Source organism: Chryseobacterium endophyticum (genome assembly GCF_056333165.1).
Genome location: NZ_JBWGXE010000004.1, coordinates 288,357 through 403,699, shown reverse-complemented (window position 1 = coordinate 403,699; position 115,343 = coordinate 288,357). Strand labels below are relative to the sequence as shown.

Genomic DNA, 115,343 nt, shown 5'->3' with positions numbered 1-115,343 from the left:
CGGGATTTCTTTCTTCAACTGGAAGACGATGTCTTTTACCGAACCGGCATCCAAAGAAGTTCTTTTTACCAGAAGTAATTTATCGCCTTTTTGCTCGTAAGCTCCTTTCCAGTTGCCGATCTCTCCTTTGGCTTTTTCTTTTTTCAAAGCATCGACCTCAGATTTTAAGGCAGCATTTTCTTCGATTAATTTCTCAGCAGATCGAACGACATCTTTAGATTTCAGCAATTGGGAAAGCTCGGCGAACTGCTTTTCAAGGTTTTTGAAATATTCTTCGGCTTTATCTCCCGAAATGGCTTCGATCCTCCTGATTCCGGCTGCGGCAGAGCTTTCGGAAACAATCTTGAAATGACCGATTTCGCTGGTGTTTTTTACGTGGGTTCCTCCGCAAAGTTCCATGGAGGTTCCAAACTGGATCATTCTTACGCTGTCACCATATTTCTCACCGAATAAAGCCATCGCTCCTCTATCCATCGCTTCTTTAATCGGGATGTTCCTGAATTCCTGTAAGGCAATGCTCTCCTTGATTTTGGCATTCACTTTATCTTCTACCAAAGTCAATTCTTCCTCGGTCATTTTATTAAAATGGGAGAAGTCAAAACGAAGGTAATCCGGACCTACAAATGATCCTTTCTGTTCCACATGGGTTCCCAGAACTTCTCTGAGTGCTTCGTGCAACAAGTGCGTTACGGAATGATTGGCCTGTGAATTTCTTCTTTCGGAAATATTCACTTTAGCATAGAAAACAGCACCTGCATCTTTAGGAAGACCTTTGATTAATGAAATAACCAATCCGTTTTCCTTTTTTGTTTCTAAAACTTCAAAACTTTCCACCGCGTTTTCAAGGATTCCTTTGTCGCCTACCTGGCCACCGCCTTCAGGGTAGAAAGGAGATTCGCTGAGAACCACCTGGTAAAATTCTCCGTCTTTGTTTTCTACTTTTCGGTATCTTGTAATGTAAGTTTCAGATTCAAATTTATCGTACCCTACAAAGTTTTCAGGCTTCTCCTCTAAAGTCACCCAATCATATACTTTTTGTGCAGAGTCGGCTTTTGAACGTTGTTTCTGTTCATTTAACGCCTGCTCAAATCCTTTTTCGTCGATGGTTAATCCTTTTTCTTCAGCAATAATTCTCGTTAAATCATCCGGAAAACCATAAGTGTCGTATAATTCAAAAACTTCTTCAGTCGGTAAAACCTTCGCGTTATTCGCAATCGTCTGCTGAATCAGTTTTTCAACTCTGATGAGACCGTTCTCAATGGTTCTGAGGAACGATTCTTCTTCACTTTTGATCACTTCTGAAACCAATTTTCCCTGTTTTTCAAGCTCAGGGAAGAATGTTCCCATCTGCTCTTGTAAAACAGTAACTAATTTATAAAGGAATGGTTCTTTCATCCCTAAGAATCGGTAAGAATAGGAAATTCCTCTTCTTAAAATTCTTCTGATTACATATCCGGCACCTCCGTTGGAAGGCAGCTGTCCGTCAGCGATAGCGAAAGAAACCGCTCTGATATGGTCTACCACCACACGTATGGCAATATCTTTTTCGTCTTCTAAAATTCCGGTGTATTTTTTCCCTGAAAGTTCTTCCACTTTAGCAATAAGCGGTGTAAAAACGTCGGTGTCGTAGTTTGATGATTTTCCCTGAAGGGCCATGCACAGACGTTCGAAGCCCATTCCGGTATCAACGTGTTGGGCAGGAAGTTTTTCAAGGGTTCTGTCGGCTTTTCTGTTGAATTCCATGAAAACGAGGTTCCAGACTTCCACTACCTGGGGATGATCGTTGTTCACCAGCTCCAGTCCTGAAACTTTAGCTTTTTCTTCAGGCGTTCTCAGGTCCACGTGGATCTCCGAGCACGGTCCACACGGTCCGCTTTCGCCCATTTCCCAGAAATTGTCTTTTTTGTTTCCGTTAATGATTCTGTCTTCGGAAATATGGGATTTCCAGAAATCATAAGCATCCTGGTCTCTTTCAAGGTTTTCTGAAGCGTCTCCTTCAAAAATGGTTACATATAAATTTTCTTTAGGAATTCCGTAGACTTCGGTAAGCAATTCCCAGGCAAAAGCAATAGCCTCTTTTTTAAAATAATCTCCAAAAGACCAGTTTCCCAACATCTCGAACATGGTGTGGTGATAGGTATCGCGGCCGACATCATCAAGATCATTGTGTTTTCCGGATACTCTCAGACACTTTTGCGTATCTGCAATTCTTGGAGCGGTAGGGGTTTTATATCCTAAGAAAAAGTCCTTGAACTGTGTCATTCCCGAGTTGGAAAACATGAGGGTAGGGTCGTCTTTCAGCACAATAGGAGCTGAAGGAACGATCAGGTGTCCTTTGCTTTTAAAATAATCTAAAAATTTTTGACGGATCTCTTGTGATGTCATCATATCTATGGCTTTGCTTTTTACAATTTTGATAAGTTGCAAATTTAATCTTTTTGATCCAATAGGAAAATATACTTTTTGTGTTTTAATTAAGTCTGAAAATCAGAGTTTCTGGATGGCTGATTACGATAGAAAGAAATTTAAGTTTTAAAGCTAAAATTTAAAAAAATTAAAACCATTTGTCTTCTATTTTCGTATATCATTATGTAGAAAATCAGATTCCGTATCCAATGATTGTTATAGACATTATCACTGATATATTATAATAAATTAGTCCGAAATTTGTAATGAGAAAGATGCGGATTTTGAAAAGGCAAAATATTTGAAATGAATAAAAAGATAAAAATGAAAAACATATTAATATTTCTCGGAATGATTCTGGGAATAGCAGTATTTGCAACGAGCTGCGGAGATTCAAAAAAAATGAAATCTACCGAAACAAAAAAAGAAAATGAGACCATTATGGACAACAAAAATGTAAAAGAAGTGTATTTTGCCGGAGGATGTTTCTGGGGGACCGAACATTTTTTCCAACAGATACGCGGTGTCGTAGGAACGGAAGTAGGATATGCCAACGGGAATAAGGAAAATCCAACGTATGAAGAGGTTGTGAGCCACACCACAGGCTTTGCGGAAACGGTAAAAGTAAAGTACGATCCGGAAGAAGTTGACCTTAAACTTTTAATTGATCTTTACTTTAAAACCATAGATCCTACCAGCCTTAATCAACAGGGCAATGACCGAGGAGACCAATACAGAACCGGAATTTACTCTACCGATAAGGAAACCGAAGCCATCGTAAAAGGTGAAGTGGCTAGGCTGGCAAAAAACTACAGCAAACCTGTACTTGTGGAAACGATTCCTTTGAAAAATTTCTATAAAGCAGAAGATTATCACCAGGATTACCTGGATAAAAATCCGGGAGGCTACTGCCACATCGAACCGGGATTATTTGAAATGGCAAGAAATGCCAACCCACCAAAGAAAAAAGAAGTGAAATATCAGAAACAGGATAAAAAAGTTTTAAAGGAAAAGCTGACTGCCGAACAATATAACGTAACTCAGGAAAACGGTACTGAAAGAGCCTTCCAAAACGAATATTGGGATGAAACCCGTGAAGGGATTTATGTAGACATTACAACCGGAGAGCCATTATTTATCTCTACCGATAAGTTTGAATCCGGCTGCGGATGGCCAAGCTTCTCAAAACCGATCACAAAACAACTGGTTGATGAAAAACTGGACCGTTCCCACGGAATGACGAGGGTAGAGGTGAGAAGTAAAACCGGAGATGCGCATTTGGGACACGTTTTCAATGATGGTCCTGCGGATAAAGGTGGACTTCGTTACTGTATCAACAGTGCTTCCCTGAAATTTATCCCGAAAGCGGAAATGAAAGAGAAAGGCTACGGAGAATATATTGCTCTGCTGGAGAAAGATAAAAAGTAATATTTTAAGTGAAGTGATTGAGGAGGCTGCCGAAAGGCAGTCTTTTCTTTTTATATCCGCGAGCTTGTGATGAAGAATATATAAAATAAAAAAGTGACCCGAAAAACGAATCACTTTATTATGTAAAGAATTAAATCTTAAATTTTGAATCTTGAATCTTGAATCAGACTTACCAGTCTCTTTTTCTTAAAATCCAGTATGAACCCACAATGAAGATCGCGCACCAAACCAGACAGGCAATCATGCTTTCCGTAGGGTAGTGGAATTCGTATTTCAGGCCCATCATCTTGGCCATGTTTAGCCTTAATATCGGATTTGGAATCAGGTTAGACATACTTGTTAAAGGAAAGAGATTCGAAATAAAAAAGTCATTCTGTAATACTTCATTTCTTTGAGCTTCCTGCATTCCCTGTACTTTAATGAATGTTTCTACTGTTGCTAGAATTCTCTCAGTTAACCAAATAGCAAAAAAAGTAAGAAAAACAAAAACAGATTTCCTTAGTAAAATAGAAAGAAACATCAGGAAACAGAAGAATGTAAAGAGTTTTACAAAATAGTTTCCGATAAAGAAAATTTCCTCAAAAACCTTCGCCGATTCAGTCGTATTTGAATATTGATAACCCAGAAACATTGTAATGGCAAAAACAATGATCGTAGAAATAATGGTGAAAATACTGATCGTAAGCAATTTAGAAGAGATAAACTCCTTTCTGCTCAGTCCGTCGATGGTATTCTGTTTAAACATCCTGTTGCTGAATTCCTGTGAAATGGAAAAAACAATGATCAGTCCCAGGAAAATCTTAAGCAAAGCCACAATATAAGTCGTAAAATTCCAGATTCCGGGGAAATTATAAATGCCCTGTTCTTTCAGGTTGATGGTTCCTCCGAAGAGATCAAAGTCGATCAGCCCGATGAAAAGCAATGCAATAAGAATAGCAAAATAAAGGATCGTAAAAATCTTGAATGGCTTATAATTCAGATTTTTGTAATATTCTAGTTTAAATAATTTTATCATGATTACTTCGTGTTTTTTACAAGTTCAAGGAATTGAGATTCTAGAGAAAGCTTTTTCTTCGATAAATGTGACAGGTAAATCCCCTGCTCAGCAAGCTTCCGGTTCAATGCCGAAGCCGAGATTGAAGCGTCGTCACGGATCTGCGCTTTCAGGATTTCACCGTCCTGATTGACCGCTGTAAACCATTGAAGTTCATTCAGCGCATTTAAAAGCAATGTATTGTTGTCTGCCTTCAATTCAAAATAGCCGTTGTTGGAAGTCATTTCATCCACCCTTCCGCAGTAAATTGAATTTCCTTCTTTAAGGACGATCACATGGCTGCAGATCTTCTCGATCTCATCCAGAAGGTGACTGGCAATAATAATAGTGATTCCCTTCTTGGCAATATTGCTGATGATCTCGCGGATCTGGATAATCCCTTCCGGATCCAGGCCGTTTGTCGGTTCATCCAGAATCATGACTTCCGGATTATTGAGCATGGCGGAAGCGATCGCCAGACGTTGTTTCATCCCCAGGGAGAATGTTTTAAAAGTGTCCTTTTTTCTTTCGAGAAGGCCGACCGTCTGAAGAACCTCATCAATTCTGTGGTAAGGAGTTCCTTTGATCTCGGCAACAATCTTCAGATTGGTTTCAGCGCTCAGATAAGGATAAAAGTTGGGTTGCTCAATAATAGCCCCGATTTTCTTCAGCGTATCCGGATCAGTTCCTTTCTTTCCAAACCAGTACCAGTCTCCGCTGGTAGGATTGATGGTGGAAAGCAGCATCCCGAAAGTCGTCGACTTTCCGCTCCCGTTGGGGCCCAGCAAACCGTAAACATTTCCTTTTTCGACATCAAAAGAAATATTGTTCACCACAACTCTCTTGAATTTTTTAGTAAGATTCTTTACTGATAAAATTTTTTCCATGTAATTTGTTTTACATCTTAATAGTATGTGGTAAGAACAATTTGTTACAGTTTTTGTGTTAAATCAATTCATATTTAATTTCAAATACGCTATTTTTGATTGTATTAATGGACAGTTATGAAATTAGTTGATTTAGCAAAAGAACTGAATGTTTCCGCGGAAGCCATCAAACAGTTCATCCAGGATTTTGATCTTGATCTCGTCGATTGTATCAGTACCAATTTTGAAATAAAAAAAGACTTTGAGAAATTTGCCCGTGAAAACATCGAGTTTTTAAGGCTTTATGAGAAAGATCTCGACAAAACCAAAACGCTCGAGCAGATCGCTGAAAAGATCAATCAGCCCAAAGAAAAGGTTGAAAAGGCAATTAAAGAATCAGATCCCAATATTTTTGATAACGGACTCTTTAAATCATCCATTTCCAGCTACGGAATCGACAACAGGCTGGGAGGGAATTATCAATTCGTGTACGATTATTTCGGGCATAAAACAAGCCTTCAGAAAAGAGATTTTATCGGATACCGCGATCTTTTTTTCTACATTTCCGGGATTCTGGAGCCGTTCCTGAATCCACAGCAGATCAAAGACTGGGGCATTAACAAACCGGCAGGAATCATCTTATATGGCCCGCCGGGAAGCGGAAAGATTTTCTGGGCTAATAAAATCGCCGAGATTATCGGCTATCAGTTTAAGGAAGTTAAAAAACATTACCTCGGAACTTCATTCGTAGACGGAACCCAGACCAACTTCAATGACTTCCTCGTCGCCATGATGAAAGAAGATAAAGTATTGCTTTTTATTGAGGATTTCGACAATATCATGATGGCCCGGAAAGCAGATAACAATGTCGCGTCGTGCAATCTTGAAACCCAGGAAATCATTCTCCACCACATTTCAAAATTTGAGCAGGAAGAGCTGCTGATGGTAGGCTCTGCCAATTCTGTGGCAGAAATCGATGAGGAAATTCTGGCTCCCGGAAGATTTGATGTAATGATTCCTGTTTTTCCTCCGAATCTTGCCGAAAGATCAGAGATTATTTTGTACGCCATGACCAAAAATCTGGAGAAAGACTCGCTTTTATTTAAAATTTTAAAAAACAACAAAGCCGATAAAATCCCTTTCTGGCACAGCATTTCTGCTCAGATGAAAGTGTTCAGCAATACCATGCTGATCGATTTTACGCAAAGCCTAAAGAAAAGAATCAAAAATCTTTACCAGAAAACAAGAAACGAAAACCTGAAGATCGACCAGAATCTTTTAAAGGGCGCTCTAAGAGATGCCGCAGGAAAGCTGACGGAAGAATACCTCGATCAGATCGCCAGATTTTTGAGCGATGTCATCATCAATAATTTCGACCAGTTTCAGAACAGGGTAAAAGATCTTAAGACCGAGCTGGATGCCTATCGCGTAGTTGAAGAGCCGCGAAGAGTGATCGGTTTTTCCCATAATGAGGAGGAAGGCAAAACTGATGGCCTCCACAAAGGATAAACGGAATAAAATTTCTTATTTTTGCAAAAATAAAAAATCGTGATAAACAGCGACCATATAAAAGAAATTCAGTCAAGAATTGATGACCTCCACAAATATCTTCAGATCGATAAAAAGAAGATTGAAATAGCCAATGATGATGAAAAAACGGCAGCTCCTGAATTCTGGGACAATCCGAAAGAGGCAGAAGCATTCCTGAAGCAGCTCCGTTCCAAAAAGAAATGGGTGGAAGCTTACGAGGAAATTCATACACAGTTTGAAGATATACAGGTTCTCGTAGATTTTGCCAAAGAAGATCCCGATTCCGAAAAAGAACTCGACGAAACTTTCCCCCAGCTGGTAGAGAAAATAGAAGACCTTGAGTTCAAGAATATGCTTTCCAATGAAGGTGACGAACTTTCTGCTGTCTTACAGATCACGGCCGGAGCCGGAGGTACCGAAAGCTGCGACTGGGCTTCGATGCTCATGAGAATGTACACCATGTGGGCAGAAAAACAAGGCTACAAAATCCGCGAGCTGAACTTTCAGGAAGGGGATGTTGCCGGCGTAAAAACCGTAACACTCGAGATTGAAGGAGAATTTGCCTTCGGATATCTTCGCGGAGAAAACGGGGTGCACAGGCTCGTAAGGATTTCCCCTTTCGATTCCAACGCGAAACGCCATACCAGTTTTGTTTCGGTATACGTTTATCCTTTGGTAGATGATACCATTGAAATCAACATCAATCCGGCCGATATTTCCTTTGAAACGATGAGGTCTTCCGGAGCCGGTGGACAGAACGTAAACAAGGTGGAGACCGCCGTTCGTCTCCGTCACGCTCCGACCGGGATCATCATTGAAAATTCAGAATCCCGTTCCCAGCTTCAGAATAAAGAAAAAGCCATGCAGTTGCTCCGTTCCAGATTATACGAAATGGAACTGGAAGAAAGAATGAAAGCCCGGAATGAGATTGAAGCCAACAAAATGAAAATCGAGTGGGGAAGCCAGATCCGTAATTACGTGATGCATCCTTATAAACTCGTTAAAGATGTACGTTCAGGATACGAAACCTCCGATGTCGATTCTGTGATGAACGGAAATCTTACCCCGTTCCTGAAAGCATTCCTCATGGCCGACGGAACCGCCGTTTCAGAGGACGATATGGACTTGTAATTCCCATGTTTAAATTTCGTTAAAATCTGAGAATAAATTTCGGAATGACGTTTATTAATCCTATTTTTGTTACTTATCAAAACGTATGGAAGATTTCAATAATTGGAAAGATTTATTAAACCCTGAGTTTTATATAAAGCTTGGTGGATTTTGGCTTATTCTGTTTATTATTTTTGCTGAAACAGGTCTTTTTGTAGGATTTTTTTTACCGGGAGACTCACTGCTTTTTGTTTCGGGGATCTATTCCATCGACATCATGAGAGAAACTTTCGGATCTACAGGAAGTGATTTCTTCGACACGTTTATTCTGGCCTCGGCTGTTGCCATAGCGGCGATCATCGGAAATGAAGTGGGCTATTATTTCGGAAGAAGAGCAGGTTCTGCTTTATATAAAAGACCGGATACCTGGTTATTTAAGAAAAAATATCTGTATCAGGCTCACGATTTCTTCGAAAAGAACGGAGCACTGGCCATCATTATGGCAAGATTCCTGCCGGTAGTGAGAACTTTCGCGCCGATCGTTGCCGGGATCGTGAAAATGGATAAAAAAGATTTCCTGAGAGATAACGTCATCGGTGCTGTACTTTGGTCTTTCTTACTGATTTTCGCCGGTCACTACCTTGATAAATTGTTCATCGACCAATTCGGAATCGACCTTAAGAAAAAGCTTGAGCTTATCATCATCGTTATCGTACTGATCACAACAGTTCCGGTAATCCTTAAGTTTTTGTTTGGAAAAAAACAGGATTTCTCAAAATATGAAAACCATAAATTCGACGACGAAGAATAAGAATGTAATGTAAATAATACCAGCCTGCTCAACGAGCAGGCTTTTTTTATGAATTAATTGAAAACCATCAACCATCAGCGATCACCCATCATCAATCAATCATCACCCATCACCCATCACTCATCTTTAATCCATTCCAGAATATTGGGATAAATAATGCGGTCTCTCTTTTTCTTGTTGAAAAACCTTGCGGCATGTCCCGTGTTTTTCATGAATACCAGTTTATGAGGGACCTTATTCGCCGTGAGCGCAGAGTCTAAGGCCAGGCCCTGTTTCTGATTGACCAGAAAATCCTGGTTTCCCTGGAATATCAGGGTAGGAACATGGGAAATATTCGCGATAGGGCTTGCCTTTCTGAATTCCTCGGAAATATTTTTCCTTTTAAATGGGCTTCCGACAACAGATTGTACGGTTGGAGAAGAATATTTGGAATAAAATGAATTTAAATATTCCGGGGAATAAAAATCGGTAGGAGCGCTCAAAGCAATGATCTTAAGGATTTGCTCCGGATTCCGGTAACCGTACAGTAAAGCGAGATGGCCGCCGGCACTTTCGCCAAGAAGAATGTAATGGTCGGGCAGAAGTTCTGCTTTTCCGGCCAGTTCATTGAACTTTTTTATGACGGAAGCGATGTCCTCAAGCTGCTCACGGTAGGTGATCTTTTTCGATTTTGAAACCAGCCGGTAGTTCATGTTAATGCTTGGGATATTATTTTCGAACAGCATTTTCTGGAGCTGAATCATGTGCTCTTTACGCCCGTACTTCCAGGCACCGCCATGAACCATCAGGACAACGGGCGAATCTGCCGGATAATCCGACGGAAGGAAAACATCCATCTTCTGTCTTTTATCTTCGCCGTACTTCAGGTTGTAAATTTTCTGCTCGTTATTCGTTCCTACCCAGACCCTGAATTTTGTATTGCAGGAATTTAATACAAAGCTGATCAGTCCCAGAACGAAAAAATGATACTTAAGAATCAGCTTTTTCATGAAATAAATTTACGGATAATTGATTCAAATAGAAAATCGTTCAAAAACTTTAACAGAATCTTTACCATTGCATCAATAAGAATTGTTGTTCAGCCTTTCGGGTTCGCCGACGGACCCTTTAGCCTGAAAATTGAGTCTTTAAGATTCATCGTCGAGTCTAAAAGACTGGTTTTTGATGCTTTTAGGCTGGTTAACGAGTCTTTAGCCTGGAATTTGAGCCTTTCAGGCTCGTCGTCGAGTGTAAAAGACTGGTTTTTGACTCTTTTTTACTCAACATCGAGTCTTTTAGTCTCAAATTTGAACCTTTTAGATTCGTCATTGAAGGTAAAAGCGTGGTTTTTGAACCTTTCAGGCTGGTTTATGAGCCTTTTAGCCTGAAATTTAAATCTTTTAATGTTTGCAACTCAAGATAAAAGGTGGTGTTTAATGATTTTAAACTGATGGATAAGTGTTTTTGTATGAAATTTGAGTTCCTGTCATTGAATGAGCAGCACTTTACTATTCTAAATAGTAGAACGAAGAACAATAGTTTTTAAAATCTTTGATTTTTAATCTGATGTGCTTTAAAATACACGCCATTTTTTAACTAAAAAATCTAATGTGCCTGATGTGTTAGAGATTTTACTTCTTTTGTGGTTAAAAATCAACATCAATATAAGCGGTTAATGAGTTTTAACCGGTAGCAATTCACTGATATATTTTGAGCCGGATCAAATTAATGAGAATTCAACCGGGGGTTCATATTAATTCTTCCAAAACCTCGATGAAATCATCGAATGAATCAAATTAAATAATTATTTTTGTTTAACAATTATTAAAAAAATATTAAAATCTATGGCATCTGGTTTTTTTGCTATTTTGGATGACATCGCAGCTTTGATGGACGATGTGGCAGTAACGAGTAAAATTGCGACTCAAAAAACAGCAGGAATTCTGGGCGATGATCTGGCGGTAAATGCCGAAAAGGCAACCGGATTTCTTTCGTCGCGCGAGCTTCCGGTGTTGTGGGCCATCACCAAAGGTTCTTTCATCAATAAACTGATTATCCTGCCTATTGTGTTTTTACTCAATTGGGCGTATGCTCCGGCGATCAATTACGTCCTGATCCTGGGTGGTTTGTATCTGGCATTTGAAGGGATGGAAAAAATCATCGAATATCTGTTCCACCGCAACAAAAAAGGCCATGAAGTGGAGGAGGAAATCGAAGATACTAAAGGGCAGAGTCCTGAAGAAATAGAAAAGGCTAAAGTGAAATCAGCCATTACCACAGATTTTATTTTATCAATCGAGATTGTCATCATCGCTTTGGGGACGGTTCTTGAAGAAAGTCATCCCTTTATCACACAGATTCTCGTAACGAGTTTAGTGGCTTTTATCGCTACCGTAGGCGTTTATGGGATTGTGGCATTGATCGTAAGAATGGATGATGCCGGGTTCAAATTAATCAAAAAGAGTAATGACAAAGGGTTTTTCGGAAAGTTGGGCCATTTGCTGGTAAAAGCTTTGCCGATTGTCATTAAAGCATTAGGTGTTATCGGAACGATTGCACTGATCCTGGTTGCCGGAGGAATTTTTGCCCACAGAATCGATTATTTTCATCATCTTTTTCCTGAGTGGCCGGCTGTACTGAAAGAACTGGTTTTCGGACTGGCAGGCGGGCTTCTCGCCGTAGCGTTATTTACCGCAGGAAAAAGAATCTATTCATTAGCGGTAAAAAAATAAATTGGAGAAATAGTATTTAATGAGGCTGCCTATGTTGGGTGGCCTCCTTTTTTTTAGTCAAAAATAAACATGAAATTTTTATGCTCCGGAGGAGCAATATCTGTGTAGCAAAAATACGATTAAATCAGTAAGCACGCCGGAGGTGTGCTATAAATGAGATAGAACTCCTACGGAGTTCTGATATGAGAAATAGATTGATGTAGTTCTACACAGATATTGCTCCTATGGAGCAAATCAAAATGCTGGATTTTGGCACTATGTCGTAAAGTTATTAAAACTATTTCTTTAAAAGCTCTTCCATCTTTGCCATCATCTCATCTTTTTCCTTCAGCATTCTTTCGTATAATGCAATTTTTTCATCATAAAGCTCGACGACTTTGTCAATGGGATTGAATGTTGGATGAAAGTTATATGCAATTCCAGTTGAACCTTCATGATTGGTAATTGTATTGGATATAATATTAATCGCCTGTTCTTCATCAAAATTCTGAAACGCCTCCACCGGGATTTTCAGCACGTCGGAAATTTTCTTCAACAGGGTTTCTTCTACCACGTCTTTCTGTTCAAGCAAAGATATTTTCTTCTGGTTCCAGTCTTCGCCAAGATCAAAGGCGAGGGCCTCCTGTTTGATGCCGAGCATTTCCCTGAAGCGTTTGATATTTCTGCCCTGATGTATTTTCTGTTCCATTTGTCTTTTTTTAATGTTGATTTTGAAATTGAAAGTAAATATAAAGAAATATGCTAAAACCTAAAAGTTTACTTCAGGAATAAAATACACAGCATGATCGGGCGCAGACGGTAAATTATCCGGACTGCCGACATATTATCAGCAATAAAAAAAGGATTCCCGAGAGAATCCTTGATGTATTTTAGTTAAATAAGTCTTTTACTTTATCGAAAAAAGTTTTTTCCTTTCCGGATGGTTCGGCAACCATTTCGCCGCTGCTCATTTGCTTTTCAAAGAAATCTTTCTGTTCTTTTGTGAGCTTCTGAGGGGTCCATACATTAATGTGAATAAACATATCTCCCGTTCCATAGCTGTCGATACTTGGAAGTCCTTTGCCTGCAAGTCTGAGGATTTTCCCCGACTGTGTTCCGGCGTCTACGGTGATCTTCACTTTTCCGCCAACGGTTGGTACTTCTCTTTTCGTTCCCAATGCCGCTTCGGCGAATGATATGTAGAGTTCCTGGTGAAGATTGTCTCCCTCTCTTTTGATGGTTTTATCGACTTCCTCCTCGATGATCACCAAAAGGTCTCCCGGAATTCCTCCGAAAGGCGCGTCATTCCCTTTTCCTCTTACATTAAGCTGGATGCCGTCTCTTGCTCCCGCCGGAATATTGATGGTTACTTCCTCTTCCTCTTTAATAAGGCCCTGTGCATTGGCTCCTGCAGGAATTTTATCGGCCACTTTACCGATTCCCTGACAGGTTCCACAGGTAGTCTGTGTCTGCATCTGCCCGAACATGGTATTCATCACTTTAAGCTGAACTCCCGAACCGCCGCAGGTAGGGCAGACTTTTGAAGTCGCGCCGGCTGCCGTTTTCATCTTTTTGACTTTGATGGTCTTCTGCGTTCCGTTGACCATTTCGTCGAGGTTCAGCTTAATTCTGATTCTTAAATTGGAACCTTTTACCTGCTGACGACCACCGCCGCCACCGCCAAATCCTCCGAAGCCACCGCCGAAAATATCACCAAACTGGCTGAAGATATCTTCCATATTCATTCCGCCGCCGAAACCGCCGCCGCCGAAACCACCGTTTCCTCCGACTCCTGCATGGCCGAACTGGTCGTATCTCGCCCGCTTCTGTTCGTCACTCAGCACTTCATAGGCTTCTGCCGCTTCCTTAAATTTTTCCTCTGCTTCCTTATCGCCCGGATTTTTATCAGGGTGATATTTGATAGCCATTTTCCGGTATGCTTTTTTTATCTCGTCGGCCGATGCAGATTTGCTGATCTCAAGAACCTCGTAATAATCTCTTTTTGACATGTCTCTTCTATAATTGATTATTGATAAATGATAATAGATATTTAAAATGGGTAAATAAATGAATGTACATCAATTATCACTCATCATTTATCATTCATGAATTTAATTTCCTGTTACTACTTTTGCAAAACGAATCACTTTATCTCCCAAAGTGTATCCTGTTTCAATGACGTCCACTATTTTACCTTTAAGGTCTTCCGATGGCGCAGGAATCTGAGTGATTGCTTCATGGAAATCTACGTTGAAACTGTCGCCGGCGTTCACTTCCATGGCTTTCAGTCCTTTTTCCGTCAGCTTGCTCTTGAATTTGTTGTAGATCAGTTCAACCCCCTGTAGATCCGAAGGGTTTCCGTTTTTGGCGATTTCCTTCAACGCTCTTTCAAAGTCATCCAGAACACCCAGCATAGAGACCATCATATCCTGATTGGCATATTGGAAAAACTCCATTTTTTCTTTGGATGTTCTTTTTTTATAGTTTTCAAATTCGGCGTACAGTCTGATGTAACGGTCTTTTTCTTCTGCCAAAAGTTCCTCTGCAGTAGGTTTTGCTGTCACATTGTCTTCCGATGCCGCTTCATTCTGAATAGTCGTTTCTTCCTGATTATTGATGCTTTCTTCGTTGATATCCTGATTTTCCATAATTCAATATTTATTTGGGTTAGTATTGACAAACAGTCTGCCAAAAGACGAAGGGTGACAATAAGGCAGATAAAGGATGGAAGTTGGAAGTGAGAAGTTAGAGGTTAGAGGTTTGCGCTAGAAAATCAATTATAAATGATCAATTATCAAGTATCAATTATCAATCATCAATCATCATTCATCATTTATTTTTTATTAGAAATCTTCATCATCAGATTCTAAATTCCATGGCTGAAAAACGTCTGATACAGAAGATACAAATTTAAAACAATGATGATAAAAGAAATAATCCAGACACAGATTTTGAGAAAAGGTTTATTGACGAATTCTCCCATTTTGGCTTTGTCATTCGTGAACATTACCAAAGGAACAACCGCAAAACTCAGTTGCATTGATAATATTACCTGGCTTAAGACCAAAAGCTCCGTAGTTCCTTCTTCACCATACAAAATGGCTACGATCAATGCAGGAATTACAGCGATTAATCTGGTAATCAGGCGTCGCAACCAGGGTTTTAATTTAATATTTAAAAAGCCTTCCATGACGATCTGGCCCGCAAGAGTTCCTGTTAAGGTAGAATTCTGTCCTGAAGCCAGTAAAGCGATGGCAAAAACAATACTGGCCATTGATGCTCCTAAAATAGGAGTCAGCATTTTATAGGCATCATGGATGTCTGCCACATCGTGATTCCCGGAGACATGAAAAGTAGCGGCTGCCATGATAAGGATGGCTCCATTAATGAAAAAAGCAAGCATCAGGGAAACGGTACTGTCTAAGGTAGCAAACTTGATCGCTTCTTTTTTGCCTTCGGCATTACGGGGATAATCTCTTGTCTGCACGATGCTGCTGTGTAAATAAAGGTTGTGAGGCATTACGGTAGCACCTAATATTCCTATTGCAATATAGAGCATGGCAGGATTCTGAATAATCTCTGCTTTAGGTACTAATCCTCCCAGAAGCTCATTGACCGCCGGTTTTGAAATAACCAGTTCATAGATAAAGCAGGCAAGAATAATAAAGATGAGTCCGCCGACAATACTTTCGATCCACCGGAAGCCTTTGGCCTGTAGCAGTAAAATAAAGAGCACATCGATGGTGGTAATCACAATTCCCCATGTCAAAGGAATTTGAAAAAGAAGGTTTAAGGCAATGGCAGAGCCGATTACCTCCGCAAGGTCACAGGCTGCAATCGCAATTTCACAGAATATCCATAACATAAAATTGGTGGTTGGACTAAAGTGGTCTCTGCAGGCCTGTGCAAGGTCTCTTTCTGCGACAACGCCGAGTTTTACGGAGAGATGCTGCAGGACCATTGCGAAGATGTTTGAAATCAATATTACCGAGAGCAGGGTATAACCAAATTGTGCGCCTCCGGCAATATCGGTTGCCCAGTTTCCGGGATCCATATATCCTACGGCAACCATAAGCCCCGGACCTGCAAAAGCAAGATATTTCCTCCAGAAACTGCCGTTTTGGGGAACTTTTACAGACGAGTAAACTTCGGATAGTGAGTGTGATGTTTTATCTTTACGCCAGGCGTTTTTTAAATTCAGATTCATAAATGTTAGGAATGACTAACAAATGTAATTAAATAAATGAATACTACAAAATCATAAACAAAGATCCCGAAAATATTCCGGGATCTCAGGTGATATTTTTTTAAGATCTATTTTGCAAATCTTACGGCCATTTTACGGTCAACAGCTCTTTCTGTATCGGAAGCTGAAGCATCTACCGTCGCAAATTGACTACCGTATCCGTCTGCTCCGGTAATTTGGGAACCGACGCCTTGTTTTTCAAGCCATGATCTGATGAAGTTTGCGCGGTCAGCAGATAATTTTTGATTTTTAGTCTCGTCTCCGGTTTTGTCGGTGTATCCTCCGATTTTTATCTTTGCATCAGGATAAGCTTTTAAAATGGCTACCAGGTTTTGAAGCTGACCTTCAGATCCGGCTTCAAGTTCGTTGGCGCTTCCCATTTTAAAGTTTACATGGTCGAAATTATACCAAGTATCTTTCAGGGCGTTGTCATCCTTAGCGTTTTTATAACCGTCAGATTTTAAAAAGGCGATCATTCGGTCTTCCATTCCTCCTTTGTAGCCTTTTAATGGAGTTCCGTTCAGGTCAATATTTTCATCGACTTTAGTCATGGCCATGCCAGAAGCGGTATCGGAAGCAGATCGTGTCGTTACCGTATCCGTAACTACATTTCCGGAGTCCGTAACGGTAGTTGTTGTGGTTGTTTCTTTTTTATCGCACTGTTTCCAGATGAAATAGGCTGCGGCAATCAGTAGCAACAAGGGCAAAAGCCATTTCCATATAGATCCGCTATCAGAGGTAGTCGGTCTGTTCGGGAACGTTCCATCCATGGCAGTACTTCTGGTGACTTTAACTTTTGGTTCTTCCTCAGTCGGCATTTTAATGGCATCTTTATCATTATCAAACTTATATCTTGCATCCCAGTCACCCATACTCAGAGAGGCAAATGACAGGCCTGCAGGAAGTAGTGTTGAAACAATTCCTTTCTGATCGCTGAGAAGTTTGGAAATTCCCGATTTATCGAGATTGTTGTCGGCAGCATACTTACCAATTGTACCTACAGCTGCTCCGGTTACCAGGTTCAGAAGACTGCTTGAAGAATTGCTGCCGATTCCTGCATACGTGGCAATGGAATCCACAAGCCCGGTGATTTTATCGCCAAATATTTGGGTTAAAATACCTGCAACAGAAGAATTATCAGTAGTATTTCCTGCAAGATTTTCTAAAATCCCGCTTGATGATGGGTTCATGATGGCATCCAGAACAAGTGGATTATCTGAATTATTAGCCAGACCTCCCACAACAGCAGGCAGTAATCCGCCGATGGCTTTGGAGATTCCGGCTTCACTTTCTCCGTACTGTGAGGAAACCTGTGAAACCATAGCCGGTCCAAGCTGTCCTTTAATGAGATCAATAATGTTTAGAGACATAATAAAATATTTTGAGATTAATGTGCTGTAATGCAATCAAAAATTTGTCCAAAACCTTATATTTAAAAAAAATCTGCAAAAACCGACCGGTTTTTGCAGATTTAATATTGTTTTTACGGATGTTATTAGTATGCTTTTGCAAACAAAACTCTTCTTGCCGAAGGTTTTCCGGAAATCAAAGAAATTCCCTCTTCAATATCATCATCTAAAGGAATACATCTGATCGTCGCTTTGGTTTCTTCCTTGATCTGCTCCTCTTCTTCTGCCGTCCCGTCCCAATGGGCGTAGATAAATCCTCCTTTTTCTTCCAGAACTTTTTTAAATTCATCATAGGAATCAACTTTGGTGATGTTGTCTTTTCGGAAGCTGGCAGCTTTAGTGTAAAGATCTTTTTGAATCGTTTTCAATAACTCTTCAATATAAGAATCGAGTCCTTCGATAGAACGAACTTCTTTGGTAAGGTTGTCTCTTCTTGCAATTTCTACCGATTTGTTTTCCAGGTCTCTTGGCCCCATTGCTATTCTTACAGGAACGCCTTTCAGTTCATATTCGGCAAATTTCCAGCCCGGTTTATTTTGCGTGTCATTATCAAATTTTACGGAAATTCCTTTTGCTCTTAGTTTAGCCTGGATGTCCAATGCAACCTCACTGATCTGTTCCAATTGTTCTTCTCCTTTAAAAATAGGAACAATAACCACCTGAATAGGAGCCAATGTAGGAGGCAGCACCAATCCGAAATCATCGGAGTGGGTCATAATTAAAGCGCCCATCAAACGGGTCGATGTTCCCCAAGAGGTTGCCCATGCATATTCGATTTTTCCTTCTTTATTGGTGAATTTTACATCAAAAGCTTTGGCGAAATTCTGTCCCAGGAAGTGGGAAGTTCCGGCCTGAAGTGCTTTTCCGTCCTGCATTAAGGCTTCGATACAATACGTCTCGTCAGCCCCAGCAAATCTTTCTGATGGTGTCTTTAATCCCTGAATAACCGGCATGGCCATAAAATTTTCTGCAAAATCGGCATATACTTTATTCATTTTTTCAGCTTCTTCTACGGCTTCATCCTTGGTAGCGTGAGCGGTATGCCCTTCCTGCCAAAGAAACTCAGCCGTTCTCAGGAAAAGACGTGTTCTCATTTCCCAACGGACCACATTGGCCCACTGGTTGATTAATATCGGTAAATCTCTGTAGGATTGGATCCAGTTTTTATAAGTGTTCCAGATAATGGCTTCCGAAGTAGGACGAACGATCAGTTCTTCCTCAAGCTTGGCATCAGGATCTACAATAAGCTTTGACGGATTGTCCGGGTCTGTTTTTAAACGGTAATGGGTAACAACAGCACATTCTTTGGCAAAACCTTCTGCGTTTTTTTCTTCAGCCTCAAACAGGCTCTTGGGCACAAATAGGGGGAAATATGCATTTACGTGACCTGTCTCCTTGAATTTTTTATCCATTTCATCACGCATTTTCTCCCAGATCGCATAGCCGTATGGTTTGATGACCATGCATCCTCGTACTCCAGAGTTTTCAGCTAAGTCGGCTTTTACCACCAACTCGTTATACCATTTGCTGTAATCTTCGCTTCTTGAGGTTAATTTTGCCATTAATTTTTTTTTAATTTTTTTAACTTTTCGCTATTATTGTTATCTAAAAATAAAAATCTATTTTTGATAGATTTTTGTACCACGGGTGATGGTACATTTTTGGTACATTTTGCAAATATAATTTAAATAAAAAATTTTTACGTTATCATGAAAAGAAATATACATAAAAATTTGCTTGGCATGCTAAAATCCAGGGGGATTCTGGCGGTGGCAGGCGGATTGTTACTTGTGTCCTGCGGCGCCCAGATGGGTGGATACAGCGAGACGGATGGCGTTTACTACGACCCGAATAAAGACACTCTTCCTGAAGGAGTTATTATTAACGACAGGGGCAACAGAGTAGGAGAAGATTACGACTACTATCAGGAAGATTCTAACCTTATTCAAAATGCAGAGGCAAATTCAAGAGAAGGACGGTACAACGACTGGAACAACTACAACTGGAACACAACGGCTACGGATTCCGACTGGGGAATGTATGCGGGCAGCCAGACCAACTACTACGATAATTCGTGGGGCTGGGGTTCTCCCTGGGGCTGGGGTGGCGGCTGGTATGGAGGATATAATCCTTACTGGGGCTACGGCGGCGGCTGGGGCATCGGTCTTTCATGGGGAGGCTCATGGGGCTGGGGCGGCGGCTGGAATATGGGCTGGGGATACTCACCTTACTGGGGCTATAACCCTTATTGGGGCTGGGGAGGATATAATCCTTACTGGGGCTACGGCGGCTACTGGGGAGGAGGCTACTACGCTCCTTACCGAAGAAGCGGGATGAACGGAAGAGGTTTCAATTCTTATAACGGCAGCTTTGCCAATAAATATGGCGTAACTTCAAATTCCGGTGGTTTCAGAAGAAATACGGATAATACAGGCGGTTTTAGGAACAGTGGTAATTCTGGCGGTTTCAGAAATTCCGGTAACAACGGAGGATTCAGACAGGGAAATACCAATGGTGGTTTCAGAAATCAAACAGGGATAAGACCTCAGGGAGGCTTCCGTAATCAGGGACAGCCAAGACCAAACTACAATTATCAGCAGCAATCTCAACCTCAGCCAAGAAATGAAGGGGGATTCAGGAATAATAACGGTGGCTTTAACAATTCCAACAGCGGAGGCGGCTTCAGATCAGGAGGCGGAGGCTTCGGTGGCGGAGGCGGCGGCGGATTCAGATCCGGTGGCGGTGGAGGCGGAGGCTTCCGAGGTGGCAGATAATTTAAATTAATAACTATTCAAAAAAATAATGTTAAAAAAATCTTTAGCAATAATGAGTATTTCTGCAGCATTTTTTGCGCAGGCTCAAGATGTTTCTGTGATTAGAAATACGGTGGATGTATATTCAAATGCTCCTAATGTAGGTTCAGCTAAATTTAATGCAATGGGCGGATCAAACGGTGCTCTGGGTGGTGATGCAAGTTCTTTGCTTACCAACCCTGCAGGTTTGGGAGTTGCTATCTCAGGGGAGGTTTCAGGAACGCTTTCTATCACAAGCAATAAAAATACGTCTTCATTCGCAGGATCGTCTTACAGTTATAATAATAATCAAGGGGATCTTGGAAATATCGGTGCTGTCATGACATTTCAGCTCATGACTGAAAGTGCGTGGAAATTCGTAAATATCGGGGTTAATTATTCGAACCAATCGATTGATAACTATATCGACACTCCAGGAAATAATAATTTAATCTATGATTTCCCGGATAACACAAGCTCTTCTTTTGCAGCACATTCTTACGAACGTAGCGGATACGTTTCAAAGACAAGCGTTGGGGTAGGAGCCAACTATAACAATAATTTCTACCTCGGAGCAGGTCTTAATTTTTTTAATTCATCCGTGGAGCAGTGGGATACTGCTACCTTAAGATCATTATCAAATGGAGGTTTGGAAAACTTCAACAAACAGAATACGCCTTTTTCTGAAAGAGGGAACGGTTTTTCGGCATCACTGGGGGTAATTGGAAAGTTAAGTCCAAACTTCAGATTGGGAGCCGCATTAGAAACGCCTACTTTCTGGAATATTACCAGAGGTTATAATTTCTACAATGATCCTATCTATGGCGATGATTATGCTTCTGAAGACAGAAAATTAACCTCTCCATTAAAAGCTACAGTGAGTGCCGCATTCATTGCTAATAAAAGTTTTGCATTAAACGTTGATTACACATTAGGTTTGACAAGACCAAAATATAAAGTGTACGGTGGTGCGGAAACAGAACTAAATGATTTCTTTAAAGACAACTATAAAAATCTTTCAGAATTAAAAATTGGAGCTGAATACAGATTAAAACAGTTCAGATTAAGAGGAGGATATGCGTATGCTTCAAGTCCGTTTGATGCCCTTACAGTTGACCGGTATACGGATAACGGAGGCGTTGCGCAAGGACAATCTTACAGTAATCTGATTCTGAATGACAGAAATGCTTTGTCACTTGGTTTAGGATATGATTTCAGATCGTTCTATATCGATGCTTCTTATCAGAATGTAACTTCAAAATACAGCAATCCGTTTTTATATGGTGTAATTGATAATAATTACGAAGCAGGCTATTATTCCCCAACCCGTTTGATTTCCAGTGATGCTTACGCTGTATCAGATGTAAAAAATGTAAGAAACAATTTCTTTATTACATTTGGATGGAAATTTTAATTTAAATAAGAATATTATCTATAAGAAAAGCTCCGGATTTTTTTCGGAGCTTTTTGTATTTAAATATAAAAATTAATTAATGATTTAATGATGATGACCTACGTGAGAGTGGTCGTGGAAAAGATGCATCGTCAGCGCCAGTGAAACCCCGAGGATGACCAAGCCGATTTTTACCCAGTCGATGTTATGGCTTTTATTGCTTTCAAAGATAATAACGGAAGAAATGTGAAGGAAAATTCCGCCTACAACAGCCAGAAAGTAGGGCTGCAAATCGGGATTGAAGTAATTCCCAAGAAGCATTCCCATCGGTGAAGCCAGCGCAAATAGGGCAACAATCAGCAATGAAGGATAAGAAGGTGTCGTCCTGGCTTCATGTCTTCTGTTGAATAAAAATGCACCCAATATAAATGAAATCGGTAGGTTGTGAAAAACAATTCCCCACAGATAAGGTGAAAGCTGGTGTTCATCGTTTGCCAAAGGAATCCCTTCAATAAAGGCGTGGATGAAAAGTCCTACCATTAATGCTAAGGGAAGGATATTGTGGTCGCTGTGGTGGTGGAAATGTCCGTGCTCAAAGCCTTTGGTCAGGGCTTCCAGAACCATTTGCAGAAGCACTCCGATAATGACGAAGATCCCTAAACTGCTTCCGGTTTCCGCGGTGTATACTTGTGGAAAAACCTCATTAAGGCAAATGGTAATAAGAAATCCGGCACTTAGAATCAATAAATTCTTCGCCAGTTTTTCTTTTTTACCGAAATGCTTTCCAAGAACGGCGCCTGAAATGACACTTAAGATCAGTAAAACAACTGTTATCATTTTTTCTTAAATAAATTTATGCAACGGGGCGAGTTTTCTTTGTTAAATTCACCCAACTGATAATCTCCCCAGATTTTAATCCTTTCAAATCCGCATTCTTCAGCATACGAATTGATGGCTTCCCGTGTGTGAAGTTTTACCTTTTCAAAAAAATGGTAAGCCTTTCCCTGGTCTTCAAACCGAATGTCTTTAATAATATGTCTGCCTTCTATTTTTTTAGTAATATGGAATTCCAGATCTCCGCGTAAGATTTTAGACTCAGGAACCATATTTTTCCGTACAAATTCTTCATTCAGGTAATCAAGAACAAAAAAACCTTCCGGTTTCAAAACATTATAAACAGACTGAAAAACCTTTCTGTCATCACTTTCGTGATCAAAATACCCGAAACTTGTAAAGAGGTTGAAAACCGCATCCACAGGGTCCGCATATACCTGGTTTCTCATATCGTGAACTGCAAAAGAAAGCGTTTCATTTTCAAACTGCTTGTCATAGGTGATGCTTTGCCCGGAAAGATCCAGTCCCAAAACATCATATCCCAATTTATTAAGAAAAACAGAGTGTCTTCCTTTTCCGCAGGCGAGGTCGATAATCTTAGAATTTGGTGGCAGTTGAAGGTCTGCCGTAAGTTTTGTAATAAAATTTTCTGCTTCCGTATAATCTCTGTTACTATAGAGCAAATGATAATAAGGGGTATCAAACCAAGATTCAAACCATTCCATAATGCAAAAATAACTAAATTTGTGCGGTAAAATGAAAAAGTATTTAACATTGAAAGATCGAAATATTCAATGAGACAATAATTGTAATACCTAATCTTTTAGTTTTTAAATATTTAAACTTTTAATAATTAATTATGGATACAGAAAATATAAAAATTCAGATAAAAACATTCTTCGGACTCGAGCAGATTCTTGAGGAAGAAATCAAAAAACTGGGCGGAAGAAAAGTTGAAGTTAAAAACAGAGCGGTGAATTGTGAAGGCGACCTAGGTTTTTTATACAAAATAAACTATTCTGCAAGAACGGCCTTGAAAATTTTAGTTCCGATACATGAGTTTAAAGCCTTTAATCAGCATCAGTTTTATGACAGGCTTTTTAATTTTAATTGGGAAGAATTCATGGATGTTGACCAGTCGTTTGCGATTGATGCCACGGTGAATTCGGAGACTTTCAAACATTCACAGTTTGTCACTCTGAAAATGAAAGATGCTATTGTTGATTATTTTCAGGAGAAATTCAAGAGACGTCCAAATGTAGAGACAAGGAGTCCGGATATTAAATTTCATCTTCATATTGACCGTGAGCTGATCACCATATCTTTGGATTCGTCCGGTGATGCGTTGTTTAAAAGAGGATACAGGAGAGAGCAGGGAGAGGCGCCGATCAATGAAGTGCTGGCAAGCGGTATGCTTCAGCTGGCCGGCTGGGACGGAAAAGGCAATTTCCTGGATCCCATGTGCGGTTCCGGAACCTTGCTGATCGAAGCCGCGATGATCGCTATGGATCTTCCGGCACAGATCTTCCGCAAAAGATTTGCTTTCCAGAACTGGAAGAACTATGATGCCGATCTTTTCTCCAAAATCAAAGAATTCAGAATCAACAGAGTCAGGGAATTTACCGGGAAAATCGTTGGCTATGATATTGATGCCAGAATGCTGAATGCTGCCAGAATGAATATTGAAGCTGCAGAAATGGAAGATGTGATCGAAGTGAAAAAACAGAATTTCTTTGATTCCAAAAAAGAACTTTTCCCTTTATTGATGGTTTTCAACCCACCTTATGATGAGAGAATTTCTATTAATGATGATGATTTTTACAAAAAAATAGGAGATACATTTAAGACCAATTATCCTAATACGTTAGCGTGGCTTATTTCGTCTGACCTTGAAGCGGTAAAGAAAATCGGGCTCCGTCCTTCGAGAAAAATCAAACTTTTCAACGGAAAACTGGAAACCAGATTCCTGCAATATGAAATGTACGAAGGAACCAAAAAAGTCCATAAACTTGAAAATTAATTAATTCAATTTTAAAAAAAATAAAAGCGTCCCGGAAATCGATTTTCCGGGACGCTTTTATTTTTTAATCTCAACGTCTTACGAATTGTTTTTCCAAAGTTGGGTGAAGGAAATAAAATCTGCGACACTCAGTTCTTCAGCTCTTTTATCCATAAATTCATGGGTTTTTAAAGCCTCGGGAATATTGAGAACTTTCAGGGCGTTGGAAAGTTTTTTTCTTCTCTGGTTAAATCCGGCCTTCACGATCTGTTTGAATAAAACTTCATTTCCTGCCAGGCCTTCTTTCGGATTCCGGTTTATTCTGATGACGCCTGATTTTACTTTTGGCGGAGGATTGAATACGTTTTCATGAACGGTAAACAGATAAGCGGTGTCGTAATATGCCTGGATCAGCACCGACAGTATCCCGTAATCTTTTGTTCTTGGAACGGCAGCCGTTCTCTCTGCGACTTCTTTCTGGAACATGCCGACCATCTCCGGGATGAGCTCATAATGGTCAATGATCTGGAATAAAATCTGCGAAGAAATATTGTAAGGGAAATTGCCGATGATGGCGATTTGCTCCCCGTTCGTAAACTTAAAATCCTGTTTCAGAAAATCACCCGAAAAAGTCTCTTCAGTGATTTTAGAATAATTGTTTTTTAAATATTCGATTGATTCTTGATCAATTTCCGCAAGATAAATCTTCTGGTCTTTTTCCAGAAGGTATTTGGTAAGAACACCCATTCCCGGGCCCACTTCCATGATGTTTCGGTAGCCTTCAAAACTCAGGCCTTCCACTATTTTTCTTGCGATGTTTTCATCTGTCAGGAAGTGCTGACCAAGATGCTTTTTTGCTTTTACACTCAATGTTTTTTATGATTTTATTAACAGTGATTTTCTCTTTTTCGTTCCCAAATTTCGGAAGTTTTTTTCTATTTTAGCCAAAAATTTTAATATTAATGGCTAAATCTGTAGATGAATTTAATAAGAAAAGGCTTAGGTCTAGCAATATTACCGTTGTAATAAGTATTGCCTTAGTGCTGTTTTTATTGGGATTAATGGGACTTATTCTGATCAACGCCCAGAAATATTCCGATTATATTAAAGAACAGCTTGTGGTAAATGCTTATTTTGCTGAAAACTATAACGCCAAAGATTCTGCGAAGATCGCGAAGATGGAAGCCGAGGTTTTTAAAGAAATCCAGACTCTTGCTCCCGTAAAAAAAGCCACTTATATCACCAGGGAAATGGCCTCCCGGGAAGCTAAAAAAAGCATGGGCATTGATACGGACGCCCTCTTCGAAGAAAACATCTTTCCATCATCTATAGAAATTGCCCTCAAACCGGAATACGTAGATCCCGCTAAAATCGATCAGGCCCTTAAGGCGATCAAAGCCGTTCCCGGAATTGCCGAAGTGAAAAACGACAGTACCTTAATGGTGGATGTATACAACAACCTTAGCAGAATCCTTAAATGGATCTTAGGATTTTCCATCCTGTTCCTGATATTGGCGGTCGTGCTGATCAACAACTCGATCCGTCTGAAAATATTCTCTAAAAGATTTATCATTAAAACCATGCAGCTGGTAGGGGCCAAAAGAAGATTTATTCTGAAGCCGTTTATCATTGAAGCTGTCATTTTGGGTGCCATCGGTTCCGTTATTGGGCTTTTGGTATTGTTCGGACTCTGGTATTACTTTACAAGCCAGATCGGTTCTGCTTTTGTACAGGACAATAATCAATATTTCTGGCTGGTACTTTTGGTGTTCGGCGTAGGGATTTTTATTACGGTACTGAGTACGGTGGTGGCCACCTGGAGATTCTTAAGATCAAACGTAGACGATTTATATTATTCTTAAAATGAGCAAAAAAACAAATAAATTTTCCGCAGACAGCTTTGGAAAAGAAACTGCTGAAACCCCTCAGGAAAATACATTTTATTTTGGAAAGGAAAACTTTAAATGGATGCTGATCGGGCTTGCCTTCATTGTGGTAGGTTTTCTCCTGATGATGGGGCATGACGCCAATACCGTAGACGGAAAATTTAATCCGGATTCCTGGAACGAGGATATCTTCTCCATCCGCAGAATCAGAATTGCACCATTATTCGTGGTTATTGGTTTTGCGATTGAAGTTTACGCGATTTTAAAAAGAAAATAATTAGACATTACACCATACCGCTTTGTCAAGGTTCTGAACTTTGACAAAGTTTTTTTTGATAAAAACAAAAGTTTTATGGATTTAATCAAAGCAATCATCATTGCTATCATTGAGGGATTAACAGAATACCTCCCGATTTCTTCAACCGCACACATGGGTTTTACGGCTAATTTAATGGGGCTTGAAGAAACAGAATTTTTAAAAATGTTTCAGGTTTCCATTCAGTTTGGAGCGATTCTGTCTGTGGTGGTGGCTTACTGGAAAAAATTCTTTGACCTGAAAAATTTACAGTTTTATTTTAAATTAGCTTTTGCCGTAATTCCCGCTTTGGTGTTGGGATATCTTTTTGATGACAGAATTGAAGCTGTTCTCGGAAATCAGATCGCTATATCTTCTGTTCTGGTATTGGGCGGTGTTATTTTGTTATTTGCAGATCAATGGTTTAAAAACCCTAAAATTGACGATGAAAAAGGAATTACCATCAAAAAAGCGATCACCATTGGCTTTTGGCAATGTCTGGCCATGATGCCGGGAACCAGCCGCAGTGCAGCTTCCATCATAGGCGGAATGACACAGGGACTGACAAGGAAAGCAGCGGCGGAATTTTCATTCTTCCTGGCAGTACCGACGATGTTAGCCGTTACCGTTTATTCTGTTTTTGTAAAAACCTGGGGTAAAGAAACGGCAAATCCACAGAAAGGTTACGAAATGATCATGGCATCACAGGATCATATGACCATTTTTATTGTAGGGAATGTTGTGGCTTTTGTTGTGGCGTTGATCGCCATTAAAGCATTCATCGGCGTTTTAAATAAGTATGGCTTCAAACCATGGGGCTGGTACCGTATTTTCGTTGGTATCGCTTTACTGATCTATTTTTACTGGTTCAGTTAAATGCGGTTTTTTTATAATTTTTTATTATGGGGCAGCTGGATCCGCCTTCCGCTCCCGCTTTTTTACCGCCGCTTTGCGCCGGTAAAAAGAGCTCCGCTCAAGTCGGGCTGCGGACAGCACATATAATCATACTAAAGAGACAGAAACAATGAAACTGCATATTTTCGGAGCTTCGGGAAGCGGGGTTACTACGCTGGGCCGTTCATTGGAACAGAAACTGGGCATTACTTATTTTGACAGTGATGACTACTTCTGGATAAAGTCAGAGCCGCCTTTCACCGTAAAACGGGAACCGGAGGAAAGAAACCGGATGCTCATCACGGATCTGGAAACAACTGAACATTGGATCCTCGGAGGTTCTGTATTCCGATGGGGAGAAGAGTTGTTGCCCGGCTTTGATCTTGTTGTTTTTCTTTATGTGCCGCCTGAAATCAGGATGAAACGGCTGAAAGAACGGGAATATGAAAGGTATGGAGATCTTATTTTTACTGATGATCAGAGAGCGGAGCAACATCAGGCATTTATCGATTGGGCGGCCGGCTATGATCATGTAACCGGTCTTGCTGGCCGGAATCTCCGTGCACATAACGACTGGCTGGAGCATTTGCAGAGCCCAGTACTTAGAATAGAAGGTACACAGACTGTTCAGGAAAGAGAGCGGCTGGTTGTGCGTAAGCTCAGTAATTTAGAAATTAAAATTCCGTAAAAAGCGCCAGTGAAAAAAGATAAAGGCATTGTAGTGGCCAGGCCGGCTTATCCGGCTTACGCTGAATATGCTGTCTCATACTATATAAATCAAACTGAAATCATTACCGATTCAATTACTTAAAAATGACTGCAGAAGACTTACAATCAGGACATATATTTTTATTGGACAAACCTTTGGATTGGACATCATTTCAGGCCGTCAATAAAATGAAATACAAGCTCAGGAGAGAGTTTAATCTTCCTAAAAAATTCAAAATCGGGCATGCCGGCACGCTGGATCCGAGAGCAACCGGTCTTCTGATCGTCTGCTGTGGAAAATTCACAAAAAAAATTCCTGAAATTCAGGATGCGCCGAAAGAATACTGGACAGAAATCAAAATTGGCGTTCAGACCGAATCTTACGACACCGAAAAACCTGAAATTCTTCATCAGGATATTTCACATATTACGGAAGATCAAATCAGGGAAGCCTTGCTGAAATTTATTGGCGAAATAGATCAGACACCGCCGGTATTCTCTGCCATAAAAATCGAAGGGAAAAGAGCTTACGATCTTGCGAGAGCAGGCCATGAAGTGGAAATGAAATCCCGCAAAACAACGATTTTCTATATTGATGATGTTACAATCAATTTACCGTTGGTAAGTTTTACCGTTGGCTGTTCAAAAGGAACTTATATCCGAAGCCTGGCTCATGATATCGGGCAGGAACTCGGAGTAGGAGCGTATCTTACTCAGTTAAGGCGAACAAAAATCGGTGAATACAGCGTTGAAAATGCAACGACTGATTTCCTTGAAAATGATTTTCAATTTAATATACCATGAAAAAAAAATTACTTTTACTATCACTTTTAGTTTCTTTCTCGATTGCCTTTTCTCAGGAAGCTAAAACGTCAAAAACAATGGGATTTTATTTTAATCCGTCCTTAAATATCGGTTTTAAACTTAATAAAGAAAAAGATATCCCGAATAACACGCAATATATCAAAACTGAACCTCCCAGGAAGATCAATTACGGAATCACGGCCATTGGCGGTTATAATTTTCTTCCTAACTTTGCCCTCGGAACCGGATTCAGATACAGTTTTATTCAGGACAACTATCATCTGATTTATCTGGTAGTCCAGCCTAAGTTCATCTTTGATCCGGGCGACAGGCCTTTTTATATCGAATTGAATTATGGCAAGCAGCTTAACAATGCGGTCGTTTCCGACGCTGAATTTTATGGCGTAAGACTGGGAATGCAGGTCTCTTATTCCAAACGGCTTAGCCAGGAAGGAGGTATTGTTCTGGAAACGCAGAGACTGGGAAATTCAAATCCTTTTTTCCTGGGACTGAGTTATGGAGTGACGATATTCAGCAATAAAAATTATACAGGTTACGGAGAAGATTAATGGAAAAAACACGCATCAATAAATATCTTTCAGAAGTGGGTTACTGCTCAAGAAGAGCGGCAGATAAGCTTTTGGAGGAAGGAAGAATTACAATCAACGGGAAAATTCCCGAAATGGGAACCAAAGTTTCTGATGAAGACGTGATCGAAGTCGATGGCAAACCGATCCGAGAACCTGAAGAAGACCATGTTTATATAGCTTTCAATAAACCTATCGGTATTGTGTGTACCACCGATACCAAAAGGGAACAAAATAATATCATCGACTACATCAACCATCCGAAAAGAATTTTTCCTATCGGACGTCTGGATAAACCAAGCGAAGGCCTGATACTGCTGACAAGCGATGGCGATATTGTCAATAAAATCTTGAGGTCACGGAATAATCACGGGAAAGAATATATCGTAAGGGTAGACAAGCCGATTACCCCAAAATTTCTCGATAAAATGAGAAACGGCGTTCCGATTTTAGATACGGTCACCAAAAAGTGCGAGGTTGAAAAAATTGACGAAATGAATTTCCGGATCGTTTTAACACAGGGATTAAACCGACAGATCAGAAGGATGTGCGAATACCTGGGCTATGAAGTTAAAAAGCTGAAACGGATCCGGGTTTTAAACATAAAATTAGATCTACCCATCGGAAAATGGAGAGATCTTACCGAATACGAGCTCTCAACGCTCCAGAAGCTTGTTGAAGATTCAAGTAAGACCTATGATTAAAAAAAATTGAGATGCTTGGGCTTTACACTTGGCATCTCAATAAATAAACATCATAAATTATTTTAGGTATAGTTTCATTCTTGCTTCATATTCAGGCTTGGTTTTCAGTAGTTTCCAGATTTTCTTTTCGTCTTTTTCAGTGAGCCTGTAGAAAATGATTTTATCTGCGGAATATTTGAAATAGGGATGGTTTTTCAGCCACTCTTCCGGAGCGTAGGTTAAGGTGTATTTCAGAACATTTGAGGTGTTTAGCTGAGCCATGGCAAGCAGTTTTTGCGTCAGTTCGGGATCGATATTGTAAGTCGTCAGAATTTGCTCTTTACTTACAAAACCACCTAATTTTTTCCGGAAGCCAATCATCGAACCGGCCGCTTTTTCATCGAAACCGAATTCTAAAAGCTGTTTAAAGGTAATTGAATTTAAATCAATTTTAGAAAAATCAGTTTTTTCCTGCTGCCTGATTTCAGCGCTTTGATTTTGATGAATGTTGGCAGTTGTTGCCGGATTTAATCTGATAAAAGGTTTCATTTCATCGAACTTTTCAGCAGAAATAACAAAACATCTTTGGATATCTTCTGTACTTTTAAAACTTCCTTTCAAATTCCGATCACGATAATTAACAATGGTTTGAGCCTGTTTGTCGGAAAAGCCGAGAGCTTTCCAGTCTTCGAAATTCAGGGTGTTGGGATCGAAAGGATGGTATTGAATTTTGTTTTTCGCCAAATTTCCAGGGTATTTTTTGTAGTTGGCAGGTGTTTTTTCAGGTAAAATCAGATACGGATTCATTTTCTTAAAGTTTTCTTCACTGATGATAAAACATTCCCCGAATTTCTCTTTGCTCACAAAGCTGCCTCCCAGATAATCTTTGTATTTGATAATCGCCTGGGCCTGGCGGTCCGAAAATCCCATTTTCATCCAGTCATTTACTGAATAAAGATCCGGATTGAATTTTTTGGAAACCGTAACGGACTTCTTTTCAAAACTTTTGAAGCTAACGGATTTGGCTTCACGGTTATTCTCCGGCAAAAGAATATAGGGTTCAAGCTCCGTGAACTTTTCACCGGACACAGCAAAGCATTTCCTGAACTGTTCTTTGGATAAAAACTGCCCTCCGACAACTTTTTTGTAATTGAGAATAGTAGCCGTCTGCTTTTCAGTAAAGCCCAGATTCTGCCATTGTTTTTCATCCAGATCATTGGGATTGAATTCCGCAAGTTCTAAAACCGGAGAATTGGCAGTGATGAAATGTACATCGGAAAAGTCCTCCTTTTCACGGCTTCTGTAAGTTTGAAAAGCAAAGAAAACGATTAACAGCAGTCCCAGGAATGCCAGCTTTTGGTAATAACTTTTTTTCATTGCGGTAAACTTAATCATTCTGTTAATGATTAGCAATGAGTCCGTTACAATTGGATGATTTTAGAATATAAATGTAGGAATTTGTTTCAGAAAATTAACCGATATAAAGATTTTGTATAAAAATTTTACCTATTCGCTGTCTTTTTCCACCAGAGAATCCTTAAGTTTCAACAGTTCCGCTTTTACAAACTCGAGCCTGTCGATCAGGGTGATGGTTTCTGAAATTTTACTGTTGGTGGTTAATGCTATTTTGGCTCCGTCGAGCGTATATCCTTTTTCCTTGACCAGGTGATAAATGATCTGAAGGTTTTTGATATCTTCCGGAGTGAAATAACGGTTGCCTTTTTTGTTTTTTTTAGGCTTAATGATGGGGAATTCCTGTTCCCAATAGCGTATCAATGAAGTGTTTACATCAAATGCTTTCGCAACTTCTCCTATGGAATAATACAGCTTATCTGGTAAATTTATCTTCATTTTCGGAATCGTAATGTTCAAAGATAAAAATTTTTTAAATCTCATCAGCCATACAGCCTTTGAAAATTGATGATAGACGATAAAAGTCATTGATTTTTGTCCCTGTTTTTTTATTATTTTTGAATTTAAATAAAATCATAATGAATTCTATTTCGGTACTGAATATTGATTTGTTTCAGGGGGGCAGGAATACTTCTGATTTTTATTTCAGTACGCTGAAAAACCATTTGGTTGTCGGCCACCGTCATCTCGAAAAACCTCACCGTCACGACTTTTATGCCACGATTCTTTTTACACACGGAGATGGGATTCATGAAATAGATTTCCAGAAATATGAGGTCGCTCCGGGAAGTCTCTTTTTCATGTCTCCCGGCCAGATCCACAGCTGGGAACTCTCCGCGGATATCGATGGCTACATTTTCTTTTGCTCGCAGAATTTTTATGAAATGCATTATGTAAACCAGAAACTACGGAGCTTTCCTTTCTTCGGATCGGTTCATTTTCCCAGGAAACTTCAGCTTGATGGTCATTTACAGGACTTTATCGGTATGATTCAGGATCTTGAAAAGGAATACCATGCTCACAACCTGATGAAAAACGGGTTCATATTGTCTTTATTGTCGCAGGTATTTATTTCTTCCATGCGGCTTTTTTCCAGGGATTTTGATCATCTTTCCTCTTCGGCGGGACTTTCATATTTTAAGCATTACCAGGATTTTGAAGATTTGCTGGAAGAAAATTTCACCACGGAAAAATCGGTTTCGTTTTATGCCTCCGCAATGAATATTTCCCCGAAACACCTGAACAGGATTATTCAGACGGTGGTTCAGAAGAAGGCCACGGATCTGATTACGGAAATGGTAGTCCTTGAAGCCAAAAGAATGCTGATTCATCTGGATGAAAGCCTCGTGGATATCGCCTTCCGTCTCGGATATGAAGAATATTCCTATTTTGTACGGGTTTTCAGAAAATTTTCCGGAATGACACCGACGCAGTTTATCAAAATATATAAAGCATAATAAAAAATCATAACACCAGCTGGAAAGGTCCTTCAAATACGGTCTCGAAAGAATCTACGAGATTTCCTTTTTCATCAAAAACTCCGATCGTCATATTTTGTTTTGAAAATTTAATATCTTTTTCGGGGAACGAAATATTGATATTTCCTTTTAAGATCTGATCTCCCTTTAACATGATTTTTTCATTGCCGAAGAATTCTATTTCTGCATTTTCAGGGTTTAAAACTTTTATGGTTAAGGTTTTCTTTTCATTGGATTTATTTAAAAGGGTATAAATAAAAGTATTTGTTATTTTTCCGTTTTTAATGAAAAATGTTGAGCCTGCAGGTTTAATGAATTTCGCTTCCATTGAACCTCTGTCGTACATCAGAAATCCTAAAAATCCTATCAGTAAAGCTAAGAAAACGGCAGTGGCTTTCATTCTTGGCGTGAACCTGAATGTCTCCCGATTTTCGATTTCGGCCTCTGTAGCGTACCGGATGAGTCCTTTCGGAAGTCCGACTTTCTCCATGATTTCATCGCAGGCATCAATGCAGGCTGTGCAGTTTACACATTCCAGCTGTTGACCGTTTCTGATGTCAATTCCTGTAGGGCAAACGACCACACATTGGTTGCAGTCGATACAGTCACCCTTTCCTTCCGCTTTACGGTCTTCATTGTTTCTCCACTTTGAACGGTTTTCGCCTCTTTTGAAATCGTAATATACGTTGATGGTGTTTTTATCGATCAGTACACCCTGCAGCCTTCCGTAAGGGCAAACTAATGTGCAAACCTGCTCACGAAGCCAGGCAAATACAAAATAAAATGTAGCGGAAAAGGCGATCATGGCTGAAAATTTCAGCGGATTTTCCACTGGCCCCTGAGTGATGATCCGGAAAACTTCTTCATAGCCGACAATGTATATAAACATAAAGTTGGTGATCACGATTGAAATAACGGCAAATATGAACCATTTTAAAAGTCTCTTTCTGATTTTTTCAGCATTCCATTCCTGTCGGTCGAGCTTCATCTGCTTATTTCGGTCGCCCTCGATCCAGAAGTCTATTTTCCGGAATACACTTTCCATAAAGATGGTTTGCGGACAAAGCCAGCCGCAGAAGATCCTCCCGAAAACCACCGTGAAAAGCATCACAAAAATCACGGAAGTCACAGCTCCTAAAGCAAGAATAAAAAAATCCTGAAGGTAAAACGGCTGTCCGAAAATAAAAAATTTCCGGTCGATCACATTGAACAGCAAAAACGGATTGTGATTGATTTTTACAAAAGGTAATCCAGAGAAAAGCGTGAGAAGAAAAATGCTTGTATAGTTCCTGTAATTGGTAAATTTACCTTTCGGCTTTCTGGGATATACCCATTTTCTCTTCCCCGTTTCATCCATGGTGCCTACTGAATTCCTGAAACCCTGGTCGTCTTTTTCCAGTGCCTGAAAGCTGTCGGATTGTATATTCATCGTTTTATCATTAATATTAAACCGGAATGAACGACTCTTCCGGCTTCTGCAAAGCTCATGAATAAAGATTTTCGTTCCTAATATCATATTCTCTTTAAATAGGATTATTCGGACATATTAATTCCGTTTTTTATTGTATAGAAATGAGAAAATAATCTTTGAATGTGATGCAACAAATCGTAAATTGTGCGTTTAAAATTTAGCGTTGTATGAAAAATATCCTGCGGCTTGTCCCGGTTGGTTTGGTTTTAGTATTAACAAACTGCAAATCAGTAAATACTAATAATATGTTCTATGAAGATGTAAAGCCGGAAAGAATTTCGGATCAGTTCAAATTTACAGAAGGCCCTTCCTCGGATAAAGAAGGCAATGTTTATTTCACCGATCAGCCTAACGATAAAATTTATTACTGGGACTGGAAAACAAACAAGATTGTTGAATTTTTAAGTGAAGCCGGCAGAGCCAACGGAACGCATTTCGACAAAGATGACAACCTGATCACCTGCTCCGACAACCATGGTGAAATATGGAAAATCTCAAAAGATAAAAAAGTTCAGGTCTTACTGAAAGATTTTGAAGGTAAAAGATTGAACGGCCCGAATGACGTCTGGAACGATAAGTTCGGAGGGATGTATTTTACCGATCCGTTGTACGAAAGGGATTACTGGAAGGATTTTAAACAGGAAATCCCTCATAAAAGCCTTTATTACAGAAGCAAGGATGGAAGTGTTTCAAAGATTGAAACCTTCACACAGCCCAATGGGATTGTCGGAAGCGAAAAATTCAAAAAGCTGTATGTTTCTGATATAGATGCCGGGAAAACCTATGTGTATGACATTTTGGGAGAGGGAAAGCTTTCTGAAAAGAAATTGTTTTGTGAAATGGGTTCGGACGGGATGACCATGGACAAGCACGGAAACGTTTATCTGACAGGAAAAGGTGTGCATGTTTTCAATCACGAAGGGAAGAAAATCTATCATATTCCTATTGATGAAGACTGGACGGGCAATGTAACATTCGGTGGAAAAAACAATGATGTATTGTTTATAACAGCCTCAAAATCGGTTTATACTTTACCAACCAAAGTAAAGGGAGTGAAGTAATAAGGTTAAACCTAAGGCAGAGATGTGACTTAATGCAACCTTAATCTCTGCCTTCGCTTTAATTTTAATCTTAATAAGCCACTTCCATTTTCACTTTCTTACCTTTCAGCTTTTCGTTGGCAAGCTTTTCCAGAAGGGTACTGACTTTACTCCTGGAAACGGCAACATAGGAAGTTGTATCTTTCACTTCAATTAGTCCGACATCTTCTTTTTCCAATTCTCCTTTTTTCAGCAGGTAGCCTACGATATCCACTTTATTGACTTTATCTTTTTTTCCGGCACTGATGTAAACGGTCTGGAAATGCGGTTTTTCCGGCACTTTAGTAAATCCTGCAACACTTTCCTCCGGAGTATCATTTTTAATGAACGGGAAATTTTCTTCCGCCGTCATGATCAGATAGACGAAGCCTTTTGCATTCATCCTTGCCGTACGGCCATTCCGGTGGATAAAAGCGTCTTCCTGATAAGGTAATTGATAATGTACAATAGATTCAACCTCAGGAACATCCAGGCCTCTTGAGGCCAGATCGGTAGTAATCAAAATCCTCGCAGAATCGTTTTTGAATTTTAGCAAAGCACGTTCTCTTTCGTCTTGTTCCATTCCGCCATGGAAAGTTTCTCTGTCGATTCCTTTTTCACGCAAAAGTTCAGAAATACGGTCAACCGCTTCTCTGTGATTACAAAAAATCAATGTTCTTTTATTGCCGATCTTGCAGATCAGATTAAACAGCGTATCTAATTTTTCTTCGGAAATCGTCATTACCTTTTTTAACTGAATATCCGGCTTTCCTTCACCCAGTTTTAAAAAATCAACTACTTTTTCATTTTTCAATCCTGTAAACTCAGGAATTTCATCCATTGCGGTTGCAGAAGTCAGAATTCTTTGTGAAATATTTTTTAAAGAATGGGAAATGAATTCCATATCTTTATGAAAACCCAGTTCGAGCGCTTTGTCGAATTCATCCAATACCAACGTCTGAATCGTTTTAGGATCGAAATTGTTATTTCTTAAATGGTATACAATTCTTCCGGGCGTACCGATTAAAACTGCCGGAGCCTGAATTAAATTATTAACTTCAATCTTCTTGTCGTGACCACCGTAGCAAACCGAAACTTTAAAATCGGTTCCCATCGATTTGAAAACCTGCTCGATCTGTAGTCCCAATTCTCTTGAAGGAATTAAGATCAAAGTCTGAATTCCGGGCGCATTCTTTTTAAGATTTCTGAGAACAGGAAACAGAAATGCCAGCGTTTTCCCTGAGCCTGTTGGAGATAGCAGTACGACGTCCTGGTTATTTTCCGTCGTTTTATAAGTAGATTTCTGCATCTGATTCATTTCCTGAATCTGCAGTTTTTTGTAGATCGATTCTAATTCCATGGTGCAAAGGTAGTGAAGAAATTCGGGCTTCAACTTCAATAGTCTGAGTTTTATGGGAAACCGTAATGAAGTGTAAATTTTTGATGATAGTTTTGAATCAGGAAATTTAAAAAACTAATGACCATGAAACTCTATCAGACCCTCGAAAATCAGTTCAGAAAGGAACCGAACTACATTTCGGACAACGGAGACATTAAGAAATGGGTAGTGCTCAGCAAAGCACAGAATCTTGACGAAGAACTTATCGGATTGCTGCTGGAAGATCCCGACTTAAAGGAAAAGTTTTTCATGAAAGTGAAAGAGGCCTTCGTTTTCAAGCAAAGTCTTTTCATCCAGTTTCTCGAACAGAAAAATTACCTCAACGACAGCTATACCCAATTTAAAAACAAAGTGGGCTTAACGGTTGACGGGCAGTACCTGAAACAGCGCAATGAAGTGGCTTTGGTATGGCCTTTCAAAGACTGCGTTCTGGAAGGCGGCCAAAGCCGGGAAGAAGACAAACGCGAAGAAATTTTCTTCAACGAAACCCTGGCGCAGGATGAAATTACCGAACTGCTGGATTCCAAAGTGCTGACCAATGCCAAACGTTTTGATGCAGGTGGCGAACACAATTTTGATCGCTTTAACAGAAGTGAAAACGGCACCATTACCGATAACCTGATCATTAAAGGAAATAATTTACTGGCCCTGCATTCCCTAAAGAAAGAATTCGCCGGAAAAGTGAAGCTGATTTATATTGATCCGCCATTTAATACAGGAAATGATTCATTTAAATATAATGATAGATATAATCATTCTTCTTGGCTGACTTTTATGAGAAATAGATTAAATATTGCTAAAGAACTTTTAAGTAGTGATGGTAATATTTTTATCCACATTGATATTAATGAAATTCATTATTTGAAAATACTTTGCGACGAAATATTTGGAAGAGAAAATTTTGTTGAGGAATTAATATGGGCATACGGATCACCTTCTGGTGGTAGAGCATCTGGTTCTAAACCCGTTAATATACATGACACAATTCTACATTATGCTAAAAATTATCCGAGTAGAAAACAAAACAAAATACATATAGAATATTCGGAAAAATATATAAAAGACTGGTTTAAATACAAAGATGAAGATGGAAGAATTTATCGAAAAAGAATGCGTGGAAAGGATCATCATGGAAATAGTTTATGGGAAAAACAATATTTGGACGAAAGTAAAGGAATTCCATTATCAACAGTATGGACTGATATTAAGCAGGTTTATGCAGATCCTAGAGCATATAAATTAAATCAATCAAAACATACTGAACTATTAAGAGATTTTTCAGGAGGTCAAAAGCCTGAAGAATTATTAAAGAGAATAATTGAAATGACAACAGATAGGAATGATATTGTTTTAGATTTTCATTTAGGGACAGGAACGACAGTAGCAGCATCACATAAGCTAAATCGGCAATATATTGGGATCGAACAAATGGATTATATTGAAGAATTTACCTGTGAACGTTTATATAATGTAATAAAAGGTAGTTTGACAGGCATTTCTAAATCGGTCAACTGGCAGGGCGGCGGTTCCTTCGTTTATTTCGAGCTCAAAAAATACAACCAAAATTTTCTGGAAAAAATTGAAGCCGCTGAAGATGCGGAACAGCTTCTGGTTATCTGGGAAGAAATGAAAGAAAAATCTTTCCTTAATTATAATATCGATCTTAAAAAGCAGGAACAGCATCTGGAGGATTTTAAAAGATTATCATTAAAAGAACAAAAGCAGCATCTGTGCGAACTGCTTGATAAAAATCAGCTGTATGTAAACCTGTCCTCCCTTCATGATGCCGGTTTTGAATGTACTACGGAAGAGCAAAAAGTGACCAAAGAATTTTATCAGATCAAAAACTAATGCCATGGAACATTTACATGATTTATTTGATCATCCGTTTGCTCGGAAAGCCTTATCAGAAGTGCTGTTGCCCAATGGAATAACCGATAACCTCAAATTCGGGATCCGCCCGTATCAGGAAGAGGCGTTCAGGCGTTACTTATATACCGAACAGGAAAATTTTGACGGAAAACCGGGTAAGCCGCTGCATCTTCTGTATAATATGGCGACCGGAAGCGGAAAAACGATGGTGATGGCCGGTTTGATGCTTCACCTTTATGCAAAAGGCTACCGGAATTTTTTATTTTTCGTCAACAGCAATAACATCATTCAGAAAACCAAAGATAATTTCCTGAGTCCGCAGACTTCAAAATATCTATTTAAAGAAAAGATGGTGATTGACGGGAAAGAGGTTTTTATAAAGCCGATCGATAATTTCGACGAATCCGATCAGGAAAATATCAACATCAAGTTTACCACCATTCAGCAGTTGCACATCGATTTAAACAATACCAAAGAAAACAGCATCACCTACGAAGATTTTGCCAATAAAGAATTGGTGCTGATCGCCGACGAAGCCCATCATCTGAACAGCGGTACCAAAAGCGGAAATCTCTTCGGAAGTTGGGAAGAGACCGTCCTGCAGGTCCTTCATCAGAACTTCAATAATATTCTCCTTGAATTTACAGCTACTCTGGATTACGAAAGCCGGCAGATCGCAGATAAATATAAAAACAAGGTAATTTACAAATACGATCTGGTCCGGTTCAGGAAAGATAAATTCTCCAAGGAAATCAATCTGGTCCGTTCGATGTATGATGAAAAAGACAGGATTATCCAGGCGCTGATCCTTAATCTGTACCGGCAGGAGCTGGCTGCATTTCATCATATTAATCTGAAACCGGTAATTCTTTTTAAAGCAAAGAGAACCATTAAAGAATCCGAAGTCAACAAAGAAAATTTCCACAAGCTGGTTGAAAACCTCTCGGAAACAATGGTAGAACACATCAGGAAAACATCGACGGTTTCGGTGGTTCAGAAGGCTTTTCAGTTTTTTAGTAAGCATAATGTTTCTTTGACTGATATGGTCCGCCGGATACGGTCAAATTTCCGGGATGAGAATTGTCTCAGTGCCAATAATGACCTGGAGACGGAGAAAAATCAGATTTTACTGAATACGCTGGAAGATGAAAATAATCCGATCCGTGCCATATTTGCCGTTCAGAAGCTCAATGAAGGCTGGGATGTATTAAATCTGTTCGATATTGTTCGATTATATGAAGACCGTGACGGTAAGGACGGCAAACCCGGGAAAACCACTTTATCCGAAGCACAGCTGATAGGCCGCGGCGCAAGATATTTTCCCTTTGCAGTAAATGATGGAGATGAATTGTACGTCAGGAAATATGATGAAGACATTTCAAATGATCTGAAGGTTCTGGAGGAACTTTATTACCATACCAAAGAAGACAGTAGGTATATTTCGGAGCTTAAAAGAGCCTTGGTGGAATCCGGGATCTATGAAGATGAAGCGCAGCTTGTAACAAAGCAATTGACTTTAAAACCCGTTTTTAAAGCTTCCGAGCTGTATAAAAAAGGCGTTGTGTTTTCCAATAAGAAAATCCCTAAAACGTTTGGCCATGTAAAATCCATTGGAGATATGGGTGTTACCCAAACCAATTTCCGGTATCCGCTTTCGTCGGGCGGGGGAAGTGCTTCAAGCATATTTCTGGATGAAGAAAGCATCGTTTTGTCCGATCATCCGATAAAATCCGGAGCAGTAGGAATCAAAGATATTCCAAAGCACGTTGTCCGATATGCATTGAGCCGGAACCCTTTTTATTATTTTGGGAACCTGTGCCGTTATTTTCCGAATTTAGCTTCCATCACAGAATTTATTGTGAATGAACACTATCTTGGCGGTTTGGAAATAACATTTATAGGAACCGAAGGCCGGCTTCAGGAAATTTCGCATTCCGATTATCTGCAGGCCGTCAGCGGTTTGTTGCAGAATATAGAAACGGAAATAAAAAATAATGCTACGGAATACGAGGGTTCCGCATTTTATCCGCAGCCCATTCATCAGGTTTTCAGAGATAAAGAGATCAGGGTCGGGAAGGGAAGCCCCAGGGCAAACGGACAGGAGGAACTTATTTCGGTAGAACCCTGGTATGCTTACAATGCGAACTACGGAACTGAGGAAGAAAAAAAGTTTGTTGAACTTTTCTCAAGACGTTTTAAAAGCCTTAACCAGAAACTTCATAACATCCATCTGATCCGTAATGAAAGGGAAATTAAAATATTTGACAGATACGGCCGCGCTTTTGAACCGGATTTTATCCTGTTCTGCAGCAAAAGGGAAGATAAGCAGATTACTTACCAGGTTTTTATTGAGCCTAAAGGCTCACACCTGATCGGACATGATCAATGGAAAGAAGATTTTTTGAAGGAGATAGGGCAGGAAAAGAAGACAATAGAAATTCATACGGATCATTATCTGATCAGAGCCATTCCTTTTTACAATTACGGGAATGAAAATGAATTTAAAAGGATCCTGGATGAAACTCTGGCAGGCTGATTTTTTGTAATGAGCTGATGTTGAATAATTTTTAGGTATTGTCATTAAAATTCATTATCTTTGCACCCACTTTTGTGACGAAAAGGTTTGAAGAGTAAACAACTAAAAATTAATTACTTCCGTATTTTTCAATTCACATTTATTCAGACCGTTGGAAGAGAAGGAATACAAATTTTATTAGAAAATGTCAAAAGAGACAAATTCAGCAGAGGTTTTATTAAACCAAAACGTAGCACCGGAACAATTTGACTGGGATTCTTTCGAATCAGGTCTTGATGCAGATGCGAGAAAAGAAAAAAGCGATCTTGAAGAAATCTACAACGGATCTTTAAACAACCTTGACGATAATGACGTATTGGTTGGAAAAGTAGTAAGATTAACTGACAAAGAAGCGATCGTAGACATCAACTTCAAATCCGAAGGTGTTATTTCTCTTAACGAATTCCGTTACAACCAAGGTCTTAAAGTAGGAGACGAGGTAGAAGTAATGGTTGACCGAAGAGAAGACAAAACTGGTCAGTTACAGTTATCGCACAGAAAAGCAAGAACGCTTAAAGCTTGGGATAAAGTAAACGAGCTTCACGAAACAGGTGAAATCGTAAACGGTTTTGTAAAATCAAGAACTAAAGGAGGTATGATCGTTGACGTACACGGAATCGAAGCATTCTTACCAGGTTCTCAGATCGACGTTAAGCCAATTAAAGATTATGATCAGTTCGTAGGTAAGACTATGGAGTTCAAAGTTGTGAAAATCAACCCTGAGTTCAAAAACGTAGTAGTATCTCACAAAGCATTGATCGAAGCAGATATCGAAGGTCAGAAAAAAGAAATCATCGCTCAGCTTGAAAAAGGACAGGTTCTTGAAGGTACTGTTAAGAATATTACTTCTTACGGGGTATTCATCGACCTTGGAGGTGTTGATGGATTGATCCACATTACAGACCTTTCTTGGTCTAGAGTGAACCACCCATCTGAAATCCTTGAGGACGGACAGACTGTAAAAGTGGTTATCCTTGACTTTGATGATGAGAAAACAAGAATCCAATTGGGTATGAAGCAATTAGAAGCTCATCCTTGGGATGCTCTTTCTGCTGACTTAAAAGTTGGAGATAAAGTAAAAGGAAAAGTAGTGGTTCTTGCTGACTACGGTGCATTTGTAGAAATCGCTCCAGGTGTAGAAGGATTGATCCACGTTTCTGAAATGTCTTGGTCTACTCACTTAAGATCTGCTGGTGACTTCGTGAAAGTAGGTGACGAAGTTGAAGCTGAAGTATTAACTTTAGATAGAGAAGATAGAAAAATTTCTTTAGGTATCAAGCAATTAAGCAAAGATCCATGGGAAAATATCGAAGCTAAGTATCCGGTAGGATCTAAGCATGTAGGAACCGTAAGAAACTTCACTAACTTTGGTGTATTCGTAGAGTTAGAAGAAGGAATCGACGGTTTAATCTACATCTCTGATCTTTCTTGGACTAAGAAAATCAAGCACCCATCAGAATTCTGTGCAGTGGGTGATAAACTAGATGTTGTTGTTCTTGAACTTGACATCCAGGCTAGAAGATTATCTTTAGGTCACAAGCAATTGACTGACAACCCTTGGGATGCATTTGAAACTAAATATGCTGAAGGAACAATCCACGCCGGTAAAGCGGTAGAAGTACACGATAAAGGTGCTTCTGTACAGTTTGAGGATGCTGAGGTTGAAGCTTTCTGCCCATCAAGATTATTAGAGAAGGAAGACGGATCTAAAATCAAGAAAGGGGAAGAAGCTGATTTCAAAGTAATTGAATTCAACAAAGAATTCAAGAGAGTAGTAGTTTCTCATACAGGAATCTTCAGAGATGAAGAGAAGAAAAACATGAGAGAATCTTCTAACAACAGATCTAACAACAATAATATGTCGTCTTCAAACAATGAAGAAAGATCAACTCTTGGAGATATCGATGCATTAGCAGAATTAAAAAGAAAAATGGAAGAAGGTAAATAATCTTTAACTCCATTTTTGAAATATGAGCCACTCAATCGAGTGGCTTTTTTTATTAATTTAACAAAAAATAAATCACTTGCTTAAGAATAATTATTATCTTTAGCCTAACCTAAATACTAAAACCTTTTAACTATGAAAAAAATCTTTCTACTGATGGTTATGGCATTTTTAACGTCTGTGAATGTTCTCAATGCCCAAACCCCTACCGATTTTATCATTTGTATCGACAACAGTGGCTCTATCAGCGCCCAGCGGTATAATGAAATAAGTGTAAGTGCCAAGAAACTGATAGAAAGCATCCTGGCATGTAATCCTAAAAACAGAGTTGCAGTAACACATTATGGGACAGGGTTGTATGGACAGTCCAATGCAACTTATAATCCAAGGATTTACATAGAATCCGATTTCACGAATAATCTCGTGACAGCTCAGAATTTTACCAGAAGATTAGATGTGGGCGACCATTTTCACGAAGCTTTGGGACTTATCGGAATGGCTTTGGACAGCAACTTCAGTGCGGATATTGTAAGTCCACAAACGACATTGAACAAAAACCCTGATGCCAATTTGGCCGTTATTCTTTTTACGGATGGCCAAAGATCAGCTGGAGATTTGGTGAGCGGATCTTATCTGGTTAATTATTATGACCCTACTCTGGCAGATCCCGGAGCATTTAAAAATGTATCAGTCTTTAAAAAAGAAAGAAAAGCAAGATTTGCAGTTGTGCATATAAGCCCTGACAGCTACTCTACGGAAGCCGCAGCTTCTATTGCAAGTGCGGGAGGTTCTTACACAGGAGCTGTCGAAAGCAATACCGACGATATTGATTTTGGTATTTTGCCAAGGCTCTATTTCGGGAAATCAGATTTTTTACTGGATACCAATGAAATTCTTGAAATTACGAAGAATGTTTGTGATAACTCAGGTGGAGGTTCCCTGGAAATGTTCTACGAGCCTAATGGCTGTGGTGGACTGGACTCGGTGCAATCAGTCTTTGGAAGCTACAATCTTCCTCTGGGAGCAAATTTCATAAGCCTGAAACTTTTTATCGTAAGCCTTACTACCGGAGATATGTATCCTGTGTCATATAGCCCTACTTATCCATCGCCGACACAATTCTGGCAGTGGATGTATCCTGCTGATTTCAGCAGTGTTCCGGCAAGCGCTATGGTAGGAAAGTTTAAGTTCCTTCTGATGCTGACTTACGAGGTTGGTCCAACCACTTACCATACCTCAAGCTGGAATAACTATAATTTCATTGGTTACGATATTAATTTTGACAGTTGTAGTAAAGTTGCTCCTCAGCAAACACCTAAGTATAAAAAAGAGTATAGAGTTGACAAAAATGCAGATCCGAATAATTTCAAGAAAAACCTTATCGCTGAATCTGCTCCGCAATTCAAAATCACACCAAATCCCACAAACGGTATTTTTAAGGTGATCCTGAATAAAGATCTTGAAAACGGATCCATGCAAATTACCGATCTGCTTGGGAATGTAGTTTACAACAAAACGCATACGAATTCAAAAGAAATCAATGTGGATATCAGTGCTCAGAAAGAAGGGATTTATTTGATCAAGATCGTTTCTGACAAGAATAAAATCTTTACTGAAAAGATCATCAAAAGGTAATTAATAAAAGAAAATTTATATTTCACAGCCCCGGTAGCTTATGGTTTCCGGGGTTTTTCTTTTACTTCATGAAACAGTTTTTAAGCGGCTTTTCCAGGGCCGGAAAAATCTAAAAATGTGATTATGAATTTAAATTATGAGATCAAAATCTTCAGGATTTATGATGATATTTTTCAAGCCGAAAGTCTTTTAATAAATTTATAATTGTTATGCTTTTTTAATTAAATAGAAAAATGGAATTATTTTTAAATAATTTGATGTAAATTATTATATAGATGGGAATTATTTGTAGATTTGCGACTTTATTAATCAATATGAAAAAAGTAGCTCTACCCCTTCTGTTTGCGGTCTCTACTATCTTTCCTTCCATATTGTCTGCACAAGATAATGAAAGACTGATAAAAGACTATATTTCTCAAAATAAGCTCCGTGACTATAAAAAGTCTGATCTTAACAACTTCGTTATTGATAATGTTGATGCTTCAAAATCAATGAACGGAAATGTTGTCAAGTTTCAGCAGGTCTACCACGGACTTCCGGTGTATAACTCTGTTGGAACCGCTTTAATTAAAGACAATAAAATTGTGTATTACACAGATAATTTTATTAAAGATTACAACAGTTCCGCTTCTGTAACCGCTGCCATTACTAAAGGTGTAGCATTACAGAAAATTGCAGCTGATCTCGGGAAGCCTGAGATTTCAGATTTGCCTGTAATGGCTTTTTTTGAAAAAGGGCCTGAAAAAATGACCGCTGCAAAACAGCGCCTTGTATACACCCGAGAAAAAACAGGAGATTTGAAACTTGCTTATGAATATTTATTACATGAGCCTAAAACAAGCAATCACTGGAGCTATCTTATTGATGCGAATACCGGAAGTATTCTGAAAAAATCAAACATTACCTTGTCGTGTGATTTTTCAGAAGGAGCATTCTCGCACAGTGAGAACCACATCGCCGTGTTGCCTGAAAATATAAGCTCGTTCCAAACCAATCAAAATAATTTCGTCATGCTGGCTCCCGATAATGCCAGTTACAATGTTTTTGCACTTCCTATCGAAGCTCCGACATTCGGATCACGGTCTATCGTGAACAATCCATGGATACTGGCTTCTTCCCCTGAAGGATGGCATTCAAACGGAACGACCCATTACACCATTACCAGAGGGAACAATGTGTACGCTTATGATGATAAGGATGATAATGAATATACCTTTGGAACTTCACCCAATGGTGGAAGTACAAGAAACTTCGACTTTCCTTATAATCCGGCGGCTTTAACATATACCAATTTGTCGGCAGCTACCACCAACCTTTTTTATATCAGTAACATGGTTCATGATATATTTTATAAATTAGGATTTACCGAATCTGCAAAAAACTTTCAGAACAATAATTTCGGAAACGGAGGATTGGATGACGATGAAGTTTTTGCGCAGTCACAGGACGGAGGCGGCTTCAATAATGCCAATTTTGCACCGTATCCCGATAACTACAATCCGGTGATGCAGATGTACCTTTGGTTAGGTTCAAACCGCAAAGTATTCTATAAAGCGCCTTCTGATGCAATTGGAAGAATCGTCAATGCCGGCGTGGCAGAGTTTGGCCCGACACTTAACGATGTAGGAGTAACCGGGAATGTGAAACTTGCCAGTGTAATCAATGCCTGTTCATCTTTACCAGCCGGAGAACTGGCAGGGAAAATAGGTCTGGTTGAAAGAGGTGGCCCGTCAACATGTACCTTTGCAGTTAAAGTGAAAAATGCTCAGAATGCAGGAGCAGTGGGCGTGATCATTTATAACAATTCTACGAATGGTTCAACCCTAATTAATATGGGGGGTACCAACAATACGATTACTATTCCGTCTGTACTCATTACAAATGCTGAAGGGGAGTACATTAAAGGCAAGCTCGCTGCAAATACGGTAGTAGATTTAGATTTGAGAGCAGATACTAAATATGACGGAAGTTTTGATAACGGTATTGTAGCTCACGAGTATGGACATGGTATTTCGAACAGACTAACGGGCACCGGATCAGGCTGTCTTGATACCAGTATCACGAAGGAACAGATGGGTGAAGGATGGTCTGACTTTTTTGCTCTAATGCTCACCAATAAACCAGGGGATAATGCTTCTGTACCGAGAGGTATAGGAACGTATGCTGTAGGGCAAACCATTTCAGGGACAGGACTAAGACCGAAAAGATATTCTCCTGATTTATCAGTTAATGAATTCACATATAATGATACCAACGGATTGGAATATGATAATGGTTTTGAAATGGTTCCATACGTTCATGACATAGGTTTTATATGGGCAACCATGCTGTGGGATCTTCACTGGCAGTATGTCGCAAAATATGGTTACTCTTCAGATGTAACGGCAAACGCGACCAATGGCAGCACAAGAGTCTTACAGCTTATCACAAACGCTTTGAAACTCCAGCCTTGTTATCCTACATTCATTGATGGAAGGGATGCGATACTGGCAGCAGATCAGGCGGCTACACAAGGCGCAGACCGTTGTATGATATGGAGAACTTTTGCGAGAAGAGGTCTGGGAATCAATGCTTCTGCAGGAGCTTCTGATGATATCAATGATCAGCAAGCCAATTTTGATGTACCAGCCGATTGCGTATTGGCGACGGATGAAGTGCAAACCGTGAAAAATACATTCTCTATTTATCCTAACCCGGCCAAAAATGAATTCTTCATCAATTTCCCTGCTAAAATAATGGGGAAAGTAAGTGTTGAAGTTTATGATATGTCCGGCAAATTAATATTATCTGAAGATAAAATTTCTCCGGATGCAAAAAAATCAATTTCTACCGACAGATTGATCAATGGAACCTACCTCGTAAAAGTGCAGGGAATTGGAATCAATGCTTCATCAAAATTAATTGTTAAAAAATAAAATCAGCATATCTTAAAATAAGGTTCCGGCGCAAGCTTTGCTTGCGCCGGAATTTTTTTATCTATAATCGACATATCAATTTCTCTAACGAAATAACCGTAACTTTGCAGGCTTTTAAAAATGAATTATGCAGAAGAAAAATGTACTAAAGGGAGTATTGTTTGTAGGAATCGGAGCAAGCATTTACGGCATGCTGGCTACCTTTGTAAAACTCGCCTATGAAGAAGGTTATACTACCTCGGAAGTCACTACCTCGCAATTCGTATTAGGTTTAGTGGGCTTATTGATATTAAATTTTATCCAAACCATAACTTCCAAAAAACCACTTCCGTCACCAAGCTCTCGGGAAATACGAAATCTAATGCTGGCAGGAACATCTCTGGGATGTACAAGTTTATTTTACTATATAGCGGTTCAGTATATCAATGTTTCTATCGCCATTGTTTTGCTGATGCAGTCCGTTTGGTTCAGTGTGGTGGTTGAAAGCTTTATCACCAAAAAGCTTCCCAATGCAAGAAAAATCGTTTCAGTCGTAATTGTTTTATTGGGAACGGTCTTCGCCACCAACCTTATCAATGCGGAAATTAAGATTGATCTCAAAGGAATTTTCTGGGGGCTGATGGCTGGAGCCTCGTATACATTAACGATGTTTTCGTCAAATAAAATCGCTACGCATCTTCCGGTTTTCAGGAAAAGTATGATCATGCTTACCGGCGGTTCGGTGGTCATTTTTTTATTCCTGATCTTTGCCCAATTGGGGCCGCTTCATTCGGAAAATTTAAAAACTTTTTACCTCAATTTCACAGAGAATACGGATCATATACATACCTTCAGATATTCAATATTATGGAAGTATGGCTTTGTTCTGGCTTTATTTGGGACCATTATTCCGCCGATTTTATTTAATATAGGTTTTCCCAATGCCGGGCTTGGGCTTGGAAGTATTGTTTCATCCCTTGAGTTGCCGGTTTCCGTGACAATGGCTTTCGTATTGTTGGGCGAAAAAGTAGTATTCATTCAATGGGTAGGCATTGCTTTAATTCTTTTTGCAATTGTCTTAATGAACCTTCCCCCTAAAAAAGAACTTGCGGTGGTGTAATATTTGAAGAAACTTACCCTGAAATAACAATAAAACTGTTTCTTTAATTCAATTAAAATAAATCTTATGAAGTATTTTAAAAATATGATCTGCCTAATAGTATTGGCTCTATCGGGGATGCTTTCTGCACAGATAAAACCTCTTGACGCTGAGCTTACCAATTATGAATATCCTTTTGAAGTACAGTTTCTGGAATTCAGATCTCAAAATAACGACCTGAAAATGGCGTATATGGATGTACAGCCGAAACAGCCAAACGGAAAAACCATTACATTGCTCCATGGGAAGAATTTTAACGGAGCATATTGGGAAAAAACGGCAAAAGATCTTTCAGATAAAGGTTTCAGAGTCATAATTCCTGATCAGATCGGATTCGGAAAATCTTCAAAACCCCAAAATTACCAGTTTTCATTTTCACAGCTTGCGGAAAACACGAAGGCAATTCTTAACAAACTCAATATCGATAAAACGATAGTCCTGGGACATTCGATGGGAGGGATGGTAGCCACCAGATTTACCCTTTTATATCCGGAAAGAGTACAGAAATTAATCCTCGAAAACCCGATCGGGTTGGAAGATTATAAAACCTTTGCCGCCTATCAGAACATCGATCAGGCTTATCAGTCGGAATTAAAAAATACCGCAGAGTCTTATAAGAATTACCAGCTTAAATTCTACTACGACAACAAATGGAAACCGGAATATCAGCTGTGGCTTGATCTGATCGCAGGTTGGACGCTTCATGAAGATTATCCGAAAGTGGCCTGGGATGCTGCGCTTACTTCTGATATGATTTATAATCAGCCGGTATGCTATGAATTTAAAAATATTAAAGTTCCGACCCTTTTAATCATCGGAACAAGAGACAGAACGGCCATCGGAAAAGACAGGGCTCCCAAAGAACTCCAGCCGAAAATGGGACAATATCAGTTACTGGGCAAAAAGACACGACAGGAGATTAAAGGTTCTCAGCTTGTGGAGCTGGAAAATGTAGGACATATTCCGCACATAGAGGTCTACGATAAATTCTGGAGTGCTTTATATGGTTTTATTAAATAAATCATTAAAAAAACTACGGCTGCCAATTCTTGGCAGCCGTAGTTTTTTTAATTTTAACGAAGATCAGGAAATAAGTTCCATAATCTGTAAAGCAATCTTGAGCGCTTCTGTTCCATCGGCTATTGAAACTTCCACGTTTTTATTTTCGGTAATGGAATCCGCGAAAGAGTTCAGCTCGTCCAAGATCGCATTATTGGGTTGAATATCCGGATACTCGAATAGAATCTGGTTTTTCTCACCTTCAGCATTCTCGATGATCATATCGAATGGAGTCGGGTTTTCAGGAGCGTCTTTCATACGGATAACTTCCGCTTTTTTCTCCAGAAAATCAACGGAAATGTAAGCGTCTTTCTGGAAAAAACGGCTTTTTCTCATCGCTTTCATAGAGATCCTGGAAGTCGTAAGGTTGGCAACACAGCCATTTTCAAATTCAATTCTTGCATTGGCAATATCGGGGGTTTTACTTACCACGCAGACACCGCTCGCATGGATGTTTTTAACCTTTGATTTGGCGATACTTAGCAGAATATCAAGATCATGGATCATCAGATCCAGAACCACGGATACATCGGTGCCACGGGGATTAAACTCCGCCAGCCGGTGAATTTCGATGAACATCGGGTTTTTAATGTATTCCTTGGTCGCAATGAAAGCGGGATTGTATCTTTCAACATGACCTACCTGCGCTTTGATACCTTTTTCAAGACACCTTTTCAGAATGTCTTCAGCCTGTTCAAGAGTTTGGGTGACCGGTTTTTCAATGAAAAAATGAAGCCCTTTATCAATTGCTTTTAAGGCATAATCGTAGTGGTAAACCGTCGGCGTTACAATATCGAGCATATCGATCCGGTCAAGCAGCTCATCAAAGTTTTCAAAATATTTATATCCGAATTCCGCTTCCAGTTTTTTTCCGTTTTCAATGTCTTTATCATGAAATCCTACAAACTCATATTTCTCCGATTGGTTGAGAAGTCTTAAATGTATTTTTCCCAAATGTCCGGCACCTACCAAACCTGCTTTTAACATAGCTGTATTAAATTTTCGTAAAGATAAGAATTTTAAAGAATGATCGAGAGATGATAGGTTTTAGGTTGATAAATCGTGAATGTTTTTTTACTTTTGTAAAAAATTACTACCTGAAATTTAAACTGATTTTAAATGGCGCAAGACTCATTTGTACACAAAGGGAAAAGAAAGATTTTGGTGGAATATCTCAGGAACAGAATCGGAATATCGGACGAGCTTGTACTTTCGGCGATGAACGAAGTTCCGAGGCATCTTTTTATAGAAAGTATTTTTGAGGATTTTGCTTACGAAGACAGAGCTTTCCCTATTTTGGCCCATCAAACCATTTCCCATCCTTCCACGGTGGCCGAGCAGTCTGAGCTTCTTCAGGTGAAAGAAGGCGAAAAAGTACTGGAAATAGGTACCGGATGCGGCTATCAGACGGCTGTTCTTCTGGCCATGAAAACGTTGGTATATACGGTGGAAAGGCAGAAAGATCTTTTCGATTTTTCTAAGAAAAAATTCCGTGAAATGGGACTTTATCCTAAATTTCAAAGTTTTGGTGACGGTTTTGCGGGGCTTCCCACTTTTGCTCCTTTTGATAAAATTATCGTTACCTGTGGGGCTTCCGTTTTGCCTACAGAATTGCTTAAACAGCTTAAAGTCGGCGGGAAAATGGTAATTCCGCTGGGACCTTCCGACGAACAGGTCTTGTACAGGTTCACAAAAGTATCTCAGACCGAATTTGAAAAAGAAGAGTTCGGAGCCTACAAGTTCGTCCCGATGCTTGGAAATACAAATTTATGACTTAAAATTTACAGCGAATTATGGAACGCCTCATGGATTTATCCTGAGGCGTATCTTTTGGTGGTTTGCTTTTTGATGAATGATCAGCATCTTAAAATTTCAAATAATTAACAATGAAGGTATTTATCAATAAAAGAATTCCGGAAAACGGAATCAATATGCTGAAGGAAGCCGGTCTTGAAGTTTTTATCCCGGATCACGAAAATTTGTCCCGTGAAGAATGGATCGGATACTGCCAGAGCCACGACATGATATTGAGTGTGGGAGCAGAATTTAAATTTGACAAGGATTTCTTTAATGAATGTCCTGATATAAAAGCAATTGCCCTATATTCCGTAGGTTTTGATCATGTAGACATCCGTGAAGCCACCAACCGGAAAATACCGGTCGGAAATACGCCTGATGTTTTGAGCAAGGCTACTTCAGATGTCGCTTTTCTTCTCATGCAGTCAGTAGCGAGAAGAGCCAGCTATAATTTTGACAAAGTAAAATCAGGAAATTGGGGCGATTTTGATCCGCTTCATGCTTTGGGCCAGGAACTCTATGGGAAAACATTAGGAATTTTCGGACTGGGCAGAATAGGTTTTGAAATGGCAAAAAAATCCAAGGCCGCTTTTGATATGGAAATCATTTACCACAACCGCCACCGGAATGAAGAAGCAGAGAATGAGCTGGGAGCCAGATATGTATCTTTTGATGAATTGGTTTCCGGATCTGATGTGTTAAGCGTTCATGCCAATTTTAAGCCCGAACAGAAAGAGCTGTTTAATGCTTCTGTATTCGAAAAAATGAGAGAGAATGCCATATTTATAAATACCGCACGGGGAGGTTTTCATCATCAGAAAGACCTTTATGATGCGCTGGTTGAACATAAAATCTGGGGAGCCGGTCTGGATGTCACCAACCCTGAACCCATGTATAAAGATGATCCTATGTTAGAACTTTCAAATGTCTGTGTTCTTCCCCATATCGGTTCCGCAACGGTAGAATCCAGAAACGGAATGGCAAAAATGGCTGCCGGAAACCTGATCGCTGTATCGAAAGGAGAAAAGATGCCTGCCTGTGTTAATCCTGAAATATATTCTTCAAATCTTTAATATCTTGGAATTATTTTTGTTTAAAGTAAAATAACACTAAATAATATTAATATGATACCCGAAAACAGCGAACAGGAACAGGAAAGAAGACTGGAGCAAAGAGATTATAAGCCCAGTGAAGATATATTCAGCCAGGAAGAGCATGTCTCATTAGACGGAGACGGAAAGCCTGTCTTTAATGAGAATACGGATGATGATACTTTAGACAAAGGACTTGATATTCCCGGCGTTGATGAAGAAGCGGGAAGCGATGATATAGGCGAAGATGAAGAAAACAGCTACTGGGGACTGAGTGACAATGATGATGATCACGAAGAACAAAATGATGATTTAATACGATAACTTTCGGCCTTACCTTAGCGGTAAGGTTTTTTTCTTCATACTACCATAAGATGTTTCTACTACCTGACAAACTCTGCGGCAATTTTTACCGCAGAGTTTTTATCAAAAGAATATAGCAGAACTATCATATCCCGAAAGCCAATAATCGCTAAATTCAATTAATATCATTATTTTAGCGAAAACTAATTTAAACTTAATTATGACGAAAATTTATTCCCGGATATTTCTGTTTTTTATGTTCTTTTTATCTCTCAATCTTCTGTATGCACAGGATAAATATGTAATGGATCCTAATTTCAATGCTGCTTTTCAGAGTAATACGCATTTCATTGACGGAAAACAAATTACTGCTACTGTCGCACAGCCGGACGGCAAAGTAATTGTCGTTTATGATACTTATGAATACATTATTTCTGGTACTGCACAGGTTGTTTCAAAAGTTGTGAGAATCAATGCGGACTATACGCTTGATACTTCATATAATGCCGGAGAATTCGACGGAACGATCAGCAGCATTGCCTTGCAGAACGATGGGAAAATAATACTCGTTGGAACCTTTAAAAAATACAATACAGACAATTCTTACAACATCATAAGGCTGAATTCCGACGGTACCCGAGATACAGGTTTTGCAGTGGGATCAGGATTTAATTATTATCAGTATGCGGATCCTAAGACACCACGGAAAATAAGAATTCAGTCCGATAACAAGATCCTTATTGCCGGAAATTTCTGGTCCTACAACGGAATTACCAAAAAATATATAATCAGGCTAAATACGGATGGATCTATAGACAATACCTTTACCTTTGATAGTAATTATTATGACAGTGAAGTAAAAGACTTTGATCTGCAGCCGGATGGTAAAATTGTAGCGATGTATTCAGCCAAAGTAGCGAGATTCAATACGGATGGATCTGTAGATAGCAGTTTTTCTACAATTGGAGGAGGATCTTCGACAGAATTGAGTGGGCAACTCTATTGTATTGCGGTAAGAAACGATGGTAAAATATATCTGGGTGGAAGGTTCGTTATTTCACTAAACAGACAATATATTGCTAGGTTAAACGCTGACGGAACCCTCGACAGTACCTTTATTCCGAAGAAATTTTTCAACCAGTACTGGGAAAATGAAGACCGCTACGGAATTTTCTCATTTCTTATCCAGCCGGACGGAAAAGTGCTTGCCGGCGGAACTTTCAAAAAATATGGGGCTGATCAGGCGGCCGGAATTTTACGTCTGAACGAAGATGCCACACTTGATACCACTTTCCAAGGTGAAGTAACACCGATGATCAATGGATATTCTGATCAGGATGTCATCAGTAATCTGAGTTATTATACCGACGGAAGTATTTTGGCATCAGGAAATATCAGGATGTTTAATGAGATTGCCGTTAATAATATGGTAAGATTTTCTTCCAACGGAACTATTAATATGGCTTTCCGTAATGTCTGTAAAGGATTTGACAGAGCCGTTCATAAGATCTTTGTACAGCCTGACGGGAAGATCATTGCAACAGGATATTTCTTTTCTTATAATGGATTTACCGGTGACCGCATCATCCGTCTCAATGCCGACGGAAGTGTAGACGAAACCTTTAAGGTAGATACTCATCTCTATATGCAGACGAGTAGTTTTCCGGTAGATATCCATTTTCAGCCGGATGGAAAGATTTTAATGGGTACGAACGGGGTGATATATACTTCAGGACTCGGTGCATTCGGAGGTGCTGTCATAAGGCTTAATAACAATGGCTCTCTCGATACCTCGTTTTTCAGCCTTACGGGCACTGATATAGGTTTAGAAGGATATATGGGTAACTTTATTCTGAAGGGAGACGGCAAGGTAGTGGTTCCTAATATGTACAGGTACAATTCTACGGTAAATCTAAATTACGAAATAACAACACTTGATACGGATGGCAATCTTGATAATAGCATCACCTATCAGAAGCCGTATTCGGAAATCAGGTCTTTAAAATTACTGCCGGACAGCAAAATCCTTCTTACTGGGAAAAATGCCAACAGTTCAAAAAGAACATTGGGAAGGCTTCTACCGAATGGAACGATTGATCCCGGTTTCTTTCAGGATTCGTCCCAGCTGGATATTATCGCATTCTATCCTACACCGGACGGTAAAATACTGACACTCGGGAACACAGCTACAGCACACAGGATTTCAAGATTCAATAATGACGGAACACTTGATGCTTCATTCATTCAGCCAACATACCCTATTCCCGGGAGTCCTCTGGAGCAACAGCCGCTCGAATTTGAGAATAATGGGAAATTCTTCACAACAGTCCTCAAAGCTTTCGATTCCAGGAATTTGGTACGACATAATGCCAACGGATCTTATGATACATATTTTGATATTGGATCCGGATTTAGCATGAGCCATACCAATTATTACGGAGATATTGTAGGCTCCATTAAGAAACATAATGACGGATTTCTGGTAGGTGGTGAATTCAGTGCTTTCGACGGACAGTATGCTAAAGGAATTACAAGACTTATTCCTCAGAACTCTCTTAATGTCACAGAGCCAAAGATCAGCAAAAAAAATCTGATCTATCCTAATCCTACCACAGGTATCATTAACATGAAAGGTGAAGGATACAGTCAATACGAAGTGACAGACCATTCGGGAAGAACAATCATATCATTAACTAAGATACAATCAGTAATTGATGTCTCACATCTTTCGACAGGTATTTATTATCTTCTTTTGAAAAACGGAAAAGAAACTTCAGTACAGAAATTTATTAAAAAGTAGAATTAAAGAATATGACATTCCAGGAACAGATACAGCAGGGTATTCCGGGCACGCTGCCGCAGCCGAAACCTTATGAAACGCAGATCAACCATGCGCCGAAGCGGAAGGAGATTTTAGGAGAGGAAGAAAAAAAACTGGCATTGAAGAATGCACTGCGTTATTTCGAACCTCAGTTTCATGCAGAGCTTTTGCCTGAATTCAGGGAAGAGCTTGAAAAATACGGAAGAATTTATATGTACCGTTTCCGTCCCGATTATGAGATGAAGGCAAGAGCGATTTCAGAATATCCGGGAAGATCCGAGCAGGCAAAGGCGATCATGCTGATGATCCAGAACAACCTGGATTATGCGGTGGCACAACATCCGCACGAACTGATTACCTATGGTGGAAACGGGGCGGTGTTCTCCAACTGGGCGCAGTATCTTTTAACCATGAAATATCTGTCGGAAATGACGGACGAACAGACGCTCGTGATGTATTCGGGGCACCCGATGGGATTATTCCCTTCGCATAAAGATGCGCCGAGAGTCGTAGTCACCAACGGAATGATGATCCCGAATTACTCCAAACCGGACGACTGGGAAAAATTCAATGCCTTAGGCGTAACACAGTACGGGCAGATGACGGCGGGAAGCTATATGTACATCGGTCCGCAGGGAATCGTACATGGAACGACAATCACGGTGCTGAATGCTTTTAGAAAGATCAACAAAGAACCCAAAGGCAGATTATTCGTCACTTCAGGATTGGGTGGAATGTCCGGTGCCCAGCCGAAAGCAGGAAATATTGCAGGCTGTGTAACGGTTTGTGCAGAAGTAAACCCGAAGATTACCAAGATCCGTCACGACCAGAAATGGGTGAATGAAATCCACGAAAACCTCGATGAACTCGTAGCCAGAGTGAAGAAGGCGCAGGAAAATAAAGAAACGGTTTCCCTGGCCTATTTAGGAAATATCGTTGAGGTCTGGGAAAAGTTTGATGAGGAGAATTTAAGAATTGATATCGGTTCGGACCAGACTTCTCTGCATAACCCGTGGGCTGGCGGCTATTATCCTGCCGGGCAAAGTTTTGAAGAATCCAATAAAATGATGGCTGAAGATCCTGAAATGTTTAAAAATAAAGTACAGGAAAGCTTAAGAAGACACGCCGAAGCCATCAATAAACATACTGTCATAGGAACCTACTTCTTCGACTACGGAAACGCATTTTTATTGGAAGCTTCCAGAGCCGGGGCCGATGTAATGGCCGATCACCCGACATTGGGAAGAGAATTCAAATTCCCTTCTTATGTGCAGGATATTATGGGACCGATGTGCTTCGATTACGGTTTCGGGCCGTTCCGTTGGGTTTGTGCCAGTGGAAAACCGGAGGATCTGCAGAAGACTGATGAAATTGCCTGTACGATATTGGAGGAAATCCAGCAGAACTCCCCTGAAGAAATCCGGCAGCAGATGAAAGACAATATCCAGTGGATTAAGGGCGCGCAGGAAAATAAGCTGGTGGTTGGTTCGCAGGCCAGAATCCTGTATGCTGATGCCGAAGGAAGGATGAAAATCGCCGAAGCCTTCAACAAAGCCATCAAAAACGGAAAGATCGGACCGGTAGTGTTGGGGAGAGATCACCACGATGTTTCAGGAACCGATTCGCCGTACCGCGAGACTTCCAATATTTATGACGGTTCCAGATTTACCGCAGACATGGCCATCCACAATGTGATCGGCGACAGTTTCCGCGGGGCAACCTGGGTGTCTATCCACAACGGAGGCGGAGTAGGCTGGGGTGAAGTAATTAACGGCGGCTTCGGAATGCTGCTCGACGGTAGCGATGATGCCGACCGAAGATTAAAATCCATGCTCTTCTGGGATGTCAATAACGGAATTTCCCGCAGGAGCTGGGCCCGGAATGAAGGCGCGGTTTTCGCCATCAAAAGAGCCATGGAAGCCGAACCGAAACTGAAAGTAACGCTGCCGAATTTCGTGGATGAAAGCCTGTTTTAATAAAATTCCACTCCCTCGGAAGGGTGGCAAAATTTGAAAAATTTTGACAGGGTGGTTTGATCAGAGAGTAATAGAATTAAAGCATACCCGGAAGTTTAGACAGAATAGCAAAACCTGCCCAACGGCAGGTTTTGTCTTTGAAGATCTCATGAATCGGTAATCGATGGTTTTATTTTGGTCCTTTCAAAGTGATGCCCAGGGACACCACAGGCTTGGTAAGTTGAGCTCCGTCGATGTTGCGGCCGTTTCCAAACACAAATTGATAGCCGACCCGCGAAGTTAGGTAGATCCCTACATTTTCTTTGGTGATTGTCCCCAGCTTGTAGGAGGCGTCTAACCCCGGCTGTATATTGAAAAACAGATCACGGCTCAGTCTTCGCGGGGTTTCGTACTGATTCACGAACCATAGTCCATCGATTTCACTGTAAGTGCTTTTGGTGTAAGTCTCATCAGGATTTACCAGGCTGAAGAAGTACACCCCGGTAGAAATATAAGCGCTTAAAGAAAACTTTTCCTTTTGGATAAGATCATTTTGGGCCAGTGCGTTGAATGTCGTATGAAAAGACCTCGTCCGGTCAGCCAGATATCCGAAATTATCCGAGTGATTCTGCTGGGTATAAGTCAGTACGCCACCCAGTGAAATGCGGTCGTTGATGTAACCCCGGGCGTTCATGTGGAAGGCCGGTGCGTATCCCCTTAAGGCCGGCTGTAATTCTAACCCGCCATAAAATGCGATATGATCCTTTTGTGCAAAAAACAGATGGCAGCTTACAAATAAGCCTAAAATACAGAGTGTTTTTTTCATGCTAATTATTTACGGTTAAATAGGTAATGAATCTTTCTGTATTAAAGACGGCGAAAAGTTGGAATGGTTGCCTACACTCTGTCAAAGTTAAAATCTTTGACAAAGTTTTAAAAAGAAGAAAACCTGCCTTCAGGCAGGTTTCAGATTATTTATTCTGTGAAAGTTTCTCGAGTTTTTCAATCATTTCTTTCTGCTGTTGAAACATTCTCTCATAAAGCTCAACGATTTTTGTGGAATATTATTAATTAGAAGCTTTAAACTAGCATTAGAGAGGGAAATTTGGCACCTGATAAAAATAATTTTCAGAGAAAGTAAGACGGGGCGGTTTCGGTTAATAGGCTTCAAAAAGCCTTTGAACTACATCCAATCTGTGATTTCACTCAGCAAATAATAGAGGAATTGCAATCAAAATTTTTGAGTCTATTCGTTAAATATTGATGCCTTACATCCTTTTACGTTTTGCTTTTTTATTTTTCGTGGTGACCAGAATTACGCCGTATTGTGCCTGTGAACCATATAAAGCGGTTGCATCATTTCCTTTCAGGATATTTACGGTTTCGATGGATTGGGGATCTATTTCTTCAAGGACCTTTAAAGGAACAACCTTCTTATCGACGACCAAAAGCGGCTTCACGGAGCTATCGGAAACAAGGCTGCCACCGCCAATTCTGATCGTATTTGATGAATTCGATGAGGGTAGATTCACCGTGAGGCCTCTTACGGGTTCAGCCGGCTTAGTGATCTTATCTTCCTGCTTCCCGTTAACGACATCTTCCGAAACAACCGTTCCCATTCCGGTGACCATGGATTTTTTAACTGTTTTGTAACCGGTCATCATCACTTCCTGCAGGGCTTCTGCCTTCGTGGTATCCTGAGCGGTCGTTTGTTGTCCGTGTACTACGATCATCCCTCCGGCTGTCAGCATACATCCCGCTGCAAATTTTACAAAAACGGAATTGATATCGGAATACAGGAGATTCCGGTTGAGTTGCGTTTCGTTGAAACGACCGCAGATATCATCTTCCGGACGGGAAAAAGCTTTCAGAACTTCCTGATCAGAAGATCGCGTAAAATCTTTCACGGTTTTTGAACATACGGCACAGAACCTTCCCTTTTCCTGCGGAGTCATATTCTCCCAGTTTTCGTGGCATGGGTTGGATATTATAATTTTCATGGATTATTTTTTTATTACGTTATCGTTCTCGTCCTACTTTTTGCTTTCAATGATGATGACCCCGTGCTCGCCGGATTTGCCGTATTTCTTTCTGGCACCTTCTCCGGTAAGGATGATGACGCTTTTTACCTGTTCGGGTTTCAGCCGCTTCATTTTTGCTTCGGAAATTCTTTTATCGTTAAGCATAATCATGGGTTTTACAGACTCGTAATACTCTTCGCTCGGCATCCCCAGGACAAGCGTACGGCTCAAGAGAGTATCATTTACCATTTCAATACCGTTGATTCCTTTCTTAAAATCTATTTTCTTCACTTCTTCATCTTTCATCTGCTGGCCGTTCACCATGAAGACTACACCACTCAATGCAAATAATCCGAAAGTCAGGGTACTGATCACCGAAAAGCTGAGATCCCTTCCCAACTGTCCTGCCGTAAACCTCCCGCAGATTCCAGGCTCTGATTTTATCTGATCAATAATTTCCTCATCCGGGGAAGCCGTAAAATCCCTTACGGTTTTTGTACATACGGAACAGAATCTTCCTTTTTCGTCAAGAGCCATAGCATCCCAGTTTTCATGGCAAGGTCTGGATATTTTAATTTTCATAATAATCGCTTTTCTATTATAGATGCATGATCCGTGAAAAAGGTTGGAAAGAAATGAATATTTTTTAAATACTAAGCCGTTGAAATAATTTAACAATATGTTTTTGAATTTTAAAATTCTGATTTTAAATCCAATAGAAAAAAGCTCATTGCGATCAGCTACTTAATATTTTTTACCCTGAAAAAAATTCCGATATTTCGGCTTCAAAACTGTTTCCAACTTTTATTACTGCCATGAAAGAAGAAAGCATAAACCGTCTGAATCATGTATTTTACAACTTAAAAACGGAAGAGGAAAAACTCAGAGACAGCCTGGCTCGGAAAAAAAGCGAAGAAGACCTTTTTCTGGAGGGTTTCAGAACATTATGCAAAAACTTTATTGATCCGAAAATGCAGGAATTCCGGAGAATGCTGAAAGAGAACAAATTCGGAAGCAAAATATCTTTCGCAGAAGAAACTGCAAACGGATTGGGAATTCTTGCCCAGCCTCACATTAAATTTCAGATCTCAAGAAATGTTGATTCTAATTTCTATGCGAACGATAAATTTCCGCATATTATGTTTGTGGCCGACAAAAATTTAAAAAGGATCGGCATTCATCTCGACACTATTTTTCAGAACGGAAGCGGCACGGCCTTCCTCAAATCCGACTTCTATACCCTGGAAACCCTTGATGAAGACTCCATCGAAAAAGAAATTGTCGATGCCCTTGAAAAAATACTGGTTAACCGTTGAGATCTAACCATCGGATAAAGAAATATCAAGCCGGTAGCCCATAAAAATTTCCGATTTTTATTCTTACAAGTTCTCTTTTTGAAAAGCGTAAAAATCCCCTTTGTGACTTATGTGTTAAAATTTTTTAAACCACAAAATAGCGCAGCATATAAAAAACAATTGGCTCTCCTGAGGAAAGCCAATTGCTGTCATTCTATTGATTTACTTAATTTCAATAAGTCTCGGTGCCTGTTTCTTTGCTTTTTCCGTTTTCGGGATGATTAGTTTCAGAACACCGTTTTCATACTTCGCTTCAATGTGTTCTTCATCCACCACATCCTTGGCAAGCTCAAAGCTTCTTTGGAATGACTGGTAGCTGAACTCCCTTCGGGTGTAATGATCTTTGGATTCTTCCGTTTCATTCTTTTTAGAGGATGAAATCGTCAGAAGGTTGCCGTCCAGGGTAATCCGGAAATCGTCTTTCTGCATTCCAGGTGCGGCGACTTCTACCTCGAAATGATTGTCATTTTCCTTGATGTTCACCGATGGAACGGTAGTTAAGGTAGAAGAAAAATTGGTGTTGCCCCAGTTAAAAAGTTCGCGGCTGAAAAAGTCATCGAACAGGGTACGTGTTCCGGCAGGGAGCAAGCTGCCGTTGTTTCTTTTTACGATTGACATAACAAACGAATTTTTAAGGTTAAACAATAATTTTAATGATCGTACTCAAATGTTTTCAAAGGTTGTGCCAGAGCTATACAGCTGAAATCTTGTCACTTGAAATGAAAAATTGTCAGTTTTGAACGATAAAATTGTCAGATTATGGAAATCCGTAATTCCCTGATGATTTAACCCTTATTTTTGATTAATATTAAACTATTTCTTTGATAAATAAGTGGAACAAACAACTGCTTAAACTTTGTCAAAGACTTTCAGCTTTGACATAGTTCTACTGGTGAAAATACCGCGGATCGGGGTATTGAAATTCAAAATTCAGTTCCGAGATCAGCTTTTCCGGGGAAATGATCCTCCCTTTTTCAGCGCGTTTTCCGGAATATGGAAGACCTTTCTGTTCGTAGATGACTTCTTCTTTGCCGGGATGAACAGGTGCCACAATATTGTACACTTTTGCGGTTGAACGCTGTTCCAGCATTTTTTCGATCACGGAACAGATATCTGCATAATGAATATGGTTCACCAGCTGATCCAGCTTGGAGATGTTATAATTTTTCAGCAGCCTTTCACCGCCCATCAAACCACCCAATCTCAGAATATTGGCCTGTGGAAATTTTTCCAGGATAAAGCTTTCACTTTCCACTTCCGTTGCGGGCAGATCGTTTTCCGTAAATTCTTTCTCGGTATCCGCATAAACACCCGTGGAGCTTGTATAAAAAATCTGTCCCTTAAAATCGCCGATAAACCGAAGCAGGTTCTGCCGTTTTCCCGTCATCGGAATTTTAGAACCCCTCAGTCCCGAAAAAGGAACAGCAATGATGATCCCATCCAGTTCAGAAACTATTTCCCAAGTCTTTATTTCATCATCTGCTTCATCAGGAAATTTTACCAGAGTTACATGATAGCCTTTTGCTCTCAACCCATCCAGCTTCGATTCCGTGGTAGTTGTCGCAAAGATTTCATAATTTTTTGACAGATGTTCTGCCAGATGATTTCCCAACCAGCCATAGCCGATGATTCCCAGTTTTTTCATTTTTCATTTTTCATTTTTAGATTTGATTGTATTTTAAGGCTGTAAAGATTTGTAATTTTCTTCAGGATCCTGATAGTTTTGAAGAATTCTGTGAATGTACAAAACGTCTTCCCCATAACTATAAATAATAGAATTATGTTTGGTTAAAAGAAATCTGTAAAACACTGTATCTTCAAATCTCTTAAATATAACTTTCTTTTCTAATAGCATTTTTATCGCATTTTCGAACTTTTCTAAAAAGTTCTCCAGTACATTTAAATCCCATTTATCAACAAGAAAAGATTCTATATTCAGCAGGTCTTCCTTTGCTTTCTCAGAGATTTCGTAACGCATTTGCCTTGTAATTTTCCAACCGTTTTCTCATATCTTCCAGAACAATCTCTCCTGGAATTCCTTTTCCATTCTTAAAATCTTCTTCTGTTTTCTTTAAAGATTCCAGAATTTCCTCTTTCGTTTCATTGCGCCACTCCTTAACTTCTATCGTTTTTGAGATCACGAGCAGCTCTTCCGGGGTAAATCTTTTTTCTTTCAGCTTCTTGAAAAACGTCGGTTTTTTAATCCCGGATTTTTCGATAATATAAGACATTTTGAAAGGTGAATTTTTAATGATCTCATCGATGTTATTCTGGATCTCGATGAATTTTTCTATTTCTGCTATCATTTTTATTGTTTTTAAGTATCATTTTATGATACAAATATAATAAATTAACGTGAATCCGGAGAAAGATAATTAGAAGAATACCCATAAAAACCCAGCCTTACTGCTGGGTTTTTTATGGGTCAAATCATCTGAAGGATAAATACAGATGCCTGCTTTTGTTTGCATAAGGCTGATTTTTGTCGATGACCATTTGCTGTATTGTTAAAAACATCTGCCTTTCAAGCTTTTATTTTTTTAAATTTGAATTCATTCTTTATGATGACAGAATTAACACAGAATTTCAACGTACTTGCCCAGGAGTTTAAAAAATCCAATGCCTCGAAAGAAAGCATTAACAAGCTTTATGATCTGGTCTATGAATTAAATGGCAGAGACCGGAATATTGAGGAAAACTACATTCTTGCCAGCACCCACTGGCTATTAGGCAACCGCTATGAAGCAGAGAAGATCCTTGAAAAAGTATTGGAATCATGCGAAGGCAGACAAAAGGAAAGACCTCTGAAACTGCTTCAGGAGATCCTGAATGAAAACCCCAATCTTATCCGCAAAGACCGCATATATCGTGATCTGCGGGATGCCGAAAAAACAAAAAAAGCACACACTCTGTCCTTTGATGATTTTACCACCAGGCTTGACCGCGAAGAATTCATTACTTCCATATCCGGAATGTAAAAAATATCGTGATATTCAATAAATATGTAGAAACAAAATCCATCGATATATTCTCGAAAAAAAAACCTGATGAAGTCTCAATTTTAAAGCTTATTTATCATTTTGAATGGCTGGCAACCGTAAAAAAGGTCCTGATTGCGTTTTATGAAAAAACAGAAAGCGATTTTAAGATTGAACGTAATGGCATCAAATGGTTTGACGGGCTTGATGTCTGGGAGGTCAACATTGTGATCACCGAAGAGGGCATTATGGAAACCGATTTGTTTATACAGGATTATTACAATCACCATTCAGGATTTTGCCTGAGTCTTAAGGATGATATCATTACAGATCTTGAATATGATCCTATTTTATAAATCATTATAATCATTCACGATTTGGATACATCATTCGTAGATCAGGCTACTTTTAAAAACCTCTTTCTTTCCATCTTTGTACATCATTTAAAACAAAAAAATATTAAAAATGGAAACAAAAAAGGTATGGTTCGTGACAGGAGCTTCAAAAGGTCTTGGATTCGAACTGGTAAAAAAATTATTGTCTGAAGGATATAAGGTAGCCGCAACAAGCCGTACGGTGGGATCATTAACAGCAGCATTCGGAGATGTTTCAGAAAATTTTCTCCCGTTGAGCATGAATATTACGGACAATAATGATGTAAAATCTGTAATAACCAGAACGGTTGAACATTTTGGAAAAATAGATGTCATCGTCAACAACGCCGGATATGGACAATTGGGTACTCTGGAAGAGCTGAGTGATGAAGAAGCAAGAGCAAACTTTGATGTGAATGTTTTCGGAACTTTAAATGTGATCCGAAATGCAATGCCCTATCTGCGTGCGCAAAAATCGGGAAACATCTTTAACATTTCGTCTATTGGAGGCTATTACGGAGGTTTTCCGGGATGGGGCGTGTATTGTTCCACAAAATTTGCTGTAGCAGGATTTACTGAAGCTTTGGCAGAAGAAGCAAAAGACTTCGGCGTTCATGCTACGGTTGTTTATCCGGGCTACTTCCGTACGGATTTCCTTACGAAAGATTCTTTAAGAATTCCTGAAAATTCTATTGAAGCTTATGAGGCCGCCAGAAATTCTGAGAAAACCCATCTTGATGAGATCAACGGAAACCAGCCGAATGATCCCGTAAAGGCAGCTGATGTTTTGATACAAATCAGTAAAGAAGCGCATCCGCCGGTACACCTGTTATTGGGTGTAGGCACTCCGGAATTTTTGGATAATAAGATCACGGCTATTACCAAAGATGCGAAAGCCTGGGAAGAACTGACGTTATCAACAGGGATCTAATAATTAAGGATTTAAATAAAACTTATCCATTCACAGCTTTATACTTTTAGATCAATTTAAAAGTATAAAGCTTTTTTTATTGATCAGAATAAAGAAAGCTGGATCGGTTTTGGAGGCGAAGGTTTCTGTGCATCCCCAAACACTGTTTTACCGCCAAACCGCCACGAATTCTGCCTTTCTTCCTCAATCACTTCCTGAATATCGAAATCTGGAGTAAAATCTTTTTCGTTTTTTAAAACAATATCGTGAAGCTTATTGATGGTTTTCAATTTATCAGAATTTCCGAGTTTTGACTTCTCGATTCCCTTTCGGATAAGGCTAATGCTTTCATCATACACATTGACCGGAACGGGAAACGGATGTCCGTCTTTTCCGCCGTGGGCAAATGAAAACCGTGCAGGATCGGTAAATCTTGACGGTGCACCGTGGATCACTTCGCTGACCAAAGCCAGAGACTGCATGGTTCTTGGCCCTACGCCTTCAAGCATCAGAAGATCTTCGAAATTCTGCGGCTTCTGTTCGCGGGTCACATACAAAAGTGCTCCCAAACGCTTGAGATCGACATCGGAAGCCTGAACATCGTGATGTGCGGGAAGAATCAGCCTTGCAAAATCGCTCATGATTTCTGCAGAATCGGTGTGTGAGATTTCAAGAATCCCTTTTCTGTTGTCTGAAGCTTCAGAATCGGTAAGATTCATAATTTTCCCTCTGGAAACGCCGTTGATTCCCGTATGCGGTTCTTCCACGAAAGATTTTATATTTTCGGAATGCCAGTGGTAGCGCCTTGCGGTACTGTCGGATTCATGCATTCCCTGCTGAACTACACTCCAGTTTCCGTTATCGGCGAGAATGAAGTTGTGGAGATACAGCTGGTAACCATCCTGTACCGCAGTATTATCTACTTTTGCGGAAAGCTTGCTGGCTTTTACCAGTTCATTTCCGTTAAGTCCTGTTTTATCGGCGATCTTAATGAGTTCTGAAGGAGTTTCTCTTGAAAACTTTCCTTTTCCTCCGCAAATGTATAGTCCGAGGGATTTGGAATTCGGGTTTATCGAGCGTTTGAGGGCGCCCATCACAGAAGTTGTTATTCCCGAAGAGTGCCAGTCCATTCCCATCACGGCACCAAAACTCTGAAACCAGAACGGATCTGCCAGCCTTCTCAGTACCTCATCTTTTCCGTAGTCGGCAAGAATAACTTCAATGATCGAAAGACCAAGTAAAGACATCCGTTCATACAGCCAGGGCGGTACTTTGCCATAGTGAAGCGGTAAATCTGCGGTTCCTGAACGTTTCATTGTATAAAGGTACGGTTTATTGTGGAAGGAGCAAAGTCATGTGCGTGAGGTTGAGGTTAGATGAAAAAATGTAAAGCCCTGCGGATTTCCTGCAGGGCTTTAGTTTAGCTTGTTTGCTAACGTTATTATTTTAAAGCGGCTAATGCAGCTTCGTAATTCGGCTCATCAGCAATTTCGCCTACCTGTTCTGTGTAAACCACTTTATTGTTCTCATCGGTAACAATTACGGCACGGCTCAAAAGCCCTTTCATCGGAGAATCGGTAATGGTTACTTCGTAATCATCCCCAAAAGTACTTCTGAAATCGGAAAGTGTCTCTACATTATCAAGACCTTCGGCTGCACAGAATCTTCCCAAGGCAAACGGAAGATCTTTAGACACGTTGATGACAACGGTATTATCCAGTTCGGAAGCCTGCTCATTAAATTTCCTTGCTGAAGAGGCACAGGTCGGCGTATCAATGCTCGGGAAAATATTGAACACTTTTTTCTTTCCTTCGAAAGTTTCAAGGGTTTTTACATTCAGTCCCGAATCCACAAGGGCAAAGTCCCTGATCGTCGTTCCCACTTCCGGCAAATGTCCTATCGTGTGCACTTCATTTCCTTTTAAAGTAATTGTTGTTGACATAATTCTTTTTTTAATTTCTCAAATTTAAATAAAATACGAAATTATTTACTCAATTGAAGGTTAAATTAATCTTAAAGTGGGAAAATCTTGGCGCCTATTCATGCAGAAAGATTAATTTTTAACTAAATTTGTGAGTCTTAAAAAAATCAAATAATAAATAACAGTATAATGTCAGACAAATCAAAAATCTATTACACCCTTACGGATGAGGCTCCGATGCTGGCTACACATTCTTTTTTACCGATTGTGAAAGCTTTTACCAAATCAGCAGACATTGAGATCGCAGTTCCGGATATCTCTTTAGCCGGAAGAATTTTAGCCAACTTCCCGGAATTTTTGAAAGATGATCAGAAAATCGGTGATGCTTTGGCTGAATTAGGTCAGCTGGCTACCCAACCTGACGCCAATATTATCAAATTACCTAATATCTCAGCTTCCGCACCTCAGCTAGATGCTGCTATTGCAGAGCTTCAGGCTAAAGGTTTTGCCGTACCGAATTATCCTGCCGAGCCGAAAAATGATGAAGAAAAGGCGATTAAAGCCAAATATGCCAAAGTATTGGGAAGTGCGGTAAACCCGGTGTTAAGAGAAGGAAATTCTGACAGACGTGCTCCTAAAGCTGTTAAAAACTACGCAAAGGCAAACCCTCACAGAATGGGTGACTGGGCTTCTGACAGCAAAACAGATGTGGCCCACATGGAAGGCGGGGATTTCTACGGAACCGAAACTTCAACTACGTTAGAAAATGCTACGAAATATAAAATCGTTTTCAAAGGAAATGACGGTTCTGAAACTCAGTTAAAAGATTTTGCCAATCTTCAGGCCGGAGAAGTAATCGACTCTTCTGTAATGAATTTAAATGCTTTGAAAGCTTTTGTTCAGCAGGCGATTGATGAAGCCAAAAACAGAAATGTACTCCTTTCTGCTCACCTTAAAGCTACGATGATGAAGATCTCCGATCCTATTATCTTCGGGGCTATCGTAGAAACTTTCTTTAAAGATGTTTTCACTAAATATGCTGAAACGTTCAAGTCTTTAGATATTAATCCAAATAACGGTCTTGCCGATCTTTTCGATAAAATAAAAGGGAATGCCCAGGAAGCTGAAATTAAAGCGGATATCGAAGTTGCTTTGAACAACGGACCGAGAGTGGCAATGGTAAATTCTGACAAAGGAATTACCAATTTCCACGTTCCTTCTGATATTATCGTTGATGCCTCTATGGCTGCTTTGGTAAGAGGCGGCGGTAAAATGTGGAATAAGGAAGGAAAAGAGGAAGATACGGTTTGTATCATTCCTGACCGTTCTTACGCAGGATTCTATCAGTCGGTGATCGATGATATGAAAGCGCACGGAAAACTGGATCCTACAACGATGGGTTCTGTACCGAATGTTGGTTTAATGGCTCAGAAAGCTGAAGAATACGGGTCTCACGACAAAACTTTCCAGGCTGCGGCTGATGGAACGATTGAAGTGCAGGACGAAAATGGAAATGTTCTTCTTTCTCAGAAAGTAGAAAAAGGAGATATTTTCAGAATGTGCCAGACGAAAGACGCGCCGATCCAGGATTGGGTGAAACTGGCTGTAAACAGATCAAGATTATCTGATACCCCTGCGATCTTCTGGCTGGACAAAGGAAGAGCTCACGACAGAGAGATCATCAAAAAAGTTGAAAAATATCTTAAAGATTACGATACCAACGGTCTTGACATCAAAATTATGGATGTAAAAGATGCGATGACCGAAACTTTAAGAAGAGCAAGAGAAGGAAAAGATACGATCTCCGTTTCAGGAAACGTATTGAGAGATTATTTAACCGACCTTTTCCCGATCCTTGAGCTGGGAACTTCTGCTAAAATGCTTTCTATCGTTCCATTAATGAACGGTGGTGGTCTGTTTGAAACGGGCGCCGGAGGTTCTGCTCCGAAACACGTAGAGCAATTTGTGGAAGAAGGCTATCTGAGATGGGATTCTTTAGGTGAATTCCTTGCTTTACAGGCATCTTTGGAACACCTTGCCCAAACCCAGGGAAATACAAAATCACAGGTTCTGGCTGATGCTTTGGATGAGGCAAATGCTAAATTCCTGGCTACTGATAAATCACCAGCAAGAAAAGTAGGACAGATCGACAACAGAGGTTCTCACTTCTATTTAGCCATGTATTGGGCGGAAGCTTTGGCGAATCAGACTGCTGACGCAGAGCTGGCGGCTCAATTTGCTCCGGTTGCCAACGCAATGAAAGAGAATGAAGAAGTTATCAATGCTGAATTGATCGGTGCTCAGGGTAAACCTCAGGATATCGGCGGATATTACAAAACAGATAAGTATAAAACGTATGCTTCCATGAGACCAAGTACGGTTTTAAATGAAATCATTGACGGAATTTAATTTCAGATTGATATATAAATTGAAAGCTCCTTTTTTTAAGGGAGCTTTTTCATTTTCTTAAATATTAATATCAAAAATAGTTTTCACAAACAACAATAAAACGTTCGATATATACGTCTTTATGACAAAGGAAGAATCTAAATAGTACTAAACAGATATTTACTTTAACTTTTTTCGCTCTGAACATCACAAAGAAGAATAATTTAAATTTTATTCTCCACAATCACTTTCCGGTGCTCTCTACCCCAATTAATCATTGCACCGATAATATTTCCAAATGTTCTGCAATATTCGGTAGGCTCATATTCAATCAAAACCGGAGTTTCCGGATAAACTGTACGTTTTACCAGCTTGTTCATTTCCATTTCCTTCAACTCCTTTGAAAGCATTCTTGTTGTAATCCCGGGAATGCTCCTTTCAATCTCACGAAAACGTCTGTTGCCGTTGCATAGTGAATTAATGACAGGAATTCTCCACTTTCCTCCTATAAAATACAGCGTGTCCTGTAATGCTCGTAGCTCTTCGGTTTGATCTCTTTCCATACCTGCAAGTTAATTGATATAATTGATGATACTGATATACTCTGTTATACTGATTACAAAAGTATATCAATTTAAAATAACTTTGTTCAAAATTAAAAAAATGAATAAATTCAGTAACAAATTAGCCGTCATAACAGGCGGAAACAGTGGAATTGGGTATGCAACCGCAAAAGAATTAATAGAAGAAGGAGCAAAAGTAATCATCACCGGAAGAAGAAGAGAAGCTTTAGAAAAAGCGGCGGAAGAATTGGGTGCTGTTCCGTTTTTTGCAGATCAGGGAAAACTGGAGGATATCGAAAATTTAAAAACAGAAATAGAAAATCAATACGGAAAAGTTGATATTTTATTTATTAATGCCGGAATTACCGGAACTTTAGGATCAATTGAAAATATGAATTCAGAAAATTTTGACAATGTAATGGATATTAATTTCAGAGGAGCTTATTTCACTTTAAGCAAATTCATTCCTTTACTAAATGACACAGCATCAGTTGTATTCTTATCATCAAATGTTGCCACAACTTACAAACCCAACAGTTCGGTATATCAGGCGAGCAAAGCTGCCCTAAATTCCATTGCTAAAACAGCAGCTGCAGAATTGGCACCAAGAAAAATTCGTGTAAATGTGGTAAGTCCGGGACCTACAAAAACGGAAATTATGACGAAAGCCGGTCTTGATGAAAAAACCTTGGAAGGTCTTGATGAATGGCTGACAAATCTAATTCCATTGAAAAAAATGGGAACGGCAGAAGACGTTGCCAAAGCTGTAGTTTATTTATCAGATAATACGGTGGCAAGCTTCATGACAGGCACAGAGATTATTCTCGATGGCGGAATGATTTTATAAGTATATTTTATTATTTTCAACAATAAATCCTCCCGTAATGAGAGGATTTATTGTTGAAATAGGTAGTAGAAAAATTTAACTGAAATAAAAACCTAGTTAAGCATGGGCTTTTCTTAATTTAATCATGCTTAAAATAAAGAGTCCTAAAACCCCCAGCACGAAATATCCTTCTGCCACTTCAAGCTGAATCTGAGGTTTAATTACCGCTACAATTCCATAGCTGATAGCGGAAGTGATGATGAAGGCTACCCCACCGGTGAGACCGCCCGCAATTCCGGCCGAATTCGGAAATCTTCCGATACAGTAGGAGAAATAATTATTGAAGATAAATCCTGCCGTAACGTGAATTAAAAAAGCAAAAGCTACCAGGCTGTAGATGTTGTTGGAGAAATACGAAGCCACAAACATCAGAATAATTAAAAACAGCTGGATGAAATTGGCATACCGTATTTTAGGGAGAAATGCCTTATTGATCATTGCTTTTCCTAAAAATCCGCCACTCATCCAGGCAAATCCCAGAATCAGGGAGACGTAGCCCGCAATCACCTCGGAATACCCCATTTTATGTTCAATAATAAACGATCCGCAAAGATTGAAGAACATAATCATCGAATAGCTCAGCCCGCACATGATCATTCCGTAAAAGAAATCTTTAGCCTTAAACATCATATTATATTCTTTAATGAGAAACTCAATGTGAAAGGGATTTCTCTTTTTCAGGGTTTCCCCGGAAAAGATAAACTCTAAGCATAAAAGCAATAAACTATATCCTGCCAGCACATAAAAATTCGACTGCCATCCGAAATTTTTCTGTAGATATCCTCCGATAAATGGTGCGATGATAGGACCTACCGACCAGACGATCGTCATAATACTGAGATAATGTTTCCGTTCTTCCCCCTCATAGACATCGACGAAAAAAGCCCTTTTCGCCACCACGGCAAATCCGGAAAGTACGCCCTGTACAACGCGCATGGCGTAAATCACAAAGATATTATGCGTAGTCGCAGTAATTAAAAATGATACGACAAACAAAGCGAGGGAAAGCATCGTAATTTTATACCTTCCGAATGAATCTACAATACTTCCGGCAAAAAACTGCGTCAGGCCGTAACTGATCAGGAAGATGGATAGTGTAAGCTGAATATTGCTTTCCGGCTGATGAAGCTCCGTAGCCATACTTGGCATCGAAGGCAGGTAAATATCTGTAGCCAGCCCCGACATGGGAATGACCGCAAATGCCAGAATTGTCGCAATAAATTTATTTTTTTCTTTAAGTGTAACCATGCTTTTGTAAAAATGTTCCTTAAAATCAGATTCCCGACAAAACATCGGGAATCTGAATGGGTTTTATTCTAATTGTTTACTAATTTCATTCCTCCTTCACTGTATCTTTCTCCCACATTCGGATATTTTTTAAGAATGGAATCTATCATTTCAAGATCCTGCTGAGAAAGTTCAATATGTGTAGCGGCAATGTTTTCTTCCAGATACTGAATACGCTTGGTACCGGGAATCGGAATAATATCTTCTCCCTGGTTCAGCACCCAGGCCAGTGCCAGCTGAGTTCCTTTTACCCCTTTAGAATGAGCCAGTCCATTGATCTCTTCAGCCAGTTTTTTATTGTTCTCAAGAAATTCTTTCTGGTATCGCGGTAACGATTTTCTGAAATCATCATCACCGAAATTCTGCGCTTCGTTGATGTTTGAAAAAAGTCCTCTTGCAAGCGGAGAATAAGGTACCAAAGTAATCCCAAGCTCTCTTACTGTCGGAAGAATCTCTTTTTCAATATCTCTTGTAAGTAAAGAATATTCGGATTGCAATGCCGTAATCGGGTGAATTTTATTTGCTTTTCGAATAGATTCTGCGGAGGCTTCCGACAATCCAAGGTATTTTACTTTTCCTTCTTTTACCAGTTCGGCCATGGCTCCTACGGTTTCCTCAACCGGAATATTCGGATCTACTCTATGCGCATAATACAGATCGATCTCATCAATTTTTAGTCGTTGAAGGCTCAAGTCAACTGCCTTTCTGATCCATTCCGGGGAGCCATCGAAATAAGTTCCGGGAGATCCGCTGTGACCGGCCTGTCCGTCTTTAAAACGAAATCCGAATTTAGTGGCGATAAAAATCTTATCCCTGTTCGGAACCAATACTTTTGAAATCAGTTTTTCATTATCACCATTGGCATACATATCTGCAGTATCCCAAAAATTCACCCCCAGATCCAACGCTTTGTGAAGCGTACTGATACTTTGCTGCTCATCTGCCGGACCGTAGGCAAAGCTCATTCCCATACATCCGAGGCCTATGGCAGACAATTGTTTTCCTGTGTTTCCTAATGTTCTAAATTTCATGATCGCTTGTGATTTAAATTTACAGTACAAAATTAGGGTATGCTTTTACGGATTTTCATATAAAATCCAAACAAAGAATTATAAAATTCAAACAACTGCCGTTCTTACCGCATTGGGTGACGTTCCGGTCTGTTTTTTAAAGTAATTGGTAAAATAAGCGGGTTCTTCAAATCCCAGTCCGTAAGCAATTTCTGAAATATTCCAGTCGGTATGCTTTAATAAGGCATTGGCTTCCTGGATAATTCTTGAGGAGATTTGCTGGCTTGTGGTTTTCCCGGTAATTTCCTTTACGGAACGGTTCAGGGAATTCACATGTATGGAAAGGCTTTCGGCATAATCTACAGGACTCTTAAGACGCAATGCTCTTTCCGGACTGTCGATGGGGAACTGTCTTTCGAGCAATTCCATAAATAAGGAAGCCACTCTCTGTGAAGCATTCTGATAAGGTTCAAAACTTTCTGCAGGATGCATTTTCATGGTTTCATGGATCAGAAGATGAAGATAAGCCCTCAACATGTCATATTTGTGCAGGTAATCCGACTGAATCTCATTCATCATTTTAATGAAAATATCTGCAACGGTCTTTTGCTGATCCTCATCAATAAAAAACACCGGCGTACCTCCGATTTTGAACAATGGCGACTCCTGAAGGGTTCCGAGCCTGCTTCCGTCATGAAGGAACTGATCGGTAAAGAGACAGAAAAAACCTTTCTGGTCCTTATTTTCCGCCTCCCACGAATAGGGGACCAGCGGATTTGAAAACAACAGAGCCGGCCGATCGACGGCAATCCACTTATCAGCATAATGGAGTTTTCCTTTACCGATGATCAGACAGATTTTGTAATAGTCGCGCCTGCTGTAAGGCGTAATGAGAGAGCAATTTTCCCTTGAAAAAACATTAAAATGCCCTAAACCCGGTGTTTTTACACATTCCAGTCCGATCCGTCGGTAAAAACCATGTACTGTTTCGTTTGATTCCATGAATCAAAATTATAAAATTCAAACAAAATAATTTTAAATAAATAATTTTAATAGATAAAATGAAATGACTGATCTCCAGACCAGCCATTAATCATTAAAACGAAGTAAATTGTTGATATTTGCACCTGTTTCTCAGCCCACATGCTTTTTAGCTTTCGGCCAATGGACCTTAAAAGTTATCTGTATTTCTCCTGTAGCAGACCATCGGGTTTTCGCCTTTATAGTAAAGACTTTTAAAGACTTCATATTTTTCTTTTCCCAGAATAGTTTCCATTTCACCATATCTGTCGGAACTCCATTGATCAGGATTATTGGCATATACCGCATTCCAGGAATTATAATCCCGGTAGCGCTCATTAAGTTCGTAAAGCCTCATCGCCTGTGTTGCAGATAATAGGAGATCCTGCACGACAGAATCCCAGTTGATGTCGGTAATGCTTTTTCTGTATCCGTTATAAAAATGATCAGATTGTGTGTATGCCGATCCGTAAGCACCGGTAAGTATGGCTGTCAGTAAATCTGCCTTCATCCTGTTTGTTAGTGTAAATTATTTTGAGATTCTCAATTACAGTGCCAAAGTATCACCATATTTTTAAACATCTACTGTATAACGGCATTAAGTCACAATATGTTGTAAAAAATTATAAAAAAACATTAGTCTCAATTTAAATTTGTAATTTTAAAAGAGGAAAACTCTCAAAATCATTTTGTTAACCCCAAAAATCCAAGTACTATGGAAACTGTAAAATTTGAAATATCGCCTTACCAGGATGAATTACAGATATTAATAGACGGACAAAAGGCAGGCTATATGTCTATTGAGGTGGATGGTAGGCTGCTTATTGTTTATTATACCAAACTGGATGAGGAGCACGAAGGAAAGGGTTATGCCAAACTATTGCTGGATGAGCTTGTGCGGTATGCCGAAGAAAAAGACCTTCTGGTAGATCCGGAATGCGATTTTGTAAGGCAACAGTTTGAAAATCATCCTTCAAGATACAGGGATATCTGGCATGCCTGATTATTCGGTATCCCACCATTTTTCAAAATGATAATCCTGCCCATTGAGGTCAACAGGCTGTCCGATCATGGGAGTAAGCACCGATAAATTCCGGTTCTTGGCAAGGTTCGTGACTTTCTGTAAAGGTTCGTTCCAGGGATGTAGGGCGAGGGCAAATTTTGAGGAATGTACCGGAATAATATTTTTCGCCTTTACCTCAATACTGGCCTGAATAACGTCTTCCGGCAGTGCATGAATATATTTCCAGGCTTCGTTATACTGGCCGTTTTCCATAATGGCAAAATCAAACGGACCATATTTTTCACCAATCATTTTAAAATGAGTGTCGTAACCGCTGTCTCCACCCAGGAACAGCTTTTTGGTTGGTGTTATCAGAACGTATGATGTCCACAATGTGACATTTCTTTTCATTTTTCGTCCTGAAAAATGTCTGGCCGGCGTAAAGATGATTTGAATATTATTTTTCAGATTCACTTCCGTTTCCCATTCTTCTTCAATAAGCTGTTCGGTTGTATAGCCCCATCTTTCAAGGTGTGCCCCAACACCCAAGGGAAGAATAACTTTTCCGACCCTGTTTCTCATTGCCTTAACCGTTGGATAATCCAGGTGGTCGTAGTGGTCGTGGGTAATGACGAGGTAATCGATGAACGGAATATCTTCCGGCTTAAAAGTATCTGCTCCCGAAAAAGCTTTATTAAAAAACCTGAAAGGCGAACCGTAGGAACTCAGCACCGGATCTACAAGAAAAGAAACGCCATCGGTCTGTATAAAATAAGAAGAATGTCCAAGCCATATAAAAACATCCTGATGTTTAGGGATATTCTTAAGATCTGTATGGAAGGATGGGATTTTATAAGAGGGTTTGAGATGCGGGTCCTTTTTATCAAATAAAAAATTAAACATCACTTTCGGCATCGAATATCCTTCAGCAAGTGCCGGAGTATCATGCAGATTCTGGAACTGTTTGTTTTTATAGTATCTGGAATGCTGCATTCTCAGAAGCCTTTCTCCTTTTGCTTCGGAACCGAAAACCTCCTGTCCGGTAATCATAAAGTATAAGGCAATGATGAGTATAACTAAAATAATAAATCCGTAAATCATTTCTTTAAATGGATGTTAATTTGTAACATTATATCACAAGACGGTTGACCCGACTAAAAACCTTTATATTTATATGAAAATATTACGCCTTTTTTCAAAACTTATCCTCTAAAGCTTTATTTTTGAAATAAAAAACAAAAAGTGCAGAAAAATTATTTCTTCCTGCTTTTTCTTCTGCTGATAACCGCCTGCGGATCTGTACGTAAACATAACGAACGGCAGAATATCTGTATTCCGCCCGAAAAATTGAAAAAAGACGTAGATTTTGCTTATTCCAAGATTAAAGAAATGCATCCTTCACTTTTCCTTTATATCTCCAAAGAAGATCTGGATCGTAAATTCGACAGTGTAAAAAACACCATCAATACACCTCTTACCCCGCTTCAGTTTTATTTCAAGCTGCAGCCCGTGGTATCAGATACCCGGGAAGGCCATCTTTCGCTCAGAATCCCTTCCAAAATGATCACTAAAAAAGAAATCAAAGCCCTCGAAAATAAAAAAGGAATGTTCAGCCGCTTCGAATATTATGTAAAAGATGACCGGCTTTTTATCATCAGGAATAAAGATTCCATTGAAAATATAAAACCCGGAACGGAAATCATTTCCATTGACAGTACGTCTGTTTCCTATTATATTGAAAGGTACAGAAAACTGATCAGCACCGACGGATTCAATACGACCTTCAAGCCTTATTTCCTGAAAGATCTGTTCTTCAACTATTATGTTGCCGAAAAAGGATATCAAAATTATGCGACGATAGAAACCCTGTTCAACGGGGAGAAAAAAACCTATACGCTGACAAGAGAATCAAAATCTGAAGATGATCTTAAAAAAGAAAAAGAGAATAAAAAAAGAACCGAAGAAAAAAAAATCAATGATTATGTGGCTTTCAGCGATTCTTATAACAGAAATTTCAAATTTCTCGATGCAGACAGCTCCATTGCCTACATTAAAGTGAAAAGTTTTTCGGGAGATTATTCTGCTAAGTTTTACAGGAATGCCTTTGAAAAAATTAAAAATGCCCGTGCCTCGTATCTTATTCTCGATGTAAGGAATAACTACGGTGGCTCGCTGGAAGAAATCCATAAGCTGTATTCTTATCTTTCTCCCGAGCCGTATATCCTGATCAAACCGTCTGAGGTAAATTCTGCCACAACACCTTTAAAGACAAACTATTTCCGCAAATCCAATCCTTTGCAGTATACTTTTAAAACGCTTACCTATCCGGCTTTTTTCTTTGCACAGACATTCAGCACTTACAAGAAAGACGGAAAGTTTTATTACAAAATAAAAGCTGACAGGGTATCCAAACCTGACAAAAATGCCTTCAAAGGGAAAATTTTCGTCCTGATCAACGGCTCAAGTTTTTCGGCTTCATCCATTCTTACTTCCAAGCTTAAAAATGATAAAAGGGCAATCCTTGTCGGGGAAGAAACGGGTGGTGCCAATGACGGAACGGTAGCGGGATTTTATTCTTACCAGGTTCTGCCGAATTCGAAAATAGATCTTCCGATAGGGCTTGTTCTCGTACAGCCGGATATTACCCCTACCCATACTAAAAAAGGCGTGCTACCGGATATTCCCGTAAATGAAACCATGGTAGACATTATTCAAAAAAAAGATCCTCAGCTCGACCGCATCCTGACCGAAATTAAAAACGAAAAGGCAAGAAATGAAAAATACCGGATGAAATAATGCGGAAAAACATTTTGAAATATTTAAAAATCATTGCATTTACAGGTATTCTCTGGTTAGTAATCCATTCATTATATATCATTATTGATGGAATCTCGGACAATGGGAAAAGTGCCGACATTGCCGTGATCCTCGGAAGTAAAGTTAATGAAGACGGCACATTATCAAAACGACTGGAAGAGCGTCTGAAAACGGGAGAGGAATTAATAAAAAAGCACAGGGTAAGAAAAATTCTCGTAAGTGGAGGATTTGGAAAAGAAGGATTTTACGAAGGCGATAAAATGAAAGAATTTCTTGTTTCCCGAGGGATTAATGATTCTCTCATTATAGTTGACAATCTTGGAAATACCACAAGAGCAACCGTCAATAATACTTTAACCTTAAGAAAACATTTCGCTTTCAATAGTATTATTGTGGTTTCCCAATACTTTCATGTAACCAGAACAAAAAAGCTTTTCAGGGAGAAAGGTTTTGAAAATGTGAGCAGTGTAAGCCCTGATTATTTTGAATGGCGAGATCTGTATGCTATCATCAGGGAGTTTCCAGCTTATTATACCCAATAAAAACGGCGGGCTAAAAGCCCGCCGAGTCTATTTTCTCAATTCGCTGACAAGGTTTTCGATCTGAGCGATATACTTTCCATAAAATTTATGGAACCACCATTTCCCGATAAAAAACAGCATCGGCATAGCAGTAACGAGGCTTCCAATAAGAATGCCCGCAATTTTCAGATTTGAAAGAGGTACAGGCCTTGGAATAAACTCAAGGACAATAATAATTTCACACACTAAAAAAGGTACAAAACACAGGTAAAAAGAAAGATAATACTGCTTATTGAGCTGAAACTGGTGCAGCAGGTCTTTCAGGCTGTCATAGGTTCTCATCATCGGACTGCTCATATTTTTATACATGGTAAAAAACCTGCTGAAAAAAAAGAAAGTCACAAAAACCATTGATGCAATAAGAATGGTAATATAAAATTTAAATTTAAACGGTCCGGGAGAAACAGCGATCACAGCAAAGGCAAAAACAAAAATCCCTACCGTAGACCAGAATTCCATACGCATATTTTTACGGATTTTTTCCAGTGGAAGATTGATTTTATTTTTCTGCTCGGTACTTATTTCCGGGGTCTCTTCAAAGGAATCATCCTGATTCCAGGTATTTTTTAATTCGTCTATATTCATGACAATTGATTTTAAAATTATGATTTATTTGAGCTTAAGATATCTTTAAGTTTATTTTTCGCGCGGTTCATTTTCACCCTCACATTTCCTTCGGAGATTCCCATTTGTTCGGCAATCTGTTTTCCGGAAAAATCTTCAAGGTAGTAGAAAATAAAAGCCTTGTCAATCGGATTCAGCTGGTGAATGGCATTATACATGGCATTCAGTTTTTCTTCCTTTTCATCGTTAAATTCTTCATGGGCGATTTTATATTCGGCATACTCACCGCCGGAAATGAAGCTTCTCTTTTTCTCATTTTTAAGGAAGATGATGGCTGTATTCAGGGCAATGCGGTACAGCCAGGTCGAGAATTCGCTCTGACCTCTGAAGTTGGGATATGCTTTCCAGACCTGATACGTGATTTCCTGGAAAAGATCATCACGGTCGTCTTTATCGTCCATATACATTTTAGAAATCTTGAAAATGATTCCTTTGTGCTTTTCAATTTTCTCTAAAAATTCCTGTTCTGTTGAGGCCATAATTTCTTACTCTCTGTGAGGTTAGTATTCTTCTTACAAAAATGTTACAGTTTGCGGCGAAAAATATTTAATCGGATCAAACTCTCAGAATATATGTATCAAATTATTCAAATGCTAAGGTAGGCAAAGGGTTTTGACATGCAATATTCTTTTCATCAAAGATTTTCTGACTGATCTTATGTTATTTATGGCTTAATATTTGTGAGCCATAGTGTACACCAAATACATATCAATATGCCTTTTATTACCAAACAGGACAATGAAAATGTCCAGCTTTACTATGAAGATTTCGGGTCGGGTCAGCCGATTGTTTTAATCCACGGATGGCCGCTTAGCGGCAAATCATGGGAAATGCAGATTCCCGTCCTTCTCGATCTCGGATACCGTGTTATTACTTATGACCGCAAAGGTTTCGGGAAATCATCGCCTTCAGCAGACGGATATGATTATGACGGACTTGCAGAAGACCTTCACGAAATCATTACCCAGCTTAACCTTAAGAGCGTAATCCTTTTCGGATTTTCCATGGGTGGTGGTGAAGTCGTTCGATACCTTACCAATTACGGAACCCAGAATGTAGATAAAGTGGCTTTAATTTCATCCATCATTCCACTTGTTAAACAAAAAGATGATAATCCCGACGGGGTACCACAAGAAAAGCTTGACGAGATCATGCAGGCCCTGAAAACAGACAGAATTACCTTTCTGGAATCTTTCCATAAAGACTTCTACAATGTCGGACTGATTTCCAAAACAGTGAGCCAGAAACAGCTGGATTACGACTGGGCGATTGCTGCCTTTGCCAATCCGATTGCCACGATAAAATGTGCAGAAAGCTGGGCCAACACCGATTTCCGTCCGGAACTTAAGAACATAACGGTAAAAACACTCATTGTACACGGAGATTCCGATAATATCGTTCCGATTGATACGGCAGGAAAACAGGCTGCCCGGAGAATCATCAACAATGATTTCATGATTATCGATGGAGCGCCACACGGATTGAATGTAACCCACGCCGAAGAACTGAACGGCATCATCAGCAGATTTCTTACATCGCAATAAATCTTCAATATATAAGTTTTGATTTCAATGAAAATCCGCAGCACAATGGACTGCGGATTTGTTTTTATAAGCTTATTTTAAATTTAATCCTGAATCAGCATATTTTTTTTTCATTCTAAATCATCTGTGCAAATTTGTGTAAATATGCAACCGGCTCATCAGACTCTCAACATAACGTCTTTGAAGCCATAATTACACCTTAAGATCTGTAAAAATCAGTGTACATCTGTGGTTAAATTCCCAGTAAAAAATCTCTGATTTTTATCTAATATGCTCTTCTGTTTTCAATACGAATAACTTATCTCTGTGCCTTATGTGTTAATAAAGCACATTCATATAAATCAACGTACATCTGGAAATAAACATCCGATTCATATCAATCTAAAAAATATAATCCGTGCTCAGGAAATTAGAATCATGATCCCTTACGATCGTGTTCAGAAGATTCTTGTTGGAATCCGTAACCTTCGCAGCCACCAGCGAACGAATTGAGAACGAACGCAATGCATCAAAAACAGAAAGCGTCCCTTCCGCACTGTCTTTTCTTCCCGTGAAAGGAAACACATCCGGACCTCGCTGTGCCTGACAGTTAATATTCACACGGCTCACAAGGTTCACAAACGGATCAATCAGCTTAGAAACTTCCATCGGATCTTCGCTGAAAATACTTACCTGCATCCCGTGATCGGCATTCACCTGGTATTCGATCGGTTCCTCAATATTCTCAAACGGAACCACCGGAATCACCGGGCCGAACTGCTCCTCATGATACAGCTTCATCTCAGAATTCACAGGATATACGACAGCCGGAAAGAAGAAAGACTCTTCGATAAAACCTCCGTTGTCATTCAGCACTGTTGCGCCTTTTTCTTTGGCATCTTCCAGACATTCCTTTAAATAAGACGGTTTATTGACTTCCGGAAGTGGCGTGATCTTCACATCCTTTTCCCACGGAAGACCGGGCTTCATCGCAGCCACCGCAGCCGTCAGCTTTTGGGTAAATTCTTCTGCAACATCTTTCTGCACGAAGATCAGTTTCAATGCCGTACAGCGCTGTCCGTTAAAAGAAAGTGCACCTAATATACATTCGCTCACCGCTACGTCAAGGTCGGCGTTTTTGGTAACGATAGCCGCATTCTTTGCATCCAAACTTAAAATAGCACGTAAACGATTAACTTTCGGATGAAGTTTTTTCAGTCCGTTGGCCACTTTGCTGGAACCGATGAAAGCCAGCACATTCACTTTCCCGCTCTCCATGATCGGAGTGATGATCTCAGCGCCTTTGCCGTATAAAGTATTGACCGTTCCCGGCGGAAAGGCTTCCTTAAATGCCTTCAATAAAGGATAATGTGCGAGAACGCCGTGCTTCGGAAGCTTGAACAGGATCGTATTTCCCATAATCAGCGCAGGGATGAGCGTGGTAAATATTTCATTCAAAGGATAATTGAATGGCCCCATGCTCAATACAACACCGAGCGGTGCTCTTCTGATCTGTGCAATGGTACCTTCCGCCTGCTGGAAACGCGACGATTCACGATCAAGGTCCTTCAGGGCATCGATTGTCTGGTTGATATAATCTACGGTTCTGTCGAATTCCTTGGTAGAATCTGCCAGCGTTTTCCCGATCTCCCACATCAGCAGCCTGATAATCACATCACGCTCTTTGATCATCAGGTACACAAATTTCTGCATACATTTGATTCTTCCTTCTACAGACATCGTGGGCCATTCTCCCAGCCCATTGTTGTAAGCTTTTACACAGGCATCAAGAACCTTCATGGCTTCGTCAGGCCCGATATTCGGAATGCTTCCGAGTAATTTACGCTCCAGTCCGTTTTCCTTACGGATGCAGACCGGTGAATAGATCTCCTGTACATCGCCGTTCCATGCAACTAATTCTCCATTAAGAAGATACTCCCGCTGATGGATTTCAGGCACTTTGTATTCTTCGGGGATTTCATTTTCGGATTTAAATATTTCGTGGAATGAAAGGTTGTTTTCTGAATTCATAAATTTTTATTTTAATAGTCTGATAAGATTTGAATATTAAAGGTAATTCTAAAATCTGACTTTAAAAAGAGTGGAGTCATAGATTTGTTCTATTTGGAATAAAATTAACATTCTGTTTTTGAACACTAAGAACACTGAGTTTTTTTGAAATGATTGGCGTATTTAAGTTTCACAAAGCCGTTTCACTTAGAAGAGACCATGGAGCTGACTGTCGTATGAATCGGCTAACATCATCATACCGATCGCCGCAAAATTCCCATCCGATGGAGGGGTGGCGAAAATTCTGAAGGAATTTTTGACGGTGTGGTTTTTAGTTAATAAGTTTCACTAAGCCGTTTCACTTAGAAGAGACCAGGGAGCCGTTTGGAGGTAGAGTCTGAGTAGAATAGTGAGGATTTGTTTTGAACGCTAAAGACGCAAGGTTTGGTTAAAGGATGGCGATGATTTTCTGCTCGCAAGGGTGTTTGACTACGTCGAATCATAGATTTCACTCAGCAAATAAGCAGAATGGTTTTGAACACCAAGCACGCTAAGGTTTTTTGAAATGATTGGCATATTTAAGTTTCACTAAGCGTAGGATTGCTCCGGAGGGGGTGGCAGAAATTCAGAGAATTTCTGACAGCGTGGTTTATTTAGCTATAAAATTTCTGCATTGCCATTTTAGCAAAAACCATCAAGATGTAAAGCTTCTCTAACCTATTTTTCCAGCGTAGGAATCAGATGTTCCCATTGAAGCTGCCTGGCAAAATCGAGGGCTGTTTTTCCTTGAGCCGTTTTCAGGTTTTTATCTGCGCCGGCCCCGAGAAGAACTTCTACAGAAGACAGGTTTCCGGCAATGGTTTCCCGGTGTAAAAGGGTATAGCCACGATCATCCTGCTGAGTCAGTTCTTCCGGATGTTGACTGATAAATTTAATCAGTTCTTCACGCATATTAATGCTCATCGGATGTTCCGTGAGATTCCCAGGATTTTCTTTCTGACCGTTTACCACCTGGATATCGTCAAAGTCCCCGAAATCAAGCTGCCAGGCATGGTCGTGCGATTCTCTTTCTTCAGGAGACATCTCGGCACGCATCGCCTGAATGGTAAATCCGCCATAGGTTTTTGGCAAAGGTTCGGAAGAAGATGAAAATAATTTGGAAAGGCCTGTAGGTTTCTTTACACTTGGCGGAATAGCAAAAAGCCAGTCGCTGATCTCGTTTAAAGGAACTTCTACATAATCTCCAACCTGAATATTCGTAAGCTGATTGGGTTCATTGATGAGGTAGCCTCTTACGGTGTCGCCGTCAAAATCAATTTCGTTGATCCACATATGCTCAACCGCAGGAAATTCCGAATCGGGAAGGTCTTCTGAAAACGCAACCTTCACGCAGGAAACCGTAAGGGCAGGAATAATTCTGCGGTATTCCCAGGATTGTTCTCTCCAGAAATATTTAAAATTTTGCTGTGCTTTTTGATTGGCTTCAAGCATTTTCGGATTTGCGCCGTCGGCAAAAAAAATGGGATTGTCTTCCATAGTATGTAATATTTGTGATGTATCCGGCCCATAAGAATGCCGGGTTTGGTGTGTCTAAAATAGTGAAAATAAAATGAGATCAGGTTTTAAAGCCAGGATATTTTATCTTAAACGTCTTTTATGAAATCTTCATACTCATAATAGAACCGTTCAAATCCATCCATTTTCTCCACAAAAAATTCAAAAATTTCCTGCCATGTATTTTTATTGAAAATGGAAACGCCATGCTTTTCTACCCAGATTCTGGCCATTACTTTCCCGTTTTCCAGGGTATAATATTCGTCTTTATAAAAATCTCCGATGAAATCTTTCAGGATGTCTTCCAAAGACCAGATTTTTTCATAATAAGCATTTCTGAAGATCTCATCTTTCATCTCGATGTCCAGGGAGACTTCTGCTTTTTTATTATCTGCATAAAATTTGAACGACATATCCTTGATCTTGGTATCATACAAAAGCCACTTTCTTGGAAAAGATTTTCCAAAGGCCGTCCAAAACTCTTTTTTTAACTGCTGTGCTTCCTGTTTGCTAAACATACGTACAAAGGTAAAGAAAAAATAAGAGCCAGGTAAAAAGTAGAAAGAACCAAGTTGGTAAAGTGAAAGTGAAAGATGAAAAATTTTTTCCCATTTTTAAATCTTCCTTTTACTTGATTCTTTTGCCTTTTTACTTGGCTCTTCACACTTTTACCCTGGCTCTTCTGACGGTTCCACTTTTTTTCTTATTTTTGTTTCAATGCTGTCTAAAAAATCTCAATATGCGTTTAAAGCACTGTCATACCTCGTGGAAAAAAGGAATGACGGCCCTGTACTGATTTCCGAAATTGCAGCGCACAAGAAAATTCCTTTGAAGTTTTTGGAAAATATTCTTCTCGAACTGAAAAAAGCGGAGATTCTTGATAGCAAAAAAGGAAAAGGGGGAGGATATTTCTTTAAAGAAGATCCCGCAAATGTAAAACTGGCTAAAATAATTCGTCTGGTCAACGGGCCGATTGCTCTGCTTCCATGCGTAAGCCTGAATTTTTATGAAAAATGTGACGATTGTAATGAAGATCACTGCAGTCTGCACGATGTACTCATTGAAGTTCGGGATGCCTCACTGAATATTCTGGAACGAAAAACTTTAATGGATCTGGTAGATTAGCCGGATCCTTTTTTTGAATTATTAGTCTACTTTTTTGGTGGGATAATAATTTTATTGGATATTTGCAGTACTTCAAATGAATAAATTATGATTTCAAAAGAAGATGCAGAAACACTGAAACAGCTTTCCGCAGAGGAGGGATTGAAGTTTATTTCATCTAAATTCCCGGATACCGCTGTTTTTTCGACATCGCTTGGTCAGGAAGACCAGCTAATCACAGACCTCATTTTCAAAAATAAACTGCCGATCAGGGTTTTTACCCTGGATACGGGAAGGCTCTTTAATGAGCATTACGAATTACTCTCACAAAACAATTCCAGGTACAAAACCAAAACGAAAGTTTATTTCCCGGAAGCTTCAGATGTTGAAAAATTTGTCAATGAAAAAGGGATCAACGCCTTTTATCACTCCGTGGAAAACAGGAAAGAATGCTGTTTTATTAGAAAGGTTAAACCTTTAAATCGCGCCCTTGAAAACGCAAAAATATGGATTACGGGCTTACGGGCAGAACAGTCGGAAAACCGTGAAAATATGCCGGTAATCGAATGGGACGAAGAACGCCGCCTGTATAAATACAATCCGTTGATCAACTGGAACTATCAGCAGGTTTTGGTTTACCTTCAACAAAACAATGTTCAGGAACTTCCTTTGCACAAAAAAGGTTTTATCAGTGTAGGCTGCGAACCATGCACAAGGCCCATCGTGGAAGGCGAAGATCCTCGTGCCGGACGCTGGTGGTGGGAAAGTTCACAAAAGGAATGCGGCCTTCACGCGCGTTAATTCAAATTTTTTACATTCAAATGAATACTTATAAACTAGACTATCTTGAACAGCTGGAAGCTGAAAGTATATATATCATGCGCGAAATCGCCGCCCAGTTTGAAAAACCTGCCCTGCTGTTCAGCGGAGGGAAGGATTCCATTACCCTGGTGTATCTGGCCATAAAAGCTTTTGCCCCTATGAAAATTCCTTTTCCTCTGGTACATATCGATACGGGGCACAATTTTCCGGAGGCCCTCCAATTCAGGGATTATCTGGCCGAACATATAGGAGCCGAACTGATCGTACGGAAAGTGGAAGATACCATTAAAGCAAAAAAACTGGCGGAACCCAAAGGGAAATTCGCTTCAAGGAACTGGCTGCAAACGCATACGTTGCTTGATACCATCGAAGAATTCGGTTTTGATGCCTGTATCGGCGGCGCAAGGAGAGATGAGGAAAAAGCCAGGGCGAAGGAACGTTTTTTCTCCGTTCGCGATGAATTCGGACAGTGGGATCCGAAGCTGCAGCGCCCCGAACTCTGGAATATTTACAACGGAAGAATCAACAAAGGGGAAAATGTAAGGGTGTTCCCGATTTCCAACTGGACGGAACTTGATGTCTGGAGCTACATTAAAAAAGAAAATATTCAGCTCCCCTCGATCTATTTTGCACACCACCGCGATGTCATCGAGTACGACGGGCAGCTCATCGCAGTCTCCGATTTTATCCAGATCGATGAAAACGATACCATCGTCAATAAAAAAGTAAGATACAGAACGGTAGGGGATATGACCTGTACGGCGGCTGTAGAAAGTAGTGCCGAAACCCTTGATGAAGTTGTTAATGAAATCACAGCATCCAGAATCTCTGAGCGCGGTGAAACCAGGATCGATGACAAAGTGACCGAAGCCGCTATGGAAGACCGTAAAAAAGGAGGGTATTTTTAAGCATGACATTAGGCAGTAAGCAGAAAGCAGAAAGCTGTAAGCTTTAATTACTCATAATTTATCATTTATAACTACAATAAACGTGGACATACTAAGATTCATCACTGCAGGAAGCGTAGACGACGGGAAAAGTACCCTGATCGGAAGACTTCTTTACGACAGCAAAAATATATTGATCGATCAGCTCGAAGCGCTGGAAAAACAATCAAAGAATAAAAACGAAAATGGAGTAGACCTTGCGATTTTAACAGATGGATTAAGGGCTGAAAGAGAACAGGGAATCACCATCGATGTGGCCTACCGTTATTTTTCTACGCCAAAAAGAAAATTTATCATTGCAGATGCACCGGGACACATTCAGTACACCAGGAATATGATTACGGGAGCTTCAAATTCCCAACTGATTGTCATTCTTATCGACTCCCGACAGGGAGTGATCGAACAGACCAGAAGACACTCGATTATCGCTTCTCTGTTAAAGATGAAACATGTCGTCGTAGCCATCAACAAAATGGATCTGGTCGACTATTCTAAAGAGGTTTTTAATGATATAAAAGCTCAATATGATTTGGTCGCAGAAAAACTTGGCTTAAAGAATATCAGCTATTTTCCGATCTCGGCATTTCACGGGGACAATATCGTTTCCGGATCTGAAAACATGACGTGGTATCAGGGCCCTGCACTTCTTGATTTTCTGGAGAATGTGGAAGTTGATGATCAAAAAGACTTTAACAGTCCGAGATTTCAGGTGCAGTATGTAATCCGTCCGCAAACCGATGAGCTGCACGATTACCGCGGATATGCGGGTGAAGTTATTTCAGGAACGTATAGAAAAGGAGACGAAATCACCTTGCTTCCTCAACATATTCAAACCAGAATTTCCAAAGTAGAAACAGGCGGAAAAGAAGTCGATGTGGTCGTAGAAAATCAGCCTGCCGTAATTCATCTTGAAGATGATATTGATATCAGCCGTGGCGATTTTATCGTACATACCGAAAGTCTTCCGAAGGTTGAAAACGAAATCGAAGCAGTCGTTTGCTGGCTGGATAAAAAAGAGCTCAATGAGGGCAGCAAATATTTTATTCAACATAAAAGCAAGCTTCTGAAAGCCCTGGTAAAGGAAATTGAATATAAGATTGACGTCAATACCCTTGAAAAAATACCGGTGACCGACAGCATTAAGCTTAATGAAGTGGTAAAGATCCGTCTTAAAACGGCCTCACCGTTGGTTTTTGATAACTTTGAAGAAAGTCAGAAAACAGGAAATGCCATTCTGGTCGATGAAACCAGCAATTCTACGGTAGGTGCTGTTATGATCCTGTAACGTATTGATGTTTTTAATTAGAAAGTAAGCGGCCATGATCATATCAAGGAAAGTTCAGTTCAGACTCAATATCTTTTTGGTAACGGTAGCCATCTTGGCGGTTACGGTTTTCTCCATGTACGAATTCGGATATCTGGATGAGCTTTTTAAGGTCCTGGCCAAAGATAATTATATTTTTTACTGGATGATGCTCGTCGGGATTTTAGCAGAGATCGTGGCCGGTTCAATGGGCATGGGCTACGGTGTGATCTGTACCACAACGCTTCTGTTTCTCGGGATTCCGCCGCATGCGGTGAGCGCCAGTATTCATTCGGCGGAGAGTTTTACGACGGCGGCGGGGAGCATCAGCCATATCAGGCTGAAAAACGTTAGCAAAAGCCTGGTTAAAAAACTGGCTGTTCCGGCGGTTTTCGGTGCGATTCTCGGTGCTGTATCTCTCACGTACCTGGGAGAATATTATTCAAAAATTACCAAAACGATTATCTCTTTTTATACGCTGTATTTAGGAATTCAGATTTTATCCAATGCTTTTAAAAATAAACAGGATAAAAAATTAAAAAAGAAAACCAACCTTACGAGACTCGGGCTTGCCGGAGGATTCATCGATTCTTTTGCCGGCGGAGGCTGGGGTCCTTTGGTAACAGGAACTTTAATTAGAAACTCCTTTACACCCAGATTTGCTGTCGGAAGTTCTACCGTAGCCAAGTTTATTTTAACCCTAACGGCAGCCATTACCTTTATCTTTACTTTGGGCATCCAGCACTGGAATATCATCCTCGGTCTGCTCATCGGAGGAATTTTTACCGCCCCTTTCTCTGCCATGCTAACCGCGAAACTTCCCGTGAAAAGCATGTTTGTAATCATCGGGCTGCTGGTCATCATCATGAGTTCTATTACCATTTACAAATCAGTTTTTTAAGCACTGATCCTGCACTGTGGAAAAATAAAAGAAATAAAAACATCCCCTGTTTTGAAAATAATTTACTTTTACAGCATCAAAAAAATACTATGAACATACACGTTGTTGCGGTTTTCAGGTTTAATGAAAACTATCTGATGGAAGCTGTAGAGCTTTTCCAGGCGCTGGTAAAGGAAACCAGAAAAGAAGAAGGCTGCCTGAAATACGATCTGATCGAAGATAAAAATGAGAAAGGAACTTTCTTTATGATCGAACTCTGGGAAACGGAAGAGCATCTGAACCGTCACAGCGGCCAGGATCATCTGCTCAATTTCAGAAAAGATGTTTCTAAGATGCTGGAAAGTTCTACCGTTGTTTATAAGGGTTTTAAAACGCTCTAAAAACATCTTCAAAAGATTTTGCCTGAGATATAAAAGGCTGCTCACCATTGCGAGCAGTCTTTTCATTAGAAAAAATAGAAAGTATTATTTTTTAGAGTAAATGGTCAATAGTGAATGGTCAGTTTTAAATTCACCATTGACAATTCACCATTGACTTTTATATCTTATTTCACGATTAACTTTTTCGTTTCCGTGCTTCCTCCGAACGTAATTTTCACCAGGTAATTTCCTGAAGAGAGCTGAGAAAGATTCAGATCCTGTTTGTAGAAGCCTGTCTGGTTGGTCAGTTCAGCAGAATATACTTTTTTACCGGAAAGATCATAAACCTCAACATTTCCTTTATTGCCTGGTTTCTCTTTAACATCAAATAAGACGGTTACCTGTTTATCTGCAGTTGTTGGGTTCGGATAAATTCCAAAAGATGCTTTTTTGCCTGCCGTTTCGGTAATTCCCAGTGTTGACGTGATGTTTTTGTATTTAAAATACATATTTCCCGTCTGAGAACCTTCATTGGAAGTGAAATACATTCGGTAATATTCAGATCCCTGTTTGATGTAGTATACAACGTCACTGTACACGCCCATAGTGGGTTTCCACGAATGACCGATTGCCGTAATATTGTTTGAAAAGGCGGAAGAAGCCGGAATAGCAGCTGTAGAAGCAGCCTGTGTTTCAGGCTGAACTTTTGCCACGCTGATGTTTGTATTCTGGATCACACCCGACATTCTGTACTTCATGGTTGCGGGCTGTCCTGTGTTCGGGTCTACATAAGGATAATCGGTCCAGTATCTTGTGAACATCAGGTCCCAGTTGTTCTTTGATGGCTCAAGGTTGGCAACTTTATCACCGGTTGCAAATGAAAAGTAATTGAAATAAGCATCATCAGTACCGTTGGCGATCGTTTTGGAAACGGTAGCGTCCCAGGATGAAGTCGCCGCGTTCCATTTTGCATATTTAAAAGTATAGCCGCCAAAATAGTCTTCGATCATGAATTTGTAGTAGGCGTTTGTAGAAACATATTTCAGGATAAAAATCACTTTTCCTTCAATATGATGATTGCCGGGATTGTATTCTCCCCATCCATAGGTGGCCGTTCCCTGTTCGAAAGCACCTTCCTGGATGGTGTTCGTATTGTCGAGATTGTACAGTGGTTCCCCGTACGATGTAACGCTGTTTGTCGTGATGGTATTCCAGTCATTTGGATTGTTTGATGCCTGATACACTTCTATATTTTGAGCGTCATTGATTCTCGTGCCGAAATTCATGCTGGAGTTTCTGTAGAAAGCAATATCCCATGTATTGGCTGGTTGAGAAACGATATTGTTAGCACTCAGATCAAAAAATACACGATTCTGATAGCTTGCCCCCATAGACATATTTACTGTGGTATATCCGTTTGCATCAACCTGTGACAGAACAGTCTGCTGTACTCCTAACGAAAGCATGGCCGCAAAAAGTAATCTTGTTTTCATAATATCTCTTATTTTATTATTTAGAATTATTCTACAAAACTATATAAATTATTTTTAATTGTTCTAAATAAAATATGATTTTTGTCGTGTTTTGTTTTAAATTTTCATTATAGGATGTACAATAACAATTGCATGTTATGGTTAAATAAAAGACCGGCCTATGAAATCATAAGCCGGCCTTCACTAATTATGAGGTCTAATAAATCTTACTTTTTAATAAATTTAGATTTTACGGCAGAACCTTCCGCGGTCTCAATTAGGATGTAATAAACACCGGTTTGAAGTCTGCTGATATCAAAGGATCTTCCGGATAATTTACCTTCAGCGACTTTTTGGCCGGCCGCAGAATATACCTGAATGTTTTTCGGGTCCTTTTTTATGATAAAATCTAAAGCCATCTGATCGGCATTCACTGCAAATCGAACTTCTTCTTTCGATTTCACCTGATCGGAAACCGAAAGGCTTGAAGCCTGATTGTAAACTACATCATCAATCTCAATGACAGTATGCGGTGCAAATGCTCCTACAAATTTGAATACAATATATTGTGAAGTGGAAGCCGGTACCGGGATGGTAATGGTTTGAAACGTATCACTTGTTAAAGTTGTTGCGTTGGCCAGTGGTACGAATGTACTCATATCCGTAGGGTTTGAAGCCAGGCCTGCCTGTACTGATCCTGGTGCCGATCCTGTATTTCTTCTTGCTTTGAATGTTAATGTTTTGTCTCCTGCAGGCGCTACGATCTGTGGTGAAATCAAATATTCAGGACTGTTTTGATTGGCTCCCGAATAAGCCTGTACAAAATTATCAGTGGCAGTGGCTGCTATAATATTCATCATTGGAGGAGGATTACCAACCGGCGCAGGATAAATAGCCGTCCACTGATTCTGCGGGAAAACAGATTGCCCCTGGCCTTGAGTAAAACTGTTGAAATTCTCGTTAAGGGTCGCTACTTGTGCGTAGGCGCTCATGGCGGCAAACAGCATCGTTCCTAAAAGTAGTTTTGATTTCATAACTTTATTTTTATTTAGAATTATTCCACAAAATTAATAATTTTATTTTTAACTGTTCTAAATAAAGTTATATATTTGTCGAAAATTTTCCATCTATGAAGAAGAAAGTGCTTTCCATACTATCGTTATCCGTTGTTTTATGCGTGAATGCACAGGAAAAAGATTCTCTGAAACAGAAAGCTATTGATGAAGTGGTCATCACAGGACAGTTTATGCAACAGTCAATCAATAAATCGATTTATAAAGTTGAAGTAATTGATGCACAGCAAATTAAAAATATGGCCGTGACCAATGTTGCAGAAGTGCTTAATCAAAATCTAAACATCTTAATAGAACCCAATAAAAGCTCAGGAAATTCCAGTGCCAATATCATGGGCCTCAGTGGAGAATATACGAAGATCCTTATTGATAACATTCCCGTGGTAAGCGATGAAGGAATGGGAAATCTGGTAGATCTTACCAAAATCAATGTCAATAATATCGAAAGGATAGAAGTGGTGAAAGGCTCTATGGGTGTTGAGTACGGAAACAATGCCGTGGCAGGGGTCATCAATATCATTACCAAAAAAAGTTACGGTAAAAAATTTACAGCGTTGGCATCCGTGCAGGAAGAAACGGTACGAAAAGAGTATGACTGGCTTAAAAAAGGAAACGGCCGCCACATCCAGTCTCTAAATTTAGGATATAAAATCAACGACAGCTGGACGATTACCGCAGATGTTAATCATAATGACTTTCAGGGATATAAAGGCTCTTTGAACGGATATAAATACTTCAGTGAAAGTAATGACGGAAAGCGCGGGTACGACTGGCTCCCGAAAGACCAGCTCACCACAAACGGGACAATTCGCTACAGCAAGAATAATACAAGCTTCTTCTACAAGCTGAATTTCCTTACCGAGAAAATAAATTTTTACAATCCTCTCTTAACTGAACTTCCATTGGGTGGCGGTGAACGCACCTATACCGCGAATGATAAGGATTATCGTACAAACCGATGGATTCATCAGTTCAATATACAGACGAAGCTGGGCAGAATAAACTATAACGGTGATTTTTCTTACCAGAGCCAGGAAAGAAAATCACAGCTCTATACGTATGATGTTCCGAACAGGAAGGAAATTTCAAGAGATCCGGAGATTACATTCTACAAATCCGATGTGTTGTATTCAAGAGGGATGTTCAGTAATTTTTTAGATAATGAAAAAATCAATTTCCAGGTTGGATATGAATTAGACCGAACCAAAGGTTTTGCCGATGCCTCTACTTTTGAAAGCAATAACAATGGCAGAAGCATTGAACGTTCCGTTTTCAATTACGCCAATTTCCTTTCCGCAGAATGGAAGATCAACGACTGGTTGTCGTTCCGACCGGGAGTAAGACTGGCTTTAAGCGATAAATTTAATTCACAATACAATTATTCCGGAACTTTACGGTTCAAGACCACCGAAAATTCAGATATACGGGCAGTCTTCGGATCTGCCAACAGGTTTCCGACATACGACGAACTCTACACTTTTGTCGTTGATAACAATCATGATATCAGGGGAAATGAAAACCTGAAGCCCGAAACAGGGTATTCTGCGGCAGCATTCTGGGACTATGCATTTACCAACAGCCAGGACTGGAAATTCAATTTCAGTGTCTCAGGGATGTACCTCGATGTAAAAAACAGGATTGAAGATGTGATCATCAACAACAGTCCGCTTCAGATCACCTACCTGAATGTTGATAATTACAAATCGATATTGTTCGGAGGCGGTATCAATGTAAGGAAAGGTGATCTCACTTTAAACGCAGGAGTTTCCATGATGGGAATTTCCCAGGTTCTGAACACCGGAGACCTTACTTCGCCGGACGATTACAATTATTATGCAGAAGCCAATATTGCCGCCAATTACACATTGTCTTCAACAAAAACACTATTTGCCCTCTACTATAAATATACCGGAACCCAAAGAAGATACACCCATGTGGGAGATCAGAATAATCCTACCGATCCCGGCCAGTACATTTTGGGAGAGATCGGAGATTTTAATATGCTCAACTTTACGGTCAGCCAGCCATTCTTTAAAAACCACTTTGAAATCAGTGCAGGGGTGAAAAACATATTTGATGTAACGAGTGTACGAAATACCATTCAGGCGGGAAACAGTCATAATGCCGCTGCCAGTCAGCAGAATCTCTTCTACGGAAGAAGCTATTTCGCCAGACTCAATTATAATTTTTAAAAACTTTGGAAATGAAAAAAATACTTTTTTGCTTACTGATAGGAACTTCTTTTATTTTCCAGTCATGCATCAATGATAATGAAGATCCGGTGCCGGTATCCCGTATCGAAGGTTCCCTGGTAGATCTTTCTGTCGGAGGCGCTACACAGCCCAATCAGGTCTGGATCGATTTAAGCGAAATAGATCCCGATACGAAACTCTCCGGTCAGACCATCAACAATAGAACAGACTGGGATCTTGCCCTTTATTCAGGATCTGCCTTTAAAGTAGTGTTGAATTCTTCCATTATGATGGCTGCCGCTAAAATTCCCAACGTTACAGACTTCAGTCAGGTCAATGAAACTTCTGTAGCAACATTAAAAACTCAGGTACAGGTAGCCAATTTCAATCCCGCCAATGAAATATATATTGACGATGTGAAGGGAGATTTTCCTTCCGGTTATACGGCTATCGAAGAGATAAAAGCCGTGGATTCCCAAAACGCAATTTACCTGGTCAATATGGGTAAAAAAATTGCGACTGGGAATGTTCCTGTTGGTTCCGTTGCGACAGGAGGCGACAGCAGGGGCTGGAAAAAAGTACAGATCCTCAGAGCCGCAGAGGGATATAAAGTGAAATATGCTGACATCAACGGAGACAACTATCAGGAGATTACCATCAATAAAAATGCTGCCTACAACTACAATTTTATCAGCTTGGAAAATAACAGAGAAGTCTTCATTCAGCCCGAAAATAAAAAATGGGACCTGTGTTTTACCGTATTTACCAACATCATTTCAGGAGCCGGAAGTTATGTATATGCAGACTTTGTCACCACCAATAACATCGGCGGAACAGGCGCTTACGAAGTGATCGTGCCTGCCGGTGCATCAGGTGTCGAAGCCTATAATAATTTTAAAACCTCTGATATCGACCAGATAAAATTTGTTTATAACGATCAGCGTACGATCGGGGCAAACTGGAGAAATCCTGTCGGTGTCAATGGACTGGAAGTATACGGAGACCGATTCTATATTATTAAAGATGCCAACGGGTTTTATTTCAAGCTGAGATTTACAAGACTTACCAAGGCCGAGACCGACAGCTTCGGCGTGAAAGGCGAAAGAGGCTTTCCTTCATTTGAATATAAACCTTTATAAAATAATACCATCTGATATAAGAATACTGAGTCGGGTCAAACGCCTTTTGTACACTTAAAAAGCAGTCAGTAGTTAATAACATATTCAATAATTCAGGTTAAAAATCAATCAAATAATAAATAAGTATCATGAAAAAATTCATTCTTGCCGCTTCTGTGCTGGTAGCCGTGTATTCCTGTAAAAAAGCAGAAGGTGCCAAAACAGAAAATAAGACGGAAGTAAATGCCGAAACACCAAAATCTAATAATAAAATCGTAACCCTGAACGGAGGGATTACGGAAATCGTGGCTGCTTTAGGCCACGAAAAAGAAATCGTAGGAACCGACGTTACCAGTACCTACCCCGAATCTCTGAAAGCTACGGCGAAAGACCTGGGACACGTAAGATCCATGACCATTGAACCGATCATGGCTGTGTCCCCGACTTTAATTCTGGCTTCCGACAAAGACATCAACCCTGAACTGATGGGTAAAATCAAAGCCTCAGGAATAAAAACTGAAGTATTCAAACAGGAATTCACCGTAGACGGAACCAAAAAATTAATCGCCGACGTCGCAAAAGCAATCGGAAATACAGATTATCAGAAACTCAATGATAAAATTGATGCCGACTTAAAACAGATCCAGCCCATTGCCAAAAAACCTAAAGTCCTGTTCATCTACGCCAGAGGGAACATGCTGATGGTTTCCGGGAAAAATACCCCGATGGCTTCTTTAATTGAACTGGCCGGCGGTGAAAATGCCGTGAATGATTTTGAAGATTTCAAACCGTTAACACCGGAAGCCGTTGTAAAAGCAAACCCTGACGTATTATTCTTCTTCACCAGCGGATTACAGGGTGCCGGAGGAAATGAAGGCGCACTCAAAATGCCGGGAGTATCACAGACCAATGCCGGTAAAAACAAAAAGATCATCGCGATGGACGGAGGCCTGGTTTCAGGTTTCGGACCAAGACTTGGAGAAGCGGCTGTTGCATTAAACAAACTTTTAGTTGAAAACACAAAGTAAATTATACGTTTACATGAGCACAAGTGCCATACTGCTATTCCTTATAGCAGTATGGTCTCTTAATACCGGCGTTTACGATTTCGGGGGGCAGTCTGCATTTGCAGTCCTGGGAAAAGTATTCAGCGGAGACCCTTCCTTATCCATGAGTGACCGGTATGTGGTCTGGGAGGTGCGGGCAGCCAGAATCATCATGGCCATCCTGATCGGAAGCATGCTGGCCGTTTCAGGAACAAGCCTGCAGGGCCTGTTCAAAAACCCTTTAGCCACAGGAGATTTAATCGGACTTACCTCGGGAGCCACCTTACTTGCCGCTGTTACTATTGTTTTAGGAGGACACTTCAAGCAGTATCTTCCTGAAGCAGTACAGTTTTCATTAGTAGGTATTGCGGCGTTCATCGGTTCCTTTTTATCCATGCTGCTGGTGTACAGGATCTCCACAAGCGGAGGAAAAACCAATGTTGTCATGATGTTGCTGAGCGGAGTAGCCATTACCGCCATCGGTTTTTCCATCACCGGATTTTTAATTTATATCTCAAAAGACGACCAGTTAAGAGATCTCACCTTTTGGAATTTAGGAAGTCTAGCAGCGGCAACGTGGACCAAGAATATCATTTTAGCCGTTGTTTTACTTATTTCCTACCTCATTCTATTGCCAAAAGGAAAAGCTTTAAATGCCATGATGCTCGGTGAAAAAGATGCCCAGCATTTAGGAATTAATGTTGAAAAACTGAAGAAACAGATCATCATCATCACCGCTCTCATGATCGGAAGCTGTGTGGCGTTCTCTGGAACCATCGGGTTTGTGGGCCTTATCGTACCCTATATTTTAAGGCTTTTGTTTAAATCCAACTATGCTTTTATCCTGCCCTTATCTGCCGTTTGCGGAAGTATTTTATTATTAACGGCCGACACCTTCAGCAGAAGCATTGTGGAGCCTTCGGAACTCCCGATCGGTATTCTGACCGCATTGATGGGAGGCCCCATCTTCATTGCGATTTTAGTTAAATTCAAAAAATCAATGCCATGATAAAGGCACATCAGATCAGCTATAAACATAAAGAATTCCATATCCTCGATGCCGTGGATGTTCATCTGGAATACGGTGAATTCCTGGCCATCGTCGGTCCCAACGGAGCCGGAAAATCCAGCCTACTGAGTGTATTGGCCAATGAAGTGAAATCGAAGCAGCAGATTTTATTTAAAGATAAAAATATCAGCGAATGGAAAGTCAGTGAGCTCTCAAAGCATAAAGCCAAATTTTCCCAGCACAACAGCAACGATATCCCGCTGGAAGTGAAAGACGTCGTAATGATGGGACGCTATCCGTATTTCGATGCCCAGCCCGGACAGCAAGACCTTGAAGCAATGAACAACATGATGTATGAAACCGATGTTTTTCATCTCAAAGACAGGGAATACAATACGCTGTCGGGAGGAGAAAAGCAGAGAGTACATCTCTCCAGGGTATTGGCCCAGCTCCGGAACAGCATTGCCCACAAGCTCCTTTTTCTGGACGAGCCGCTGAATAACCTTGATGTAAAACATCAGTACAAAGCCCTGGAAATTATTAAAAAATTTACCCAAAAAGCAAACTCTGCGATAGTGGTGCTCCATGATCTCAATCTCGCAGCACAATATGCAGACAAAATATTGTTAATGAAATCGGGCAGGGTAGCCGCCTATGGCACACCGGAACAAGTCTTTACCCCTGAGAATATCAGCAAAGCCTACAATTTTCCGTGTACCATCTGCGAACACCCGATTACCGCTAACCCCATGATTATTTTTGGATAATGGATAACGAAAACTCAAAAATATTAGCACAGCACCTTGCCCATCCGGAAGGTGAGAAAGGCATTGAAATCGGCGAAATGATGAATGCCACCAACATCGGAATGACCCTGGAAAGCATTCACGCGCTCGTCATAGAAGACCATGAACATATCCTGGAAATCGGGCATGGAAATGCAGGCCATGTAAAGCATATATTAAGTAAAGCTCAGAGCATACGCTATACAGGAATAGAAATTTCGGAAACCATGCACCACGAAGCCATCCGGCTGAATAAAACATTTGGAAACCAGGCTGAGTTTCTATTATATGACGGACAAACGCTGCCCTTCGGCGACAAAATGTTTGACAAGATATTTACCGTAAACACAGTCTATTTCTGGCAGCAGCCTGTTCAGTATTTAAATGAAATCTACAGGGTTTTAAAAGACAACGGTGCTTTTGTCCTCACTTTCGGGCAGAGGGATTTTATGGAAAAGCTCCCCTTCACGGAATTCGGATTCAAACTCTACAACACCGATGAAATGGAAGAAACCGTTTCCCAAAGCCATTTCAAAAGAATGCAGATTTCCGAAAGACAGGAAGACGTAAAAAGCAAAACAGGAAACGAAACCATAACAAGAAATTATACAATTTTAACCATTAAAAAATAAAAATAATGAGCACATTAGTAAACGATCTTAAAGAAAAATGGGAAGCTCTTAAAGCTGAAAATCCACATTTGAGAATCAGGAATGCCGCCGCAGAACTTGGTGTGAGCGAAGCAGAATTATTAGCAACAAATGTTGGTGAAGGCGTAACGGTGTTAAAGCCGGAGTTTAAAGATATTTTAACCGAAGCGGAGCATCTGGGTAAAGTAATGGCCCTTACCCGCAACGACGAATGTGTTCATGAAAGAAAAGGCATTTACCAGAACGGTGATTTCAGCAGTCCCCACGCACAGCTTTTCGTAGGCGAAGATATCGATCTCAGAATTTTCCTGAACCACTGGAAATTCGCTTTTGCCGTAGTGGAAGGCGATAAAAAAAGCCTTCAGTTTTTCGGAAAAGACGGTTTGGCTTTACATAAAATTTATTTAACCAAAGACAGCAACGAAGCCGCTTTTGATGCATTGGTTGAAAAATTTAAAGCGGATGAGCAGAATTCATCCTTCGAATCTGAAACCATAGCTCCGAAAGCAGAAGAAAAACCGGATGCCGAAATCGACGTAGAAGGGTTCCAGAATGCGTGGAAATCACTGAAAGATACCCACGATTTCTTCATGATGACCAGAAAATTCGGCGTAAGCAGAACACAGGCCTTAAGACTGGCGCCGGAAGGGTTCACCAAAAAAATCGATAGCTCTAAAGTCGTAAACGTGCTGGAAGACGCCTCTGAAAAAGAGCTTCCGATCATGATCTTCGTGGGCAACAGGGGAATTATCCAGATCCACACCGGTAATGTGAAGAAAACATTATGGCACCAGCAGTGGTTCAATGTAATGGACCCCGACTTCAACCTACACCTCGATGTCACCAAAATCGCGGAAGCCTGGATCGTGAAAAAACCTACAGAAGACGGCGAAGTAACCGCTATTGAAGTATTCAACAAAGAAGGCGATTTCATCGTTCAGCTCTTCGGAAAAAGAAAACCGGGCATCCCTGAGTTACAGGAATGGAAAGATCTTGTATCAGATCTCGAAAAATAAATAGTTAGATCATTTTTTTTGAGCCGTTTTGTGTTTTGCAGGGCGGCTTTTTTTTAGAGTTAAATTAAAACAGACCCGCCCGAAATAGATAAGGCATCCTCCAAAGTATATGAAGCATCCTCCAAAATAGATAAGGCATCCGCTAAAGTGTATAAGGCTTCCGCCAAAGTAGATATGGCATCCTCCAAAGTAGATAAGACCTCCGCCAAAGTAGATAAGGCATCCGCCAAAATAGATAAGGCTTTGTCCAAAGTAGATAAGACAATGTCCGGAGTATATAAGGCATTGTCCGGAATAAATAAAGGTTTGTCCAAAGTGTATAAGACAATGTCCGAAGTATAAAAGGCAATGCACTTTGCACTTTCGTCCCTTCGAGTAGATTTTTGAAAAAAATCGTATCGAGAAGTCGCGCTTCCGGTGGCCATACCCACAGGTTCTCGATACATTTTTCGCAGCTTCACTGCAAAAACACTCGAACAGACGGACGTACGCTCGTATTGTGTAATTACCGCCACGTCCCTTCGAGTAGATTTCTGAAAGAAATCGTATCGAGAAGTTTATGCTTTCAGATGATTCCCAATACATTTTTACAACACTTTTTCAAGTAAAATACCCGAATTAACCAACCAAATATCAAATATTTAAAATGTAAAATTGAACAGGTCTTAAAAGTGAATTTAAAATAATCTTTCCGACCTTTGCCATACATTAAATAACCCAATCAATTAAGAATGAAAAATATCCTCTCCATACTCTTGCTTGCCGTTTTCTGTTCACTGGGTGCGCAGGATTTTAAAGCCTATCAATTCTATAACCAGAAAGGAAAGGAAATCAGTACCGAAAAATTAGTAAAAGCACTTGCTGATTACGATATTGTTTTCTTTGGAGAAAACCACAACAACTCCATCAACCACTGGCTGCAGCTGAAGATCACCGAAGCGTTGTATCAACAGAAGAATACACAAATTATCCTGGGAGCCGAAATGTTTGAAAGAGACAACCAGTCTCAGTTGAATGATTATCTGAGTGGGAAATTAGATGCTAAAACATTAAAAGATTCAGCAAGGCTGTGGAATAACTTCTCCACCGATTACAAACCCCTGGTTGATTTTGCGAAAAATAAAAAAATACCGTTCATCGCTACCAATGTTCCCCGCAGATATGCTTCCCAAACCTCAAAAGAAGGACTTGAATCTTTGAACAGTTTACCCGCTAAAGACAAAACATACATCGCCCAGTTACCCATCAAAGTCACCCTTGAAACACCCGGCTATCCCGAAATGAAGAAAATGATGGGTGACCATACCGAAGAGATGAAAGTCATGAATTTCATTTCTGCCCAGGCCATTAAAGACGCCACCATGGCAGAATCCATCCTGAAGAATTTTCAGCCCGGAAAAACCTTCATCCATTACAACGGCAATTACCACAGCAAAGAATTCGGCGGTATTTACTGGTACATCAAACAGAAAAACCCCAGCCTGAAAATGGCCGTCATCTCCGTATTCGAATCCGAAAGCCCCGAATTCAAAATCCCCGGGAAAGACTATGTGCCGACAGATTTTAACCTTGTAATTCCTACAGACATGACGAAAACATATTAGAAGAGGTAGGTAAAAGAGCCAAGGAAAAAGGTAAAAGTAAAAAGGATTTTTCAGTGAAAAAATAAGTCTTTCCACGCCTTTTGTCATTCTGAAAGAATCCAGACACGAATCTTTCCATACAATTCTCTGATGAAATACAGGAATTCATCAATAGGAACGGACTTCAGCCCGTTTTTGCTTTCCACGCCTTTTGTCGTTCTGAAAGAATCCGGACACGAATCTTTCCGTACAATTCTCTGATGAAATACAGGAATTCATCAATAGGAACGGGCTTTAGCCCGTTTTTGCCTGAAAAAATTCAATAGGCTTTAGCCAAAACCTAAAAACATCATTTATCTTTGCTACATATTCCTTTTACATGAAGACAATATATTTTCTACTGATTTTCTGTATCGGTTTAGCCCAGGCACAGAAACTGACTCCTGACGAAATCTCCCTGATCAATCAAGGCGACCCGAACACGGCCTTACCGATTTACCAGACCACTGATGAACATCAGCATAAAACACTGCTAAGCCTTTCTACAGAAATTGATCCGCTGGATAAAAACACGGCAATTTTAGTCAAAAGAATGAAAGAATCTTTATTGTCAACCGATGGCGGAGTAGGAATTGCCGCTCCTCAGGTCGGCATCAACAGGAAGGTAATCTGGGTGCAGCGTTTTGATAAACCCGGAGAACCGTTGGAGTATTTTATAAATCCTGTGATTCTCTGGAGATCAGAATTACAGAACCTCGGACCGGAAGGCGATCTGTCGATTCCTGATTTCAGGGACCAGTTTTACAGAAGCAAAGTCATCCGGTTGGAATACGTCGATCTGAAAGGGCAGAAATATTCGGAAATGGTAGAAGGGTTCACCGCCGTCATCTTCCAGCACGAAATCGATCACCTTTCCGGAATTTTAATTTCCGATAAAAAAGAAAAGGAAAAGAACGACAGGTATCAGAAGGTGGATGCTTTTAAGAAAGAAGGAGCTTCCGGGAGATAGTTAATTTAAATATTAACTCAGAAATGTTTCCGTGATTTCTTAATTTTCTGAATTAAAATAAACTTTGTTTATTCTTAACCTTTACCACTGCGTAAGCTCTTTACTTAAAAAATTCACCTTTAAAGAACAGAAGGTATCCAATAAATTTATTTTTTTTAGCTAAAATATCTTAATGGCTTAATGTTAAAAATAAACTCAAATTTAAACAGACTCTTAGCCTCAAACAAAAAAATCTGCTTCCTGAGAAACAGATTTTTTTATAAATGAGAAATATTTTTAGTTGTTCGTTACCGAAAGTTTTACCTCAATATTATTTCTGGTTGCATTGGAATAAGGACAGATCTCATGAGCTTTTTCCGTCAATGACTGAGCCTCTTCAATAGAAACTCCCGGGATATTCACATCCAGTTGTACCGCCAGTCCGAAGCCGCCATTGTCAATCTGGCCGATGCTTACTTCTGCGGTTACCGTTGTTTCTCCGGTCTTTGTTTTCGAAAGAGAAATCACTCTGTTTAAAGCGCTGTCAAAGCACGCTGAATATCCTGCGGCAAAAAGCATTTCAGGATTAGCGAAATCATCATTGGCACCGCCCAATGCTTTAGGCATTTTTACTTCAAGGTCAATAACCCCGTTGTCGCTTTTCACATGGCCATTTCTGCCACCTGTTGCTGTCACTTTTGTTGTATATAAGGTTTTCATTATTTTTCTATTTTGTTTAATATTTTCTGGACACTTTTTTTCAGATCAACCCAGTCTTGCTGGGAAACATCAATTTTTTTATAAATCTTCTCAGGAATTTCACAGGCTTTTGACTGAAGCGCTTTCCCGGTTTCCGTGATAAATACCTGTACCACCCGTTCGTCTTCTTTTTTTCTTTTCCGCTCGATAAATCCCTTTCCTTCCAGTCTTTTGAGAAGGGGTGTGAGGGTTCCGCTGTCGAGGTAAAGCTTTTCTCCGATATGGTTTACCGGAAGACCGTCGTTTTCCCAAAGCACCATCATAACAAGATACTGGGGATAGGTGATATCAAGCTCATCAAGAAACGGCCGGTATAAACCCGTAATCTCCTTGGCAATCACATACAGCGGAAAGCAGAGCTGATTTTGAAGTTTTAAAGATTCCTGTGGTTCCATGATGCTGAAATTTAAACTGCTGATTATTTTTTAATGATAAATTCCTCCATCGGAATCCTCACTTTTTTCATGTGGGAAAGCCAGTCGTTCTTTTCATCTCTGTAACCAAGATACAGTAAACTCACACTTTTCAGTCCCAATTCTCTTAGTCCAAGAATTTCGTCTACCACCTCATTGCTGAATCCTTCGGCAGGGGTACTGTCGATCTTAAGTTCTGCAGCCTGAGCCATCGCAAGTCCTAGAGCAATATAAGTTTGTCTTGCCGTATGAACAAAATGCTGCTCAGGAGTCTGTGCACCGTAGATTTCTTTCAGTTTATCCGTATAGCTTGAGAAACGTCCTTTTGGTAAATCCCTTACATCGGTATGATAGTCGTATACCTTATCAATTTTCTCATCGGAATATCTGTCCCACGCTGCAAAAACCAAAACATGAGAAGAATCCTTCATCACTTCCGGATTCAAAGCACCTTTAACCATTTTTTCCTTCAGATCCTGGCTTTCCACCACAACCACTCTGAAAGGCTGAAGACCCGATGATGTAGGTGCCAGTCTTGCTGCTTCTAAAATTTTATTTAAATCTTCTTCTGAAACTTTTTTCGCCGGATCATACGCTTTTACAGCATGTCTCCAGTTTAAATCTTCTATTAATGACATTTTGTTAATTATTTTTATTTGAATTAGTCTATGCAAAAATGTTGCCAAATTAAATTGTGTGCAATTTAATTTAAATAAAAAAAATCTGATTCAAGAATAGAAACAGATTTTGCTGAAAAATATCTAATTTTTGTTAATCAATTCCGCTTCAAAAACCTCCTCAAAATGCTTTCTGATCTTTGCTTTGAGATCTTCGATTTCTTCAGGGGTCAGCTCTCTTTCAAGCTCTCTTTTCAGGGAAGTGACCTGCTTGTCTTTGATGCCGCAAGGAATAATATATTCGAAATATCGCATATCGGTATTTACATTTAATGCAAAACCATGCAGCGTTACCCAGCGTGAAGCTTTTACGCCCATGGCGCAGATTTTTCTGGCGTACGGTTTACCCACATCCAGCCATACGCCTGTTTCTCCTTGGGATCGTTCACCTTTCAAACCATATTCAGCGATGGTCCTGATGATGACTTCTTCAAGGTTTCGCATATACTTGTGAATATCGGTGAAAAAGTTTTCGAGATCGAGGATAGGATATCCGACAATCTGTCCGTATCCGTGGTACGTGATATCTCCGCCGCGGTTTACCTTGACAAAAGTGGCATCGATTTCTTTCAGCTTGTCCATTCCTGCCAGCATATTTTCTTCATGACCGCTTTTTCCCAAGGTGTAAACATGCGGATGTTCTACCAATAGGAAATGATTGGGTGTCGTAGCGTGCTGCTCTGCCGGTAAGTCGCGGTTCTTAATTTTAAGATCTATAATATTTTTCATTAAAGATTCCTGGTAATCCCATGCCGGTTGGTATTCAAGGGTTCCCAGGTCTTCAAATTCCACGACTTTATTCTGATGTGTATTCATTTTATTTTTTGAAGATACAAATTTAGTGATTTTTAGCCTTTAATGGAATGGATGAAATCTATAGCCTTATGCTTCCAGTCTCTATGATGAAGCAAAATATCGACAAAGGCAGTCCCGATGATGCCACCGGCTGCTTTCCCGGTAACGTTTTCAAAATCTTCTTTTGATTTAATCCCAAAGCCTATCATCACTTGATTTTTCAATGGCAGAGAGGCTATAAGGTCAAAGTATTTTTCATTTTTTAAATCAGCATTTTGATTTCCTGTTGTGGAAGAGGAGCTTACCGCATAAAGAAATCCTGAGCTTAAAGAGTCCAGATACAAAATTCTTTCTTCAGAGGTTTCCGGAGTGATCAGAAAGGTGAAATTAAGATGGTAATGATTTACAATACGCTGATAATTTCTTTCAAATTCAACTGCCGGCAAATCGGGGATTATCAATCCTGAAACTCCACTTTCGGAGCATTCTTTACAGAAATTTTCAAATCCGAAACTTAAAACAGGGTTGATATATCCCATAAGGATTACCGGAATTTTTATTTCGTTTTTAATTGATTTCAGTTGGGCAAAAAGTTTTTCAATGGTCATGCCATTTTTTAAGGCGAGTTCATGCGCTTTCTGGATGACCGGCCCATCCGCAACGGGATCAGAATACGGCATTCCTATTTCGATCATATCCGCCCCGGAATTCTGGATAAGACGTATGATGTCTGCGGTATCTTCCAATTGGGGAATTCCTGCCGTGAAGTATATGTTTAGTTTTTTCATAAATGGAGAGTTGTTGATAGTGGATGGTGAGGTAAATTATTTTAAATGTTTCAGGTAAGTTTCCATATCCTTATCGCCACGGCCGCTCAGGCAGATGACCACCACATCTTTAGGATCAAAACTTTTTTTCTCCAGAACTGCCAAAGCGTGGGCACTTTCCAAAGCAGGGATAATCCCTTCGATCCTGGTCAGCTGAAAGGCGGCCTGTAATGCTTCGTCATCATTAATGCTAAAAAATTCTGCTCTTTTCTGTTTAAATAAATGAGCATGGAATGGCCCTATTCCGGGGTAATCCAGCCCCGCGGAAATAGAGTGTGGTTCAATTACTTGCCCGTCTACGGTTTGCATTACGAGGCTTTTGCTTCCGTGAAGAATGCCTAAAGTTCCTAGGAATGTTGTGGCCGCAGACATTCCTGAGTCTATTCCGAAACCTCCGGCTTCAGCAGCGATCAGTTTTACATTTTCATCATCTGCAAAATAATAAAAAGCTCCTGCAGCATTGCTCCCGCCACCGACACAGGCAATGACGTAATCCGGATTTTCATGACCGCGCTGTTCCAAAAGCTGTTCTTTGATCTCTTTAGAAATAATGCTTTGGAATCTCGCTACCAGATCCGGAAAAGGATGAGGTCCCACGACGCTTCCGATCACGTAATGTGTCGTGGAAGCGTTGTTGATCCAGTCTCTTAAGGCTTCGTTTACGGCGTCTTTTAAGGTTTTGGATCCTGAAGTTGCCGGGACAACCTCTGCGCCGAGCATCTTCATTCTCGCTACATTCGGTGCCTGCCGCTGAATGTCTATTTCTCCCATGTACACAATACATTCCAACCCTAATAAAGCACAGGCCGTCGCTGTAGCAACACCATGCTGTCCGGCCCCGGTCTCTGCGATAATCCGTTTTTTACCAAGGTGTCTGGCCAATAAAACCTGTCCCAAAGCGTTATTGATTTTGTGTGCTCCGGTATGGTTGAGGTCTTCTCTTTTTAAATAAATCTGAGTCTGATATTTCGTGCTTAAATTTTCAGCAAAATATAGTGGTGTTGCCCGACCTACATAGTTTTTCAGCAGCTCCCGGTATTCTTTTTGAAAGTCTTCCGATTCAATGATGGTAAGGTAATTCTTTTGCAGTTCTTCAACATTCGGATAAAGCATTTCGGGGATGAATGCTCCTCCGAATTCTCCATAATAGCCGTGTTGATCTGGATTTTTATAATTCATATTTTATTTTTTTAATTTTTTCCACATCTTTAATTCCCGGTTTTATTTCAAATTGTGAATTGATATCGAGGGCAAACGGTTTATTTTTTAATAGCTTGCTATTTTCAACATTTTCCAGTGAAATGCCCCCGCTGAGAAAATAGGGAAGAGGAATTTCAATGTCATTTAACAGGTTCCAGTCGAAGGTTTTTCCTGTTCCGCCGAAAGCTGATGAATCGTTATCAAAAAGGAAATAATCGACGGTGTTTTGATTTTGATGAATGATTTCCTGTAATTCATTCACGTTCTGATTTCCAATTCTTATAACCTTAATGATTTCAGATTCAGGATCTAATTTTTTTCTCAATTCAGAAACAAAATCTGTATGCTCATCGCCGTGGAGCTGGATGAAATTCAGTCCGGCTGCGTCAGCTGTTCGAACTATATTTTCAGGTGTTTCGTTTACAAAAACGCCGACTTTTTTTGTGTGGGGAATCTCTGATATTTCATGTAAGGTCAAATGATTCAGCGCATATCTCGGTGATTTTTCATAAAAAATAAATCCCAGGAAATCAGTCCCCAGTGAAATGAGTTCCTGGATCTGTTCAATTCGGGTCAGTCCGCAAACTTTAAGCCTGGATTGCTGTTGATGATGGCTGGGTAATGGTTGAATGGATGTCATTTTCGTCTTATTACATTTTTTACCTCGTGACCTGGGCAATAAATTCGGAAAATTTATTGCCGGGATTTTTATCTTTCATAAAATATTCTCCCATTAGGAAGCCGTCAAATCCTTTTTCTTTCAGATATTTAAAATCATCAACAGTATAAATGCCGCTTTCTGCAATGGAGAGTATCCCTTCGGGAAGTAAATTTTTTAGCCGAACAGAATGATCAAGGTTAACCTCAAAGTTTTTTAAATTCCGGTTGTTAATTCCGACCAAGTCAATGTCCTGATGGCAATGTTTCAGTTCTTCTTCCGTATGAATTTCCAGTAAAACTCCAAGACCAAGCTGGTGGGCAAGATCTGTAAAATCTTTAACCTGATCAGCTGAAAGGCAAGCCGCAATCAGCAGTACAACGTCTGCTCCCATTGATTTTGCCTCATAAAACTGATACTCATCGATCATAAAATCTTTTCTTAAAATAGGAATATTGATGGATTTTCTTACCTCTATAATATCTTCAGAGCTTCCTCCAAAAAAATCTTTATCCGTTAAAATAGAAATGGCACTTGCCCCGGACTTTTCGTAGGCTGAAACAACTTCCAAGGGAGAAATCTGGTCATTGATAATGCCTTTTGACGGAGATTTTCTTTTAAATTCAGCAATAACTCCGATTTTTAACCTTAAAGTTTCCTTTAGTGAAAATGTTTTCCGATCGAAAAATTCAGAATCCTTTACCTGTTGAAGAGAGATTTTTGCCTTCATCAATTCCAGCTCTTCTCTTTTTCTTTCAACGATTTTATCCAGTATATTCATTTTATTACCTTAATTATTTGACTAACTGTTCGAAACTTTGAAAAGCTTTTCCACTGTAAAGACTTTCGCGGGCGGCGGATAGGCATTCGTCATAAGTTCCGAATTTTTGGGTGTGTAAAAGCGCCACGGCAGCGTTGGCCAGCACAACTGAATGCTGTTGGTTGCTGCCATTTCCCTTCAGGATATTTCTAAAGATTTCTGCTGTTTCCCGAATACTTGCCCCGGCTGTAATACTTTCTGCCGTTACCGCCTCAAAACCTAAATCTTCAGCGGAATATATTTCCTCACTTTCTTTGGTGATGATTTTACTGTCTTGGGTGAGGCTGATCTCATCGTAACCATCGAGTCCGTGAACGATCATAAATTCGCGTTTGTCCTTCTGAAGCAGGTACTGGTAAATTCTCGCAATTTCAAGATTGTATACGCCAATGACAGAAAATTGGGGTTTGGCAGGATTTACGAGCGGACCCAACAGGTTGAAAAATGTTCTTAGTCCCAGTGATTTCCTTAATGTGCCTACCGATTTAAGGGCAGGATGAAAATAGGGCGCATGCAAAAAACAGATATTGGCTTTGTCAAGATCTTCCTGGAGTTTTTCGGAAGAATCTTTAAAGACATATCCTGTTTCTTCAAGGACATTAGATGATCCTGTAATTGTTGATGCGCCGTAATTTCCGTGTTTTACCACTTTTTGACCGGCACCGGCAACGACGAAGCTCGCTAATGTTGAAATATTGATTGTATTTTTCCCGTCACCACCGGTTCCTACGATATCTACGGCATCATTAGCTTGGATGTTTACGGGAACGGCCATCTGAAGAAGCGCTTCACGGAAACCTTCCAGCTCAGGCAGCGTAATATTTCGCATCAGAAAGATACTGATGAAGGCCGTCACTTCCTGAGGGTTAAATTTATTCTGAGCAATTTCAATCATGATGGCTTTTGCCTGGGATTTGGATAAAGTATGGTGATTGAAAAGGTATTCAAGGATCTCTTTCATTGTTTTGGATTTAAAAAGATTTTAATTCAAAAGAAAATTCCGGATAATCGCTTCTCCTTCCGGGGTCAGAATACTCTCGGGATGGAACTGAACGCCGTGTACATCGTAGGTTTTATGCTGCAGCGCCATGATCATCCCTTCATCGTCGATGGCCGTAATTTCAAGTTCGTTTGGAAAATCTTTACGATTCACGACCCAGCTGTGGTATCTGCCGACCTCAAGTCCGCTGGCAAGACCTTTGAAAATTTTGGTGTCTGATTTTACCACTTCTGCGGGCGTCGCCACACCATGGAAAATCTCCGACAGGTTGATCAGGCTTCCTCCAAATGCTTCAGCAATAGCCTGTTGGCCCAGGCAAACACCCAGAATACTTTTGGTAGGGGCGTATTCTTTGATTAATTCCAATAAAATTCCGGCTTCTTCAGGAATTCCGGGACCTGGGGAAAGAACGATTTTATCGTAGATAGCGATTTCTTCCAAAGTGATTTGGTCATTTTTTACCACATCAACTCTGGTATTTAAAACCCTCTCGATAATTTGAACGAGATTGTAGGTGAAGCTGTCGTAGTTGTCGAAAACGAGAACTTTGGTTGTCGGTTGTCGGTTGCTGGTTGTTGGGATACTATTTTCCATATTATTTTTTCTTGTAATAATTGATAAATCCATTAAGTAATTTTTTACCAAGGATTATTTGATTTAAAATTCCTGTAAACTCTTTTTCATTTATATATTGTAGATCGGAAGATAAATAAAGTAGTGTTTACAATTCATACAAAGAGCCTCTTCTCTTGCAATAAAAAGAAAATGTATGGTTTCTTTACTTGTTTTTCTTCCGCAACCTTCTGCAATATTTGAGGGAACGGAAACTGCACATCTTCTGATTTGATTTGTAATCCGAAAATTTCTTCTTTTGGATATTTCTTCGTTGACTTATAAACAAGATTGGTAAGTCTTCTTGACTCAATCCAAACGTCCAGATTAGTATATTCCATAATTTGTATTTTATATATATTTAATATCTAGTAGATCTTTACAGTTAACTATCAGCCATTAACCATTAACTGTCAACTATCGACCAGCTTTTCCGCTTTTTCTACTGCTTTTTTCAGCGCATTAAGCTTGTTATTCACCTCCTGCAATTCGCTTTCCGGGTGGGATTTTGCGACCAGTCCTGCTCCGGCCTGATAGTATAACGTATTGTTTTTGCTTAAGAATGTTCGGATCATAATCGCCTGGTTACAGCTTCCGTTTAATCCGAAATAGCCGATGCATCCGCCATAATATCCGCGGGAATCTTTCTCGTATGTATCGATCAGCTGTAAAGCTTTGTGTTTAGGAGCTCCGCTTAAGGTTCCCTGCGGAAATGTAGCGGCCATCATTTCAAAAGGTTTGGCTTCTTCCGGCAAATCGGCGGTCACTTCACTCACCATGTGGATGACATGTGAAAACAGCTGTATTTCTTTAAGTTTTGTTACCGTGATGTTTTTTCCGATTTTACCGAGATCATTTCTCGCGAGATCAACAAGCATCGTATGTTCCGCATTTTCTTTAGGGTCATTTTTTAATGATTCCATAGACTGGAGATCGGTTTCAAAGTCGCCGGTTCTTTTAAAAGTGCCTGCAATCGGATGAATAACGGCTTTGCTGTCTTTAATGATAAGCTGGCTTTCGGGGCTTGATCCGAATAATTTGTAATTTCCGTAATCAAAGAAAAACAGGTAGGGCGAAGGATTGATATTTCGCAAGGCCCGGTAAACATTGAATTCGTCACCTTTGAATTTCTGCTCAAACCTTCTGCTCAGCACCAGCTGAAAAACATCGCCTCTCAAACAGTGTTTTTGGGCTATTTTTACCAGGTCAAGATATTCTTCATCCGTAAGATTGGATGTTTCCTGTCCGTCTTTTTCGAAAGGATAAACCACTGCATTTTTATTTTTGATGAAACTTTCGAGCAGATGCATTTCAGATTTTATGCCTTTAATTTGGTTTTCAATAAGATGCATTTCATCGTTGTAATGGTTAATGGCAATGACATACTGATACAGACGATAACGCAGAAGAGGAATTTCAACTTCCGGGCTTTGGGGTTTAAACTTCAGATTTTCAAAAGATTGTACAGCTTCAAAGCTGGTGTACCCGAAAAGGCTTTGCGCAGTTTCCACAACGGGATCCTGTGTTTTCTCACATTCGAATACCTGGGAGAAATTTTCAAAAATAGTTGCAATATCCTGTTGTAAAGCAAACTTCTGAGGCTCCTGGCCGGGAAGCTTGATTTCAAACTCTTGCAGGTTTTTTATTTCAATTCCTGCGATGGCATTGATCGCAATAAATGAGAAATTATTATCAATATTTTTAGAATCGGAACTTTCCAGCAGGATGGTATCCCTGAATTTATCGCGCACCTGCAGATAAATATTCATCGGGGTCTGGAGATCACCGAGGGTTTTTGCGGAGACGGTTTTTATTTTTATTTTTTTACTGAACATGATCGTTTGATTTTGTGGATTGAATAAAAAAAAGACTTTAACGGAATACGTCAAAGTCTTTATTGTATAATTGATTTAATTATAAGCGCTGCATAAGAATCACCAACACGACAATAACTTCAGACCCGACGAAGAGTTTGAAAGCCACCACCAATTTTTATTGTTGCTGATATTAAACATGGTACAAATGTAGAAAATTTTTAAATACAAAAAATGAAAATATCAAAATTTTAATTCCGGTTTGTTTTGATCGGGTGAAGCCAATCTCGTTATCCTGTCGTGTTCATTGGCTTTTTTCTCACAAAATATCTTTAAAATGAATATTAATCATGATTTTAAAACTTTATTTTTTATATTTTTGCTAAATAATTTATAGAGAAAAAATGAAAAAAGTATTAGCAATCGCATTTATCGGAGGTTTATTAATGGCTAGCTGTTCCAAGAAGCCGAATCATGATTTACAAGACAGCAATACCATGTTGCCTGAGCCGGATGCCCCAACTGTGGTAGACTCAAGCGCAACAACAAGAGATACTCCGGAAGCTGATGTAAATGCTGCTGTATCAGTTCCTGCAAAAGATGCAAAGGCGGATACGCTTACTAAATAATGAAAAAACTGTTTCTGGCAGGAGCTTTAGGGCTTCTGATGTTTTCCTGTTCTAAAAAAGAGAATGTACCTGTCGACCAGGCGTCTTCCGAAAAACAAGCGTCTGCGGAATCTGCAAAGAGCAATCTTTCCGGAGATCAGATCATCGAAAGTCTGGACTGTTCGGGATGTCATGCAGCAAATGAAAGAATGATAGGTCCCTCTTATCAGGAAATTGCAGATAAATATTCTGATAAAGATCTTGAGCTTCTTGCCTCAAAGATCATCGAAGGCGGAAGCGGAGTTTGGGGCGGAGTTCCCATGTCTCCTCATCCTCAGGTTTCAAAAGATGAAGCAAAAAAAATGGTGGAATATATTTTAACCTTGAAGAAAAAATAATTCTTCCATATTAAAAATAATAAAAGCTGTTTCTCAAAATAGAGGAACGGCTTTTTTGTTCTGATAATACCTTATTTTCCGGTAAATTGAGATAAATTTTGAATTTTAAGGTCAAAAACCCTTATCTTTGCGCGTTATTGAAATATTAGAAATAATGCAATTATCAGAACAGGAAATTATCAGAAGAGAAAAGCTGAACAAGCTTGTTGAAATGGGGATCAACGCGTTCCCTGCAGATGAATATGTAATCACAGATACTACAGAATCTATAAAACAGGATTTCGCTGATAATAAACAGGTTAAGATTGCAGGAAGACTGATGTCAAGAAGAATTCAGGGAAAAGCGTCTTTCGCTGAGTTGCAGGATTCTGCCGGTAGAATTCAGGTTTATTTCAACAGGGATGAAATTTGTACCGGTGAAGATAAAACTCTGTATAATGAAGTCTACAAACATCTGCTGGATATTGGTGATATTATCGGGGTGGAAGGTGAGTTATTTACCACTCAGGTGGGCGAGAAAACAGTTCTGGTAAAGAATTTTACCCTTCTTACCAAATCATTAAGACCTCTTCCGCAGGCAAAGACCGATGAGAACGGAGTCGTACATGATGCATTTAACGATCCTGAAATGAGATACAGACAGCGTTATGTAGACTTAACGGTAAATCCTCAGGTAAAGGAAGTTTTCGTTAAAAGAACAAAATTATTCAATGCAATGAGGACGTTCTTTAATGATGCGGGATATTTTGAGGTGGAAACGCCGATCTTACAGTCGATCCCTGGTGGAGCAGCTGCAAGGCCATTCATCACCCATCATAATGCTTTGGATATTCCATTATATTTAAGGATTGCCAACGAATTATATTTAAAGAGACTGATCGTAGGCGGTTTCGATGGTGTTTATGAATTCTCCAAAAACTTCAGAAACGAAGGAATGGACAGGACGCATAACCCGGAATTTACTGCTATGGAAATCTATGTGGCCTACAAAGACTACAACTGGATGATGGATTTCACGGAAAAATTGCTTGAATTCTGTGCCGTTCAGGTAAACGGAACAACGAAAGCTACTTTCGGAGAATATGAAGTGGATTTCAAAGCGCCATACCAAAGAATTTCAATGACGGATGCCATTCTTAAATTTACAGGTTTTGATATCACTGGAAAAACAGAGCAGGAATTGTTCGACTTTGCCAAATCGATCGGAATTGACGTGAAC

At 39.9% G+C, this 115,343-nt stretch carries 110 protein-coding genes (2 of these 110 cut by a window edge); 57 read left to right on the top strand and 53 right to left on the bottom strand.

Going from position 1 to position 115,343, the window contains the following annotated elements; all coding sequences use genetic code 11:
• On the bottom strand, window positions 1–2,385 hold the 5' portion of the coding sequence (gene alaS, locus AC0N32_RS12200) for an alanine--tRNA ligase (RefSeq protein ID WP_476394165.1). Its footprint begins 219 nt before the window's first position; only the first 2,385 of its 2,604 coding nucleotides appear in the window; its start codon is at window positions 2,383–2,385; the stop codon falls past the left edge of the window.
• Window positions 2,386–2,730: 345 nt separating this feature from the next.
• Between alaS and msrB the strand changes: the two genes are divergently transcribed.
• On the top strand, window positions 2,731–3,834 hold the full coding sequence (gene msrB, locus AC0N32_RS12195) for a peptide-methionine (R)-S-oxide reductase MsrB (RefSeq protein ID WP_476394134.1): 1,104 nt from the start codon (window positions 2,731–2,733) through the stop codon (window positions 3,832–3,834).
• A gap of 169 nt (window positions 3,835–4,003) precedes the next feature.
• Here msrB and AC0N32_RS12190 read toward each other — a convergent pair whose 3' ends face one another.
• Window positions 4,004–4,849: an ABC transporter permease subunit gene (locus AC0N32_RS12190; protein WP_476394133.1), complete on the bottom strand. Its 846-nt coding sequence runs from the start codon at window positions 4,847–4,849 to the stop codon at window positions 4,004–4,006.
• A 2-nt stretch (window positions 4,850–4,851) separates the two neighbouring features.
• Window positions 4,852–5,754: an ABC transporter ATP-binding protein gene (locus AC0N32_RS12185; RefSeq protein WP_476394132.1), complete on the bottom strand. Its 903-nt coding sequence runs from the start codon at window positions 5,752–5,754 to the stop codon at window positions 4,852–4,854.
• Between the two features lie 117 nt (window positions 5,755–5,871).
• Here AC0N32_RS12185 and AC0N32_RS12180 point away from each other — a divergent pair, with 117 nt between their 5' ends.
• From AC0N32_RS12180 to AC0N32_RS12170, 3 genes are all read left to right on the top strand, one after another.
• Window positions 5,872–7,242, top strand: a complete 1,371-nt coding sequence (locus AC0N32_RS12180; RefSeq protein ID WP_476394131.1) for an AAA family ATPase — start codon at window positions 5,872–5,874, stop codon at window positions 7,240–7,242.
• Window positions 7,243–7,281: 39 nt separating this feature from the next.
• A complete protein-coding gene (gene prfB, locus AC0N32_RS12175; protein WP_476394130.1) occupies window positions 7,282–8,394 on the top strand; it encodes a peptide chain release factor 2 in 1,113 nt (370 codons plus the stop codon).
• Window positions 8,395–8,479: 85 nt separating this feature from the next.
• Window positions 8,480–9,184, top strand: coding sequence for a DedA family protein (locus AC0N32_RS12170; protein ID WP_476394129.1), 705 nt, complete (start codon window positions 8,480–8,482; stop codon window positions 9,182–9,184).
• 116 nt (window positions 9,185–9,300) lie between these two features.
• Here AC0N32_RS12170 and AC0N32_RS12165 read toward each other — a convergent pair whose 3' ends face one another.
• Window positions 9,301–10,173 (bottom strand): alpha/beta hydrolase, encoded by an 873-nt coding sequence (locus AC0N32_RS12165; RefSeq protein WP_476394128.1) that lies wholly within the window; start codon window positions 10,171–10,173, stop codon window positions 9,301–9,303.
• 834 nt (window positions 10,174–11,007) lie between these two features.
• On the opposite strand from AC0N32_RS12165, the gene AC0N32_RS12160 reads away from it, so the two are divergent.
• Window positions 11,008–11,895: a DUF808 domain-containing protein gene (locus tag AC0N32_RS12160; RefSeq protein ID WP_476394127.1), complete on the top strand. Its 888-nt coding sequence runs from the start codon at window positions 11,008–11,010 to the stop codon at window positions 11,893–11,895.
• A 277-nt stretch (window positions 11,896–12,172) separates the two neighbouring features.
• On the opposite strand, the gene AC0N32_RS12155 is transcribed toward AC0N32_RS12160, so the two are convergent.
• The 6 genes from AC0N32_RS12155 to proS all read right to left on the bottom strand — a co-directional run bounded on the left by AC0N32_RS12155 (window position 12,173) and on the right by proS (window position 19,091).
• Window positions 12,173–12,583, bottom strand: coding sequence for a helix-turn-helix transcriptional regulator (locus tag AC0N32_RS12155; RefSeq protein ID WP_476394126.1), 411 nt, complete (start codon window positions 12,581–12,583; stop codon window positions 12,173–12,175).
• A gap of 181 nt (window positions 12,584–12,764) precedes the next feature.
• Window positions 12,765–13,883, bottom strand: a complete 1,119-nt coding sequence (dnaJ, locus tag AC0N32_RS12150) for a molecular chaperone DnaJ (protein WP_476394125.1) — start codon at window positions 13,881–13,883, stop codon at window positions 12,765–12,767.
• Between the two features lie 102 nt (window positions 13,884–13,985).
• Window positions 13,986–14,522 (bottom strand): nucleotide exchange factor GrpE, encoded by a 537-nt coding sequence (locus tag AC0N32_RS12145; protein WP_476394124.1) that lies wholly within the window; start codon window positions 14,520–14,522, stop codon window positions 13,986–13,988.
• A gap of 218 nt (window positions 14,523–14,740) precedes the next feature.
• The gene (locus tag AC0N32_RS12140; RefSeq protein ID WP_476394123.1) at window positions 14,741–16,081 is read right to left on the bottom strand and encodes an Nramp family divalent metal transporter; all 1,341 of its coding nucleotides are present in this window, start codon (window positions 16,079–16,081) and stop codon (window positions 14,741–14,743) included.
• A 107-nt stretch (window positions 16,082–16,188) separates the two neighbouring features.
• A complete protein-coding gene (locus AC0N32_RS12135; protein ID WP_476394122.1) occupies window positions 16,189–17,490 on the bottom strand; it encodes an OmpA family protein in 1,302 nt (433 codons plus the stop codon).
• A gap of 125 nt (window positions 17,491–17,615) precedes the next feature.
• Complete coding sequence (proS, locus tag AC0N32_RS12130) at window positions 17,616–19,091, bottom strand: proline--tRNA ligase (protein ID WP_476394121.1); 1,476 nt, start codon at window positions 19,089–19,091, stop codon at window positions 17,616–17,618.
• 180 nt (window positions 19,092–19,271) lie between these two features.
• Between proS and AC0N32_RS12125 the strand changes: the two genes are divergently transcribed.
• Window positions 19,272–20,303 carry a prolyl-tRNA synthetase gene (locus tag AC0N32_RS12125; protein WP_476394120.1) on the top strand — a complete coding sequence of 344 codons (1,032 nt, stop codon included), beginning with the start codon at window positions 19,272–19,274 and terminating at the stop codon, window positions 20,301–20,303.
• A gap of 52 nt (window positions 20,304–20,355) precedes the next feature.
• The gene (locus AC0N32_RS12120) at window positions 20,356–21,735 is read left to right on the top strand and encodes an OmpP1/FadL family transporter (RefSeq protein WP_476394119.1); all 1,380 of its coding nucleotides are present in this window, start codon (window positions 20,356–20,358) and stop codon (window positions 21,733–21,735) included.
• Between the two features lie 84 nt (window positions 21,736–21,819).
• Here the strand turns inward: AC0N32_RS12120 and AC0N32_RS12115 are convergent, their stop codons facing one another.
• Together AC0N32_RS12115 and AC0N32_RS12110 are read right to left on the bottom strand one after the other, a co-directional pair.
• The gene (locus AC0N32_RS12115; protein WP_476394164.1) at window positions 21,820–22,548 is read right to left on the bottom strand and encodes a ZIP family metal transporter; all 729 of its coding nucleotides are present in this window, start codon (window positions 22,546–22,548) and stop codon (window positions 21,820–21,822) included.
• The gene (locus AC0N32_RS12110; protein ID WP_476394118.1) at window positions 22,548–23,273 is read right to left on the bottom strand and encodes a class I SAM-dependent methyltransferase; all 726 of its coding nucleotides are present in this window, start codon (window positions 23,271–23,273) and stop codon (window positions 22,548–22,550) included. Before AC0N32_RS12110 ends, AC0N32_RS12115 begins: the two co-directional genes overlap by 1 nt.
• A 134-nt stretch (window positions 23,274–23,407) precedes the next feature.
• On the opposite strand from AC0N32_RS12110, the gene AC0N32_RS12105 reads away from it, so the two are divergent.
• Window positions 23,408–24,568, top strand: a complete 1,161-nt coding sequence (locus tag AC0N32_RS12105; RefSeq protein WP_476394117.1) for a THUMP domain-containing class I SAM-dependent RNA methyltransferase — start codon at window positions 23,408–23,410, stop codon at window positions 24,566–24,568.
• A 78-nt stretch (window positions 24,569–24,646) separates the two neighbouring features.
• Here the strand turns inward: AC0N32_RS12105 and rsmA are convergent, their stop codons facing one another.
• Window positions 24,647–25,417: a 16S rRNA (adenine(1518)-N(6)/adenine(1519)-N(6))-dimethyltransferase RsmA gene (gene rsmA, locus AC0N32_RS12100; RefSeq protein WP_476394116.1), complete on the bottom strand. Its 771-nt coding sequence runs from the start codon at window positions 25,415–25,417 to the stop codon at window positions 24,647–24,649.
• 92 nt (window positions 25,418–25,509) lie between these two features.
• On the opposite strand from rsmA, the gene AC0N32_RS12095 reads away from it, so the two are divergent.
• The 7 genes from AC0N32_RS12095 to rluF all read left to right on the top strand — a co-directional run bounded on the left by AC0N32_RS12095 (window position 25,510) and on the right by rluF (window position 30,425).
• Window positions 25,510–26,409 carry a cell division protein FtsX gene (locus tag AC0N32_RS12095; RefSeq protein WP_476394115.1) on the top strand — a complete coding sequence of 300 codons (900 nt, stop codon included), beginning with the start codon at window positions 25,510–25,512 and terminating at the stop codon, window positions 26,407–26,409.
• A 1-nt stretch (window position 26,410) separates the two neighbouring features.
• Window positions 26,411–26,710: a DUF3098 domain-containing protein gene (locus AC0N32_RS12090; RefSeq protein WP_476394114.1), complete on the top strand. Its 300-nt coding sequence runs from the start codon at window positions 26,411–26,413 to the stop codon at window positions 26,708–26,710.
• Between the two features lie 75 nt (window positions 26,711–26,785).
• A complete protein-coding gene (locus tag AC0N32_RS12085) occupies window positions 26,786–27,604 on the top strand; it encodes an undecaprenyl-diphosphate phosphatase (protein ID WP_476394113.1) in 819 nt (272 codons plus the stop codon).
• A 148-nt stretch (window positions 27,605–27,752) separates the two neighbouring features.
• On the top strand, window positions 27,753–28,310 hold the full coding sequence (locus AC0N32_RS12080) for an AAA family ATPase (protein ID WP_476394112.1): 558 nt from the start codon (window positions 27,753–27,755) through the stop codon (window positions 28,308–28,310).
• A 125-nt stretch (window positions 28,311–28,435) separates the two neighbouring features.
• Window positions 28,436–29,134, top strand: a complete 699-nt coding sequence (gene truB, locus AC0N32_RS12075) for a tRNA pseudouridine(55) synthase TruB (protein ID WP_476394111.1) — start codon at window positions 28,436–28,438, stop codon at window positions 29,132–29,134.
• Entirely contained in the window at window positions 29,131–29,703 is a 573-nt protein-coding gene (locus AC0N32_RS12070) for a hypothetical protein (RefSeq protein WP_476394110.1), read from the top strand. Before truB ends, AC0N32_RS12070 begins: the two co-directional genes overlap by 4 nt.
• Window positions 29,703–30,425, top strand: coding sequence for a 23S rRNA pseudouridine(2604) synthase RluF (gene rluF / locus AC0N32_RS12065; protein ID WP_476394109.1), 723 nt, complete (start codon window positions 29,703–29,705; stop codon window positions 30,423–30,425). Before AC0N32_RS12070 ends, rluF begins: the two co-directional genes overlap by 1 nt.
• Before the next feature lie 57 nt (window positions 30,426–30,482).
• On the opposite strand, the gene AC0N32_RS12060 is transcribed toward rluF, so the two are convergent.
• On the bottom strand, window positions 30,483–31,781 hold the full coding sequence (locus AC0N32_RS12060) for a ComEA family DNA-binding protein (protein ID WP_476394108.1): 1,299 nt from the start codon (window positions 31,779–31,781) through the stop codon (window positions 30,483–30,485).
• Window positions 31,782–31,910: 129 nt separating this feature from the next.
• On the bottom strand, window positions 31,911–32,255 hold the full coding sequence (locus AC0N32_RS12055) for a MerR family transcriptional regulator (RefSeq protein WP_029294276.1): 345 nt from the start codon (window positions 32,253–32,255) through the stop codon (window positions 31,911–31,913).
• Between the two features lie 140 nt (window positions 32,256–32,395).
• On the opposite strand from AC0N32_RS12055, the gene AC0N32_RS12050 reads away from it, so the two are divergent.
• A complete protein-coding gene (locus tag AC0N32_RS12050; RefSeq protein WP_476394107.1) occupies window positions 32,396–33,274 on the top strand; it encodes an AraC family transcriptional regulator in 879 nt (292 codons plus the stop codon).
• A 7-nt stretch (window positions 33,275–33,281) separates the two neighbouring features.
• On the opposite strand, the gene ccoG is transcribed toward AC0N32_RS12050, so the two are convergent.
• The gene (gene ccoG / locus AC0N32_RS12045; protein ID WP_476394106.1) at window positions 33,282–34,724 is read right to left on the bottom strand and encodes a cytochrome c oxidase accessory protein CcoG; all 1,443 of its coding nucleotides are present in this window, start codon (window positions 34,722–34,724) and stop codon (window positions 33,282–33,284) included.
• Window positions 34,725–34,933: 209 nt separating this feature from the next.
• Between ccoG and AC0N32_RS12040 the strand changes: the two genes are divergently transcribed.
• On the top strand, window positions 34,934–35,827 hold the full coding sequence (locus tag AC0N32_RS12040) for an SMP-30/gluconolactonase/LRE family protein (RefSeq protein ID WP_476394105.1): 894 nt from the start codon (window positions 34,934–34,936) through the stop codon (window positions 35,825–35,827).
• Window positions 35,828–35,897: 70 nt separating this feature from the next.
• On the opposite strand, the gene AC0N32_RS12035 is transcribed toward AC0N32_RS12040, so the two are convergent.
• Window positions 35,898–37,205, bottom strand: a complete 1,308-nt coding sequence (locus AC0N32_RS12035; protein ID WP_476394163.1) for a DEAD/DEAH box helicase — start codon at window positions 37,203–37,205, stop codon at window positions 35,898–35,900.
• A gap of 123 nt (window positions 37,206–37,328) precedes the next feature.
• Between AC0N32_RS12035 and AC0N32_RS12030 the strand changes: the two genes are divergently transcribed.
• From AC0N32_RS12030 to AC0N32_RS12000, 7 genes are all read left to right on the top strand, one after another.
• Entirely contained in the window at window positions 37,329–39,095 is a 1,767-nt protein-coding gene (locus AC0N32_RS12030; protein WP_476394104.1) for a DNA methyltransferase, read from the top strand.
• Between the two features lie 4 nt (window positions 39,096–39,099).
• A complete protein-coding gene (locus AC0N32_RS12025; RefSeq protein WP_476394103.1) occupies window positions 39,100–41,652 on the top strand; it encodes a DEAD/DEAH box helicase family protein in 2,553 nt (850 codons plus the stop codon).
• A 184-nt stretch (window positions 41,653–41,836) separates the two neighbouring features.
• A complete protein-coding gene (rpsA, locus tag AC0N32_RS12020) occupies window positions 41,837–43,639 on the top strand; it encodes a 30S ribosomal protein S1 (RefSeq protein WP_476394102.1) in 1,803 nt (600 codons plus the stop codon).
• 132 nt (window positions 43,640–43,771) lie between these two features.
• Window positions 43,772–45,271: a T9SS type A sorting domain-containing protein gene (locus tag AC0N32_RS12015; RefSeq protein WP_476394101.1), complete on the top strand. Its 1,500-nt coding sequence runs from the start codon at window positions 43,772–43,774 to the stop codon at window positions 45,269–45,271.
• A 314-nt stretch (window positions 45,272–45,585) separates the two neighbouring features.
• The gene (locus AC0N32_RS12010; protein ID WP_476394100.1) at window positions 45,586–48,186 is read left to right on the top strand and encodes a T9SS-dependent M36 family metallopeptidase; all 2,601 of its coding nucleotides are present in this window, start codon (window positions 45,586–45,588) and stop codon (window positions 48,184–48,186) included.
• Window positions 48,187–48,313: 127 nt separating this feature from the next.
• A complete protein-coding gene (locus tag AC0N32_RS12005; protein ID WP_476394099.1) occupies window positions 48,314–49,285 on the top strand; it encodes an EamA family transporter in 972 nt (323 codons plus the stop codon).
• 66 nt (window positions 49,286–49,351) lie between these two features.
• Window positions 49,352–50,344 (top strand): alpha/beta fold hydrolase, encoded by a 993-nt coding sequence (locus AC0N32_RS12000; RefSeq protein ID WP_476394098.1) that lies wholly within the window; start codon window positions 49,352–49,354, stop codon window positions 50,342–50,344.
• A gap of 63 nt (window positions 50,345–50,407) precedes the next feature.
• On the opposite strand, the gene AC0N32_RS11995 is transcribed toward AC0N32_RS12000, so the two are convergent.
• Window positions 50,408–51,370, bottom strand: a complete 963-nt coding sequence (locus AC0N32_RS11995) for a Gfo/Idh/MocA family protein (RefSeq protein ID WP_476394097.1) — start codon at window positions 51,368–51,370, stop codon at window positions 50,408–50,410.
• A 132-nt stretch (window positions 51,371–51,502) separates the two neighbouring features.
• Here AC0N32_RS11995 and AC0N32_RS11990 point away from each other — a divergent pair, with 132 nt between their 5' ends.
• From AC0N32_RS11990 to AC0N32_RS11970, 5 genes are all read left to right on the top strand, one after another.
• Window positions 51,503–52,156: a protein-L-isoaspartate(D-aspartate) O-methyltransferase gene (locus AC0N32_RS11990; RefSeq protein WP_476394096.1), complete on the top strand. Its 654-nt coding sequence runs from the start codon at window positions 51,503–51,505 to the stop codon at window positions 52,154–52,156.
• Window positions 52,157–52,269: 113 nt separating this feature from the next.
• Window positions 52,270–53,253 (top strand): 2-hydroxyacid dehydrogenase, encoded by a 984-nt coding sequence (locus AC0N32_RS11985; RefSeq protein ID WP_476394095.1) that lies wholly within the window; start codon window positions 52,270–52,272, stop codon window positions 53,251–53,253.
• 51 nt (window positions 53,254–53,304) lie between these two features.
• Window positions 53,305–53,595 carry a hypothetical protein gene (locus AC0N32_RS11980; protein WP_476394094.1) on the top strand — a complete coding sequence of 97 codons (291 nt, stop codon included), beginning with the start codon at window positions 53,305–53,307 and terminating at the stop codon, window positions 53,593–53,595.
• A gap of 199 nt (window positions 53,596–53,794) precedes the next feature.
• Complete coding sequence (locus tag AC0N32_RS11975; RefSeq protein WP_476394093.1) at window positions 53,795–56,374, top strand: T9SS type A sorting domain-containing protein; 2,580 nt, start codon at window positions 53,795–53,797, stop codon at window positions 56,372–56,374.
• A gap of 11 nt (window positions 56,375–56,385) precedes the next feature.
• Window positions 56,386–58,371 (top strand): urocanate hydratase, encoded by a 1,986-nt coding sequence (locus tag AC0N32_RS11970; protein ID WP_476394092.1) that lies wholly within the window; start codon window positions 56,386–56,388, stop codon window positions 58,369–58,371.
• Between the two features lie 169 nt (window positions 58,372–58,540).
• On the opposite strand, the gene AC0N32_RS11965 is transcribed toward AC0N32_RS11970, so the two are convergent.
• The 3 genes from AC0N32_RS11965 to AC0N32_RS11955 all read right to left on the bottom strand — a co-directional run bounded on the left by AC0N32_RS11965 (window position 58,541) and on the right by AC0N32_RS11955 (window position 60,953).
• Entirely contained in the window at window positions 58,541–59,176 is a 636-nt protein-coding gene (locus AC0N32_RS11965; RefSeq protein WP_476394091.1) for a hypothetical protein, read from the bottom strand.
• A gap of 442 nt (window positions 59,177–59,618) precedes the next feature.
• The gene (locus tag AC0N32_RS11960) at window positions 59,619–60,350 is read right to left on the bottom strand and encodes a hypothetical protein (protein ID WP_476394090.1); all 732 of its coding nucleotides are present in this window, start codon (window positions 60,348–60,350) and stop codon (window positions 59,619–59,621) included.
• 33 nt (window positions 60,351–60,383) lie between these two features.
• Window positions 60,384–60,953, bottom strand: coding sequence for a hypothetical protein (locus AC0N32_RS11955; protein WP_476394089.1), 570 nt, complete (start codon window positions 60,951–60,953; stop codon window positions 60,384–60,386).
• Window positions 60,954–61,186: 233 nt separating this feature from the next.
• Between AC0N32_RS11955 and AC0N32_RS11950 the strand changes: the two genes are divergently transcribed.
• Window positions 61,187–61,687 (top strand): hypothetical protein, encoded by a 501-nt coding sequence (locus AC0N32_RS11950; protein WP_476394088.1) that lies wholly within the window; start codon window positions 61,187–61,189, stop codon window positions 61,685–61,687.
• Between the two features lie 201 nt (window positions 61,688–61,888).
• Here AC0N32_RS11950 and AC0N32_RS11945 read toward each other — a convergent pair whose 3' ends face one another.
• From AC0N32_RS11945 to AC0N32_RS11930, 4 genes are all read right to left on the bottom strand, one after another.
• A complete protein-coding gene (locus AC0N32_RS11945) occupies window positions 61,889–62,344 on the bottom strand; it encodes an Hsp20/alpha crystallin family protein (protein WP_294293373.1) in 456 nt (151 codons plus the stop codon).
• Window positions 62,345–62,612: 268 nt separating this feature from the next.
• The gene (locus tag AC0N32_RS11940) at window positions 62,613–63,371 is read right to left on the bottom strand and encodes a Rossmann-fold NAD(P)-binding domain-containing protein (protein WP_476394087.1); all 759 of its coding nucleotides are present in this window, start codon (window positions 63,369–63,371) and stop codon (window positions 62,613–62,615) included.
• A gap of 33 nt (window positions 63,372–63,404) precedes the next feature.
• Entirely contained in the window at window positions 63,405–63,704 is a 300-nt protein-coding gene (locus tag AC0N32_RS11935) for a type II toxin-antitoxin system RelE/ParE family toxin (RefSeq protein WP_476394086.1), read from the bottom strand.
• Window positions 63,685–64,032 carry a hypothetical protein gene (locus AC0N32_RS11930; protein WP_476394085.1) on the bottom strand — a complete coding sequence of 116 codons (348 nt, stop codon included), beginning with the start codon at window positions 64,030–64,032 and terminating at the stop codon, window positions 63,685–63,687. Before AC0N32_RS11930 ends, AC0N32_RS11935 begins: the two co-directional genes overlap by 20 nt.
• Window positions 64,033–64,287: 255 nt before the next feature.
• Here AC0N32_RS11930 and AC0N32_RS11925 point away from each other — a divergent pair, with 255 nt between their 5' ends.
• The 3 genes from AC0N32_RS11925 to AC0N32_RS11915 all read left to right on the top strand — a co-directional run bounded on the left by AC0N32_RS11925 (window position 64,288) and on the right by AC0N32_RS11915 (window position 66,009).
• Window positions 64,288–64,704: a hypothetical protein gene (locus AC0N32_RS11925; RefSeq protein WP_476394084.1), complete on the top strand. Its 417-nt coding sequence runs from the start codon at window positions 64,288–64,290 to the stop codon at window positions 64,702–64,704.
• 8 nt (window positions 64,705–64,712) lie between these two features.
• A complete protein-coding gene (locus tag AC0N32_RS11920; RefSeq protein WP_476394083.1) occupies window positions 64,713–65,060 on the top strand; it encodes a hypothetical protein in 348 nt (115 codons plus the stop codon).
• Window positions 65,061–65,169: 109 nt separating this feature from the next.
• Window positions 65,170–66,009, top strand: a complete 840-nt coding sequence (locus tag AC0N32_RS11915) for an SDR family NAD(P)-dependent oxidoreductase (protein WP_476394082.1) — start codon at window positions 65,170–65,172, stop codon at window positions 66,007–66,009.
• 83 nt (window positions 66,010–66,092) lie between these two features.
• Here AC0N32_RS11915 and AC0N32_RS11910 read toward each other — a convergent pair whose 3' ends face one another.
• On the bottom strand, window positions 66,093–67,304 hold the full coding sequence (locus tag AC0N32_RS11910; protein ID WP_476394081.1) for a DUF763 domain-containing protein: 1,212 nt from the start codon (window positions 67,302–67,304) through the stop codon (window positions 66,093–66,095).
• Between the two features lie 125 nt (window positions 67,305–67,429).
• Window positions 67,430–67,930 (bottom strand): thiol peroxidase, encoded by a 501-nt coding sequence (gene tpx, locus AC0N32_RS11905; protein ID WP_476394080.1) that lies wholly within the window; start codon window positions 67,928–67,930, stop codon window positions 67,430–67,432.
• 168 nt (window positions 67,931–68,098) lie between these two features.
• Between tpx and AC0N32_RS11900 the strand changes: the two genes are divergently transcribed.
• The gene (locus AC0N32_RS11900; protein ID WP_476394079.1) at window positions 68,099–70,318 is read left to right on the top strand and encodes an NADP-dependent isocitrate dehydrogenase; all 2,220 of its coding nucleotides are present in this window, start codon (window positions 68,099–68,101) and stop codon (window positions 70,316–70,318) included.
• Between the two features lie 203 nt (window positions 70,319–70,521).
• Here AC0N32_RS11900 and AC0N32_RS11895 read toward each other — a convergent pair whose 3' ends face one another.
• Window positions 70,522–70,860: a winged helix-turn-helix transcriptional regulator gene (locus AC0N32_RS11895; RefSeq protein ID WP_476394078.1), complete on the bottom strand. Its 339-nt coding sequence runs from the start codon at window positions 70,858–70,860 to the stop codon at window positions 70,522–70,524.
• Between the two features lie 100 nt (window positions 70,861–70,960).
• Between AC0N32_RS11895 and AC0N32_RS11890 the strand changes: the two genes are divergently transcribed.
• Window positions 70,961–71,707 carry an SDR family oxidoreductase gene (locus AC0N32_RS11890; RefSeq protein ID WP_476394077.1) on the top strand — a complete coding sequence of 249 codons (747 nt, stop codon included), beginning with the start codon at window positions 70,961–70,963 and terminating at the stop codon, window positions 71,705–71,707.
• A 96-nt stretch (window positions 71,708–71,803) separates the two neighbouring features.
• Here AC0N32_RS11890 and AC0N32_RS11885 read toward each other — a convergent pair whose 3' ends face one another.
• The 4 genes from AC0N32_RS11885 to AC0N32_RS11870 all read right to left on the bottom strand — a co-directional run bounded on the left by AC0N32_RS11885 (window position 71,804) and on the right by AC0N32_RS11870 (window position 75,574).
• The gene (locus AC0N32_RS11885) at window positions 71,804–72,994 is read right to left on the bottom strand and encodes an MFS transporter (protein WP_476394076.1); all 1,191 of its coding nucleotides are present in this window, start codon (window positions 72,992–72,994) and stop codon (window positions 71,804–71,806) included.
• 68 nt (window positions 72,995–73,062) lie between these two features.
• Window positions 73,063–74,064, bottom strand: a complete 1,002-nt coding sequence (locus tag AC0N32_RS11880; protein WP_476394075.1) for an aldo/keto reductase — start codon at window positions 74,062–74,064, stop codon at window positions 73,063–73,065.
• A gap of 87 nt (window positions 74,065–74,151) precedes the next feature.
• Window positions 74,152–75,045: a helix-turn-helix domain-containing protein gene (locus tag AC0N32_RS11875; protein ID WP_476394074.1), complete on the bottom strand. Its 894-nt coding sequence runs from the start codon at window positions 75,043–75,045 to the stop codon at window positions 74,152–74,154.
• A gap of 169 nt (window positions 75,046–75,214) precedes the next feature.
• Window positions 75,215–75,574: a hypothetical protein gene (locus AC0N32_RS11870; protein WP_476394073.1), complete on the bottom strand. Its 360-nt coding sequence runs from the start codon at window positions 75,572–75,574 to the stop codon at window positions 75,215–75,217.
• A gap of 204 nt (window positions 75,575–75,778) precedes the next feature.
• On the opposite strand from AC0N32_RS11870, the gene AC0N32_RS11865 reads away from it, so the two are divergent.
• On the top strand, window positions 75,779–76,066 hold the full coding sequence (locus AC0N32_RS11865) for a GNAT family N-acetyltransferase (protein ID WP_476394072.1): 288 nt from the start codon (window positions 75,779–75,781) through the stop codon (window positions 76,064–76,066).
• On the opposite strand, the gene AC0N32_RS11860 is transcribed toward AC0N32_RS11865, so the two are convergent.
• Window positions 76,067–77,167, bottom strand: coding sequence for an MBL fold metallo-hydrolase (locus AC0N32_RS11860; protein ID WP_476394071.1), 1,101 nt, complete (start codon window positions 77,165–77,167; stop codon window positions 76,067–76,069).
• 141 nt (window positions 77,168–77,308) lie between these two features.
• Between AC0N32_RS11860 and AC0N32_RS11855 the strand changes: the two genes are divergently transcribed.
• Window positions 77,309–78,862: a S41 family peptidase gene (locus AC0N32_RS11855; protein WP_476394070.1), complete on the top strand. Its 1,554-nt coding sequence runs from the start codon at window positions 77,309–77,311 to the stop codon at window positions 78,860–78,862.
• Between the two features lie 14 nt (window positions 78,863–78,876).
• The gene (locus tag AC0N32_RS11850; protein WP_476394069.1) at window positions 78,877–79,425 is read left to right on the top strand and encodes a YdcF family protein; all 549 of its coding nucleotides are present in this window, start codon (window positions 78,877–78,879) and stop codon (window positions 79,423–79,425) included.
• Between the two features lie 27 nt (window positions 79,426–79,452).
• Here AC0N32_RS11850 and AC0N32_RS11845 read toward each other — a convergent pair whose 3' ends face one another.
• Window positions 79,453–80,049 (bottom strand): hypothetical protein, encoded by a 597-nt coding sequence (locus tag AC0N32_RS11845; RefSeq protein ID WP_476394068.1) that lies wholly within the window; start codon window positions 80,047–80,049, stop codon window positions 79,453–79,455.
• Window positions 80,050–80,066: 17 nt separating this feature from the next.
• Complete coding sequence (locus AC0N32_RS11840) at window positions 80,067–80,567, bottom strand: RNA polymerase sigma factor (RefSeq protein WP_476394067.1); 501 nt, start codon at window positions 80,565–80,567, stop codon at window positions 80,067–80,069.
• A gap of 234 nt (window positions 80,568–80,801) precedes the next feature.
• On the opposite strand from AC0N32_RS11840, the gene AC0N32_RS11835 reads away from it, so the two are divergent.
• The gene (locus tag AC0N32_RS11835; protein WP_476394066.1) at window positions 80,802–81,632 is read left to right on the top strand and encodes an alpha/beta fold hydrolase; all 831 of its coding nucleotides are present in this window, start codon (window positions 80,802–80,804) and stop codon (window positions 81,630–81,632) included.
• A 381-nt stretch (window positions 81,633–82,013) separates the two neighbouring features.
• Here AC0N32_RS11835 and AC0N32_RS11830 read toward each other — a convergent pair whose 3' ends face one another.
• The 3 genes from AC0N32_RS11830 to AC0N32_RS11820 form a co-directional block, all read right to left on the bottom strand.
• A complete protein-coding gene (locus AC0N32_RS11830; protein ID WP_476394065.1) occupies window positions 82,014–83,642 on the bottom strand; it encodes an NADP-dependent glyceraldehyde-3-phosphate dehydrogenase in 1,629 nt (542 codons plus the stop codon).
• Between the two features lie 696 nt (window positions 83,643–84,338).
• Window positions 84,339–85,157 (bottom strand): YegJ family protein, encoded by an 819-nt coding sequence (locus AC0N32_RS11825; RefSeq protein WP_476394064.1) that lies wholly within the window; start codon window positions 85,155–85,157, stop codon window positions 84,339–84,341.
• Window positions 85,158–85,264: 107 nt separating this feature from the next.
• Window positions 85,265–85,693 (bottom strand): DUF4268 domain-containing protein, encoded by a 429-nt coding sequence (locus AC0N32_RS11820; protein ID WP_476394063.1) that lies wholly within the window; start codon window positions 85,691–85,693, stop codon window positions 85,265–85,267.
• 199 nt (window positions 85,694–85,892) lie between these two features.
• Between AC0N32_RS11820 and AC0N32_RS11815 the strand changes: the two genes are divergently transcribed.
• The 6 genes from AC0N32_RS11815 to AC0N32_RS11790 all read left to right on the top strand — a co-directional run bounded on the left by AC0N32_RS11815 (window position 85,893) and on the right by AC0N32_RS11790 (window position 90,632).
• Window positions 85,893–86,300, top strand: coding sequence for an RrF2 family transcriptional regulator (locus AC0N32_RS11815; RefSeq protein ID WP_476394062.1), 408 nt, complete (start codon window positions 85,893–85,895; stop codon window positions 86,298–86,300).
• A gap of 87 nt (window positions 86,301–86,387) precedes the next feature.
• On the top strand, window positions 86,388–87,080 hold the full coding sequence (locus AC0N32_RS11810; protein WP_476394061.1) for a phosphoadenylyl-sulfate reductase: 693 nt from the start codon (window positions 86,388–86,390) through the stop codon (window positions 87,078–87,080).
• A gap of 20 nt (window positions 87,081–87,100) precedes the next feature.
• Window positions 87,101–88,009, top strand: coding sequence for a sulfate adenylyltransferase subunit CysD (gene cysD / locus AC0N32_RS11805; RefSeq protein ID WP_476394060.1), 909 nt, complete (start codon window positions 87,101–87,103; stop codon window positions 88,007–88,009).
• An 82-nt stretch (window positions 88,010–88,091) separates the two neighbouring features.
• Entirely contained in the window at window positions 88,092–89,333 is a 1,242-nt protein-coding gene (locus AC0N32_RS11800) for a sulfate adenylyltransferase subunit 1 (protein WP_476394059.1), read from the top strand.
• 34 nt (window positions 89,334–89,367) lie between these two features.
• Window positions 89,368–90,252, top strand: a complete 885-nt coding sequence (locus AC0N32_RS11795; RefSeq protein WP_476394058.1) for a sulfite exporter TauE/SafE family protein — start codon at window positions 89,368–89,370, stop codon at window positions 90,250–90,252.
• A gap of 89 nt (window positions 90,253–90,341) precedes the next feature.
• Window positions 90,342–90,632 (top strand): putative quinol monooxygenase, encoded by a 291-nt coding sequence (locus AC0N32_RS11790; RefSeq protein WP_476394057.1) that lies wholly within the window; start codon window positions 90,342–90,344, stop codon window positions 90,630–90,632.
• A gap of 164 nt (window positions 90,633–90,796) precedes the next feature.
• Here the strand turns inward: AC0N32_RS11790 and AC0N32_RS11785 are convergent, their stop codons facing one another.
• Both AC0N32_RS11785 and AC0N32_RS11780 read right to left on the bottom strand, forming a co-directional pair.
• Window positions 90,797–92,104 carry a T9SS type A sorting domain-containing protein gene (locus AC0N32_RS11785; RefSeq protein ID WP_476394056.1) on the bottom strand — a complete coding sequence of 436 codons (1,308 nt, stop codon included), beginning with the start codon at window positions 92,102–92,104 and terminating at the stop codon, window positions 90,797–90,799.
• 206 nt (window positions 92,105–92,310) lie between these two features.
• A complete protein-coding gene (locus tag AC0N32_RS11780) occupies window positions 92,311–93,117 on the bottom strand; it encodes a choice-of-anchor J domain-containing protein (protein WP_476394055.1) in 807 nt (268 codons plus the stop codon).
• A 95-nt stretch (window positions 93,118–93,212) separates the two neighbouring features.
• Here AC0N32_RS11780 and AC0N32_RS11775 point away from each other — a divergent pair, with 95 nt between their 5' ends.
• The 7 genes from AC0N32_RS11775 (at window position 93,213) to AC0N32_RS11745 (ending at window position 100,972) form a co-directional block, all read left to right on the top strand.
• Entirely contained in the window at window positions 93,213–95,348 is a 2,136-nt protein-coding gene (locus AC0N32_RS11775) for a TonB-dependent receptor plug domain-containing protein (RefSeq protein WP_476394054.1), read from the top strand.
• A gap of 11 nt (window positions 95,349–95,359) precedes the next feature.
• Window positions 95,360–96,487, top strand: coding sequence for an HmuY family protein (locus tag AC0N32_RS11770; protein ID WP_476394053.1), 1,128 nt, complete (start codon window positions 95,360–95,362; stop codon window positions 96,485–96,487).
• A 128-nt stretch (window positions 96,488–96,615) separates the two neighbouring features.
• On the top strand, window positions 96,616–97,494 hold the full coding sequence (locus AC0N32_RS11765; protein ID WP_476394052.1) for a heme/hemin ABC transporter substrate-binding protein: 879 nt from the start codon (window positions 96,616–96,618) through the stop codon (window positions 97,492–97,494).
• Window positions 97,478–98,521: a FecCD family ABC transporter permease gene (locus AC0N32_RS11760; RefSeq protein ID WP_476394051.1), complete on the top strand. Its 1,044-nt coding sequence runs from the start codon at window positions 97,478–97,480 to the stop codon at window positions 98,519–98,521. The genes AC0N32_RS11765 and AC0N32_RS11760 overlap by 17 nt, the downstream gene beginning before the upstream one ends.
• Window positions 98,518–99,288, top strand: coding sequence for a heme ABC transporter ATP-binding protein (locus AC0N32_RS11755; RefSeq protein ID WP_476394050.1), 771 nt, complete (start codon window positions 98,518–98,520; stop codon window positions 99,286–99,288). Before AC0N32_RS11760 ends, AC0N32_RS11755 begins: the two co-directional genes overlap by 4 nt.
• Window positions 99,288–99,938, top strand: coding sequence for a class I SAM-dependent methyltransferase (locus tag AC0N32_RS11750; RefSeq protein ID WP_476394049.1), 651 nt, complete (start codon window positions 99,288–99,290; stop codon window positions 99,936–99,938). The genes AC0N32_RS11755 and AC0N32_RS11750 overlap by 1 nt, the downstream gene beginning before the upstream one ends.
• Before the next feature lie 5 nt (window positions 99,939–99,943).
• Window positions 99,944–100,972 (top strand): hemin-degrading factor, encoded by a 1,029-nt coding sequence (locus tag AC0N32_RS11745; RefSeq protein ID WP_476394048.1) that lies wholly within the window; start codon window positions 99,944–99,946, stop codon window positions 100,970–100,972.
• A 59-nt stretch (window positions 100,973–101,031) separates the two neighbouring features.
• Here the strand turns inward: AC0N32_RS11745 and AC0N32_RS11740 are convergent, their stop codons facing one another.
• Window positions 101,032–101,418 (bottom strand): hypothetical protein, encoded by a 387-nt coding sequence (locus AC0N32_RS11740; protein WP_476394047.1) that lies wholly within the window; start codon window positions 101,416–101,418, stop codon window positions 101,032–101,034.
• Between the two features lie 285 nt (window positions 101,419–101,703).
• Here AC0N32_RS11740 and AC0N32_RS11735 point away from each other — a divergent pair, with 285 nt between their 5' ends.
• Window positions 101,704–102,576: a ChaN family lipoprotein gene (locus AC0N32_RS11735; protein ID WP_476394046.1), complete on the top strand. Its 873-nt coding sequence runs from the start codon at window positions 101,704–101,706 to the stop codon at window positions 102,574–102,576.
• 358 nt (window positions 102,577–102,934) lie between these two features.
• Window positions 102,935–103,564, top strand: a complete 630-nt coding sequence (locus tag AC0N32_RS11730) for a peptide deformylase (RefSeq protein WP_476394045.1) — start codon at window positions 102,935–102,937, stop codon at window positions 103,562–103,564.
• Between the two features lie 276 nt (window positions 103,565–103,840).
• Here AC0N32_RS11730 and AC0N32_RS11725 read toward each other — a convergent pair whose 3' ends face one another.
• From AC0N32_RS11725 to AC0N32_RS11670, 12 genes are all read right to left on the bottom strand, one after another.
• The gene (locus tag AC0N32_RS11725; protein WP_476394044.1) at window positions 103,841–104,263 is read right to left on the bottom strand and encodes an organic hydroperoxide resistance protein; all 423 of its coding nucleotides are present in this window, start codon (window positions 104,261–104,263) and stop codon (window positions 103,841–103,843) included.
• Complete coding sequence (locus tag AC0N32_RS11720; RefSeq protein ID WP_476394043.1) at window positions 104,263–104,697, bottom strand: MarR family winged helix-turn-helix transcriptional regulator; 435 nt, start codon at window positions 104,695–104,697, stop codon at window positions 104,263–104,265. Before AC0N32_RS11720 ends, AC0N32_RS11725 begins: the two co-directional genes overlap by 1 nt.
• Window positions 104,698–104,720: 23 nt before the next feature.
• Window positions 104,721–105,353, bottom strand: coding sequence for an NAD(P)H-dependent oxidoreductase (locus AC0N32_RS11715; RefSeq protein WP_476394042.1), 633 nt, complete (start codon window positions 105,351–105,353; stop codon window positions 104,721–104,723).
• A gap of 123 nt (window positions 105,354–105,476) precedes the next feature.
• Window positions 105,477–106,208: a lipoyl(octanoyl) transferase LipB gene (gene lipB, locus AC0N32_RS11710; RefSeq protein ID WP_476394041.1), complete on the bottom strand. Its 732-nt coding sequence runs from the start codon at window positions 106,206–106,208 to the stop codon at window positions 105,477–105,479.
• A gap of 32 nt (window positions 106,209–106,240) precedes the next feature.
• On the bottom strand, window positions 106,241–106,975 hold the full coding sequence (gene trpA, locus AC0N32_RS11705; protein ID WP_476394040.1) for a tryptophan synthase subunit alpha: 735 nt from the start codon (window positions 106,973–106,975) through the stop codon (window positions 106,241–106,243).
• 36 nt (window positions 106,976–107,011) lie between these two features.
• Window positions 107,012–108,193, bottom strand: coding sequence for a tryptophan synthase subunit beta (gene trpB, locus AC0N32_RS11700; protein ID WP_476394039.1), 1,182 nt, complete (start codon window positions 108,191–108,193; stop codon window positions 107,012–107,014).
• Window positions 108,183–108,854, bottom strand: coding sequence for a phosphoribosylanthranilate isomerase (locus AC0N32_RS11695; RefSeq protein WP_476394038.1), 672 nt, complete (start codon window positions 108,852–108,854; stop codon window positions 108,183–108,185). Before AC0N32_RS11695 ends, trpB begins: the two co-directional genes overlap by 11 nt.
• Window positions 108,855–108,873: 19 nt before the next feature.
• Window positions 108,874–109,653: an indole-3-glycerol phosphate synthase TrpC gene (gene trpC / locus AC0N32_RS11690; protein WP_476394037.1), complete on the bottom strand. Its 780-nt coding sequence runs from the start codon at window positions 109,651–109,653 to the stop codon at window positions 108,874–108,876.
• 13 nt (window positions 109,654–109,666) lie between these two features.
• On the bottom strand, window positions 109,667–110,653 hold the full coding sequence (gene trpD, locus AC0N32_RS11685) for an anthranilate phosphoribosyltransferase (protein ID WP_476394036.1): 987 nt from the start codon (window positions 110,651–110,653) through the stop codon (window positions 109,667–109,669).
• A gap of 21 nt (window positions 110,654–110,674) precedes the next feature.
• Entirely contained in the window at window positions 110,675–111,286 is a 612-nt protein-coding gene (locus AC0N32_RS11680; RefSeq protein ID WP_476394162.1) for an anthranilate synthase component II, read from the bottom strand.
• A 90-nt stretch (window positions 111,287–111,376) separates the two neighbouring features.
• The gene (locus AC0N32_RS11675) at window positions 111,377–111,535 is read right to left on the bottom strand and encodes a four helix bundle protein (RefSeq protein WP_476394161.1); all 159 of its coding nucleotides are present in this window, start codon (window positions 111,533–111,535) and stop codon (window positions 111,377–111,379) included.
• A gap of 182 nt (window positions 111,536–111,717) precedes the next feature.
• A complete protein-coding gene (locus AC0N32_RS11670; RefSeq protein ID WP_476394035.1) occupies window positions 111,718–113,139 on the bottom strand; it encodes an anthranilate synthase component I family protein in 1,422 nt (473 codons plus the stop codon).
• Window positions 113,140–113,522: 383 nt separating this feature from the next.
• Here AC0N32_RS11670 and AC0N32_RS11665 point away from each other — a divergent pair, with 383 nt between their 5' ends.
• The 3 genes from AC0N32_RS11665 to lysS all read left to right on the top strand — a co-directional run.
• Window positions 113,523–113,747, top strand: coding sequence for a hypothetical protein (locus AC0N32_RS11665; protein ID WP_476394034.1), 225 nt, complete (start codon window positions 113,523–113,525; stop codon window positions 113,745–113,747).
• Window positions 113,747–114,124: a c-type cytochrome gene (locus AC0N32_RS11660; RefSeq protein WP_476394033.1), complete on the top strand. Its 378-nt coding sequence runs from the start codon at window positions 113,747–113,749 to the stop codon at window positions 114,122–114,124. Before AC0N32_RS11665 ends, AC0N32_RS11660 begins: the two co-directional genes overlap by 1 nt.
• Before the next feature lie 154 nt (window positions 114,125–114,278).
• Window positions 114,279–115,343: the 5' portion of a lysine--tRNA ligase gene (lysS, locus tag AC0N32_RS11655; protein ID WP_476394032.1), read on the top strand. Its footprint extends 636 nt past the window's final position; only the first 1,065 of its 1,701 coding nucleotides appear in the window; the start codon lies at window positions 114,279–114,281; its stop codon lies beyond the right edge, outside the window.

Bases quoted from the DNA above. Each gene is read 5' to 3' on its own strand.
- AC0N32_RS12180 (WP_476394131.1), top strand. From the start codon at position 5,872: ATGAAATTAGTTGATTTAGCAAAAGAACTGAATGTTTCCGCGGAAGCC.
- AC0N32_RS12025 (WP_476394103.1), top strand. From the start codon at position 39,100: ATGGAACATTTACATGATTTATTTGATCATCCGTTTGCTCGGAAAGCC.
- AC0N32_RS12080 (WP_476394112.1), top strand. From the start codon at position 27,753: ATGAAACTGCATATTTTCGGAGCTTCGGGAAGCGGGGTTACTACGCTG.
- AC0N32_RS11735 (WP_476394046.1), top strand. From the start codon at position 101,704: ATGAAAAATATCCTCTCCATACTCTTGCTTGCCGTTTTCTGTTCACTG.
- AC0N32_RS11770 (WP_476394053.1), top strand. From the start codon at position 95,360: ATGAAAAAAATACTTTTTTGCTTACTGATAGGAACTTCTTTTATTTTC.
- AC0N32_RS11830 (WP_476394065.1), bottom strand. From the start codon at position 83,642: ATGAATTCAGAAAACAACCTTTCATTCCACGAAATATTTAAATCCGAA.
- proS (WP_476394121.1), bottom strand. From the start codon at position 19,091: ATGGCAAAATTAACCTCAAGAAGCGAAGATTACAGCAAATGGTATAAC.
- AC0N32_RS12145 (WP_476394124.1), bottom strand. From the start codon at position 14,522: ATGGAAAATCAGGATATCAACGAAGAAAGCATCAATAATCAGGAAGAA.
- AC0N32_RS12135 (WP_476394122.1), bottom strand. From the start codon at position 17,490: ATGTCTCTAAACATTATTGATCTCATTAAAGGACAGCTTGGACCGGCT.
- AC0N32_RS12140 (WP_476394123.1), bottom strand. From the start codon at position 16,081: ATGAATCTGAATTTAAAAAACGCCTGGCGTAAAGATAAAACATCACAC.
- AC0N32_RS11990 (WP_476394096.1), top strand. From the start codon at position 51,503: ATGGCGCAAGACTCATTTGTACACAAAGGGAAAAGAAAGATTTTGGTG.
- AC0N32_RS12055 (WP_029294276.1), bottom strand. From the start codon at position 32,255: ATGAAGATAAATTTACCAGATAAGCTGTATTATTCCATAGGAGAAGTT.
- AC0N32_RS11665 (WP_476394034.1), top strand. From the start codon at position 113,523: ATGAAAAAAGTATTAGCAATCGCATTTATCGGAGGTTTATTAATGGCT.
- ccoG (WP_476394106.1), bottom strand. From the start codon at position 34,724: ATGAATATACAATCCGACAGCTTTCAGGCACTGGAAAAAGACGACCAG.
- AC0N32_RS11985 (WP_476394095.1), top strand. From the start codon at position 52,270: ATGAAGGTATTTATCAATAAAAGAATTCCGGAAAACGGAATCAATATG.
- AC0N32_RS11935 (WP_476394086.1), bottom strand. From the start codon at position 63,704: ATGCGTTACGAAATCTCTGAGAAAGCAAAGGAAGACCTGCTGAATATA.
- AC0N32_RS11925 (WP_476394084.1), top strand. From the start codon at position 64,288: ATGATGACAGAATTAACACAGAATTTCAACGTACTTGCCCAGGAGTTT.
- AC0N32_RS11960 (WP_476394090.1), bottom strand. From the start codon at position 60,350: ATGAAAATTATAATATCCAACCCATGCCACGAAAACTGGGAGAATATG.
- AC0N32_RS11695 (WP_476394038.1), bottom strand. From the start codon at position 108,854: ATGACATCCATTCAACCATTACCCAGCCATCATCAACAGCAATCCAGG.
- AC0N32_RS12185 (WP_476394132.1), bottom strand. From the start codon at position 5,754: ATGGAAAAAATTTTATCAGTAAAGAATCTTACTAAAAAATTCAAGAGA.
- AC0N32_RS12155 (WP_476394126.1), bottom strand. From the start codon at position 12,583: ATGGAACAGAAAATACATCAGGGCAGAAATATCAAACGCTTCAGGGAA.
- AC0N32_RS12165 (WP_476394128.1), bottom strand. From the start codon at position 10,173: ATGAAAAAGCTGATTCTTAAGTATCATTTTTTCGTTCTGGGACTGATC.
- AC0N32_RS11860 (WP_476394071.1), bottom strand. From the start codon at position 77,167: ATGATTTACGGATTTATTATTTTAGTTATACTCATCATTGCCTTATAC.
- AC0N32_RS12095 (WP_476394115.1), top strand. From the start codon at position 25,510: ATGGCTAAATCTGTAGATGAATTTAATAAGAAAAGGCTTAGGTCTAGC.
- AC0N32_RS11750 (WP_476394049.1), top strand. From the start codon at position 99,288: ATGGATAACGAAAACTCAAAAATATTAGCACAGCACCTTGCCCATCCG.
- AC0N32_RS12125 (WP_476394120.1), top strand. From the start codon at position 19,272: ATGCTAAAATCCAGGGGGATTCTGGCGGTGGCAGGCGGATTGTTACTT.
- AC0N32_RS11950 (WP_476394088.1), top strand. From the start codon at position 61,187: ATGAAAGAAGAAAGCATAAACCGTCTGAATCATGTATTTTACAACTTA.
- AC0N32_RS11780 (WP_476394055.1), bottom strand. From the start codon at position 93,117: ATGAAATCAAAACTACTTTTAGGAACGATGCTGTTTGCCGCCATGAGC.
- AC0N32_RS11795 (WP_476394058.1), top strand. From the start codon at position 89,368: ATGATCATATCAAGGAAAGTTCAGTTCAGACTCAATATCTTTTTGGTA.
- cysD (WP_476394060.1), top strand. From the start codon at position 87,101: ATGAATACTTATAAACTAGACTATCTTGAACAGCTGGAAGCTGAAAGT.
- AC0N32_RS11880 (WP_476394075.1), bottom strand. From the start codon at position 74,064: ATGAAATTTAGAACATTAGGAAACACAGGAAAACAATTGTCTGCCATA.
- tpx (WP_476394080.1), bottom strand. From the start codon at position 67,930: ATGTCAACAACAATTACTTTAAAAGGAAATGAAGTGCACACGATAGGA.
- AC0N32_RS12170 (WP_476394129.1), top strand. From the start codon at position 8,480: ATGGAAGATTTCAATAATTGGAAAGATTTATTAAACCCTGAGTTTTAT.
- AC0N32_RS12060 (WP_476394108.1), bottom strand. From the start codon at position 31,781: ATGAAAAAAAGTTATTACCAAAAGCTGGCATTCCTGGGACTGCTGTTA.
- truB (WP_476394111.1), top strand. From the start codon at position 28,436: ATGACTGCAGAAGACTTACAATCAGGACATATATTTTTATTGGACAAA.
- AC0N32_RS12005 (WP_476394099.1), top strand. From the start codon at position 48,314: ATGCAGAAGAAAAATGTACTAAAGGGAGTATTGTTTGTAGGAATCGGA.
- AC0N32_RS11835 (WP_476394066.1), top strand. From the start codon at position 80,802: ATGCCTTTTATTACCAAACAGGACAATGAAAATGTCCAGCTTTACTAT.
- lipB (WP_476394041.1), bottom strand. From the start codon at position 106,208: ATGAATACACATCAGAATAAAGTCGTGGAATTTGAAGACCTGGGAACC.
- AC0N32_RS11910 (WP_476394081.1), bottom strand. From the start codon at position 67,304: ATGAAACGTTCAGGAACCGCAGATTTACCGCTTCACTATGGCAAAGTA.
- AC0N32_RS12010 (WP_476394100.1), top strand. From the start codon at position 45,586: ATGAAAAAAGTAGCTCTACCCCTTCTGTTTGCGGTCTCTACTATCTTT.
- AC0N32_RS11995 (WP_476394097.1), bottom strand. From the start codon at position 51,370: ATGTTAAAAGCAGGTTTGGTAGGTGCCGGACATTTGGGAAAAATACAT.
- AC0N32_RS12035 (WP_476394163.1), bottom strand. From the start codon at position 37,205: ATGGAATTAGAATCGATCTACAAAAAACTGCAGATTCAGGAAATGAAT.
- AC0N32_RS11845 (WP_476394068.1), bottom strand. From the start codon at position 80,049: ATGAATATAGACGAATTAAAAAATACCTGGAATCAGGATGATTCCTTT.
- AC0N32_RS12120 (WP_476394119.1), top strand. From the start codon at position 20,356: ATGAGTATTTCTGCAGCATTTTTTGCGCAGGCTCAAGATGTTTCTGTG.
- AC0N32_RS11730 (WP_476394045.1), top strand. From the start codon at position 102,935: ATGAAGACAATATATTTTCTACTGATTTTCTGTATCGGTTTAGCCCAG.
- AC0N32_RS12070 (WP_476394110.1), top strand. From the start codon at position 29,131: ATGAAAAAAAAATTACTTTTACTATCACTTTTAGTTTCTTTCTCGATT.
- trpA (WP_476394040.1), bottom strand. From the start codon at position 106,975: ATGAAAAAACTAAACATATACTTCACGGCAGGAATTCCCCAATTGGAA.
- AC0N32_RS11790 (WP_476394057.1), top strand. From the start codon at position 90,342: ATGAACATACACGTTGTTGCGGTTTTCAGGTTTAATGAAAACTATCTG.
- AC0N32_RS11980 (WP_476394094.1), top strand. From the start codon at position 53,305: ATGATACCCGAAAACAGCGAACAGGAACAGGAAAGAAGACTGGAGCAA.
- AC0N32_RS11890 (WP_476394077.1), top strand. From the start codon at position 70,961: ATGAATAAATTCAGTAACAAATTAGCCGTCATAACAGGCGGAAACAGT.
- rluF (WP_476394109.1), top strand. From the start codon at position 29,703: ATGGAAAAAACACGCATCAATAAATATCTTTCAGAAGTGGGTTACTGC.
- AC0N32_RS11810 (WP_476394061.1), top strand. From the start codon at position 86,388: ATGATTTCAAAAGAAGATGCAGAAACACTGAAACAGCTTTCCGCAGAG.
- AC0N32_RS11915 (WP_476394082.1), top strand. From the start codon at position 65,170: ATGGAAACAAAAAAGGTATGGTTCGTGACAGGAGCTTCAAAAGGTCTT.
- AC0N32_RS11955 (WP_476394089.1), bottom strand. From the start codon at position 60,953: ATGAAAATTAAAATATCCAGACCTTGCCATGAAAACTGGGATGCTATG.
- AC0N32_RS12000 (WP_476394098.1), top strand. From the start codon at position 49,352: ATGAAGTATTTTAAAAATATGATCTGCCTAATAGTATTGGCTCTATCG.
- AC0N32_RS11930 (WP_476394085.1), bottom strand. From the start codon at position 64,032: ATGATAGCAGAAATAGAAAAATTCATCGAGATCCAGAATAACATCGAT.
- AC0N32_RS11865 (WP_476394072.1), top strand. From the start codon at position 75,779: ATGGAAACTGTAAAATTTGAAATATCGCCTTACCAGGATGAATTACAG.
- AC0N32_RS12110 (WP_476394118.1), bottom strand. From the start codon at position 23,273: ATGGAATGGTTTGAATCTTGGTTTGATACCCCTTATTATCATTTGCTC.
- AC0N32_RS11875 (WP_476394074.1), bottom strand. From the start codon at position 75,045: ATGGAATCAAACGAAACAGTACATGGTTTTTACCGACGGATCGGACTG.
- AC0N32_RS11840 (WP_476394067.1), bottom strand. From the start codon at position 80,567: ATGGCCTCAACAGAACAGGAATTTTTAGAGAAAATTGAAAAGCACAAA.
- AC0N32_RS11720 (WP_476394043.1), bottom strand. From the start codon at position 104,697: ATGGAACCACAGGAATCTTTAAAACTTCAAAATCAGCTCTGCTTTCCG.
- AC0N32_RS11825 (WP_476394064.1), bottom strand. From the start codon at position 85,157: ATGGAAGACAATCCCATTTTTTTTGCCGACGGCGCAAATCCGAAAATG.
- AC0N32_RS11945 (WP_294293373.1), bottom strand. From the start codon at position 62,344: ATGTCAATCGTAAAAAGAAACAACGGCAGCTTGCTCCCTGCCGGAACA.
- AC0N32_RS12040 (WP_476394105.1), top strand. From the start codon at position 34,934: ATGAAAAATATCCTGCGGCTTGTCCCGGTTGGTTTGGTTTTAGTATTA.
- rpsA (WP_476394102.1), top strand. From the start codon at position 41,837: ATGTCAAAAGAGACAAATTCAGCAGAGGTTTTATTAAACCAAAACGTA.
- AC0N32_RS11870 (WP_476394073.1), bottom strand. From the start codon at position 75,574: ATGAAGGCAGATTTACTGACAGCCATACTTACCGGTGCTTACGGATCG.
- AC0N32_RS11670 (WP_476394035.1), bottom strand. From the start codon at position 113,139: ATGTTCAGTAAAAAAATAAAAATAAAAACCGTCTCCGCAAAAACCCTC.
- AC0N32_RS12160 (WP_476394127.1), top strand. From the start codon at position 11,008: ATGGCATCTGGTTTTTTTGCTATTTTGGATGACATCGCAGCTTTGATG.
- AC0N32_RS11965 (WP_476394091.1), bottom strand. From the start codon at position 59,176: ATGAAAAAAACACTCTGTATTTTAGGCTTATTTGTAAGCTGCCATCTG.
- AC0N32_RS12015 (WP_476394101.1), top strand. From the start codon at position 43,772: ATGAAAAAAATCTTTCTACTGATGGTTATGGCATTTTTAACGTCTGTG.
- trpB (WP_476394039.1), bottom strand. From the start codon at position 108,193: ATGAATTATAAAAATCCAGATCAACACGGCTATTATGGAGAATTCGGA.
- AC0N32_RS11755 (WP_476394050.1), top strand. From the start codon at position 98,518: ATGATAAAGGCACATCAGATCAGCTATAAACATAAAGAATTCCATATC.
- AC0N32_RS11895 (WP_476394078.1), bottom strand. From the start codon at position 70,860: ATGGAAAGAGATCAAACCGAAGAGCTACGAGCATTACAGGACACGCTG.
- AC0N32_RS11765 (WP_476394052.1), top strand. From the start codon at position 96,616: ATGAAAAAATTCATTCTTGCCGCTTCTGTGCTGGTAGCCGTGTATTCC.
- AC0N32_RS11660 (WP_476394033.1), top strand. From the start codon at position 113,747: ATGAAAAAACTGTTTCTGGCAGGAGCTTTAGGGCTTCTGATGTTTTCC.
- msrB (WP_476394134.1), top strand. From the start codon at position 2,731: ATGAAAAACATATTAATATTTCTCGGAATGATTCTGGGAATAGCAGTA.
- AC0N32_RS11785 (WP_476394056.1), bottom strand. From the start codon at position 92,104: ATGAAAACAAGATTACTTTTTGCGGCCATGCTTTCGTTAGGAGTACAG.
- AC0N32_RS12090 (WP_476394114.1), top strand. From the start codon at position 26,411: ATGAGCAAAAAAACAAATAAATTTTCCGCAGACAGCTTTGGAAAAGAA.
- AC0N32_RS11820 (WP_476394063.1), bottom strand. From the start codon at position 85,693: ATGTTTAGCAAACAGGAAGCACAGCAGTTAAAAAAAGAGTTTTGGACG.
- AC0N32_RS11745 (WP_476394048.1), top strand. From the start codon at position 99,944: ATGAGCACATTAGTAAACGATCTTAAAGAAAAATGGGAAGCTCTTAAA.
- AC0N32_RS12105 (WP_476394117.1), top strand. From the start codon at position 23,408: ATGGATACAGAAAATATAAAAATTCAGATAAAAACATTCTTCGGACTC.
- dnaJ (WP_476394125.1), bottom strand. From the start codon at position 13,883: ATGTCAAAAAGAGATTATTACGAGGTTCTTGAGATCAGCAAATCTGCA.
- AC0N32_RS12050 (WP_476394107.1), top strand. From the start codon at position 32,396: ATGAATTCTATTTCGGTACTGAATATTGATTTGTTTCAGGGGGGCAGG.
- trpD (WP_476394036.1), bottom strand. From the start codon at position 110,653: ATGAAAGAGATCCTTGAATACCTTTTCAATCACCATACTTTATCCAAA.
- AC0N32_RS11725 (WP_476394044.1), bottom strand. From the start codon at position 104,263: ATGAAAACCTTATATACAACAAAAGTGACAGCAACAGGTGGCAGAAAT.
- AC0N32_RS11900 (WP_476394079.1), top strand. From the start codon at position 68,099: ATGTCAGACAAATCAAAAATCTATTACACCCTTACGGATGAGGCTCCG.
- AC0N32_RS11975 (WP_476394093.1), top strand. From the start codon at position 53,795: ATGACGAAAATTTATTCCCGGATATTTCTGTTTTTTATGTTCTTTTTA.
- AC0N32_RS11885 (WP_476394076.1), bottom strand. From the start codon at position 72,994: ATGGTTACACTTAAAGAAAAAAATAAATTTATTGCGACAATTCTGGCA.
- AC0N32_RS11680 (WP_476394162.1), bottom strand. From the start codon at position 111,286: ATGGAAAATAGTATCCCAACAACCAGCAACCGACAACCGACAACCAAA.
- AC0N32_RS12085 (WP_476394113.1), top strand. From the start codon at position 26,786: ATGGATTTAATCAAAGCAATCATCATTGCTATCATTGAGGGATTAACA.
- AC0N32_RS12030 (WP_476394104.1), top strand. From the start codon at position 37,329: ATGAAACTCTATCAGACCCTCGAAAATCAGTTCAGAAAGGAACCGAAC.
- AC0N32_RS11970 (WP_476394092.1), top strand. From the start codon at position 56,386: ATGACATTCCAGGAACAGATACAGCAGGGTATTCCGGGCACGCTGCCG.
- AC0N32_RS11815 (WP_476394062.1), top strand. From the start codon at position 85,893: ATGCTGTCTAAAAAATCTCAATATGCGTTTAAAGCACTGTCATACCTC.
- AC0N32_RS11775 (WP_476394054.1), top strand. From the start codon at position 93,213: ATGAAGAAGAAAGTGCTTTCCATACTATCGTTATCCGTTGTTTTATGC.
- AC0N32_RS11740 (WP_476394047.1), bottom strand. From the start codon at position 101,418: ATGTATCGAGAACCTGTGGGTATGGCCACCGGAAGCGCGACTTCTCGA.
- trpC (WP_476394037.1), bottom strand. From the start codon at position 109,653: ATGAATATACTGGATAAAATCGTTGAAAGAAAAAGAGAAGAGCTGGAA.
- AC0N32_RS11940 (WP_476394087.1), bottom strand. From the start codon at position 63,371: ATGAAAAAACTGGGAATCATCGGCTATGGCTGGTTGGGAAATCATCTG.
- AC0N32_RS12190 (WP_476394133.1), bottom strand. From the start codon at position 4,849: ATGATAAAATTATTTAAACTAGAATATTACAAAAATCTGAATTATAAG.
- AC0N32_RS11715 (WP_476394042.1), bottom strand. From the start codon at position 105,353: ATGTCATTAATAGAAGATTTAAACTGGAGACATGCTGTAAAAGCGTAT.